100 protein-coding genes, 6 tRNA genes and 1 pseudogene (1 of these 107 running past the window's edge) are annotated in these 115343 nt (G+C 61.9%); 69 read left to right on the top strand and 38 right to left on the bottom strand.

The genetic code is table 11. The features are described from left to right. Positions 1–284, bottom strand: partial view of an elongation factor P maturation arginine rhamnosyltransferase EarP gene (gene earP / locus HWY05_RS12245; protein ID WP_176058527.1) — the 5' end (the start) only. The gene continues 910 nt to the left of window position 1, outside the view; only the first 284 of its 1194 coding nucleotides appear in the window; it begins with the start codon at positions 282–284; its stop codon lies off the left edge, out of view. A 323-nt stretch (positions 285–607) separates the two neighbouring features. On the opposite strand from earP, the gene uvrC reads away from it, so the two are divergent. The 5 genes from uvrC to HWY05_RS12220 all read left to right on the top strand — a co-directional run bounded on the left by uvrC (position 608) and on the right by HWY05_RS12220 (position 4252). Continuing rightward, positions 608–2932 carry an excinuclease ABC subunit UvrC gene (uvrC, locus tag HWY05_RS12240; protein WP_176058526.1) on the top strand — a complete coding sequence of 775 codons (2325 nt, stop codon included), beginning with the start codon at positions 608–610 and terminating at the stop codon, positions 2930–2932. Positions 2933–3085: 153 nt separating this feature from the next. Further along, positions 3086–3679 carry a CDP-diacylglycerol--glycerol-3-phosphate 3-phosphatidyltransferase gene (gene pgsA / locus HWY05_RS12235; protein WP_035547309.1) on the top strand — a complete coding sequence of 198 codons (594 nt, stop codon included), beginning with the start codon at positions 3086–3088 and terminating at the stop codon, positions 3677–3679. Between the two features lie 162 nt (positions 3680–3841). Further along, positions 3842–3917: transfer RNA gene (locus HWY05_RS12230), tRNA-Gly, on the top strand. A 64-nt stretch (positions 3918–3981) separates the two neighbouring features. Further along, a tRNA-Gly gene (locus HWY05_RS12225) sits at positions 3982–4057 on the top strand. A 121-nt stretch (positions 4058–4178) separates the two neighbouring features. Then, positions 4179–4252 (top strand) — tRNA-Cys (locus HWY05_RS12220). A 157-nt stretch (positions 4253–4409) separates the two neighbouring features. Here the strand turns inward: HWY05_RS12220 and HWY05_RS12215 are convergent. Beyond that, the gene (locus HWY05_RS12215) at positions 4410–4586 is read right to left on the bottom strand and encodes a hypothetical protein (RefSeq protein ID WP_176058525.1); all 177 of its coding nucleotides are present in this window, start codon (positions 4584–4586) and stop codon (positions 4410–4412) included. Positions 4587–4669: 83 nt separating this feature from the next. Beyond that, entirely contained in the window at positions 4670–4807 is a 138-nt protein-coding gene (locus HWY05_RS12210) for a hypothetical protein (protein WP_156126525.1), read from the bottom strand. Positions 4808–4902: 95 nt separating this feature from the next. Between HWY05_RS12210 and HWY05_RS12205 the strand changes: the two genes are divergently transcribed. The 6 genes from HWY05_RS12205 to HWY05_RS12180 all read left to right on the top strand — a co-directional run bounded on the left by HWY05_RS12205 (position 4903) and on the right by HWY05_RS12180 (position 10147). Further along, a complete protein-coding gene (locus HWY05_RS12205) occupies positions 4903–5451 on the top strand; it encodes a hypothetical protein (RefSeq protein ID WP_176058524.1) in 549 nt (182 codons plus the stop codon). A gap of 217 nt (positions 5452–5668) precedes the next feature. Continuing rightward, entirely contained in the window at positions 5669–7054 is a 1386-nt protein-coding gene (locus tag HWY05_RS12200; RefSeq protein WP_244146598.1) for a CocE/NonD family hydrolase, read from the top strand. 121 nt (positions 7055–7175) lie between these two features. Further along, a complete protein-coding gene (locus tag HWY05_RS12195; RefSeq protein ID WP_035547297.1) occupies positions 7176–7574 on the top strand; it encodes a hypothetical protein in 399 nt (132 codons plus the stop codon). 47 nt (positions 7575–7621) lie between these two features. Continuing rightward, on the top strand, positions 7622–8380 hold the full coding sequence (locus tag HWY05_RS12190; RefSeq protein ID WP_176058522.1) for a TraB/GumN family protein: 759 nt from the start codon (positions 7622–7624) through the stop codon (positions 8378–8380). Between the two features lie 199 nt (positions 8381–8579). Next, positions 8580–9563, top strand: coding sequence for a sensor domain-containing diguanylate cyclase (locus HWY05_RS12185; RefSeq protein ID WP_176058521.1), 984 nt, complete (start codon positions 8580–8582; stop codon positions 9561–9563). Positions 9564–9649: 86 nt separating this feature from the next. Next, positions 9650–10147, top strand: coding sequence for a GNAT family N-acetyltransferase (locus HWY05_RS12180; RefSeq protein ID WP_176058520.1), 498 nt, complete (start codon positions 9650–9652; stop codon positions 10145–10147). Between the two features lie 103 nt (positions 10148–10250). Here HWY05_RS12180 and HWY05_RS12175 read toward each other — a convergent pair whose 3' ends face one another. The 3 genes from HWY05_RS12175 to HWY05_RS12165 are packed head-to-tail and all read right to left on the bottom strand — an operon-like array spanning position 10251 to position 12314. After that, complete coding sequence (locus tag HWY05_RS12175) at positions 10251–11135, bottom strand: cytochrome c oxidase assembly protein (protein WP_176058519.1); 885 nt, start codon at positions 11133–11135, stop codon at positions 10251–10253. Positions 11136–11144: 9 nt separating this feature from the next. Then, the gene (locus tag HWY05_RS12170) at positions 11145–11618 is read right to left on the bottom strand and encodes a copper chaperone PCu(A)C (protein ID WP_176058518.1); all 474 of its coding nucleotides are present in this window, start codon (positions 11616–11618) and stop codon (positions 11145–11147) included. An 18-nt stretch (positions 11619–11636) separates the two neighbouring features. Continuing rightward, positions 11637–12314 carry an SCO family protein gene (locus HWY05_RS12165; RefSeq protein ID WP_244146597.1) on the bottom strand — a complete coding sequence of 226 codons (678 nt, stop codon included), beginning with the start codon at positions 12312–12314 and terminating at the stop codon, positions 11637–11639. A 434-nt stretch (positions 12315–12748) separates the two neighbouring features. Between HWY05_RS12165 and otsB the strand changes: the two genes are divergently transcribed. Together otsB and otsA are read left to right on the top strand one after the other, a co-directional pair. Continuing rightward, the gene (gene otsB / locus HWY05_RS12160) at positions 12749–13498 is read left to right on the top strand and encodes a trehalose-phosphatase (protein ID WP_176058517.1); all 750 of its coding nucleotides are present in this window, start codon (positions 12749–12751) and stop codon (positions 13496–13498) included. A gap of 55 nt (positions 13499–13553) precedes the next feature. Continuing rightward, a complete protein-coding gene (otsA, locus tag HWY05_RS12155) occupies positions 13554–15014 on the top strand; it encodes an alpha,alpha-trehalose-phosphate synthase (UDP-forming) (RefSeq protein ID WP_035547276.1) in 1461 nt (486 codons plus the stop codon). A 148-nt stretch (positions 15015–15162) separates the two neighbouring features. Here otsA and HWY05_RS12150 read toward each other — a convergent pair whose 3' ends face one another. Further along, positions 15163–16998, bottom strand: a complete 1836-nt coding sequence (locus HWY05_RS12150; RefSeq protein WP_035547273.1) for an ABC transporter ATP-binding protein — start codon at positions 16996–16998, stop codon at positions 15163–15165. Positions 16999–17694: 696 nt separating this feature from the next. On the opposite strand from HWY05_RS12150, the gene HWY05_RS12145 reads away from it, so the two are divergent. The 3 genes from HWY05_RS12145 (at position 17695) to HWY05_RS12135 (ending at position 20534) form a co-directional block, all read left to right on the top strand. Further along, a complete protein-coding gene (locus HWY05_RS12145; RefSeq protein WP_035547271.1) occupies positions 17695–18759 on the top strand; it encodes a glycosyltransferase family 4 protein in 1065 nt (354 codons plus the stop codon). A 304-nt stretch (positions 18760–19063) separates the two neighbouring features. Next, positions 19064–19918: a hypothetical protein gene (locus HWY05_RS12140; RefSeq protein WP_035549317.1), complete on the top strand. Its 855-nt coding sequence runs from the start codon at positions 19064–19066 to the stop codon at positions 19916–19918. Between the two features lie 151 nt (positions 19919–20069). Next, the gene (locus HWY05_RS12135; protein ID WP_035547269.1) at positions 20070–20534 is read left to right on the top strand and encodes a DUF2214 family protein; all 465 of its coding nucleotides are present in this window, start codon (positions 20070–20072) and stop codon (positions 20532–20534) included. Between the two features lie 97 nt (positions 20535–20631). Here HWY05_RS12135 and HWY05_RS12130 read toward each other — a convergent pair whose 3' ends face one another. From HWY05_RS12130 to HWY05_RS12110, 5 genes are all read right to left on the bottom strand, one after another. Then, on the bottom strand, positions 20632–22509 hold the full coding sequence (locus HWY05_RS12130) for an ABC transporter ATP-binding protein (protein WP_176058516.1): 1878 nt from the start codon (positions 22507–22509) through the stop codon (positions 20632–20634). A gap of 470 nt (positions 22510–22979) precedes the next feature. Further along, positions 22980–23054 (bottom strand) — tRNA-Val (locus HWY05_RS12125). 48 nt (positions 23055–23102) lie between these two features. After that, positions 23103–23837: a DNA polymerase III subunit epsilon gene (gene dnaQ, locus HWY05_RS12120; protein WP_035547263.1), complete on the bottom strand. Its 735-nt coding sequence runs from the start codon at positions 23835–23837 to the stop codon at positions 23103–23105. Between the two features lie 98 nt (positions 23838–23935). After that, a complete protein-coding gene (gene rnhA, locus HWY05_RS12115) occupies positions 23936–24382 on the bottom strand; it encodes a ribonuclease HI (protein WP_134962258.1) in 447 nt (148 codons plus the stop codon). Beyond that, on the bottom strand, positions 24379–25254 hold the full coding sequence (locus HWY05_RS12110; protein WP_176058515.1) for a class I SAM-dependent methyltransferase: 876 nt from the start codon (positions 25252–25254) through the stop codon (positions 24379–24381). The genes rnhA and HWY05_RS12110 overlap by 4 nt, the downstream gene beginning before the upstream one ends. Before the next feature lie 19 nt (positions 25255–25273). Between HWY05_RS12110 and gloB the strand changes: the two genes are divergently transcribed. The 7 genes from gloB to HWY05_RS12075 all read left to right on the top strand — a co-directional run bounded on the left by gloB (position 25274) and on the right by HWY05_RS12075 (position 35517). Then, positions 25274–26065 carry a hydroxyacylglutathione hydrolase gene (gene gloB / locus HWY05_RS12105; RefSeq protein ID WP_035547256.1) on the top strand — a complete coding sequence of 264 codons (792 nt, stop codon included), beginning with the start codon at positions 25274–25276 and terminating at the stop codon, positions 26063–26065. A gap of 156 nt (positions 26066–26221) precedes the next feature. Then, positions 26222–27922, top strand: a complete 1701-nt coding sequence (locus HWY05_RS12100) for a transglycosylase SLT domain-containing protein (RefSeq protein ID WP_176058514.1) — start codon at positions 26222–26224, stop codon at positions 27920–27922. 194 nt (positions 27923–28116) lie between these two features. Next, positions 28117–29358, top strand: coding sequence for an MFS transporter (locus HWY05_RS12095; RefSeq protein ID WP_176058513.1), 1242 nt, complete (start codon positions 28117–28119; stop codon positions 29356–29358). A gap of 440 nt (positions 29359–29798) precedes the next feature. Then, entirely contained in the window at positions 29799–30953 is a 1155-nt protein-coding gene (carA, locus tag HWY05_RS12090) for a glutamine-hydrolyzing carbamoyl-phosphate synthase small subunit (RefSeq protein WP_035547247.1), read from the top strand. A 148-nt stretch (positions 30954–31101) separates the two neighbouring features. Continuing rightward, entirely contained in the window at positions 31102–34356 is a 3255-nt protein-coding gene (carB, locus tag HWY05_RS12085) for a carbamoyl-phosphate synthase large subunit (RefSeq protein WP_035547244.1), read from the top strand. A gap of 151 nt (positions 34357–34507) precedes the next feature. After that, complete coding sequence (gene greA / locus HWY05_RS12080) at positions 34508–34984, top strand: transcription elongation factor GreA (protein WP_035547241.1); 477 nt, start codon at positions 34508–34510, stop codon at positions 34982–34984. A gap of 20 nt (positions 34985–35004) precedes the next feature. Beyond that, positions 35005–35517 (top strand): DUF4149 domain-containing protein, encoded by a 513-nt coding sequence (locus HWY05_RS12075; RefSeq protein ID WP_176058512.1) that lies wholly within the window; start codon positions 35005–35007, stop codon positions 35515–35517. Positions 35518–35747: 230 nt separating this feature from the next. Here the strand turns inward: HWY05_RS12075 and HWY05_RS12070 are convergent, their stop codons facing one another. Then, complete coding sequence (locus HWY05_RS12070; RefSeq protein WP_176058511.1) at positions 35748–36278, bottom strand: YhbY family RNA-binding protein; 531 nt, start codon at positions 36276–36278, stop codon at positions 35748–35750. Positions 36279–36479: 201 nt separating this feature from the next. On the opposite strand from HWY05_RS12070, the gene HWY05_RS12065 reads away from it, so the two are divergent. The 11 genes from HWY05_RS12065 to phoR all read left to right on the top strand — a co-directional run bounded on the left by HWY05_RS12065 (position 36480) and on the right by phoR (position 48831). Then, entirely contained in the window at positions 36480–37142 is a 663-nt protein-coding gene (locus tag HWY05_RS12065; protein WP_035547234.1) for an RlmE family RNA methyltransferase, read from the top strand. 189 nt (positions 37143–37331) lie between these two features. Further along, positions 37332–39227, top strand: coding sequence for an ATP-dependent zinc metalloprotease FtsH (ftsH, locus tag HWY05_RS12060; RefSeq protein ID WP_035547231.1), 1896 nt, complete (start codon positions 37332–37334; stop codon positions 39225–39227). An 85-nt stretch (positions 39228–39312) separates the two neighbouring features. Then, the gene (gene folP / locus HWY05_RS12055; RefSeq protein WP_176058510.1) at positions 39313–40215 is read left to right on the top strand and encodes a dihydropteroate synthase; all 903 of its coding nucleotides are present in this window, start codon (positions 39313–39315) and stop codon (positions 40213–40215) included. A 25-nt stretch (positions 40216–40240) separates the two neighbouring features. Beyond that, positions 40241–41599, top strand: coding sequence for a phosphoglucosamine mutase (gene glmM / locus HWY05_RS12050; RefSeq protein ID WP_176058509.1), 1359 nt, complete (start codon positions 40241–40243; stop codon positions 41597–41599). A 351-nt stretch (positions 41600–41950) separates the two neighbouring features. Then, complete coding sequence (gene pstS / locus HWY05_RS12045; protein ID WP_035547226.1) at positions 41951–42982, top strand: phosphate ABC transporter substrate-binding protein PstS; 1032 nt, start codon at positions 41951–41953, stop codon at positions 42980–42982. Between the two features lie 152 nt (positions 42983–43134). Continuing rightward, on the top strand, positions 43135–44136 hold the full coding sequence (gene pstC / locus HWY05_RS12040) for a phosphate ABC transporter permease PstC (protein ID WP_035547225.1): 1002 nt from the start codon (positions 43135–43137) through the stop codon (positions 44134–44136). Beyond that, positions 44133–45029 (top strand): phosphate ABC transporter permease PstA, encoded by an 897-nt coding sequence (pstA, locus tag HWY05_RS12035; protein WP_035547222.1) that lies wholly within the window; start codon positions 44133–44135, stop codon positions 45027–45029. Before pstC ends, pstA begins: the two co-directional genes overlap by 4 nt. Positions 45030–45046: 17 nt before the next feature. Beyond that, positions 45047–45895, top strand: a complete 849-nt coding sequence (gene pstB / locus HWY05_RS12030; RefSeq protein ID WP_035547218.1) for a phosphate ABC transporter ATP-binding protein PstB — start codon at positions 45047–45049, stop codon at positions 45893–45895. Between the two features lie 29 nt (positions 45896–45924). Then, entirely contained in the window at positions 45925–46629 is a 705-nt protein-coding gene (phoU, locus tag HWY05_RS12025) for a phosphate signaling complex protein PhoU (protein ID WP_035547216.1), read from the top strand. A 26-nt stretch (positions 46630–46655) separates the two neighbouring features. Next, positions 46656–47357 carry a phosphate regulon transcriptional regulator PhoB gene (gene phoB, locus HWY05_RS12020; protein WP_028199153.1) on the top strand — a complete coding sequence of 234 codons (702 nt, stop codon included), beginning with the start codon at positions 46656–46658 and terminating at the stop codon, positions 47355–47357. 160 nt (positions 47358–47517) lie between these two features. Continuing rightward, positions 47518–48831 (top strand): phosphate regulon sensor histidine kinase PhoR, encoded by a 1314-nt coding sequence (gene phoR, locus HWY05_RS12015; RefSeq protein ID WP_176058508.1) that lies wholly within the window; start codon positions 47518–47520, stop codon positions 48829–48831. 91 nt (positions 48832–48922) lie between these two features. Here phoR and ppk1 read toward each other — a convergent pair whose 3' ends face one another. Continuing rightward, positions 48923–50986, bottom strand: a complete 2064-nt coding sequence (gene ppk1 / locus HWY05_RS12010; RefSeq protein ID WP_176058507.1) for a polyphosphate kinase 1 — start codon at positions 50984–50986, stop codon at positions 48923–48925. A gap of 202 nt (positions 50987–51188) precedes the next feature. On the opposite strand from ppk1, the gene ppx reads away from it, so the two are divergent. Further along, positions 51189–52814, top strand: coding sequence for an exopolyphosphatase (ppx, locus tag HWY05_RS12005; RefSeq protein WP_035547208.1), 1626 nt, complete (start codon positions 51189–51191; stop codon positions 52812–52814). Between the two features lie 100 nt (positions 52815–52914). Here ppx and HWY05_RS12000 read toward each other — a convergent pair whose 3' ends face one another. From HWY05_RS12000 to HWY05_RS11990, 3 genes are all read right to left on the bottom strand, one after another. After that, entirely contained in the window at positions 52915–53727 is an 813-nt protein-coding gene (locus HWY05_RS12000; RefSeq protein ID WP_035547205.1) for a GNAT family N-acyltransferase, read from the bottom strand. Between the two features lie 318 nt (positions 53728–54045). Continuing rightward, the gene (sixA, locus tag HWY05_RS11995) at positions 54046–54504 is read right to left on the bottom strand and encodes a phosphohistidine phosphatase SixA (RefSeq protein WP_176058506.1); all 459 of its coding nucleotides are present in this window, start codon (positions 54502–54504) and stop codon (positions 54046–54048) included. 320 nt (positions 54505–54824) lie between these two features. Beyond that, positions 54825–55055: a SymE family type I addiction module toxin gene (locus HWY05_RS11990; RefSeq protein ID WP_081935682.1), complete on the bottom strand. Its 231-nt coding sequence runs from the start codon at positions 55053–55055 to the stop codon at positions 54825–54827. A 680-nt stretch (positions 55056–55735) separates the two neighbouring features. Here HWY05_RS11990 and HWY05_RS11985 point away from each other — a divergent pair. Genes HWY05_RS11985 through HWY05_RS11975 form a run of 3 tightly spaced genes read left to right on the top strand, consistent with a single transcriptional unit; the run spans position 55736 to position 58164 of the window. Next, positions 55736–56242 carry a PAAR domain-containing protein gene (locus HWY05_RS11985; protein WP_176058853.1) on the top strand — a complete coding sequence of 169 codons (507 nt, stop codon included), beginning with the start codon at positions 55736–55738 and terminating at the stop codon, positions 56240–56242. Then, a complete protein-coding gene (locus HWY05_RS11980) occupies positions 56239–57069 on the top strand; it encodes a VRR-NUC domain-containing protein (RefSeq protein WP_176058505.1) in 831 nt (276 codons plus the stop codon). Before HWY05_RS11985 ends, HWY05_RS11980 begins: the two co-directional genes overlap by 4 nt. A gap of 6 nt (positions 57070–57075) precedes the next feature. Then, entirely contained in the window at positions 57076–58164 is a 1089-nt protein-coding gene (locus HWY05_RS11975; RefSeq protein ID WP_176058504.1) for a type VI immunity family protein, read from the top strand. Between the two features lie 328 nt (positions 58165–58492). Here HWY05_RS11975 and HWY05_RS11970 read toward each other — a convergent pair whose 3' ends face one another. The 4 genes from HWY05_RS11970 to HWY05_RS11955 all read right to left on the bottom strand — a co-directional run bounded on the left by HWY05_RS11970 (position 58493) and on the right by HWY05_RS11955 (position 61617). Beyond that, positions 58493–59605 (bottom strand): type I restriction endonuclease, encoded by a 1113-nt coding sequence (locus HWY05_RS11970; protein ID WP_176058503.1) that lies wholly within the window; start codon positions 59603–59605, stop codon positions 58493–58495. Between the two features lie 1122 nt (positions 59606–60727). Continuing rightward, positions 60728–60804, bottom strand: a tRNA-Pro gene (locus tag HWY05_RS11965). 106 nt (positions 60805–60910) lie between these two features. Further along, positions 60911–61069: a DUF3309 family protein gene (locus HWY05_RS11960; RefSeq protein WP_035547187.1), complete on the bottom strand. Its 159-nt coding sequence runs from the start codon at positions 61067–61069 to the stop codon at positions 60911–60913. 371 nt (positions 61070–61440) lie between these two features. After that, a complete protein-coding gene (locus HWY05_RS11955; protein WP_176058502.1) occupies positions 61441–61617 on the bottom strand; it encodes a hypothetical protein in 177 nt (58 codons plus the stop codon). A 198-nt stretch (positions 61618–61815) separates the two neighbouring features. Here HWY05_RS11955 and HWY05_RS11950 point away from each other — a divergent pair, with 198 nt between their 5' ends. Beyond that, complete coding sequence (locus HWY05_RS11950; RefSeq protein ID WP_176058501.1) at positions 61816–61986, top strand: hypothetical protein; 171 nt, start codon at positions 61816–61818, stop codon at positions 61984–61986. A gap of 30 nt (positions 61987–62016) precedes the next feature. Here HWY05_RS11950 and HWY05_RS11945 read toward each other — a convergent pair whose 3' ends face one another. Together HWY05_RS11945 and HWY05_RS11940 are read right to left on the bottom strand one after the other, a co-directional pair. Further along, on the bottom strand, positions 62017–63363 hold the full coding sequence (locus tag HWY05_RS11945) for an MATE family efflux transporter (RefSeq protein ID WP_244146614.1): 1347 nt from the start codon (positions 63361–63363) through the stop codon (positions 62017–62019). A 98-nt stretch (positions 63364–63461) separates the two neighbouring features. Then, positions 63462–63770 carry a DUF2288 domain-containing protein gene (locus HWY05_RS11940; RefSeq protein WP_035549300.1) on the bottom strand — a complete coding sequence of 103 codons (309 nt, stop codon included), beginning with the start codon at positions 63768–63770 and terminating at the stop codon, positions 63462–63464. 109 nt (positions 63771–63879) lie between these two features. Between HWY05_RS11940 and HWY05_RS11935 the strand changes: the two genes are divergently transcribed. Then, on the top strand, positions 63880–64620 hold the full coding sequence (locus HWY05_RS11935; RefSeq protein ID WP_176058499.1) for a pentapeptide repeat-containing protein: 741 nt from the start codon (positions 63880–63882) through the stop codon (positions 64618–64620). 692 nt (positions 64621–65312) lie between these two features. Here HWY05_RS11935 and HWY05_RS11930 read toward each other — a convergent pair. The 3 genes from HWY05_RS11930 to HWY05_RS11920 all read right to left on the bottom strand — a co-directional run bounded on the left by HWY05_RS11930 (position 65313) and on the right by HWY05_RS11920 (position 67543). Then, positions 65313–65639, bottom strand: a complete 327-nt coding sequence (locus HWY05_RS11930; protein WP_035547182.1) for a hypothetical protein — start codon at positions 65637–65639, stop codon at positions 65313–65315. 125 nt (positions 65640–65764) lie between these two features. Next, positions 65765–66484 (bottom strand): peptidoglycan DD-metalloendopeptidase family protein, encoded by a 720-nt coding sequence (locus HWY05_RS11925; protein WP_176058498.1) that lies wholly within the window; start codon positions 66482–66484, stop codon positions 65765–65767. 150 nt (positions 66485–66634) lie between these two features. Further along, positions 66635–67543, bottom strand: a complete 909-nt coding sequence (locus tag HWY05_RS11920; RefSeq protein WP_176058497.1) for an aldose epimerase — start codon at positions 67541–67543, stop codon at positions 66635–66637. A gap of 580 nt (positions 67544–68123) precedes the next feature. On the opposite strand from HWY05_RS11920, the gene HWY05_RS11915 reads away from it, so the two are divergent. The 6 genes from HWY05_RS11915 to HWY05_RS11890 all read left to right on the top strand — a co-directional run bounded on the left by HWY05_RS11915 (position 68124) and on the right by HWY05_RS11890 (position 76642). Continuing rightward, complete coding sequence (locus HWY05_RS11915) at positions 68124–68954, top strand: undecaprenyl-diphosphate phosphatase (RefSeq protein ID WP_035547173.1); 831 nt, start codon at positions 68124–68126, stop codon at positions 68952–68954. A gap of 295 nt (positions 68955–69249) precedes the next feature. Beyond that, positions 69250–69326: transfer RNA gene (locus HWY05_RS11910), tRNA-Arg, on the top strand. A gap of 1161 nt (positions 69327–70487) precedes the next feature. After that, positions 70488–73190, top strand: coding sequence for a type VI secretion system Vgr family protein (locus HWY05_RS11905; protein ID WP_176058496.1), 2703 nt, complete (start codon positions 70488–70490; stop codon positions 73188–73190). Between the two features lie 22 nt (positions 73191–73212). Continuing rightward, entirely contained in the window at positions 73213–74967 is a 1755-nt protein-coding gene (locus HWY05_RS11900) for a hypothetical protein (protein WP_176058495.1), read from the top strand. 77 nt (positions 74968–75044) lie between these two features. Beyond that, complete coding sequence (locus tag HWY05_RS11895; protein ID WP_176058494.1) at positions 75045–76304, top strand: T6SS immunity protein Tli4 family protein; 1260 nt, start codon at positions 75045–75047, stop codon at positions 76302–76304. 74 nt (positions 76305–76378) lie between these two features. Continuing rightward, positions 76379–76642 (top strand): PAAR domain-containing protein, encoded by a 264-nt coding sequence (locus HWY05_RS11890; RefSeq protein ID WP_176058493.1) that lies wholly within the window; start codon positions 76379–76381, stop codon positions 76640–76642. Between the two features lie 126 nt (positions 76643–76768). Here HWY05_RS11890 and HWY05_RS11885 read toward each other — a convergent pair whose 3' ends face one another. Next, entirely contained in the window at positions 76769–77152 is a 384-nt protein-coding gene (locus tag HWY05_RS11885; RefSeq protein ID WP_176058492.1) for a DUF427 domain-containing protein, read from the bottom strand. A 278-nt stretch (positions 77153–77430) separates the two neighbouring features. Then, a complete protein-coding gene (locus HWY05_RS11880; protein WP_176058491.1) occupies positions 77431–79011 on the bottom strand; it encodes an acid phosphatase in 1581 nt (526 codons plus the stop codon). A 218-nt stretch (positions 79012–79229) separates the two neighbouring features. Between HWY05_RS11880 and HWY05_RS11875 the strand changes: the two genes are divergently transcribed. After that, positions 79230–80693, top strand: a complete 1464-nt coding sequence (locus tag HWY05_RS11875) for a cytochrome c peroxidase (RefSeq protein WP_176058490.1) — start codon at positions 79230–79232, stop codon at positions 80691–80693. Positions 80694–80722: 29 nt separating this feature from the next. Here the strand turns inward: HWY05_RS11875 and HWY05_RS11870 are convergent, their stop codons facing one another. Continuing rightward, positions 80723–80962 (bottom strand): hypothetical protein, encoded by a 240-nt coding sequence (locus HWY05_RS11870; protein WP_035547168.1) that lies wholly within the window; start codon positions 80960–80962, stop codon positions 80723–80725. Positions 80963–81300: 338 nt separating this feature from the next. Between HWY05_RS11870 and HWY05_RS11865 the strand changes: the two genes are divergently transcribed. Beyond that, entirely contained in the window at positions 81301–81690 is a 390-nt protein-coding gene (locus tag HWY05_RS11865) for an RT0821/Lpp0805 family surface protein (protein WP_035547165.1), read from the top strand. An 82-nt stretch (positions 81691–81772) separates the two neighbouring features. Continuing rightward, positions 81773–82237, top strand: coding sequence for an NUDIX domain-containing protein (locus HWY05_RS11860; RefSeq protein ID WP_035547162.1), 465 nt, complete (start codon positions 81773–81775; stop codon positions 82235–82237). 44 nt (positions 82238–82281) lie between these two features. Here the strand turns inward: HWY05_RS11860 and HWY05_RS11855 are convergent, their stop codons facing one another. Together HWY05_RS11855 and HWY05_RS11850 are read right to left on the bottom strand one after the other, a co-directional pair. Continuing rightward, on the bottom strand, positions 82282–83220 hold the full coding sequence (locus HWY05_RS11855) for a transporter substrate-binding domain-containing protein (protein ID WP_244146613.1): 939 nt from the start codon (positions 83218–83220) through the stop codon (positions 82282–82284). 261 nt (positions 83221–83481) lie between these two features. Beyond that, positions 83482–85191 (bottom strand): glutamine--tRNA ligase/YqeY domain fusion protein, encoded by a 1710-nt coding sequence (locus HWY05_RS11850; RefSeq protein WP_176058489.1) that lies wholly within the window; start codon positions 85189–85191, stop codon positions 83482–83484. A 548-nt stretch (positions 85192–85739) separates the two neighbouring features. Here HWY05_RS11850 and ggt point away from each other — a divergent pair. Beyond that, positions 85740–87491, top strand: coding sequence for a gamma-glutamyltransferase (gene ggt, locus HWY05_RS11845; protein WP_176058488.1), 1752 nt, complete (start codon positions 85740–85742; stop codon positions 87489–87491). A gap of 92 nt (positions 87492–87583) precedes the next feature. Beyond that, positions 87584–88144 carry an alpha/beta hydrolase gene (locus HWY05_RS11840; protein ID WP_176058487.1) on the top strand — a complete coding sequence of 187 codons (561 nt, stop codon included), beginning with the start codon at positions 87584–87586 and terminating at the stop codon, positions 88142–88144. 204 nt (positions 88145–88348) lie between these two features. Here HWY05_RS11840 and HWY05_RS11835 read toward each other — a convergent pair whose 3' ends face one another. Then, on the bottom strand, positions 88349–89569 hold the full coding sequence (locus HWY05_RS11835) for a CaiB/BaiF CoA-transferase family protein (RefSeq protein WP_035547152.1): 1221 nt from the start codon (positions 89567–89569) through the stop codon (positions 88349–88351). Positions 89570–89862: 293 nt separating this feature from the next. Between HWY05_RS11835 and alaS the strand changes: the two genes are divergently transcribed. Further along, positions 89863–92487: an alanine--tRNA ligase gene (gene alaS / locus HWY05_RS11830; protein WP_176058486.1), complete on the top strand. Its 2625-nt coding sequence runs from the start codon at positions 89863–89865 to the stop codon at positions 92485–92487. Positions 92488–92578: 91 nt separating this feature from the next. Here the strand turns inward: alaS and HWY05_RS11825 are convergent, their stop codons facing one another. Then, positions 92579–93493: a LysR substrate-binding domain-containing protein gene (locus HWY05_RS11825; RefSeq protein WP_035547146.1), complete on the bottom strand. Its 915-nt coding sequence runs from the start codon at positions 93491–93493 to the stop codon at positions 92579–92581. Positions 93494–93612: 119 nt separating this feature from the next. Between HWY05_RS11825 and HWY05_RS11820 the strand changes: the two genes are divergently transcribed. The 13 genes from HWY05_RS11820 to HWY05_RS11760 all read left to right on the top strand — a co-directional run bounded on the left by HWY05_RS11820 (position 93613) and on the right by HWY05_RS11760 (position 107929). Beyond that, entirely contained in the window at positions 93613–95025 is a 1413-nt protein-coding gene (locus HWY05_RS11820; RefSeq protein WP_244146596.1) for a YbfB/YjiJ family MFS transporter, read from the top strand. A gap of 231 nt (positions 95026–95256) precedes the next feature. Further along, positions 95257–96288, top strand: coding sequence for a low specificity L-threonine aldolase (locus HWY05_RS11815; protein ID WP_035547143.1), 1032 nt, complete (start codon positions 95257–95259; stop codon positions 96286–96288). A 128-nt stretch (positions 96289–96416) separates the two neighbouring features. After that, positions 96417–96947, top strand: coding sequence for an NUDIX domain-containing protein (locus HWY05_RS11810; RefSeq protein WP_035547141.1), 531 nt, complete (start codon positions 96417–96419; stop codon positions 96945–96947). Between the two features lie 148 nt (positions 96948–97095). After that, positions 97096–97545 (top strand): thioesterase family protein, encoded by a 450-nt coding sequence (locus tag HWY05_RS11805; RefSeq protein WP_176058485.1) that lies wholly within the window; start codon positions 97096–97098, stop codon positions 97543–97545. A 4-nt stretch (positions 97546–97549) separates the two neighbouring features. Next, positions 97550–98488, top strand: a complete 939-nt coding sequence (locus tag HWY05_RS11800) for a branched-chain amino acid ABC transporter permease (protein WP_176058484.1) — start codon at positions 97550–97552, stop codon at positions 98486–98488. After that, positions 98481–99740, top strand: a complete 1260-nt coding sequence (locus HWY05_RS11795; RefSeq protein ID WP_176058483.1) for a branched-chain amino acid ABC transporter permease — start codon at positions 98481–98483, stop codon at positions 99738–99740. Before HWY05_RS11800 ends, HWY05_RS11795 begins: the two co-directional genes overlap by 8 nt. After that, on the top strand, positions 99737–100507 hold the full coding sequence (locus HWY05_RS11790) for an ABC transporter ATP-binding protein (protein ID WP_035547076.1): 771 nt from the start codon (positions 99737–99739) through the stop codon (positions 100505–100507). The genes HWY05_RS11795 and HWY05_RS11790 overlap by 4 nt, the downstream gene beginning before the upstream one ends. Beyond that, positions 100504–101217: an ABC transporter ATP-binding protein gene (locus HWY05_RS11785; protein ID WP_176058482.1), complete on the top strand. Its 714-nt coding sequence runs from the start codon at positions 100504–100506 to the stop codon at positions 101215–101217. Before HWY05_RS11790 ends, HWY05_RS11785 begins: the two co-directional genes overlap by 4 nt. Before the next feature lie 37 nt (positions 101218–101254). Continuing rightward, entirely contained in the window at positions 101255–101620 is a 366-nt protein-coding gene (locus tag HWY05_RS11780; RefSeq protein ID WP_176058481.1) for a hypothetical protein, read from the top strand. Positions 101621–101732: 112 nt separating this feature from the next. Next, positions 101733–103034, top strand: coding sequence for a TolC family protein (locus HWY05_RS11775; RefSeq protein WP_176058480.1), 1302 nt, complete (start codon positions 101733–101735; stop codon positions 103032–103034). Positions 103035–103044: 10 nt separating this feature from the next. Then, on the top strand, positions 103045–104364 hold the full coding sequence (locus HWY05_RS11770; RefSeq protein ID WP_176058479.1) for an efflux RND transporter periplasmic adaptor subunit: 1320 nt from the start codon (positions 103045–103047) through the stop codon (positions 104362–104364). Beyond that, a complete protein-coding gene (locus HWY05_RS11765) occupies positions 104361–107579 on the top strand; it encodes an efflux RND transporter permease subunit (RefSeq protein WP_176058478.1) in 3219 nt (1072 codons plus the stop codon). The genes HWY05_RS11770 and HWY05_RS11765 overlap by 4 nt, the downstream gene beginning before the upstream one ends. Next, a complete protein-coding gene (locus tag HWY05_RS11760; protein WP_176058477.1) occupies positions 107576–107929 on the top strand; it encodes a copper-binding protein in 354 nt (117 codons plus the stop codon). Before HWY05_RS11765 ends, HWY05_RS11760 begins: the two co-directional genes overlap by 4 nt. Before the next feature lie 80 nt (positions 107930–108009). Here the strand turns inward: HWY05_RS11760 and HWY05_RS11755 are convergent, their stop codons facing one another. Then, positions 108010–108948, bottom strand: a complete 939-nt coding sequence (locus HWY05_RS11755) for a LysR family transcriptional regulator (protein ID WP_176058476.1) — start codon at positions 108946–108948, stop codon at positions 108010–108012. Positions 108949–109080: 132 nt separating this feature from the next. Here HWY05_RS11755 and HWY05_RS11750 point away from each other — a divergent pair, with 132 nt between their 5' ends. Further along, positions 109081–109584, top strand: a complete 504-nt coding sequence (locus HWY05_RS11750; RefSeq protein ID WP_176058475.1) for a hypothetical protein — start codon at positions 109081–109083, stop codon at positions 109582–109584. A 38-nt stretch (positions 109585–109622) separates the two neighbouring features. On the opposite strand, the gene HWY05_RS11745 is transcribed toward HWY05_RS11750, so the two are convergent. After that, positions 109623–110684, bottom strand: a complete 1062-nt coding sequence (locus HWY05_RS11745) for an NAD-dependent epimerase/dehydratase family protein (RefSeq protein ID WP_176058474.1) — start codon at positions 110682–110684, stop codon at positions 109623–109625. Between the two features lie 105 nt (positions 110685–110789). On the opposite strand from HWY05_RS11745, the gene HWY05_RS11740 reads away from it, so the two are divergent. Together HWY05_RS11740 and HWY05_RS11735 are read left to right on the top strand one after the other, a co-directional pair. After that, positions 110790–111164, top strand: coding sequence for a VOC family protein (locus HWY05_RS11740; RefSeq protein ID WP_176058473.1), 375 nt, complete (start codon positions 110790–110792; stop codon positions 111162–111164). 412 nt (positions 111165–111576) lie between these two features. Beyond that, on the top strand, positions 111577–112128 hold the full coding sequence (locus HWY05_RS11735; protein ID WP_035547062.1) for a TonB C-terminal domain-containing protein: 552 nt from the start codon (positions 111577–111579) through the stop codon (positions 112126–112128). 118 nt (positions 112129–112246) lie between these two features. Here HWY05_RS11735 and HWY05_RS11730 read toward each other — a convergent pair whose 3' ends face one another. Then, positions 112247–113158, bottom strand: coding sequence for a LysR family transcriptional regulator (locus HWY05_RS11730; RefSeq protein ID WP_176058472.1), 912 nt, complete (start codon positions 113156–113158; stop codon positions 112247–112249). Between the two features lie 126 nt (positions 113159–113284). On the opposite strand from HWY05_RS11730, the gene HWY05_RS11725 reads away from it, so the two are divergent. Beyond that, a complete protein-coding gene (locus HWY05_RS11725) occupies positions 113285–114274 on the top strand; it encodes a zinc-dependent alcohol dehydrogenase family protein (protein WP_176058471.1) in 990 nt (329 codons plus the stop codon). 329 nt (positions 114275–114603) lie between these two features. Here HWY05_RS11725 and HWY05_RS11720 read toward each other — a convergent pair whose 3' ends face one another. After that, entirely contained in the window at positions 114604–115032 is a 429-nt protein-coding gene (locus HWY05_RS11720; RefSeq protein ID WP_035547056.1) for a cupin domain-containing protein, read from the bottom strand. 62 nt (positions 115033–115094) lie between these two features. Further along, positions 115095–115214: pseudogene (locus HWY05_RS38270) on the bottom strand (aldo/keto reductase); the annotation flags it as partial. Positions 115215–115343: the final 129 nt, after the last annotated feature.

Below are 115343 nucleotides of genomic sequence, written 5' to 3'. Positions count from 1 at the left end.
AGCGTATCGCCCGCATGCGCCGGCTGATGCCAGTGTTCGACGACGATGCCGCCGACCGTCTGGCGAGCACGGTCCAGCGCCAGCGACGGGCACAGCTTCTGGAACGCATGCAGATCGTCGACGAACACGCGCACCTGCCAGCCGTGCTCGCTCGCGAGCTGACGCGCAAGACGCCAGCACACGCCGATGTCGCCGAAATTGTCGATGACCGCGCAGAAGATGTCGCAGGCGATCGCGGTGGACGTGGCGTCGACGGGTTCGGAAGAGGGCGCAGCGGTGGACATGGTGGCCTGGGTCGCGGATGCAAAAAGGGTGGGGTGACGTCGCGGCGCATGCCGCGTGCAGACGCGGCTTGCGGTGAATTGCCTTGGCGCGTTACCCGGCGCTATGCCGGGTATTGCACCGGCGAGTTGCCGACGCGCCGCCAGACAACGCTCCGGCGCATTTCCGCCGCGCTGCCGGATCGCGGCAGCCGGTTCGAACGGGCGCGGAATGCTCTAAACTGGCGATTCTAAAGCACCCGTCCACGGCTGCGTCCACCGGTTTTACTCCGGCGCACGGCGCGAGGCGAGGCCCCCGCGAGACAGTCTCACCCAACCGATTCTGCATGACCGAACCCGAAGCAACCGACGTCTTCGAGCCCAAAAAAGTGCTCGCCCAACTGCCGCATCTGCCCGGCGTGTATCGCTATTACGATACCCACGGCGCGGTGCTTTACGTGGGCAAGGCGCGCGATCTCAAGAAGCGCGTGTCGAGCTACTTCACGAAGACGCTGCTGTCGCCGCGCATCGCGATGATGGTGACGCGCATCGCACGGATCGAAACGACCGTCACGCGTTCCGAGGCCGAGGCGCTGCTGCTCGAGAACAACCTGATCAAGGCGCTCGCGCCGCGCTACAACATTCTGTTTCGCGACGACAAATCGTATCCGTACCTCAAGCTGACCGGTCACAAATTCCCGCGCATGGCGTACTACCGTGGCTCGGTGGATCGCAAGAACCAGTACTTCGGGCCGTTTCCGAGTGCGTGGGCGGTGCGCGAGAGCATCCAGATCCTGCAGCGCGTGTTCCAGTTGCGAACCTGCGAAGACTCGGTGTTCAACAACCGCACGCGGCCTTGCCTGCTGCATCAGATCGGCCGTTGCACGGCGCCGTGTGTCGCGGCGATCAGCGAAGAAGACTATGCGCACGACGTCGCCAACGCGTCGCGCTTTCTGCTCGGCCGTCAGGGCGAGGTGATGAAGGAGCTCGAGGGCAAGATGCATGCGTTCGCGAGCGAGCTGAAGTTCGAGCAGGCCGCAGCGGTGCGCAACCAGATGAGTTCGCTGTCGACGGTCCTGCATCAGCAGGCGATCGAAGTCGGCAGCGATAGCGACGTGGACATTCTCGCGGTGGTCGCGCTGGGCGGCCGGGTCTGCGTGAATCTCGCGATGGTGCGCGGCGGCCGGCATCTCGGTGACAAGGCGTATTTCCCGGCGCATGTGGAAAGCGCGTTGACGGCGGACGAGGGCGGCCTCGAAGAAGGCGCTGACGGCGATGCGATGCTGGCGCGCGTGGCGATGGACGTCGCTGTCGCGGACGCAGCGGATAACGTGAACGGCGGGACGGAAGCGTCCGGCGTGGACGACGATGCGCTTGCGATTGCGGCAGCGCTGTCGGCGGAAGACGATGATGAAGCGGCGTTAGACGCGGACGCAGACACCGAAGCCGAAGCCGAAGCCGGGCAAGACAACGACGCAGAAAACGCCGACGCCGCCTCCGACGCACGACCCGCGAAACCGCGCAAAGGTCGCGCGTCCGGCGGGATCGAAGCCGAGGTCCTCGAAGCGTTCATTGCCCAGCATTACCTCGGCAACCGCGTGCCGCCGGTGCTGGTGGTCAGCCACGCGCCGGCCAACCGCGAACTGGTCGACGTGCTGATCGAGCAGGCCGGCCATAAGGTCACCGTGCTGCGTCAGCCTCAAGGCCAGCGACGTGCGTGGCTCGCGATGGCCGAGCAGAACGCGCGCCTCGCGCTGGCGCGCCTGCTCTCCGAACAAGGCTCGCAGCAGGCTCGCACACGCGCGCTGACCGACACGCTCGGCATGGAGTGCGACGACCTCGCGCATCTGCGGATCGAATGCTTCGACATCAGCCACACGATGGGCGAGGCGACGCAGGCGTCGTGCGTGGTGTATCACCATCACAAGATGCAGTCGTCCGAATACCGCCGCTACAACATCACCGGCATCACCCCCGGCGACGACTACGCGGCCATGCGCCAGGTGCTCACGCGCCGCTACGAGAAGATGGTCGCGCAAGCCGCCGCGAATGCCGGCGAGAACGATGCTGCGGGCGATGTCGCGAGCGACACGGCGAGCGACGCCGCGAATGTCGCCGACGAAGCCGTCACCTTGTCAGTTGACGCGGACAACGGCGTCGCCATTGATCCGGCCACCGACCCCACGCTTGCGCCCGAAACCATCGGGCCCGCCCCCACCGGCGGCATTTTGCCGACCATCGTGCTGATCGACGGCGGCAAGGGCCAGGTTGAAATCGCGCGCCAGGTGTTCTCCGAACTGGGACTGGACATCGGCATGCTGGTCGGCGTCGCGAAGGGCGAAGGACGCAAGGTCGGCCTCGAAACGCTGATTTTCGCCGACGACCGCGCGCCGCTCGAACTCGGCAAGGAAAGCGCCGCGCTGATGCTGGTCGCGCAGATTCGCGACGAAGCGCACCGTTTCGCGATCACCGGCATGCGCGCGAAGCGCGCAAAAACGCGCCAGACCTCGCGGCTCGAAGAACTCGAAGGCGTCGGCGCGAAGCGGCGTCAGCGGTTGCTCGCGCGCTTTGGCGGCCTGCGCGGCGTGGTCGCGGCGAGCGTCGAGGATCTGGCGAGCGTCGAAGGGATTTCGCAGGCGCTCGCCGAGCAGATCTATCGGCAATTGCACTGATTGCATTGATCACGGTCGGGCGGGCGGCCCGTTTATCGGCTGCGATCCAGCGTCCAGGCGGCGCACGTGCCATGGCCCGTGCGCCGCTTTGCTTGTGGCAGGCCTTGTGACACGGCACAATTGCATCTCCCTTGCCAGACGCTGCGCCTGCCCATGCCGTTTAATTTCCCGATTTTCCTGACCTGGCTGCGGATCGTCCTGATTCCGCTCGTCGTCGGCGTGTTCTATTTGCCCGACATGATGATGAGCCCCGCGCACCGCAATCTGGCGGCCGCGACAATCTTCATTCTGGCCGCGCTGACCGACTGGTTCGATGGCTTCCTGGCGCGCAAGTGGAATCAGACCTCGGCGTTCGGCGCGTTTCTCGATCCGGTCGCCGACAAGCTGATGGTGACCGCGGCGCTGCTCGTGCTGGTGCAGCTCACGCGGATCGATTCGGCGATCGCGCTGGTGATCGTCGGGCGCGAGATCGCGATCTCGGCGCTGCGCGAGTGGATGGCGCAGATCGGCGCGTCGAAGAGCGTCGCGGTGAACTCGCTCGGCAAGTTCAAGACCGTGTGTCAGATGGTCGCGATTCCCATGCTGCTGTTCTATGGCCCCTTGCCGTTCGGCGGTGGCGTGGCGGTCGACACGCGCGTGTGGGGCCTGTGGCTGATCTATCTGGCCGCGTTCCTGACCATCTGGTCGATGCTCTATTACATGAAGCTCGCGTGGCCTCAGATCCGCGAACGCGGCGGGGCGGCATGAGTGAAATCTGTTCAGTAAAAGACATTCGCAAAAGGGGTTGACACGTTTCAGTCGATTCTCCATAATCTCGTTTCTCCGATGCACGCAGTTCGAAGCAGCAGCGGAAGTAGCGCAGTAGTTGCAGGCAGTATTGAAGTAGAAGCACGGCAATAGCAGCACAAAGCGGGAGTAGCTCAGTTGGTAGAGCGCAACCTTGCCAAGGTTGAGGTCGCGAGTTCGAGCCTCGTCTCCCGCTCCAAATTTTTGAAGCAATGCGTTGTTTGGCGAAGTAAGAAGTGCAGCGCGTTGTGAAGCAGTTCAATGCGGGAGTAGCTCAGTTGGTAGAGCGCAACCTTGCCAAGGTTGAGGTCGCGAGTTCGAGCCTCGTCTCCCGCTCCATACATAAGGGGAAGCAAGGCTTCCCTTTTTGTTTGATGGGCTGAAGGTTTCAGCCTCACCGGTGGTAGAGGTGGCCCACAGACAAACCTGCGAATCTGCAGCTAGATTCCAGTCCGCTTGCGGCGCGATAGCAAAGCGGTTATGCAGCGGCCTGCAAAGCCGTTTAGGCCGGTTCGACTCCGGCTCGCGCCTCCAGAAGTTGATGTAAAGAAAAGCCCCGACCTTGTCGGGGCTTTTCTTTTTGGCGCGTCTTTTTCCACGTATGGAAATGGATTGTTGAAAGTGGTACAAAGCCGTCTTCGATCGCTCAGAAAGTGCGCAGGAAATCCGTGGGTTCGGCAGTCGAATTCGATCAGACCGGCCGCTTGACCGAGGCAGCCAGCGCCACTGAAATGCTGCCTCCGCCGCGAAAACGCTGCGCATCCTCGGAGTCGGCGATAGTCATACCTGTGTGTGGGATGGAGAAGACCGGTTGTTGGGCGTTGGTATCTCCCGCAGCAAGATGTTCGCGGGACTCGATATGCTTCACTTGGGGCCGGTGCCTTCGAATCCGCCGGAAAAGCTGCTGTTTATCGCAGGCCATCCAACTGTCGGCTCGGTGGAGAAACGGAATCACGCCGCGCGGATTCTCAATGAAACGCTTGGTGTCCTCGCGACCGGGCGCCAGAACATGCGCATGTCGATCTGTACAGCGGCTTGACCGATCTCTTTTGAAGAACGCGTGCCGAGCATTTTTACGACGGCATCCATCTCGCCGGTTCTTTTCTCGCAACCTTGGCCGACAAACTGCGCGCGGCATCGTCGCTCGGACGACGGGCGCTGGGGCCGATACGGCATTGACTAGCGTGGTCACGGTCGGATCCGAATGCCGGTTGCGCAATATCGCGACAGGCCTGCCGTACCATGTCAGCAGTATCTACGCATTTCAACCTCAACCGTTCCTCGCCGAACCTTCCGGCAGCCTAAGTTTCCATACTGGCGACCACGACGAGGCGCCGGCCATCGAATTCGACCTGCAAAGCGCCTATTGGATCGAACGGATCGTCGTTCACAACTCGGTCGCAGGGCCGGACCGGGCGCGCTCGCTGGCGGTATCGCTGTCTAACGATCGCGTCGACTACCAGCCGGTATTCGCTCCCGACCGGGCGGCGTGGCCGGTGTTCGGCGCCGGGCAGGACGCACTGACCATTGAGATCGACGCCACCGCTCCGCAGCGATTCGTGAAGCTTCATCTGCGTGAAAAAACCTACTTTCATCTGGATTGCGTTCAGGTTTGCGTCAGAAGCTTTTTGTCGGATACGAATTCGCCGTGGCGACACACGACGTGTAGCGCAGACGCAAAAATTGCCATGGCGCGGATGGATAAGAGCGCCGCGGCCATGAATCGACAATGAAGCTCAAATCCACGACGGGTCGCGGAAACTCGCCCGCCTATTTCAACAATATTTTGAAACATTACGACTTGTTGTAAATCCAGTAATTCGGTGATTTGAATTGCAGGTGGGGCAAGCTTCGGGTAATTTTTTGCCTCGGTATTGGAAGCATATATTTCCGTTATTCAAGATAAATAGAAAGAAAATGACACGGACACCACAGCGAATTCTGTTCTTCATGCTGGCGCTGATGCTCTCGACGCTGACCCGCACCGCATTCGCCGACGACGCGGCCGACGCGTCGAGGGAACCCGAAGCGCCGCTCAACGAGCGCGTGCTGAGTGTGCCGGGCGATCCCGAGCGGCCGGACACATTGCAGGTGACGGTGTTCACGCCGAGCGGCCCTGGCCCTTTCCCGCTTGCGGTGATGAACCACGGGTCAACGTCGAGCGAACCGCCCGCACAGCAACCGCGATATCACATCTCGTTCTCCGCGTACTATTTTCTGTCGCGCGGCTACGCCGTCGTCATGCCGATGATGCGCGGCTACGCCGGTTCCCGCGGGACACTAAGCAAGTACGGCTGCGATGAGGTCATGACCGGTCTCGACGCAGCGCGAGACATCCGCGCCGTCATCGACTACATGAGGCAGCAGCCCGGTATCGACGGTTCACGCATCGTGGTAGCGGGGCAGAGCTTCGGTGGATGGAACACGCTCGCGCTAGGCGCGCTCAAGGTGCCCAACGTGCGAGGCTTGATCAGCTTCGCCGGCGGCATGAGAGAGTCGGATTGCGACAGTCAGGATTCAAGTCTGATCGACGCCGCCGGTCAGCTTGGCGCTCAGACCCGCATCCCCTCCATCTGGTTTTTTGGTGACAACGATCGCATCTTTCCCGTCGCCACCTGGCGCGGCATGTACAAGCAATACACCGCCGCCGGCGGCCGTGCCGAACTGGTCGCCTACGGTCCATTCGAGACGGACTCACACAACATGCTGGGCTCCGGCGCGGCGCTGTCGATCTGGGTGCCGAAGGTCGATGCTTTTCTTGCGAGCATCGGTCTTCCGAACAGCCCGATTTATCCGCAGTACATGCCTGGCCCGCTTCCTCCGCCGAGTCATTACGCAAGTCTCGACGACGTGAAGGCGTTGCCGTATCTCGGCGATCAGGGCAGTGACTACTACAGGAGTTTCCTGGCCAAGCCGCTGCCGCGCGCGTTCGCCATTGGGCAAGGCTCCGCGTCGTCGTACTCAGGCGGCTTCGATCCACGAGCTCAGGCGTTGAAGGCCTGTCAGCAGCGCGGCCGGAATTGCCAGCTTTACGCGGTCGACAACGAGATCGTTTGGGTGCGGCCGACGAAGGAGCCGCCGCCCACGCAATTCGCCGTCCTCGAGGACGAAAAGGCGGTGCCCTATGTGAACGAGGGTGGTCGCGCCGGGTATGAAAAATTTCTTGCGATGCGCAGGCCGCGTGCCTTTGCCGTTTCGCCCGACGGGGGCTGGGACGCCGCCTCGCTCGGCGCCGACCCGCTGGCCTATGCGCTGAACGCGTGCAACAGGCTCCATCACGATTGCCGGCTCTACGCGGTGGATGGCGATGTCGTCTGGGCTGGCGCCCATCCGTGAACGGAGAGTGAGTTCGCCGCCCGAGGGGCGGTGCGGCGGGGCGATATCCGATGGCGAACCCGTTCACATTCGGGGCTTTTTTGCGGATACTTCGCTACTTCGAAACCTGCCAGGCGCGTCCATGCAAGACCCCCAACGCCGCTCCCTCCAACTGCGCGTGATCTACGCGCTCTGCCTGTGCGGCGCCACCTGGACGCATCTGCAAGTCGCGCTGACTCACGGTCTCTGGTGGGACTACGGCGGCGCCGCGCCGCTCACGCGTATCTACTGGACCTCGCTGCTGTTCATCGACCCGTTGACCGCGCTGTTGCTGCTCGTCGCGCCGGTCGCCGGACTCATACTCTGCGTCGCCGTCATCGCGACGGATGTAGCGCACAATTCGTGGTTCGCGCTGCATCATCCGATCCGGATCGATCTGTACCTGTCGCAGATCGTCTTTCTGCTGTTCGTCCTGTCCACCGTCCGGATCGCCTGGCGCGGCGCCGTCCGCGCGCGTCCGGTGCTGTCCGTCGCCGATTGAGTGACGTACTCGCCGGCGGCGTTATCGACCGTCCATACCGAGGTTGCATGTATCTACAACTCACCGGCACCCAGTTGCGTCTGCTCGGCTCGATGCATCTTTTTCCCGCGACGAGCCGCCGTACCCCGCCCTGGATCGCCGAGGCCTACGACTGGGCCGAAACGCTCGTGTTCGAGTCCGACGCGCCGACCATCCTGCCGTTCCTGAAGGCCGCCGCGCAAGCCGGCGCCGATCGTCTGCGACCGCTGCTAGCCGACGACACATGGCAGCGGCTCAACGCCGTCTGGCCCACCGAAGGCCCGCTCGCGCCGCTCGCCGAGCTACGTCCGTGGGCCGCGATGATCGTCGCGCCGACGCTGTTCCAGCAAGTGGTTGAAGGCGTCGAGCCGCGTCTGTTGCGCTCGGCGCTGACCCAAGGCAAACCGTATCGCTACCTGGAAACCTCGCAGGAGGTGGCGGCGTCGCTCGATTCGATTCCACTCGACGCGATCGCCGCGGCGCTCGATCTGCTGATGGCCGATCTCACCGAACCGCAGCGTACGCTCGAGAAGATGCATGCCGCGTGGATCAACGGCGATTTGCCGGCCGTGCAACAGATCGCCGTCGAATCGCCGATGTTCAATCTGCCTGGCATACGCGAGGCGATCCTCGACGCGCGCAATCGCGCGTGGGCGGCGCATCTGACGGCGCTGATCGAGCGACCGGAGCGCACCCTTGCGGTGGTCGGCGCGCTGCATCTGTGCGGCCCCGGCAACCTGATCGAATGTCTCGCGCGGCCTGTCGATCCGGTGCCGGACGCAACCTGATAAGACCCGCGCCAGGCGATGCCAGGACGGGCTTTACGCCGCGTGCAACCCCGGCTACGCGTTTAACGGGATGGAACTCCGCCTCAGGGTTTAAATCCCACTGAAAACCTGACCGCAAAGGTTTGCCTCCAAGTTTGCCGCTATACAGTACATACGTGCCAATAACCGTAGCCAACCCAACGGCCATAGGAAACACGACATGCATGTCCCACCGACGCCCAGCAATGAAAGCGCCCGTCTCGACACCTTGCGTGCGCTGCATATCCTCGACACTTCGCCTGAAGAGCGGTTCGACCGCCTGACGCGGCTCGCCAAGCGGCTGTTCGGTGTGCCGATCGCGCTCGTGAGCCTCGTCGACGCCGACCGCCAATGGTTCAAATCCTGCGTCGGCCTGACGGCCAGCGAGACATCGCGCGACATTTCGTTCTGCGGTCACGCGATTCTCGGCGACGAAATCATGCTGGTGCCCGATGCGTTGGCCGACGCGCGTTTTCACGACAACCCGCTAGTCATCGACAACCCGAATATCCGTTTCTATGCCGGCTGTCCGCTGACGGTGCCCAACGGCAGCAAACTCGGCACGCTCTGTCTGATCGACGTCAAGCCGCGCGGTCTCGACGAAGAAGAGCGCGAACTGCTGCGCGATCTGGCGCGCATGGCGGAGCAGGAACTGGCCGCCGTGCAGCTCGCCACGCTCGACGACCTGACGCTGCTGTCCAACCGGCGCGGCTTCGAAGCACTCGCGCAACATGCGCTGAACGTCTGCAAGCGGCTGGAGAAACCGGCGTCGCTGCTGTTCTTCGACCTGAACGACTTCAAGCAGATCAACGACACTCACGGCCACGCCGAGGGCGATCGCGCACTGACCACGTTCGCCGACGTGCTGCGTACGGCGCTGCGTGAGAGCGACGTGATCGGGCGGTTGGGCGGCGACGAATTCGTCGTATTGCTGACCGATTCGAGCAGCGCCGAAACGCACGAAGTCACGCAGCGTCTCCAGCATCTGCTGGACGCGCGCAATGCCGACGAGAAGCGCGGCTATCAGATCCGTTTCAGCGTCGGGCAGATTCAGTACGAGCCCGCGCGGCATACGTCGATTGCCGAATTGCTGGCGGCCGCGGATACGGCGATGTATAGCCACAAACAGGCGTCGAAAGCCCGCGCCGCGCAGCAGCGCCTCTGAGCGCGCGATAGCGTGGGGTCGTCGCGCGCGGCATAATCCTGGATCGCCGCGGCGCCTGGCCGCCGGCTCTTTTTCGAAGCGCTGTCATGACCGAACCGCAACACACCGCCGCCACGCGGCGGGCACAACTCGAATGGCGCTGGAAAGCGTTCAGCGACCTCAGCAGCGCCGAAGTCTATGCGATGCTGGCGGCGCGTAGCGCGGTGTTCGTCGTCGAGCAGAATTGCGTCTATGGCGACATCGACGGGCTCGATCTGGACGCATGGCACCTGTTTGCGTTCGGTCAGGGCGACGAGCGTTATCCGCCGCTGGCGGGTTATCTGCGTGTGCTGCTGCCCGATGCCGAAGACAGCGATATCCGTATCGGCCGCGTGCTGACCACCGCGCCATTTCGCGGTATCGGTCTGGGCAATGCGATGCTCGAGCGCTCGCTCGGGCACATCCGCGCGCAGTGGCCCGGCACGCCGATTCGCCTGCATGCGCAAGCGCATCTGCAAGGCTTCTACGGCGCGTTCGGTTTTGCGCCGGTGTCGGAGATTCACGACGAAGACGACATTCCCCACGTGTGGATGCGTTCGCTCTGAAGCGAAGGCGGCCGCGTTCGGCGCATTAAGCTTGCCGGTTAGCTAGCTAACTCGCTAGCACGCGCCATGCAGCCGTCAAACCCCAGCAGTTCTTCCAGTCCCGCTACTGACTACCGCTCGCCGACGCCGACGCGCCCGGCGTCGACCCCTGCGCCACCTTCACGCGACGTTCGTTGCGCAACCGTCCACGCGCCGACAGCCGCATCCAGTGACGCAACGCGATCAGCGCGCCGATCACGCTCATCATCGAACCCGGAATCCACAGCAGCAGCCCGCCGATCTGCTGATCGCGCATCGGGCTCAGCCAGGTGAACGCGCGGCCGCAGATCGAATAGATCGGATACAGCTCGCGCGGCGTAAAGAAGATGAACGCGCCGAGCATGATCTGCGGCGGAATCGCGGCGATCACCACGAGAACGCGCTTACCCGGCGACAGCCGCGCCGGCGGCGCCGGACGCGGATCGAGCACGAGCCACCAGAACAGCAGGCCGTCGATCACCATGCTCCAGTTCATCACGCGATAAAGCCGCCAGTCGAGCATCGCGACGAAATGAACCGGCGACATCAGCCAGAAGTAAATCAGCCCGACGAACAGCGTGACCGCGACCACCGGATGCATCACGACGTCGAGCGTCCGACGCACCAGCGGCGTCGCCAGCGCGGGCCGCACGAAACGTTGCCGCCAGCGGAACGGAATCCCCGCACGCAACGCGGCGCCCGGATACGACAGCGCGATAAAGAACGGCCCGAGGTGATGCAGCACCAGATGCTGCGCGCGATGCATGAAGAACTCATGCTCGAAGAAATAATCGAGCCGCGTATGCAGCGCGACGTACAACGCGACCAGCCCGAACCAGAACGACAGACGCCGGCGGATCGACACCTTCGCCTTGTGCGCGCCGCGCACGAACAGGATCGCAGGAATCAGCAGCGCGATCACGACGGTCGGCGAAAACTCCCACGGATCGAGCCAGTAGAGCAGATTCATCACAGCGTGTTAGTTGGTTTGGGCGGGCGACTTGACGGCGAACGGCGTGTCGAGCGTTTCGCCGTCGGAGAACTTCAGCGTCAGATGCACGGTGTCGCCGGGCGCGACCTTGTGCTTCGCATTTTCGAGCATCACGTGATAGCCGCCGGGCGAGATCGCGACCTGGCCGTGCGCCGGCACCGTCAGTTTGTCGACCATCACCATTTTCTGCGACGAACCGTTCGACACGGTCTGATGCAGCATCGCGTCGCCGTAATCGGCGCTCGAAATGTCGACGAGATCGACCGGTTTGTCGCTCGCGTTCACCAGCGTCGCGTAGCCGGCGGCGGGCAGGTTGTTCGGCAACCAGCGGACCCACGCGTTCTGCACGCTGATCGCTTTCGCACCGGCGGCTTGCGTGGCGGGAGCGAAGGCGAAACCGAGCGAGAGCGTGAGCGTGAAAGCGGCGGCTAACGAGGCGGATGTTTTGAACTTGAGCGACATGAATGATCTCGGGAAAAGTCAGGAACGGTCGTCGACGATACGGCGCAGGTCCTGCGCGATCGCGTCGGGTGTGTCGTGATCGGTGGCGAGCAGGCGCGCGTGGCCTTGCTGGTCGAACACGTAGACGGCGGAACTATGGGTCACTTCATAGCCGCCGTTGGGATCGCGTTTTTCCATCTGATACGCGACCCGGTAGCGCTTGGCGAGCGACTCGATCTGCCAGTCGGTGCCGGTCAGCCCTTCGGCATGCTGCGCGTCGAATGCGCCGACGTAGTCGCGCAAGGCCTGCGGCGTGTCGCGCGCGGGATCGACGGTGATGAACAGGATGCGCACTTTCTGCGCGTCGGGACCGAGTTTGGCGAGCACCTGCATCAGGCGGCCCATCGTTTCAGGGCAGACGTCCGGACAATGCGTGTAGCCGAAGTAGACGAGCGAGGTACGGCCTTTGAACGACTCGCCGGTCACGGGACGGCCGTCGTCGCCGGTGAGCTTGAAATCGAGGTCCGGCAGATGGCCGGTCACATCGGTCAGTTGCCACGTTTCGGTGCGATGCGTGCAAGCGGCCAGCGACGTGAGCGCGCCGGCGGCCAGCACGAGGCTCAGCGCGAATCGTCGCGCGAACCAGGGCTGACGGCGCGGCGCATGGGCCGGTGGCGACGGTCGGGAGGAGAGGATCGGGAACAAAGCAGGGTTCAATGACTCGATTGAAGAGCGGCGCATGATGTGCCTGTGGCGCGGCGCGCAGCGTCGTCTGTGAGAGGGCCTGGCCGGTTGTCCCGGGGCTGCCTCCGAACGGCGCCGCTCGATCCACACACAGTGCGCGTGGCCCGTCATGGCACGCACAACAGCGTGGCGGCGACCATGATCCGCGTGGCAGCGACTGTATCGCAAAATCACCGTCGACGCCGCGCAGCGCCTGCGGGCGCGCCGTTTGCGAGGCAATTTGACGCAGCCCGCTGAAAGCTCGCTGAAGCCGGAATGTTCGGCTTTTGAACGCGAGTGGCTGACGCTAAAGGACGCGCCGCCCGGCTGGGCCTGTGTCCTGGCTTACTTTCTCGAAAAATTGACCGATGCGCGGTAAGATGCGCACACTTTTCCGGCCGCAGAAGGCTGAAAGGCAAAACACTCCGATGCAAGCACTTCCGGCTGTTCTGTCTCCGAGCGAGACGGCATTTTTCTTCGATTTCGACGGCACGCTGGTCGAACTCGCGCCCACGCCGGACAGCGTGCTGGTGGAACCCCGCGTGATCACGCTGCTCGCCGAGCTGCGCAGTCTGACGAACGGCGCGGTCGCGATCGTGTCGGGGCGGGGTATCGACAGTATCGACGGCTTTCTCGGTATGCCCGATCTGCCGATTGCCGGTTTGCACGGCGCCGAACGGCGCGACGCGAACGGCGACACGCAGCGGATCGGCTTTCACGACGAGCGGCTGCTGCGCATGGAGCAGGTGCTCGCGCAGGTCGTCAACGAGCATCCCGGCATGCTGCTGGAGATCAAGGGCGCAGCGCTCGCGTTGCACTACCGCAATGCGCCGGACCGCGAGCCGCTCGCGCGCGAGGCGACCGAGCGGCTGGTGGCCGATTATCCCGGCGCCTACGTGCTGCAGCCGGGCAAGATGGTCTACGAAATCAAACCGAAAGACGTCGACAAGGGCCGCGCGATGCGCGCGTTCCTCGAGGAGCCGCCGTTCGTCGGCCGCCGGCCGGTATTCGCCGGCGACGACCTGACCGACGAGAAAGGCTTCGCGGTCGTCAACGAGCGCGCCGGACTGTCGATCAAGGTCGGCGCGGGCGAGACGCTGGCGCACACGCGCATCGACTCGGTGCCGGCGCTGCTCGACTGGCTCGGCGCGATCGTCACGGCGGCGCGCGCAGCATGAGAGCCGCGCCGCATCGTTTGAAAAACTCAACGTATTGCTTCGGGAATCGCGCTTCATGAGTCGACTGATCATCGTATCGAACCGGGTTGCGCCGATCTCGGAGGGCGGTCCGGCGGCGGGCGGTCTGGCGGTCGGCGTGTACGACGCGCTGAAGGAAACCGGCGGCATGTGGTTCGGCTGGAGTGGCGACGTGCTCAGTTCGGGGCAGCCGCAGATCAAGGTCGAAGAGCGCGGGCCGGTGACCTTCGCGACCATTGCGCTGATGCGGCGCGACTACGATCAGTACTATCGCGGGTTCTCGAACGCGACGCTGTGGCCGGCGTTCCACTATCGCGCGGACCTGGTGCAGTACGACCGGCACGATTTCGAAGGCTACTGGCGCGTCAACGCGTGGCTCGCGCAGCAACTCGTGCCGCTGCTGCGCGACGACGACGTCATCTGGGTACACGACTATCACCTGATCCCGTTCGCGCAGGCGCTGCGTGCGGCCGGCGTGAAGAATCGCATCGGCTTCTTTCTACATATTCCGTTTCCGGCTTCGCAGGTGTTGCTGGCGGTGCCTCCGCATCGCGAACTGGTCGAAGCGCTCTGTTCGTTCGACCTGCTCGGCTTCCAGACGGCGCCCGATCTGCGCGCGTTCTGCGACTACATCGTCAACGAGGCAAACGGTTCGGTCGATCTGGCGGTAAGCGGTCCGTCGACGATTCATGCGTTCGGCCGCACACTGCGCGCGGCGGCTTATCCGATCGGCGTCTATCCGGACGAGATCGCCGAACTCGCGAAAGCGGGCGAGCGCGGCAAACCGGTACGCACGATGAAAGCGACGCTGCATTCGCGCAAGCTGATCATGAGCGTGGACCGGCTCGATTATTCGAAGGGGCTGGTCGAGCGGTTTCGCGCGTTCGAGCGGCTGCTCGAACACCACACCGGGCAACGCAACAAGGTGTCGTTCCTGCAGATCGCGCCGCCGACGCGCGCCGACCTGCACGCGTATCAGGACATTCGCCTGCAACTGGAAGGCGAGTCGGGGCGGATCAACGGACGTTTTGCCGAACTCGACTGGACGCCGATCCTGTACATCCACAAACAGTACGAGCGCTCGGTGCTGGCCGCGCTGTTCCGTACCGCGCACGTCGGCTATGTGACGCCGCTGCGCGACGGCATGAACCTCGTCGCGAAGGAATATGTGTCGGCGCAGGATCCGGAGAATCCGGGCGTGCTGGTGCTGTCGCGTTTCGCGGGCGCCGCGCAGGAGCTGGACGGCGCGCTGATCGTCAATCCGGTCGATATCGACGGCATGGCCGAGGCGCTGGCGAGAGCGCTCGAGATGCCGCTCGCCGAGCGTCAGGCGCGTCATCGCGACATGATGGTGCAGTTGCGCGAGAACAATGTGTCGGTGTGGCGCGACAACTTCATGCGCGATCTGCAGGGCGCGGATGGTGCGAAGCGCACCGGAAACGGGAAGAAGCGTACGGCGCCGGGCAAGAAGGCGGCGAGTGCGAGTCTGGTTGGCTAGTCTGTTTCTCGGGCGCCTGGTTTGATTGAGGCGCGAGTTGTAAAAAAAGCCGCTCGGATGAGCGGCTTTTTTGTCGGCTGGCTGCCGTGACGGCGAGGCTGACGGCTGCCGCCAGGTTTGACGCCTGGCAGCTTCAGCGCGCGTGACTTCAAACCACGTGCTGTTCGTCGACCTTCTTACCGCCGACGTGCAGCGTCGTGCCCTTGCCGTATTGCTTCGCGAGCAGATCGCGATACAGGCCCGGACGTTGGCGCAGCTCTTCGGGACTGCCGTCGTCGATCACCTTGCCCGCGCTCATCACGATGATCCGGTCGAAGTTGTTCAGCGTGGACAACCGGTGCGCGATCGCGACGACGGTGCGGCCCACCATCAGCCGATCGAGCGCTTTCTGGATCGCTTCTTCGGATGCGCTGTCGAGCGCCGACGTGGCTTCGTCGAGCAGCAGGATCGGCGCGTTCTTCAGGATGGCCCGCGCAATCGCGATCCGTTGACGCTGTCCGCCGGACAGCTTCACGCCACGGTCGCCGACGATCGTGTCGTAGCCTTCCGGCATCGCTTCGATGAAGTCGGCGCAACGCGCTTCGCGCGCGGCCGCCAGCACTTCTTCACGCGTCGCCTCGGGGCGGCCATAGGCAATGTTCTCGTACACCGAGCGATGGAACAGCGAAATATCCTGCGGCACCAGCGCGATCGCGTGACGCAAGCTGTCCTGGCTAATCGTGGCGATGTCCTGACCGTCGATCTTGATCGCGCCGCCCTGGGTTTCATAGAACCGTTGCAGCAGCGCCAGCACGGTGGATTTGCCCGCGCCCGATTTGCCGATCAGACCGACTCGTTGCCCCGGCTGGATATGCAGATCGAAGTGGTCGAGAATCGGCCGGCGGCGCGGATAGGCGAACGTCACGCCTTCGAACGCGATGCGACCGCCTTGCGGCACGAGTTCGGACGCGCCGTCGCGGTCCGGCATGCCGTGCGGTTCGAGCAGCGTGCGCACCGCTTCCGCCAGACGCGCAACGTGCTGGGTCACGTCGACCAGCGCCACGGCCAGATCGCGCGTGCCGTGCAGAATCGTGAAGCCGAGCGAGCTGACGAGCACGATGTCGCCCGAGGTCGCCTTGCCCTGATCCCACAGCCACAGCGCCCAGCCCAGCAAGCCCGCCGACAGCAGCGCGGTGATCACCGCGTGCAGCAGGCGCAGCTTTTCCAGATACAGCAGGCTCTGCTGACGGGCGTCCATCTCCGCCTTGACCGTCGCGCCGAACCGTTGCTGCTCGCGAAACGTCATGCCGAAGGCGCGTACGAGACCCATATTGCTGATCACGTCGACCAGCTCGCCGTCTACCGAAGCCGCCTTGGTCGCGAAATGGTGATGCCGCGCCGAGCCGCGCCCGGCCAGTTTGTACAGCACGACCGACAGAATTGCCGAGCACAGCATCAGGCCGCCCGCCATTAGCGGATTCACCGCGATGATCATGACGATCGCGCCCAGCACCGCGATGCACGGCGGCAGCACGTTCCACGCGGTGGTGTTCTCGGCGGTGTAGACCGCGTTCGACGTGGCCGTGATGCGGCTGGCGAGCATCCCCGGTTGCTTCTCAGAGTAATAGCTGGGCGAGTGGCCGCTCAGATACTGGAACAGATCGCGCCGCAGATCGCCCGTTACGGCGACGAACGTATGCGCGGCGACCCAGCCGCCGACCCGCCACAACAGATTGTCCGCGGCGATCAGGCCGACCAGGATCGCGAACGCGCCCCACAGCGGACCCGGATGGTGCCGGCCTTCGCCGAGCACGTCGATCAGATGTTTGATCGCGTATTGCGAAGCGAGCGCACAGCCCACGGCCGCAAACACGCTGCACAGGACGATCGCGTGCGCGAGCGGATGGCGGCGGATAAAGCGGAAGAGAAACGCAAGCGGCCGGTGCGCAAAGCTCGCGAGCTTTGCGTTTTCGGCGTTACGTTGGGCAATGGTTAAGTGTTCCAATTGATCGTGAGTAGGTCGATGTGAGTCGGGTTGTGCATGCAATGCGCGGGCCAGACGGAAAAAACTGTCGCCGCGAGGCCGATGCTTCGCATTGTAAACATGCAAAAGCGATTGCGCCCTGTGTATCCGGGCGCTGACGCGACTGATTTCGCGATAGACCTCCGCAACCTACTGGTGCTCGACCCCGAGAACCGCCCGGTGGTTCACACAAGTTGCGGAAAATTTCGAGATATAATTACAAATTGCATTCAACCGCGCTGCGGCATTTCTTCAACGCTTGCCGGCAAAGTTGACGCAGAGCCTTGCGGGGCCGTCCAGGCGGTTCATCCCGCAAACCAGTTGCCACTGTAGAACTGTCATAGAAAACAAGGGTTTGCAAAGTGTTTCGCGTGTGTAACAACGTAAAGACTTTGAAATGTTGTGGTGCAGCGAGATGCCCGGCATCGATAATGCATGCTTCGTAGGCCCATGAAATATCTGACAGTTTGTCAACGTAGCGGGTGCGTGTGCGTTTACCGGCACAGGCGCAGACGGTGACCCACTGATCTGGGCTCACTACCCCAAGCGATCCATCGCAGGATTTCTCGAAAGAATCAGGCCCGCGCCGGCGATCCCGGCCAGACTGCCCTGGCGAGCAAGCGAGTCGCTTTTAACAAACGCAGTATCTTTGCCTGATTTTTTACGAGGACTTTCATTATGCGAATCGCTCAAATCGCTCCGTTGCACGAGGCGGTTCCTCCCAAGCTGTATGGCGGGACGGAACGCGTGGTGTCCTACCTGACTGAAGCGCTGGTCGAGCAGGGCCACGACGTCACGCTCTTTGCGAGCGGCGATTCGATCACCTCGGCAAAGCTCGAAGCCTTCTGGCCGCAGGCGCTGCGCCTCGACCCGACGATCCGCGACGTGATGGCGCCGCATATGCTGCTGCTCGAAGAAGTGCGCCGCCGCGCGGACGAATTCGACGTGCTGCATTTCCACATCGACTACTACCCGTTCTCGCTGTTCGCGCGTCAGCCGGTGCCGTTCCTGACCACGCTGCACGGCCGTCTGGACCTGCCGGAACTGCAACCGGTCTTCAACACGTTCAGCGACGTGCCGGTCGTGTCGATTTCGGACAACCAGCGCATTCCGCTGCAACAGGCTAACTGGCTGCAAACCGTGTATCACGGCCTGCCGGAACACGTGCTCACGCCGATCCCCGACGTCGAGCCGGGCTACCTCGCTTTCCTCGGCCGCGTGTCGCCGGAGAAGGGCCTCGACCGCGCGATCCGTATCGCCGGCCAGGCGGGCATGAAGCTCAAGGTCGCCGCCAAGATCGACAAGGCTGACCGCGCCTATTACGAAGAAGTGATCAAGCCGCTGATGGCGCTCCCGCACGTCGAGTACATCGGCGAAATCGGCGAGACCGAAAAGCGTGAGTTCCTCGGCAACGCGCATGCACTGGTGTTCCCGATCGACTGGCCGGAGCCCTTCGGTCTGGTCATGATCGAAGCGATGGCATGCGGCACGCCGGTGATCGCGTTCAATCGCGGTTCGGTGCCGGAAGTGATCGAGAACGGCGTGTCGGGCTTTGTCGTCGAAGACGAAATCAGCGCGGTCGCGGCGGTCAAGCGCCTGCACACGTTGCCGCGCGCCAACGTGCGCAAGGCGTTCGAATCGCGCTTCTCGTCGAAGGTCATGGCGCAGAACTACGTCGCCACGTACGAAGAGCTGCTGCGTCAGAAGCACCGCTCGGTGCTGCGCGAAGTCAACGCCAGCTAATGGCTGGCGGGTGGCCCGCGGTGACTCGCGGGTAACCGATTAATGCCTGGTCGATAAGGCATCGGCAACGCACTCGCCATCCAGACAGACCGGCCGCAAGCGTGCTTCACGCACGCCGAAGCCACCCACAACGCCTCGCGCGCTAACCGCTCGCGGGGCGTTGTTGCATGCGCGCCGCGTTTTTTGCGACAAGCGATGGAAAGTGGGGTTTTCGGGGCGGCAAGAATGAGCCACTCTCCGTAATATCCCTATAATGGCCGTGCCGCAAATTTGGCTGCGGCGCCGCCGACGACAGGAGGATGCCTTGGCGAGAACGAAAGAGACGCGTGCGAACGCGGCGCCTGGCGCCGGAACGATTTTCGCGTTGCGCGCCGTCGGTCTCGTGCTGCTGGCTCGCTGGCTTTTTTCGATGGCGCAGATGGACCTGAGCGCGTCGTTGTCGGCGATGGTGTCGTCGCCGTGGGCGTGTATCAACCTGGTGTTCCTGTTCCTGTTGATCTTTCTGCCCGGCGCGCGCGCCGTGGCCGAGCGACCGCTTCATCCGCTGCCGCAATGGCTGCGGCAAGCAGTGCGTCTGTTTGCTTTCCTCGGTTTGCTGTTTGCGGTCTGGTCGGTCGGCGCCTTTGCGGCGAGCGCCGGCTGGCGGCGCGCGGCGCAAGCGGTGGCCTCCACCAACGGCTGGCTGCTCGTCGCGCCGGCGTTGTATGCGGCGGTGGTGTGGATCTGCCGCCCGCGCGCGTTGTGGCGAACCAATATCGCCGCGCGCCGTTTCGCGATTGGCCGCTACGCGGTCGCGCTCGATCCGGCCACGCGCACCGTGATCGTGTGGGCCGAGCGTCGCAAGGTCGGTCAGTACGACGCGCGCGAATTGTCCGTGCGCTGGGCGCTGGGGCAGGACGCCCGCGTAACGCCGACGCCGACGCCGGTGGTGGCCTTCAGCGCGGCCGGCGAGCCGGGCGGCGCGGCTGCGTCGCTTGGATCGGCCGCCGCTCCCGCGATGACGCGGGGCATTTTCGGCCGCCGTCCGAAGATCGAATTGCTGTGGGATTCGCCGGCCGCCGCGGGTCACAACCGGCAAACCGTATTTCGCGCCGCGTTGACGACCGAAGGCGATCGCGTCGCCGCTCGAGCACTCGACACTTCCTTGCGGCAGGTTTGATCCCGTAAGCTCTGTGCAGTCGGCCACACCCGTGGCCGGCGTGCGCATCGTAAAGTCAGCATTAGTCGATAATGAAGTCATGCCGCCCGGCGCTTCACGACGGGCGAGTCAGACGTACAACGATCGTATTGCGTCTTTTCCAGGAGTCGCCATGCTGGTTCGCTGGTTGCTTGCCGCCCTTCATCTGCTCGCTTATGGTTTTGCGCTCGCGTCGATTCTGCGGCGCACCTGGGCGCTGCGCCGCGCCGCCGTACCCGCTGCCTTGCGCTCCGTGTTCCGCGCCGATACGCGCTGGGGCCTGTCTGCACTGGTGTTGATCGTGACTGGCTTGATGCGCGCTTTCGGCGGTTACGAGAAGGGCGCCGACTACTATCTCCACGAGCCGCTCTTCCACGTGAAGATGACGCTGCTGGTGGTGATTCTTATCCTCGAAGTGCCTTCCATGCTTGCGTTGCTGCGCTGGCGCGCGGCGGTCCGGAACGGCGTGCCGCCGGATCTGCGCAAGGCGCGTTCGTATGCGCGCTACAGCGTGATTCAGACCGTGCTGCTGGTGTTGATGGTGTTTGCCGCGACCGGCATGGCGCGCGGTATTGGCCTGCCGGCGGGCGTGGTGTGAGGTGCGGTGATTTGAAGTGATGGGTGTAGGAGGAACGCCGGAATAAAGCGCCGGTTAGCGACGGCTTCAGCCTGGCGTCCCACCCATTTGCTGCTATTTACTTCCCGACCAGCAAGCTGGAATCATCGGTTCGGTTGGTCCTGCTGCCGGCGCCATCCAGCATGATGTCAGACTCGCCCAGACCCTTGATCAACTCCAGCGCCTGACGTTCGAACAGCCGCCGGTAGAGGCCATTCTCGAGCCTGATCAGCGTTTCGTGACTGCCTTCCTCGATGACCTTGCCCTTGTCCAGCACGAGCAACCGGTCGAGCGCCCGCACGGTAGACAGACGATGCGCGACCACCAGCGTGGTGCGGCCCGTCATCAGCCGTTCCATGGCGCGCTGGATCAGCACTTCGCTTTCACTGTCGAGGCTCGACGTCGCTTCGTCCAGAATCAGGATCGGCGCGTCGGCGAGAAACGCGCGTGCAATCGCCACCCGCTGACGTTCACCCCCCGACAGCTTGACGCCCCGTTCACCGACCAGCGTGTCGTAACCGTTCGGCAGCTCGACGATGAAGTCGTGCGCGCTCGCGAGCCGCGCGGCCCGCTCGATCTCGGCGCGACTTGCGCTGGGCCGTGCATACGCGATGTTCTCCGCCAGCGACCGGTGGAACAGAACCGGCTCCTGCTGAACGATCGCGATCTGGCTGCGCAACGACGCTTGCCGCACCCCGGCGATATCCTGACCGTCGATCGTGATCCGGCCACCCGAAATGTCGTAGAGCCGCTGGATCAGCTTGATGAAGGTCGTCTTCCCCGAGCCCGAATGCCCGACCAGCCCGATGCGTTCACCCGGCGCGATACGCACGGAGAAGTTGTCGTACAGCGGCCGGCCGCTCGCACCGTAGTGGAACGTGACGTGCTCGAAGCGGATCTCGCCCTTGCCGATCGCGATCGAACCCGCGCCGGGATGGTCTTCGATACCGAGCGGCTGGCTGTCCAGCGAGACCAGTTCTTCCATGTCGTTGACCGAGCGTTGCAGATTGCGGATGTGCATCCCGACTTCGCGCAGATAGCCCTGCAACATGAAGAACATGGTCAGCGCGAACGTGATGTCGCCCACCCCCGCCTCGCCGCGCGCCCACAGCAGCAGCGCGACGCCGAGAATCGAAGCCTGGATCGCCACCAGCATGCCGCCCTGCACGCCGCCGTTGATCGTGCCGCGCATCCACGTGCGGCGCGTGCGATGACGCCACTTGTCGATCACGCGCGCCAGCAGCGCTTCCTCGCGGTCTTCCGCGCCGAACGCTTTCACCACGCCGTTGCAACTGACCGCGTCGGCGAGCGCGCCGCCCATGCGCGTGTCCCACGCATTCGCGAGACGCGCGGCCGGTGCCACGAAGCCGAGCGACAGCGCCACGGTCACCGCGATGTACAGCACCGAGCCGATACCGACCACCGCGCCCATCATCGGCCAGCGCCAGCCGAGCAGGAAGGTGGCGCCCATCAGCATCACCATGGACGGGAGCAGCGCGATGAGCAGCGTGTCGTTGAGCAGGTCGAGCGCCCACATGCCGCGCGTGATCTTGCGGACCGTGGAGCCGGCGAAGCTGTTGGCGTGCCAGTCGGTCGAAAAGCGCTGCACGCGATGAAACGCGTTCGCCGCGATCTCGCTCATCATCCTCAACGAAAGCCGGATGATGTTGAAGTACACGCCTTGCCGCAGCAGCGTAGCACCGAGACCCAGCGCGGCGAGCACGCAGAAGGCCGTGACCGCCGCTTGCCACGCGAGCGCGTCGCGTGCCGAACCGGACGCGATCGCGTCGACGAGGCGCCCGGCGAACAGCGGCGTGAGCACGTCGGCCAATGCAGAGAGCAGCACCAGCGCCGTGATGACGCAGACGCGCCAGGGCTGCTTCGCCCAGTGAAGGAAGGTAAAGCCGAGGACGTCCTTGAAGGCTTGTCCACGAAAGTCGAGTTTCTTTTTAGTCATTGCCACAACCCGATGGCGCGCGAGCGCACCGGGGTTCCAGTCAGAAGCGAAAGGAAGAGACAGTTAATCCGCGTCGGAACGAATCGAACCGGCAACGGGACTACGGACTGTCTGGAAATTGCGCGGCGTACCTGTTCAGGCCAAACCGCGTGAGCGACGTAGTGGCGACCGTTACGGTCGCGAAAACGCTCGCGAAACCATGCCGAGGAAAGCGAGATGCATGCTGAACATGTGGCGCCTCCCTGAGGTAGGTGAGGTGGAGAAAGAAGAGCGGGCGATTGCCCGAAAACCAACTATATCAGCAGTATTTGGCCGCCGCAATCGTACGAAGATTCGGTGTTGACGGCAAAGTCCTGCAATGCGAGTGCTTCAAAATAGCGTCTCGTCCGAACCCGAGAGACCAATTGAAAAAGGGCTTACGCATTGCTGCGTAAGCCCTTTTATCTTCGGTGATCGACACACCAAAATTCTGGTGGGTAGTACTGGGATCGAACCAGTGACCCCTGCCGTGTGAAGGCAGTGCTCTACCGCTGAGCTAACCACCCGAAGAGAGCCGAATTATGTCAGGGATTTTAAGGCTCGTCTAGTACTTTTTAAGCGGTTTGCTCATCCGCGGACGGCGTCGGTTCGAGGCGCCAAACGCTCGTGCCTTTGACCGCTTTGTCGAGACCGTCGAGCACCGCCTGGTGCGCGGCGAGTTCGTCGTCGCTGGCGGCGACCACGACCAGATCGAGCGATTCGAACGCGACGCGCGGTGCATGCGCGTCACCCCCGCCGTGCGAGTCGCCGAGCATGTCGATGACGAGGCTCTCCTGGCCGCGCGTCATCGCCAGATAGACTTCCGCGAGCAGTTCCGAGTCGAGCAGCGCGCCGTGCAGCGTACGGTGCGCGTTGCTGACGCCGAAACGGTCGCACAGCGCATCGAGCGAATTACGCTTGCCGGGGAACATCTGCTTGGCGCGCGCCAAGGTGTCGATGATCTCGCCGCAATACGTTCTGACCGGCGGCAACCCGAGCAGCGCGAACTCGGCATCGAGAAAGCCGATGTCGAACGGCGCGTTGTGAATGATCAGTTCCGCGTCCTGAATGAAGTCGCGAATCTGATCGGCGATCTCGGCGAACTTCGGCTTGTCGCTGAGGAACTCGGTGGTCAAGCCGTGCACGGCCAGCGCGCCCGGATCGCTGTCACGTTCCGGGTTGATGTAGAAGTGCAGGTTGTTACCCGTCAACCGACGGTTCACCATTTCGACGCAGCCGAGTTCGAGAATCCGGTCGCCGGTGCGCGCATTCAGGCCGGTGGTTTCGGTATCGAGGATGAGTTGACGCATGTCGGTTTAGCCTGCTTCAAAATTCGAAAAAAATTGCCGCGAAAAAATCAGGCGGGAAGGGCGCACGTGCGCTCCGCGCAAGTGCATCGCAGCCGTCGTCACGCCTGCGTGAGCGACGCGACGCCGCGATTGGCCAGTTGATCGGCGCGCTCGTTTTCCGGATGCCCATTGTGCCCACGGACCCAGCGCCATTCGATTTCGTGTTGCGCGACGAGCGCGTCGAGCCGTTTCCACAGATCGGCGTTCTTCACCGGCTGCTTGGCGGCGGTGATCCAGCCTTTCTTCTTCCAGCCGTGAATCCACTCGCTAATGCCTTTCTGCACGTACTGCGAGTCGGTGTGGACGACCGCTTTGCACGGACGCTTCAGCGCTTCCAGCGCGCCGATCACGCCCATCAACTCCATGCGGTTGTTGGTGGTGTTGGGCTCGCCGCCGAACAGTTCTTTTTCCTGGCCGCCGAAGCGCAGCAGCGCGCCCCAGCCGCCGGGGCCGGGATTGCCCTTGCAGGCGCCGTCGGTATAAATATCGATGAGATCGGAAGTCATTGAGTGTGGTTGCGTGTATTCGGGGTGGCGGCGGGCGCGAGGCCCGCGGCGAGGACTGGTTTCTTCACTTTCAGCGGCCCGACGAGCCGCATGCCGCGCACGCGCTTGATCGCCTTGATCATGTAGGTGGCGCCGAAAATCGGCCACCAGCGGTCGCCGGCGGCTTCCATGAAACCATAGCGGGACAGCCATTGATCGCTGCCGAGCGGCGGACGATAGCAGCCGAAGCGCCCGCGTTCAAGGTCGAAGCCCAGCAGCTTGATCCAGTCTTTGAGCCGCGTGAAGGCGATCAGGTCGACGGCGGCGGGCACGAACGGCCGCCCGGTCACCTTGCCGACCGATTGCCGCGCGCCCCACAGCGACAGCGAGTTGAAGCCGAGAATGATCAGTTGCCCTTCGGGCATCAGTACGCGCTCGGCTTCGCGCAGCAGCCGATGCGGGTCGCTGGTGAATTCCAGCGTGTGCGGCATCACGATCAGGTCGACGCTTTGAGCTTCGAACGGCAAGTCGAGCAGGTCGCACCAGACCGCGCTGCGTCCGGCCGGCGCGGGCAGGCCGGCGAGCCCGTTTTGCCCGGGCTGGGGCCACAGACCCGCGCCGTTGTTCGCCGCGTGGCTATTGCCGCCATGCCGCAAGCCGCGCGGATACGAGTAGGGCGCGCTCGCACCGCTCGCGGCGTCGAGCACGAGGCCGCGGCACGGCATGCGGTTCTCGCGCAAGGCGTCGAGTTGCGGCAGGCCGAGTTGCAGCGCGTGGTAGCCGAACACGTCGGACACCACGCGGTCGAGCTGGGTTTGCTCCCAGTCCAGCACGTAGCGGCCAGGTGGTGAATCGGTCCACGCGGGCCAGTCTATAATCGCTCGGTCAGTCATATCAAAGAATGCGTCGCCTATGAATGCGCTCGAGTACGTACCGGTCCCGGCGTTTGAAGACAATTACATCTGGGTCGTTTCCGACGGACATCACGCGGTCGTCGTCGATCCGGGAGAGGCCGCCCCCGTGCGCGCGTATCTGGCGAAACGGGGGTGGCGGCTGAGCGCTATTTTACTCACGCACCATCATCACGACCATGTCGGTGGAGTGGCCGATCTGCTGAATGGCCAGGCCGTACCCGTCTATGGCCCCGCCGGTGAAGCGATCGAGCACCTCACGCAGCGTCTTGAAAATGGCGATCGCGTCACGATCGCGGCGCCCGCGCTCGACTTCACGGTGCTCGACGTGCCCGGTCACACGAGCGGCCACATCGCGTATTTCCAGACGGCCGATCCGCGCGGCACGCCGCACGTGTTTTGCGGCGACACGCTGTTCGCGTGCGGCTGCGGCCGGCTGTTCGAAGGCACGCCGAAGCAGATGCTGGCGTCGCTTGACGCGCTCGCCGCGCTGCCCGGCGCCACCGAGGTTCACTGCGCGCACGAGTACACGCTGTCGAACATCCGCTTCGCGCTCGCGTGCGAGCCGGACAACGCCGAGCTGCAGGCCTGGCGCGACAAAGCGACCGAGTTGCGGGCGCGTCACGTGCCCACGCTGCCGACCACGATTGCCCATGAACGCGCGGTGAATCCGTTTTTACGCGCCGACGAACCGGCGGTCCAGGCGAGCCTGCAAGATCAACTGCATGAAAAAGTGCCCGATCGACTCGCCGCATTCACGCTGATGCGCGAATGGAAAAACCGCTTCCGTTGACCGCACCCGCATAAGGGTATTCCTCACGCGAAGAATCGGAAAAATTCGCCAAGCCTAAGATTTGCTTGATTTTTTCGGTATTTTTAGATTGACGTAAACGTCGCCGTTTCGTACTATCGGCTGCAAATTCCAGCCCTTGTGGAAGCCGAGACGTTCATGCGATTTATCTTTAGTGCGTTGTTGGTCCTGACACTCGCCGCCTGCGCGAGTCAGGGACCAGCGACGAATAGTTCTTCCGCCAATAATCCCGCCAGTCAGCAAGCAGTTTCCGACGCCCTTCGCAAGACAGCCACCGCCAAAGAGACGATCAACGTCGACCAGGGTTCGGTCACTCAGCTGACGAGCGCGGACGCCGATCTGTGGGGCCGGATTCGCCGTGGTTTCCAGATGCCGGATCTGCAGACCGACCTCGTCGACATGCAGGTCAACTGGTACGTGCAGCGTCCCGACTACGTGCAGCGCATGACCGAGCGCTCGCAGAAATACCTGTACCACATCGTCGAAGAGCTCGAAGCGCGCCATATGCCGACCGAGCTCGCGCTGCTGCCGTTCATCGAATCGGCGTATAGCCCGCAGGCGTTGTCGGTGGCAAAGGCGGCCGGCATGTGGCAGTTCATGCCGGGCACCGGCCGCACCTACAACCTCAAGCAGAACATGTGGCAGGACGAGCGCCGCGACGTGCTGGCGTCGACCAGCGCCGCGCTCGACTATCTGTCGAATCTGCATGACATGTTCGGCGACTGGCAACTCGCGCTTGCCGCGTACAACTGGGGTGAAGGCAACGTGCAGCGCGCGATCGCCCGCAACGAAGCGGCGGGCTTGCCCACCGACTACCTCAGCCTGCGCATGCCGAACGAGACACGCAATTACGTGCCGAAGCTGCAGGCGGTGAAGAACATCATCATGAACCCGCAGATGTACGGGCTCACGCTGCCGCCGATTCCGAACCACCCGTATTTCGTGACGGTGACCACCTCGCACGATATCGATGTGGAAATGGCCGCCAAGCTCGCGAATCTTTCTCCCGACGAGTTCCGCTCGCTGAACCCGTCGTTCAGGAAGCCGGTGATTCTCGGCGCCACGCAGCCGCAGATCCTGCTGCCGTTCGACAACGCCAGCGCGTTCGAACGCAATCTGAAGGCGTACTCCGGCTCGCTGTCGTCGTGGACCACCTACACGGTCACCGAGCGCGCGGCGCCCGCGGCGATTGCGCAGAAGATCGGCGTCGACGCCGATACGCTGATGGAAGTGAACAAGATTCCGGCCGGCATGCGCCTGAAGCCGGGCTCCACGATCGTCGTGCCGCGCGGTTCGGACGACGACGAAGACATCAGCGCCGACGTCGCCGAAAGCGCGGTGCTGGCCATGGAGCCGGATGTCCCCGACACCCGCAAGATGCTGATCCGCGTGCGCCGCAATCAGTCGATGGCGGCAATCGCCGTGCGTTACGGCGTCTCGGTCGGCCAGTTGAAGGCGTGGAATCGTACGCATCGCGACGGCGTGTCGCGCGGCCAGGTGATCGTGCTGCACGTGCCGGTCGGCAAGGCCATGCCGAGCGAGCCCGGTCCGGAAGCGATCGCGACCAACGTGCAAGGCGGTGGCGTCGAGAAGATCGGCACCCGCGTCGCGGACACCCGCGGCGATTCGCGTTACGATAAGAAGAGAGGTCGTGGCCGCTCGCCCGTGGTGAAAGTCTCCGAGCCGGTAGGGAAGGTCAGCAAGCCGACAGCGTCCGTCGCCAGCAAGGGCAAAGTGACGAAGGTATCGGCTTCCACGTCCAGCAAGGCGTCGAAGGCCGCGGCGGATAGCCGCCCGAAGACCGCGGCCAGCGCGAAGAAGGGTAAGCAAAACCAATAAGCGGCTGCCACGGTAGTGACCACATGCGTTGCGGGGGCAGCGCATGAATTGCGCTCCGATCACGCACCGTGTTATTTCCAACGCCGTCACCTGTGGTGACGGCGTTTTTCATTGATCGGAAGATTGACGGCAGGCCCGGCCGATTTGCTTTATCTTTCGAGCTCCGTTCTGCCTCGCTGTTTCACTCATAGCTTATGTCGCCGACCCAACTGCGCGTTTTTCTCCTGTTTTCCGCGGGCTACTTCGTTTCCTACGTGTTTCGCGGCGTCAATCTCGGTTTTGCACCATTCATTACGCACGACCTCGGTTTGTCGGCCGCCAACCTCGGCGTGCTGACCAGTCTGTATTTCCTGGGTTTCGCGGGCGCGCAGATTCCGGCCGGCGTGCTGCTGGATCATTTCGGCGCACGGCGGGTCACGGCGGGCACGTTGCTATTCGCCGCGCTCGGCATCTGGGTGTTCGGCGCGGCGCACAGCGTCGGCATGATGATGGTGGGGCGTCTGCTGATCGGCATGGGTGTCTCGGTCTGCCTCGGCGGCGCGTTCAAGGCGCTGGCGCAGCATTTCGCCACCGCACGCCTGCCGTTGATGAACGGACTCGTGATGGCGGTCGGCGGCCTGGGCGGCGTCATGGTCGGCTCGCCGCTTACCTGGGTGCTGGGTTTCGCCACGTGGCGCACGGTCTCTGTCGGACTAGGCCTGATGACGGTGCTGGTGGCGCTGGCGTTGTGGACGCTCGCGCCCGATACGAAGGAAACCCATCATCAGGCGAGCATAAGCACGCAGTTCAAGGGCACGTTGCACATTCTCGGCAGCGCTGCGTTCTGGAAGATCGCGTCGTTTTCGGTCGTCACGCAGGGCGTCTTTTACGCGATGCAGTCGCTGTGGGTCGGCGCCTGGTTGCGCGACGTGCAGGGCTTCGAGCCGCGCGAGGCGGCGGCGTTGGTGTCGATTCTCGGTTTCGCGATGATGGCTGGCTGCATCGGCTTTGGCGCGGCGGCGCGTAGTCTCGAGCGGCGTGGCATCTCGCTGTATGCCTTTTGCGGGATCGGCATGGCGCTGTTCGTCGTGACGCAATTGCTGATCGTGTTCAAGGCGCCGCTGCCTGCCGGCCTGCTGTGGGCGGCGTATGGGGCGTTCGGCGGCACCGGCATTCTGATCTACGCCGTGATGGCACGGCACTTTCCGCCGCAGATGACGGGCCGCGTCAACACGACGTTGAATCTGATTATCTTCTTGCTGATTTTCGGTTTTCAGATTGGCGTCGGCGCGGTGTTGTCGCACTGGCCGGCGAGCGGCGGGCACTATCCGGTGTCCGCGCATCTGACTGCCTGGGGCATTCTCATCGTGCTGCAGATACTGAGCGCGATCTGGTTCGCCCTGCCTGCCAGGAAGCCGGTCAAGGCGGTCGGCGCTCACGAGCCGCAAGACGCCTGAGCCTTCGGCGCCGGCATTTAGCGGGCCGGTCATATTGACCGGCGCTATCCCGATTTACGCCGCATAAATTCTGTCCGATGGGTTCAAACCCCGACGCAGCAAGGCTTTGAGTGCATTCAAAGCGAGCCTCCCACGGCGCGCCTGCCATCTCGGATTTGGCGGGAAGGGGTGTTTCACGCTATAATTTCAAGGTTTGAGCTTATCAACCCGCACCCTAGCGCCTACCTCTCCCATACCGTTCATCCGCCGCGCGCCACTGGCGTAGCAAGAAGGGCCCCGCACCCAGCCGATCCGTCCACACAATGGACCCATCGCGCCCCTTGCAACGTCAACGGCAGTACGCGAGCGAGTCTGCGCGTGCATCCTCATGGATGCGTTCCGCTGCGGCTCGCAGTCGGATAGACAGGTCGGCAACAGGGTGTTCCTCCAAGGAGTTTCCCGTGTTGCCGTCATTTTCTCCCGCTCTGCTCGCGCTCGCCGACGGCACGGTCTTTCGTGGTTACTCGATCGGCGCCCCCGGGCATACCATCGGCGAAGTCGTGTTCAACACCGCTATCACCGGCTATCAGGAAATCCTGACTGACCCGAGCTACGCGCGCCAGATCGTGACCCTCACGTATCCGCATATCGGCAACGTCGGCGTGAATGCCGAAGACGTCGAAGCCACGAAAGTCCATGCCGCCGGCCTGATCATCCGTGATCTGCCGGTTCTTGCGTCGAACTTCCGCATGGAGCGCACGCTCCCGCAATACCTCAAAGACGAAGGCGTGGTCGCCATCGCCGGTCTCGACACCCGCATGCTGACCCGCGTGCTGCGCGACAAGGGGGCGCAGAACGGCGCGATCCTCGCCGGTTCCGACGACGAAGCCAAGGCCATCGAACTCGCGCGCTCGTTCCCGGGCCTCTCGGGCATGGACCTCGCGAAGGTCGTGTCGACGAAGGAAACCTACGAATGGACCCAGACCGAATGGCGTCTGGGCGAGGGCTACGGCACGCAGAAGGCGCCGAAGTACCGCGTCGTCGCGTTCGACTACGGCGTCAAGTACAACATTCTGCGCATGCTGGCCGAACGCGGCTGCCACGTCACCGTGCTGCCGGCGCAAGCCAGCGCCGCTGACGCGCTCGCGCTCAACCCGGACGGCGTGTTCCTGTCGAACGGCCCGGGCGATCCGGAACCGTGCGACTACGCGATCGCGGCCACCAAAGAGCTGATCGAGCGCGGCATTCCGACCTTCGGTATTTGCCTCGGCCACCAGATCATGGGCCTCGCGGTCGGCGCGAAGACCATGAAGATGAAGACCGGCCACCACGGCGCGAACCATCCGGTGAAAGATCTGGACGACGGCCGCGTCGTGATCACGTCGCAAAACCACGGCTTCGCGGTCGACGCCGCCACGCTGCCCGCCAACGCGCGCGCCACGCACGTTTCGCTGTTCGACGGCACGCTGCAAGGTTTCGCGCTGACGGACAAGCCGGCGTTCTGCTTCCAGGGTCACCCGGAAGCGTCGCCCGGTCCGCACGACATCGCCTATCTGTTCGACCGCTTCACGGCGTTGATGGACACGAAGAAGGCCGGCAAGACCGCTGCGGCTTAAGCGGAGCATGTGACGCGCCGCTCCGGCGGCGCGCGGTTTGCAGCGCGAGACGGAACAACGCGAAGCAAACCGCACACAGCAGAGCGCGCGCAACGTAGCAACGGCGCGCGCCAACGGAAAGAACACAGGAATATTTAGCGAGAGCGTTATGCCCAAGCGGACAGACATCAAGAGCATTCTCATTATCGGCGCGGGTCCGATCATCATCGGCCAGGCGTGCGAGTTCGATTACTCGGGCGCGCAGGCATGCAAGGCGCTGCGTGAGGAAGGCTACAAGGTCATCCTCGTCAACAGCAATCCGGCGACGATCATGACCGACCCGAACACGGCCGACGTCACCTACATCGAGCCGATCACGTGGGAAGTGGTGGAGCGCATCATCGCCAAGGAGCGCCCCGACGCGATCCTCCCGACCATGGGCGGCCAGACCGCGCTGAATTGCGCGCTCGACCTGCACGCGCACGGCGTGCTGGAGAAGTACAAGGTCGAGCTGATCGGCGCGTCGCCGGAAGCCATCGACAAGGCGGAAGACCGCCAGAAATTCAAGGACGCGATGACCAGGATTGGCCTCGGTTCGGCCAAGTCGGGCACCGCGCATTCCATGGAAGAAGCGCTGCAGGTGCAGGCGGAAATCGCTGTGTTGACGGGCAGCGGCGGCTATCCGGTCGTGATCCGGCCGTCGTTCACGCTGGGCGGTTCGGGCGGCGGCATTGCGTACAACCGCGACGAGTTCGAAGAGATCTGCAAGCGCGGTCTGGACCTGTCGCCCACGCGCGAACTGCTGATCGAAGAATCGCTGCTCGGCTGGAAAGAGTACGAGATGGAAGTGGTCCGCGACAAAAAGGACAACTGCATCATCGTCTGCTCGATCGAAAACCTGGACCCGATGGGCATCCACACCGGCGACTCGATCACCGTCGCGCCGGCGCAAACGCTGACCGACAAGGAATACCAGATCCTGCGTAACGCGTCGCTCGCGGTGCTGCGCGAGATCGGCGTCGACACCGGCGGGTCGAACGTACAGTTCTCGATCAATCCGAAAGACGGCCGCATGGTCGTGATCGAAATGAATCCGCGCGTGTCGCGTTCGTCGGCGTTGGCGTCGAAGGCGACCGGCTTCCCGATCGCCAAGATCGCGGCGAAGCTCGCGGTCGGCTACTCGCTGGACGAGTTGAAGAACGAAATCACCGGCGGCCAGACCCCGGCGTCGTTCGAACCGACGATCGACTACGTCGTCACCAAGATCCCGCGTTTCGCGTTCGAGAAATTCCGCGAAGCCGATTCGCGCCTGACCACGCAGATGAAGTCGGTCGGCGAAGTGATGGCGATTGGCCGCACCTTCCAGGAATCGTTCCAGAAAGCGCTGCGCGGTCTGGAAGTCGGCGTCGACGGTCTGGACGAAAAGACCGATAACCGCGACGAGATCATCCGCGAGATCGGCGAAGCCGGTCCGGACCGTATCTGGTACGTCGGCGACGCGTTCCGTATCGGCATGACGGCTGAAGAAATCTTCGAAGAAACCTCGATCGACCCGTGGTTCCTCGCGCAGATCGAACAGATCATCCTGAAGGAAAAGGCGCTGGGCGGCCGGTCGCTCGCGAGCCTCACGAAGGAAGAGCTGAAGTACCTGAAGCAGAGCGGATTCTCGGATCGCCGTCTGGCGAAGCTGGTCGGCGCGAAGCCGATGGAAGTGCGTCAGCGCCGTATCGAGCTGAACGTGCGCCCGGTGTACAAGCGCGTCGACACATGCGCGGCCGAGTTCGCAACGAAAACCGCGTATATGTACTCGACCTACGAGGAAGAGTGCGAAGCGAATCCCACCAACAACAAGAAGATCATGGTGCTGGGCGGCGGCCCGAACCGGATCGGCCAGGGTATCGAGTTCGACTACTGCTGCGTGCACGCCGCGCTCGCCATGCGCGAAGACGGCTACGAAACGATCATGGTCAACTGCAACCCTGAAACCGTTTCGACCGACTACGACACGTCCGACCGTCTGTACTTCGAATCGCTGACGCTCGAAGACGTGCTCGAAATCGTCGACAAGGAAAAGCCGGTCGGCGTGATCGTGCAATACGGCGGTCAGACGCCGTTGAAGCTCGCGCTCGACCTCGAAGCGAACGGTGTGCCGATCGTCGGCACGTCGCCGGACATGATTGACGCCGCGGAAGACCGCGAGCGTTTCCAGAAGCTGCTGCAGGACCTCGGCCTGCGCCAGCCGCCGAACCGCACCGCGCGCGCGGAAGACGAAGCGCTCAAGCTCGCCGACGAAATCGGTTATCCGCTGGTGGTGCGTCCGTCGTACGTGCTCGGCGGCCGCGCGATGGAAATCGTTCACGAGCCGCGCGACCTCGAGCGTTATATGCGCGAAGCCGTGAAGGTCTCGCACGATTCGCCGGTGCTGCTCGACCGCTTCCTGAACGACGCGATCGAATGCGACGTGGACTGCATTTCGGACGGCGAAGCGGTGTTCATCGGCGGCGTGATGGAGCACATCGAACAGGCGGGCGTCCACTCGGGCGACTCGGCTTGCTCGCTGCCGCCGTACTCGCTGTCGCCGGAAACCGTCGCTGAATTGAAGCGTCAAACCGGCGCGATGGCGAAGGCGCTGAACGTGATCGGCCTGATGAACGTGCAGTTCGCGATTCAACAGGTGCCGCAGGCGGACGGCTCGAAAGAAGACGTCATCTACGTGCTCGAAGTGAATCCGCGTGCGTCGCGTACGGTGCCGTACGTGTCGAAGGCGACCAGCCTGCCGCTCGCGAAAATCGCGGCGCGCGCGATGGTCGGCCAGAAGCTCGCCGACCAGGGCGTGACGAAGGAAATCATTCCGCCGTACTTCAGCGTGAAAGAAGCTGTGTTCCCGTTCGTCAAGTTCCCGGCGGTCGATCCGGTGCTCGGACCGGAAATGCGCTCCACCGGTGAAGTGATGGGCGTGGGTCAGACGTTCGGCGAAGCGCTGTTCAAGTCGCAGCTCGCGGCGGGTTCGCGTCTGCCGGAAACGGGCACGGTGCTGCTGACCGTGATGGACGCCGACAAGCCGAAGGCGGTCGAAGTCGCACGCATGCTGCACGAACTCGGCTATCCGATCGTCGCGACCAAGGGCACGGCTGCCGCGATCGAAGCGGCGGGTGTGCCGGTGAAGGTCGTCAACAAGGTGAAGGACGGCCGTCCGCACATCGTCGACATGATCAAGAACGGCGAAATCGCGCTGGTGTTCACGACCGTCGACGAAACCCGCGCAGCGATCGCCGACTCGCGTTCAATCCGCATGAGTGCACAGGCGAACAAGGTCACGTACTACACGACGATGTCCGGCGCGCGTGCCGCGGTAGAGGGTTTGCGCTATTTGAAGAACCTCGAAGTCTATGATTTACAAGGGCTGCACGCTCGCCTAAACTAAGGCTTCGAATACCTGTCCAAGATGTAAGTGCCGCGGTTAAGCGGCGTTCCGCAGGTGCTGTGGTCCGGGTTTTGCCCGGGTCGCCGCGTCCCACGGAATGCACTTAACCGCGGTGATTTTTTTTACGGCTGTTTTTTGCATAGAGTTGTTTATGAGCACTGTTCCATTGACGAAGCGCGGCGCGGAAATGTTGCGCGATGAGTTGCAGCGCCTGAAATCGGTTGAGCGTCCGGCGGTGATCAAATCGATCTCCGAAGCGCGTGCCCAGGGCGATCTGTCGGAAAACTCGGAATACGACGCGGCGAAGGAAAAGCAGGGTTTTATCGAAGGCCGCATTGCCGAGATCGAATCGAAGCTGGCCGGTGCGCAAGTCATCGATCCGGCGTTGGTTGACGCGGACGGCCGCGTGGTGTTTGGCGCGACGGTCGAGCTCGAAGACCTGGACTCGGGCGCGCCGGTCAAGTATCAGATCGTCGGCGACGACGAAGCGGACATCGACCACGGCCTGATCTCGATCAGCTCGCCGATCGCGCGTGCATTGATCGGTAAGTCCGAAGGCGACGTGGCCTCGGTGCAGGCGCCTAGCGGCGTGCGCGAATACGAAATCATCGCGGTGAGCTACGTTTGAAAGCGGCTCCGGTGTCCTTGATGCCGCATCGTTTCTTCCGCCTCTTGACGGTGGTCTGGGTCGGTAGTCTGCTGACTATCGGCTATGCGGTCGCGCCGGTGTTATTCACATCGCTCGACCGGATTTCGGCCGGCGCGGTGGCGGCGCAACTGTTTCGCATCGAGGGTGTGCTGGGCGCCGTGTGCGGCATTTTGCTGCTGGGGCTGGCCAACGTGCTGGTTCGGCGTGGCGCTAACGCTTATCGCCAGTTGCGCTGGCTGATTGTCGGCATGCTGGTGTGTGTGCTGGTGGGCTACTTCGCGTTGCAGCCGTTTATGAATGCAATACGCATTGCCGCGCTGCAGGCGGGCACAGATGTCGGGCATTCGGCTTACGCGACTCGCTTTGGCATTCTGCACGGCGTGTCGAGTCTGTTCTATCTGATCGAGAGCCTGCTGGGCGTCGCGCTGGTGTGGAGGCTGCCCGCGGGCGCCGGCATTGTAGTAGCGGAGCAGGGTGCTGCTCGCGATACGGCGGGAAAGGTTGCCGGCTGAGCGCGGCGGTGATGTGCTATAACGGCGGCGCCGGTTAGTGCGCACGCGGCGGGTCGAGTCGGGCTTGGCTGGTAGTGTGCTCAACAAGCCGCAATCTGTTCGATGCAGTGCTGCACGATCGCGCTGCTAAATTCTCAACGGCTGCTGCTGTCGGCACAAGCCCAGGAAAGCGGGACCTGTGCCGATTGAAGCCAAGGTGCGGAACCTCGCCCGCACCTCACATCACCCGTTTATTTCGACGACTGATGCGCGCGCTTCGCGCTGGTTTGGCGCTTCTTGGCGCGCTTGATGTTGCCGCCTTGCGTGACGCGCTCATTGCCACGCACGACTACTGCTTTGGCCTTCGGCTTGCGCATCGGGATTTCGCTGGGCTTCACCACGGTGACGACGCGCGGTGCACGGCCTTTACCCGGCTTGGCTTCGACAGCGGCTTCGCGAGCGCTCGGCAGGGCGCCGCGCTTGGTCTTCGCTGCGGGTTTTTCGGCCGCTTCCGGCTTCCAGATCACCAGCAGCTTGCCGATATGCTGAATCGGCGCGGCATTCAGTTTGTCGCAGATTTCTTCGTAGATCGCGATGCGTTCTTCGCGTTCGTCGCCGAACACGCGGATTTTGATCAACTGGTGCGCGCCCAGGTGAACCTTGATTTCGGTCAGCACAGCGTCGGTCAAACCTTCGGCGCCGACGAGCACGACCGGTTTGAGCGCATGTGCCTGGGAGCGCAACTCGGCGCGTTGGTCGGTAGAGACTTTGAGGGCGGACATGGAAAGTGGGAGACTCGACTAAAATGGCGGCACCTGCGTTTCCGATCCAGTCGTTCGATTGGCTCGATCGGGGCGGTTCGGCAGGGCGGCGCGTCAGAACATCAGAATCGCGGATGGCAGCCAGTTTTGGCGGTGTCCGCGCGAATTAACCGCGTATTATCCGCTAAAGCGCGACATGACGCAGCAAGAGTTCAACGTTTAATGGCAAAAAACAAGTTCAATACCGCGTGGCTGCACGACCACATCAACGATCCGTACGTGAAAATGGCGCAGCGGGAGGGCTATCGCGCCCGCGCGGCCTATAAGCTCAAGGAAATCGACGAACAGGACAAGCTGATCCGGCCGGGGCAGGTGATCGTCGATCTGGGCTCAGTGCCGGGTAGCTGGAGCCAGTACGCACGCAACAAGCTGGCGAAGGGCTCGCAGCGCGACGCCGAACGTCAGGGCGGCATCGACGGGACCATCATCGCGCTGGACATGCTGCCCATGGAGCCGATTTCCGACGTTCACTTCATCCTGGGCGACTTCCGCGAAGACTCGGTGGTGCTCCAACTGGAAGAATTGGTCGGAGAACGTCAGGTCGACCTTGTAATTTCGGATATGGCGCCCAACCTGTCGGGAGTGGCGGTGGCGGATGCCGCGCGAATCGAGCATCTGTGCGATCTTGCGATGGAATTTTCGCAAAATCACCTGAAGCCGGATGGTGCCCTTTTAGTCAAATGTTTCCATGGCAGCGGTTACAGCCAGATTGTCGAAAAGTTCAAGCAACAGTTCAAGGTGGTGGCGGCCCGCAAGCCGAAAGCGTCGCGGGACAAGTCGTCAGAAACGTTTATTTTGGGTAAGCATCTCAAGCGGCCCGCATAGGGAAGCTGCAGGACGGATCCGCATCTGCCGATAATGGCTTCATGGCGTCGGAAATCGGCGCTGTAAATGCCCGCTACGCTATTTCTGTGGTAGCGAAACCTTATGGCAGGGGTCTGCGGACTGGATTAGAATGCTTTCGTGGTGCCGCAAGGCAAATGTAGGCGCCCGTCTAAGTGAAGGAGTGGTGCTTTGAACAACAATATGTTTTCGAAGGCAGCAGTGTGGCTGGTTATCGCACTGGTGCTGTTTACGGTGTTCAAGCAGTTCGACAAGCCCCGTGTCCAGGAAGGCGTTTCCTATTCGCAGTTCATGGACGACGCGAAGGCCGGCAAAGTCAAGAACGTCATTGTCCAGGGGCGTAACCTCACGGTCACTCCAGCAGACGGCCAGAAATACCAGATCGTGTCGCCCGGTGACATCTGGATGGTCGGCGATCTGATGAAGTACGGCGTTCAGGTGAGCGGCAAGGCTGACGACGAACCGAATGCGCTCGTGTCGGCGCTGTACTATCTCGGGCCGACGATCCTGATCATCGGTTTCTGGTTCTACATGATGAGACAGATGCAGGGAGGCGGGAAAGGCGGTGCGTTCTCGTTCGGTAAATCCCGTGCGCGTCTGATCGACGAAAACAACAACGCAATCAATTTCACCGACGTCGCTGGTTGCGACGAAGCGAAAGAAGAAGTGTCTGAGCTGGTCGACTTTCTGCGCGATCCGCAGAAGTTCCAGAAGCTGGGCGGGCGGATTCCACGCGGCGTGTTGCTGGTCGGCCCACCGGGAACCGGTAAGACGCTGCTGGCACGTGCTATCGCCGGCGAAGCGAAAGTGCCGTTCTTTAGCATCTCGGGTTCGGACTTCGTGGAAATGTTCGTCGGTGTCGGCGCAGCTCGTGTGCGTGACATGTTCGAGCAGGCCAAGAAGCACGCACCGTGCATCGTGTTCATCGACGAAATCGACGCGGTCGGCCGTCATCGTGGCGCCGGCATGGGCGGCGGTAACGACGAGCGCGAACAGACCTTGAACCAGATGCTGGTCGAGATGGACGGCTTCGAAGCGAACTCCGGCGTGATCGTGATCGCTGCAACGAACCGTTCGGACGTGCTCGATAAGGCGCTGCTGCGTCCGGGCCGTTTCGACCGTCAGGTGTATGTCGGTCTGCCGGACATTCGCGGTCGCGAGCACATCATGAAGGTTCACCTGCGCAAGGTGCCGATTTCGAACGACGTCGACGCAGCGGTGATCGCACGCGGCACGCCGGGCTTCTCGGGCGCTGACCTCGCGAATCTCGTGAACGAAGCGGCACTGTTCGCGGCTCGTCGCGGCAAGCGCATCGTCGAGATGAACGACTTCGAAGACGCGAAAGACAAGATCTTCATGGGTCCGGAGCGTAAGTCGGCCGTGATCCGCGAAGAGTCGAAGCGCGCCACGGCTTACCACGAGTCGGGTCATGCGGTGATTGCCAAGTTGTTGCCGAAGGCCGATCCTGTACACAAGGTCACGATCATTCCGCGCGGCCGTGCACTTGGCGTGACGTGGCAGTTGCCGGAGCACGACAACGAAACGTACTCGAAAGACTATCTGCTGGATCGTCTGGCGATCCTGTTCGGCGGTCGCGTAGCGGAAGAGTTGTTCCTGAACCTGATCAGCACCGGCGCATCGGACGACTTCAACAAGGCCACACAAACCGCGCGCGCCATGGTGGCTCGCTTCGGTATGACGGACGCGCTCGGACCGATGGTCTACGTCGACGACGAAAACGACGCCACGCCGTTTGGCCGCGGTTTCACGCGGACCATTTCGGAAGCGACGCAGCAAAAGGTCGACGCGGAAATCCGTCGCGTGCTGGACGAGCAGTACAACCTCGCCAAGCGCCTGCTGGACGAAAACCGCGACAAGGTCGAAGCCATGACCGCCGCTTTGATGGAGTGGGAAACGATCGACGCCGATCAGATCAACGACATCATGGCAGGTCTTCCGCCGCGTTCGCCGAAGACCAGCAGCTCGACACCGTCGGCAAGCGACGCCTCGTCGGGCGGCAGCCCGGGCACCGAGGTCAAGCCGGGTAGCGCGACCGCGCCGGCTTGATGAGCCAGAAGTAGAAAGTGCGGGCCGGTGTGTTTTCACACCGGCCCGTTTTGCATTTATCTCGTTTTATTTAATGCATCGCTACGTGTCGACAGTCGATTTTTCTCCCGCTCCGTTGCCCGAGCCGCTGCAATGCGGACGCTTCAAGCTGACCTTTGAACGCCCGTTGGTCATGGGCATTCTAAACATCACGCCGGACTCGTTTTCCGACGGTGGTCAATACGCCATGCGCGGCGACGCGCTGCGCCAGGCCGAGCGTATGCTGCTCGACGGCGCGGACATCATCGACATTGGTGGCGAGTCCACCCGGCCCGGCGCGCCGCCGGTGCCGCTCGACGAAGAGCTTGAACGGGTGATTCCGCTCGTCGAGCAGCTTCGCGCGGCGAACGTGCCGTTGTCGATCGACACCTACAAGCCCGAAGTGATGCGCCATGCGTTGAGCGCAGGCGCCGATCTGATCAACGACATCTGGGGCTTCCGCATGTCCGGCGCCATCGACGCGGTACGCGACAGCAACTGTGGCCTATGTGTAATGCATATGTTCGGCGAGCCGCAAACCATGCAGCTCGGCGAGCCTGTCTACGATGATGTAATCGGCGAAGTCCGGCAGTTTCTCGAGGAACGTGTGGCCGCGTTGACGCAAGCAGGCGTCGCGCGCGCGCGTATCAGCGTGGATCCGGGCTTCGGCTTCGGTAAAGCGGTCATCGAACACAACTACACTTTGCTCGCGCATCTGCAGGACACGGCGCCGCGGGCCAAGCCGCCGTATCCGATTCTCGCGGGCATGTCGCGTAAGTCGATGGTCGGCGCGGTGATTGGGCGTCCGGCGCCGGAGCGCGTCGCCGGCAGCGTCGCCGCGGCGGTGTGTGCCGCCGAGCGGGGCGCCGCGATTCTGCGCGTGCATGATGTCGCGCAAACAGTGGATGCATTGAAAGTGTGGGCAGCCATGCGCGATGCGGCGGTAAGCCGCCCGCAGGCTAGAACCTGAAAAAAGCCAAGGAGGAAGATAAAACATGGCACGTCGTTATTTTGGAACGGATGGGATTCGAGGCAAGGTCGGCGAAGGCCCGATTACGCCGGAGTTTGTGTTGCGGCTCGGCTACGCTGCCGGCAAGGTGCTCGCGGGCGCGGACCGCTGGGCTAAGAGCGGCGCCCGGCCGACCGTGCTGATCGGCAAAGACACGCGGGTGTCGGGCTACATGCTCGAAGCCGCGCTGGAAGCGGGTTTCTCGGCGGCAGGCGTCGACGTGATGCTGGCCGGCCCGATGCCGACTCCCGGTGTCGCCTACCTGACGCGCGCGTTGCGGCTCGCCGCGGGCGTGGTGATCAGCGCATCGCACAATCCGTACTACGACAACGGCATCAAATTCTTCTCCGCCGACGGCAACAAGCTGCCCGACGAAGTGGAATTGCAGATCGAAGAGCAGCTCGATCTGCCGCTCTCCTGCGCGGCTTCCGAGCAACTCGGCAAGGCGCGACGTCTCGACGACGCCGCCGGCCGCTACATCGAGTTCTGCAAGAGCACGTTCCCGGCCGCGTTCGACCTGCGCGGGCTGAAGCTGGTGGTGGATTGTGCGCACGGCGCCGCCTACGACATCGCACCGCACGTGTTCCACGAACTCGGCGCGGACGTGATTCCGATCGGCGTCTCGCCGAACGGCTTCAACATCAACGACGGCGTCGGCGCGACCGCGCCGGACGCGCTGGTGCGCGCGGTGCGCGCGAACCACGCCGACCTCGGCATTGCGCTCGACGGCGACGCCGACCGTCTGCAGATCGTCGACGCAGCCGGCCGCCTGTATAACGGCGACGAATTGCTGTACGTGCTGGTCAAGGATCGCGTCGCGACAGAGGGCAAGGTGGAAGGCGCGGTCGGCACCTTGATGACCAACATGGCGGTTGAAGTCGCGCTGCAACGAGACGGTGTGAAGTTCGTCCGCGCCGCGGTGGGCGACCGCTACGTGCTCGAGCAGTTGCGCGAGCACGGCTGGCAACTCGGAGCGGAAGGCTCCGGCCATATTCTCTCCCTTGACCGCCATTCGACCGGCGACGGCATTGTCTCTGCGTTGCTCGTGCTGGCCGCGATGAAGCGCAGCGAGCAGACGCTCGCCGATCTGCTCGACGGCGTGACGCTGTTCCCGCAAAAGCTGATCAACGTGCGGATGAAGCCCGACGCGGACTGGAAGGGCAGCGACGCGATCCGTCGCGCGATCGGTCATGCCGAGGAGGCGCTGCATGGCCGCGGCCGCGTGCTGATTCGCGCATCCGGTACGGAACCGGTGCTGCGCGTGATGGTGGAAGCCGAGCATGCCGATGACGCGATCCGTCACGCGGAAGCGATTGCCGGCGCGGTCAAGCAGGCAACGGCCTAAATTTCGGATGTGTCGAACAGCGGCGGGGCGATCGAGAGGTCGCCCCGCCGCTGACCGTTTACCGCCAGACAATCCAGCGGACCCCCTGCAGCAAAAAAATCAAAAAAGCAAAACCCAAACCCAAACCCAAAACCCGCACGCAAACGTTCGCGCCCCATCTTTATCGCCTAATCTTCAGAACGGCGTCGGCAATTCCGTCAAATCGGCATTTTGTCCGTCAAAACGCCTTTCACCCTCGTAATCCTACTGTCACATCTGTTTCACGGTAAGTCACGTTACTGTCACAAAGAGACCCTAAGCTTCGCGGTGTTCGTGTTATTCGCTCACACCGCTCACACCTTGGAGAGTCTCATGAAATTGATGCAAACCGTGTTCGCTGGCGTCGCTGGCGCGCTTTTCGCGATCGCAGCGCAAGCCGCAGACATCACCGGCGCGGGCAGCACCTTCGCAGCACCGATTTACACGAAGTGGGCTGACGCCTATCAGAAAACCGGCGGCGGCAAAGTCAACTACCAGGGCATCGGTTCGTCGGGCGGTATCAAGCAGATCGAAGCGAAGACGGTTGATTTCGCCGGCTCGGACGCTCCCCTGAAGGACGACGAACTCGCGAAGGCAGGTCTGTTCCAGTTCCCGACGGTGGTTGGCGGCGTGGTGCCGGCGATCAACGTGCCGGGCGTGAAGGCCGGTGAATTGACGCTGTCGGGCGAAGTGCTCGGCGACATCTACCTGGGCAAGATCAAGAAATGGAATGACCCGGCAATCGTCGCGTTGAACCCGAAGGTCAAGCTGCCGGATACGGACATCGCCGTGGTTCGCCGCGCCGACGGTTCGGGCACCACGTTCATCTGGACGAACTACCTGTCGAAGGTTAACGCAGACTGGAAGTCGAAGGTCGGTGAAGGCGCAACGGTCAGCTGGCCGACGGGTACGGGCGGCAAGGGCAACGACGGCGTCGCAGCCTTCGTGCAACGTCTGCCGGGCGCAATCGGCTATGTGGAATGGGCGTACGCCAAGCAGAACCACATGACGTACGTGGCGATGAAGAATTCGACGGGCGCAGTGGTCGAGCCGAAGACGGAAACGTTCAAGGCAGCGGCAGCCGGTGCTGACTGGTCGAAGTCGTTCTATCAGATCCTGACGAACGAGCCGGGCAAGGACGCATGGCCGATCGTCGGCGCAACGTTCGTGCTGCTGCACACGGCGCAGGACAAGCCGGCGCAAGGCACGGAAACGCTGAAGTTCTTCGACTGGGCGTTCAAGAACGGCACCCAGGCTGCAAACGATCTGGACTACATCTCGCTGCCGGATTCGGTGACGGCTGAAATCCGTTCGCAATGGAAGTCGAAAGTGAAAGACGCTTCGGGCAAGGCAATCGCCGAGTAAGCGACAGTAAGCGACGCGAGAGGCACGCGCTTCTCGCCACACATTGGCCGTCCCCGGTTGAGGACGGCCAATGGCATTGACCCCGCATAACCGGCATTACCGCCGCACGACAAGTGTCGAACGGCAACTGGAAACAGGTCCATCAGGCTCTCATGTCCGATATCCAATTAGCGTCCGGCGCCTCGCGCTCGACCCCGCCCGGCAGCGCCTCGCAGCAGAAAGCGCCCAGCCGTGCCGGCGACGTGATCTTCGGCGGCCTCGCGCGCCTCGCCGCCATCATCACGCTATTGCTGCTCGGCGGCATCATCGTTTCGCTGATCGTCGCGTCCATGCCGTCGATCAAACAATTCGGTCTCAGCTTTCTGTGGACCGCGGACTGGGATCCACCCAGCAAGCAGTTCGGCGCACTGGTGCCGATCTACGGCACGATTGCCACTTCCCTCATTGCTCTCATCATCGCGGTGCCCGTCAGCTTCGGCATCGCGCTCTTTCTGACCGAACTCGCGCCGGCCTGGCTGCGTCGTCCGCTCGGTATCGCGATCGAACTGCTCGCCGCGATTCCGTCGATCGTGTACGGCATGTGGGGGCTGCTGGTGTTCGCGCCGATCTTCGCGGAGTGGTTCGAAAAGCCGCTCGGCACCGTGCTCGGCGGCATTCCGTTCGTGGGTGCGCTGTTTCAGGGCGCGCCGATCGGGATCGGCATTCTGTGCGCGGGCGTGATTCTCGCAATCATGATCATTCCGTACATCGCGTCGGTCATGCGCGACGTGTTCGAAGTCACGCCGGTGCTGCTGAAGGAATCGGCATACGGCATCGGCTGCACGACGTGGGAAGTGATGTGGAAGATCGTGCTGCCCTTCACCAAGAGCGGCGTGATCGGCGGCGTGATGCTCGGCCTCGGCCGTGCGCTCGGCGAGACGATGGCGGTCACGTTCGTGATCGGCAACACCAATCTGCTCGATAACGTCTCGCTGTTTTCGCCGGGTAACAGCATCACGTCGGCGCTCGCCAACGAATTCGCGGAAGCGGATCCGGGCCTGCATACGTCGGCGCTGATGGAGCTCGGCCTGATCCTGTTCGTGATTACTTTCATCGTGCTGGCCATCTCCAAGTTCATGCTGCTTCGCCTCGAAAAAGGGGAGGGCGCGAAATGAGCCAGCCCACTCTGAATATGCCGGGTTCGCACGACGCCGTCGCGCTCGAAGCCATGCGCGTGCGTCTGCAAGGACGTCGCCGCTTCAAGAACGCCGTTGCGCTGACCATGTCGCTCGCCGCGATGGCGTTCGGCCTGCTGTGGCTCGTGTGGATTCTCTATACGACGCTGCGTCTCGGGATCGGTGGTTTGTCGATTGAGCTGTTCACGCAGTCGACGCCGCCGCCGAACACCGATGGCGGCGGTCTCGCCAACGCGATCGTCGGCAGCTTGATGCTGGTTGGCCTTGCCACGTTCGTCGGCACGCCGATCGGGATTCTCGCCGGCGTCTATCTCGCCGAATACGGTCAGAAGGGCTGGTTTGCCAGCCTCACGCGCTTCATCAACGACATTCTGTTGTCGGCGCCGTCGATCGTGGTCGGTCTGTTCGTCTACGCGTTGGTGGTGGCGAAGATGGGTCACTTCAGCGGCTGGGCCGGCGTGTTCGCGCTCGCACTGCTGCAGATTCCGATCGTGATCCGCACCACCGAAAACATGCTGAAGCTGGTGCCGAACGCGCTGCGTGAAGCGGCCTTCGCGCTCGGCACGCCGAAGTGGAAGATGGTGCTGTCGATCACGCTGAAGGCTTCCATTGCAGGTATCGTCACCGGCGTGCTGCTCGGCGTCGCACGGATTGCCGGCGAAACCGCGCCGCTGCTGTTCACGGCGCTGTCCAATCAGTTCTTCTCATGGGACATGGGCCAACCGGTCGCGAACCTGCCGGTCACGATCTACAAGTTTGCGATGAGCCCGTTCGCGCAGTGGCAATCACTCGCGTGGGCCGGCGTCTTCCTGATCACGCTCGCGGTGCTGGGATTGAATGTCCTCGCGCGCACGATCTTCACGAATAAGTAAGGGCGGAGTGTAATCCGATGAATATGGCAGAAACTCAACTCAATCCGACCGTGCGTCCGACTGCGCCCGCCGGTTTCGATCCCGCCCAAAGCGGCCAGAATCAGGCGTCGAACCGCCCGAAGATCGAGATCAACGATCTGAACTTCTTCTACGGCAAGTATCACGCGCTGAAGAACATCAACCTGGCGATTCCCGAAGGCAAGGTGACCGCGTTCATCGGCCCGTCGGGCTGCGGCAAGTCGACCTTGCTGCGCACGCTGAACAAGATGTACGCACTGTATCCGGAACAACGCGCCGAAGGCGAGATCCTGATGGACGGCGAAAACCTGCTGACCTCCAAGCGCGACATTTCGCTGCTGCGCGCGCGGATCGGCATGGTGTTCCAGAAGCCGACGCCGTTCCCGATGTCGATCTACGACAACATTGCGTTCGGTGTGAAGATGTTCGAATCGCTGCCGCGCTCGGAAATGGACGACCGCGTCGAATGGGCGCTGACCAAAGCGGCGCTGTGGAACGAAGTGAAAGACAAGCTCGGCCAGAGCGGCTACGGCCTGTCCGGCGGTCAACAGCAGCGTCTGTGTATCGCACGCGGCATCGCGATTCGACCTGAAGTGCTGCTGCTCGACGAACCGTGCTCCGCACTCGACCCGATCTCGACCGGCCGTATCGAAGAACTGATCGCCGAATTGAAAAGCGATTACACGGTGGTGATTGTCACGCATAACATGCAACAGGCCGCTCGCTGTTCGGACTACACTGCCTACATGTACCTCGGTGAACTGATCGAATTCGGCGACACCGAAAAGATCTTCATCAAGCCGGTCCGCAAGGAAACCGAGGACTACATCACTGGCCGCTTCGGCTAAGCCGCCAAGCCAAAACAACGGAGTACGACATGTCCGACAAACACCTGTCCAGCCAGTTCGACGCCGATCTGAATCTGGTTTCCTCGAAGGTGCTCGAAATGGGCGGCCTCGTCGAATCGCAGATCGTCCACGCCATGCAGGCGCTCAACGAGTTCGACCTCGATATCTGCGAGCAGGTGATCGCCGCTGAAGCTCGTCTGAACCAGATGGAAGTGGATATCGACGAAGAGTGCAGCAACATCATCGCGCGCCGTCAGCCGGCCGCGCGTGATCTGCGTCTGCTGATCGCGATTTCGAAGACCATCACGAACCTCGAGCGCGCCGGCGACGAAGCCGAAAAAATCGCCAAGCGCACCAAGCGTCTGATGGAAGACGGCGCGTCGCGCACCATCAATATCGCCGAGATCAAGCTGTCGGGCGAAATGGCGGTGTCGATTCTGCGCCGCGCGCTGGACGCGTTCGCGCGTCTCGATACGGTTGCCGCCGCACAGATCGTGCGCGACGACAAAGCGATCGACGAAGAATTCCGCGCGTTCGTGCGCAAGCTGATTTCGTACATGACCGAAGATCCGCGTTCCATTTCCGTGGGCCTCGATTTTCTGTTCATCGCCAAGGCAATCGAACGGATCGGCGACCACGCGAAGAACATCGCGGAATTCATCATTTACATCGTCAAGGGCACCGACGTGCGGCACAAGTCGCGCGACGCGCTCGAACGCGAAGCACTCAGCTAATCCAGAGATAAGGACCAGAGGTGCCGATGCCCAGCAGCATTCTCGTCATTGAAGATGAGCCCGCCATTTCCGAATTGATTTCGGTCAATCTTCAACACGCCGGACACTGCCCGATTCGCGCGTACAACGCGGAGCAGGCGCAGAACCTGATCAGCGACGTGTTGCCCGATCTGGTCCTGCTCGACTGGATGTTGCCGGGCAAGTCCGGCATTGCGTTCGCGCGCGACCTGCGCAACAACGAACGCACGAAGCACATTCCGATCATCATGCTGACCGCACGTGGCGATGAGCAGGACAAGGTGCTAGGCCTCGAAATCGGCGCGGACGACTACGTCACCAAGCCGTTTTCGCCGAAGGAACTGATGGCGCGTATCAAGGCGGTGTTGCGCCGCCGCGCGCCGCAGCTCACCGAAGATCTGGTCGCGATCAACGGTCTGAAGCTCGACCCGGCCACGCACCGGGTGGCCGCGCACGCCGAAGGCAGCGAGATCAAGCTCGATCTCGGTCCGACGGAATTCCGCCTGCTGCATTTCTTCATGACGCACCCGGAGCGCGTGCACAGCCGCACGCAACTGCTCGATCAGGTCTGGGGTGATCACGTGTTCGTTGAAGAGCGCACGGTCGACGTGCATATCAAGCGCCTGCGCGCGGCACTGAAGCCGGCCGGCTGCGATGCTATGATCGAGACGGTTCGCGGCAGCGGCTACCGGCTTGCGAAGAGCGCCTGAAGCGTCACGGTGGCGAGGTTGGAACGCGTACGTAGTCCGTTACCGTTCTGGCGCGCCACCGGCATTCGCCAGGTCGGGTTCTTCATCTTCATCACGCTAGTCGCCGCGTTATTCTTTCTCCTATTCCGGCGCGTACGCTTTTCTCTTCGATCGCTAGAACATGAACATCATCTGGGCGCGCTCCATCGTGTCGATCGTGCTGCTGGCTGTTCTGTGCGCGGCGGTCGGCGCACTCGTGAACGTCAAGGCAGCGCTCGTCCTCGCGATCGTCATGCTGCTCGCGCAGAGCTTCTTCAGCACGTTTCACAAGCAGCGCCTGTGGCGCCTGCTCGACGCGCCAGTGTACGGCGAAGTGCCAAGCGCTCCCGGCATCTGGGGCGAAATCTATTACCGTCTGCATAAGCTCGCGAAGCGCTGGCATGCGCAGGTGCGCCAGGTCGAGCAGCAGCATTCGCGTTTCATCCAGGCCATTCAGGCATCGCCGAACGGCGTTGCCATGCTCGACGATCACGATCAGATCGAGTGGTGCAATGCGATCTCCGAACTCCATTTCGGTCTCGACGCGAAGCGCGATCTGCGCCAGCACATCACCCATCTGGTGCGTCAGCCCGACTTTGTCCGTTATCTGAATTCGCAGCGCTACGAGCAGATGCTGATCATGCGCGGCATGGGCGAGAAGCGTCAGAACGTGCTGTCGGTGCAGGTGTTTCCGTACGGCGAGAACCGCAAGCTGGTGCTGTCGCAAGACATTACCGAGCTGGAGCGGACCGACGCGATGCGACGTGACTTCGTCGCTAATGTCTCGCATGAACTGAAGACGCCGCTCACGGTGCTGTCCGGTTTCCTCGAGACCATGCGCGAACTGCCATTGAGCGAAGCCGAGCGCGGTCGCTATCTCGAGTTGATGGAGCAGCAGGCGTCGCGCATGCGGCATATCGTCAACGACCTGCTGGTGCTCGCCAAACTCGAAGGCGACAACAAGCCGCCGAGCGATCAGATGATCGATATGCGCGCGGTGCTTCGCCATCTGCGGGACGACGCGGACAACCTGTCGAGCGACCATCACAAGATCAGTTTCGACGTCGACGAAGGGCTCACCGTCACCGGCGTCGAAACGGAAATTCTCAGCGCGCTGGGCAATCTCGTCACGAACGCGATTCGTTATACGCCGGACGGCGGCGGGATCAAGGTGAACTGGCATGCAACGGGTGGTTGCGCGGTGTTTTCGGTCACGGACAGCGGCCTGGGGATTCCGGCGGCCGACATTCCGCGACTGACCGAGCGCTTCTATCGCGTGGATCGCAGCCGCTCGCGCGACACGGGCGGCACGGGCCTCGGTCTCGCGATCGTCAAGCACGTGTTGCAGCGGCACGATGCGCAACTGGACGTGAAGAGCGAGGAGGGACGCGGCAGCACGTTCACCGTGCGCTTTCCGGTGTATCGCACGGCGCGTCGCCATCCGACGCCGGCTTGAGGTTAGTCGCGGGTACGCTCGCGCCGCCAGCCCGAAAAAAAACCGCCTGAATGAAGGCGGTTTTTTTATTTCCTGCGGAGAAGGATCGGCGTCAAGAACAGAACTTGCCCAGCAAGCTCATCTGCGCGTTACGCGACGACTTGCCCGGACGCCGACGACGATAGTGACCGTCGCTCTGCATCAGCCATGCGGACTGGTTGTCACCGAGAAACGCCGACAAACCTTCGGCAATCACGCGCCGCTTCAATCGACGGTTGGTGATGGGGAACGCTACTTCCACACGCCGGAAGAAATTGCGGTCCATCCAGTCGGCGCTCGACAGATAAACCTGCTCCTTGCCGCCGTCGTAGAAATAGAAAATGCGGTGATGTTCGAGAAAGCGCCCGACGATCGAGCGCACCGTGATGTTCTCCGACAGACCCGCCACGCCCGGCTGCAACGAACACACGCCACGCACGATCAGATCGATCTTCACGCCGGCCTGCGACGCTTCATACAACTCGGCGATCACGGTAGGTTCGAGCAGCGCGTTCATCTTCGCGACGATGCGCGCTTTCTTGCCGGCGCGCGCATGCTCGGCTTCGGCGCGAATCGCTTCGACCAGTTTCGGATGCAGCGTGAACGGCGACTGCCACAACTCATGCAGCTTCAACTCGCCGCCAATGCCGGTCAGTTGCTGGAACACGTGATGCACGTCTTCGCAGATTTTCTGATCGGCGGTCATCAGGCCGAAGTCGGTGTACAGACGCGCCGTGCGCGGATGATAGTTGCCGGTGCCCAGATGCACGTAACGCTTGAGCGTGGTCTTGCCGCCCGACGACACGCGCCGCACGATCAGCATCATCTTCGCGTGGCACTTGTGACCCACCACGCCGTAGACGACGTGCGCGCCCACCGCTTCGAGCTGCGACGCCCAGTTGATGTTGGTTTCTTCGTCGAAGCGCGCGAGCAGTTCGACTACCACCGTCACTTCCTTGCCGTTGCGCGCGGCTTGCATCAGCGCGTCCATTAGCGGCGAATCGGTGCCGGTGCGGTAAATGGTCTGCTTGATCGCCATTACGTTCGGATCTTTGGCGGCCTGCAGCAGTAGTTCCAGAACCGGCTGAAAGCTCTCGTACGGATGATGCAGCAGCACGTCGCCCTGATCTATCACGTCGAACATGCTGGCGCTGTTGGCGACCTGCGCCGGAATCGCCGGAATATGCGGTACGAATTTCAGATCGGGCCGGTCCACCATCTCCGGCAACTGCATCAACCGGACCAGATTGACGGGGCCGTCGGCGTAGTAGCAGTCTTTATCGGACAGATCGCTTTCGCCGAGCAGGCGCCGCACGACATGCGACGGTGTTTCCGCCGACACTTCGAGCCGCACCGCATTGCCCAGATGGCGCGCCGGCAATTCGCCCTGCAATGCGACGCGCAGATTGGTGATTTCGTCTTCGTCGACGAACAGTTCGCTATTGCGCGTGATGCGAAACTGATTGCAACTGCGCACCACCAGATTCGGAAACAGCTCGCCGACAAAGCGTTGCAGCAGCGAGCTCAGCAGCACGAAGCCGTGCGGATAGCCCGACAGGTCCTGCGGCATGCGCACGAGCCGCGGCAGTGCGCGCGGCGCTTGCACGATGCCCATCATCGCCTGACGGCCGAACGCGTCTTTGCCTTCGAGTTCGACGACGAAGTTCAGGCTCTTGTTGAGCACGCGCGGAAACGGGTGGGCCGGATCGAGACCGATCGGCGTGAGCACCGGCAGCAGTTCGTCGAAGAAGTAGTTGCGCGCCCATTCGGTCTGCGCTTCGTTCCACGCTTCGGTGCCGTGAAAATAGATGCCTTCCTGTTCGAGCGCGGTCAGCACGGTGTCGTGCAGCATCGTGTACTGACGATGCACGAGCTTCTGTGCGCGCTCGACCACGAGGTCGTACACGTGCTGCAACGACATACCGTCCGGCGACAGTGCGCCGGGGTTGTCGCGCATCTGTTCCTGCAGTCCGGCCATGCGGACTTCGAAGAATTCGTCGAGATTGCTACTGGTGATGCAGATGAAGCGCAGGCGTTCGAGCAAGGGGACGGCAGGGTCGGCAGCTTGTGCCAACACACGCTCGTTGAAACCCAGAATGCCCAGCTCGCGATTCAAGAGGGGGTAGCGGATGGACATCGGCAGCGAGAATGGAATGTCAGGAAGAGAGGCGGAAAGACGCTCGGAAATTCTCACAGTATGATGACGTTGTTATGACATTTTGAATGTTATAAATTCTACGCTGGATTCGTCGCGTGTCGTCAATATGACGCAGTCCATATGGGACCATACGGCACCCCCATTGCTGCGAGGTGACATCGTGAGGCCCGGTACGCTTAGAATGGCGTCTTTGAACAGCGCGGCCGGCCATAAGGCGCCCAAAACATCGGGTGGACATACGCCAACTTCGGCGTCCACCGCCGCCGCGCTCGCGCGCATGGAGTCCGCTTACTCGATGGTCACAACGCCCCAACTCCTCGCCGCCGTCGACCTTGGCTCGAACAGCTTTCGCCTGATCGTGGGCCGGGTCGAGGAAACCGACGCGGGCAGCCAGATTTATCAGGTCGATGCTTTGCGTGAACCGGTGCGTCTCGCCGCCGGTCTGTCGCGTGACAAGATGCTCGATCGTGCCTCGCAAGTGCGGGGCTGGGACGCGCTCAAGCGCTTCGGCGAACGCCTGCGCGACTTTCATCCCGATCACGTTCGCGCGGTCGCCACTAATACATTGCGCATCGCCAAGAACGCCGGCGAATTTCTCGGCGAGGCACAAGCCGCGCTCGGGTTTCCGATCGAAGTGATCGCCGGGCGTGAAGAAGCACGTCTCATTTATGCCGGTGCAGCACACTCCGTGCCGGCTAGCGCAGGCAAGCGTCTGGTGGTCGATATCGGCGGCGGTTCGACGGAATTCATCATCGGCTCGCACTACACGCCGATCAAGATGGAGAGTCTGTATATCGGCTGCGTGAGCCATAGCCGCGCGTTTTTCCCGGCCGGCAATGTCGACGAATACACGATGCGCCAGGCCGAACTCGCCGCGGGCCGCGAAATCCAGATCATTTCCGCCGAGTACAAGAAAACCGGCTGGGAACAGGCGATCGGTTCGTCGGGCACCGCGCGTGCGTTGGCCGAACTGGTCGAGGCGAACGGTTTCAACGATCCGGGCGTCACGCATGGCATTACGCGCGGCGGTCTCGAACGGCTCAAGCGTGCGCTAATCAAGGCGGAGAACGTCAATCGTCTGAAGCTGGTCTCGTTGAAGGGTGACCGTATTCCGGTGCTGGCCGGCGGGCTGTCGATCATGATCGCGGTGTTCGACGAACTCGGCGTCGATTACGTCGATACGACAGACGGCGCGTTGCGTCTGGGCGTGCTGTACGACCTGCTGGGCCGCTCGCAGCACGAAGACATGCGCACGGTGACGGCGGAAGGCTTCATGCGCCGCTATGGCGTGGATCGTGCGCAGGCCGGGCGCATCGGCGAACTCGCAGTGCGTTTCTACGATCAGTTTGCCGAACCTGACGACGAGCGTCGCGCGGAAAATCGCATGTTCCTCAGTTGGGCGTCGGCGCTGCATGAGATCGGTTTGTCGATTTCGCATAGCGCCTATCACAAGCATTCGGCTTATATCGCCAGCAATGCGGATATGCCGGGCTTTTCGCGCACCGATCAGGCACGGCTTGCTGCGCTCGTGCTGGGGCATGCGGGCAAGCTCGGTAAGTTGTCGCAAACGCGCGAAGTGGAATGGCCGCTGCTGTTCTGCCTGCGACTCGCGGCGCTGTTGTGTCGTCGGCGTGCGGATGTCGGGTTGCCCGGCATCGCGGTTTCGCAGGTCAATAGCGGCTACGAGGTGCGCTTGCCGAACGAGTGGGTGGCCAACAATCCGCTGACCGACTACAGCCTGATTCAGGAAGCCGCCGAGTGGGAAAAGGTCGGCATTCCGTATCGTGTGGTTTATACCGGCGATTGACGCGATCGCTCGTTGAATGAAAAAAAGCCCGGTACGTCCCGGGCTTTTTTACGTGCATCGTCTCGTCTACCCGCGCGTTGGACGCGCGGTGCGATTGCGCTCAGCGCGATGCCGCATCGCCGAGGAAATGGCGAGCGTAACGCGCGTTGATTTCCGACAGACGCAGCAGCGTCAGAAAGTCCGCGCAGTTGAAATCAGGATCCCACGCCGGTGCGCCGCAAATCTTCGCGCCGAGGCGCAGATAGCCCTTCACGAGCGGCGGCGGCGTGACGTCGGCGCCGGTCTGCAATTCGTCGACCGGCAGCGGCGTGTGCGGGAACGCGTGATACTCCGGCGCGGTCATCGCGGTGTCGCGCAGCGCGCAATACAGGTTCGCCGCATAGTGGCCGCCGTCGACCATCGCGACGCTCGCGCAGCCGAGCATGGTCTCGTAGCCGTTGTGCTTCATGTAGGCGGCGAGGCCGGCCCACAGCGACATGATCACGGCGCCGCTGCGATAGTCGGGGTGCACGCACGAGCGGCCCACTTCGACCATCTTCGGGCGCAGGTGCGTCAGACGTGACACATCGAATTCGCTTTCCGCATACAGACGGCCGATACGCGCGGCCTGGTGCGGCGGCAACGCGCGATACGTACCGACTACTTTCAGCGTGTCGAGATCGCGCACCAGCAAATGGTCACAGTACGAATCGAACGAATCGACGTCGAGACCGGCGGGGCCGGTCAGACGTGCGCCCATTTCCTCGGCGAACACGCGGTAGCGCAGACGCTGCGCTTCGCGCAGTTCGTCGTCGCTACGGGCCCACGTAACTTGCAGGCGATGCTGGGCGGTGACCGTTTCCTCGGCGCGCGGCAGACGGCGCGTTTCGAAGAGCGAAGCCAGGGGCGGGGTGGGCGTCGGCAGTTCTCGCATTGGGGCGTCCTGGTCGAAAAAAGGGAGATTTCTTTTTTCGCCAATGTAGTAACGCCTGGTGACGCTCGCATGGCAATGCCATGACGATTGGATGACGGCCCGTAAGCTGTGTGGGCGGGGGTTGTAATGTCGGGGGTGGAGCGGGGAGTGTTGTTTTCGTGCGAAGTGTGGGGGTGATGCGTGATGGGTGGGGTGGTTTGCGCGGTTCACCAGGGCACGTGAGGCGAGTGATGTTGCCTCCTGTCGTGCGCGTTCTTGCTGGTAGTGCGGTGCGCGCCGCACGTGCTGTTCATCCGCTGCGCTTCAGCTCAGTTCGAGTCAAATCAGGTCGGGTGTGATCGCTGCGCGCAGTACCGCCTGATCGTCGCCGTCGCGCTCACGGCTCGCGATCCACCACACGCCGGCTTTCTTCAGCGGCCAGCTCGCGTCGCTATTGCCGAGTAGCCGCGCGGCTACATGGCCAAGCGTTGGTTGATGGCCGACGATTACTACCGTCTGCGCTACACCCCTAGGCCAGCCGGCCGCGTTGAGCACGTCGTCCGCGCTGGCGTTGGGCGCGAGTTCGCGCACTACGCGGTATTGGTCGCTCAAGGTCTCGGCGGTTTGGATCGTGCGGGTGGCTGGGCTGGCGAGTACCAGTGCGTCATCGGGCAGGCGAGTGCGCAGCCATTTGGCGACGTTTTGCGCCTGCTTGCGGCCGCGCGTGGTGAGCGCGCGTGTCAGGTCGCTGGCGGCGAATTCTTCGGCTTCGGCGTGACGCCAGAGGATCAGGTCCATGAGTGTCTCCTTGACTCTGGTTGCGGCGCGTGGGAGCGCGCCGGGTTTGAGCACTGTCGCATGGGGGCGAGGGAGGCCGCAAGGCGGTGGCGCTAATGGGCTGTATAGCTTGTCGGGGGAGGCGCGGTGCGAGTCGCGGCTGCGAGAGCGGGCGGCTGTCTGGATATGACGGGTGGGGTGGAAGCCTTTTTTGCGCTGGTATGCGGGGTGACACTGTTAGGTCGTCTCTTTTTCCGTGTGTTGCCGCGTTATTTGCCTAACGCCAGCCAGTAACAACAAACCCAGCTGTCGAGCTGGGTTTGTTGTTACTTGGGTTTAAGTCAATCGGGCGTAATCACGAGCTGGCCGTATTGAACTTTGATCGTCACGCGCTGGCCAGGTGGGAAGCCAGCCTGTTCGAGCCACTTGCCTGCGATGCGCAGCCACGGAAAAAATGAAGGCGTTCGCCACGGGCGGCCTGGTTTCGGGCAGGGGCGCCAGCGCATCAATTCCTGTACCGTGGCGCGGCGCTCCGGATGAGCAGGGAATGCATTAAGATTGGCGTCAGCCATTGTCAACTCCTTGTAAGTTGGTGGTGGTTAGCGGGCGGTGAGTGTTGGTAGCACTCATCGCCCGCGCTTCGTTTACTTCAACGGTTTGCCTTTTGAATCGATCATCTATGCGATTTTTAATGCGGAAAGCTTTGTCGTATTTTAATGGAAATATCTATATCGTTAAATGAAATTGGGTTGTATGAGATTTTGAGCATTTGAGGGCAGAGCGCTTCCGCGTGAGGGGCAGTCCGTTACGCTGTTGGGAAAATATGCGCTCGACTACGACGGCGGGTCCATAGGTCAGAGGTCTAATTTACAGAAGATAGCCCGTCGGTCAAATAGCTGTCCGATAACTCAGATCAATCCGGCGTGCTTGTGTTCAAGAACCAGCATGACGCATTACGCTTGCCGCGGATTGCAGCTCAGCAACCGAAGGGAGCGTGTCGCCTTGAGGGAGCGTAAAAATCATCGTCTGGAAAATGGATTGATGCCAGATGGTTATTTATTCGAATGAAAAACTGTCAAATATAATATTCTAACGATCTCGATCACCATGTTAATTCGTGATCCCTGTTTCCTATCGTTGGTCGAATGGTGTGAGAGTTGTCTTATTTGTATGGCGCAAATATAAGACTGATTTTATTGGGATAATTAATCGTGTAAAGTTGCGGATAATTTATGAAAAATAAAGGCAATTCATTATGTTTGCATTTATCCGGGAGGGCGACACGACGAGCCATGGCGGTACCGTGCTGCTGTCAGGTGCTTTGACGACCTGCTACGGAAAACCGATTTCCTTCATGGGCACGATGGTCGTTTGCCCGAAATGCAAAGGCGTGTTTCCTATCGTTACGACCAGGAATCCACGCATGACATTCGGCGGGAAAAATGCCGCATTCGATGGCGATAAAACCGCATGCGGTGCGACGTTGATCGCCTCGCAGCAAACCGCTACGGCGAATATGCCGCCAGGTGCCGGGACGGGTAGCAAGCAGGAAGTTGGCGACCCCACGCAAACATACAAAGGACGGTTTCAGGTACTCGACCGCAACGGACAACACGTCCCGAATAAACCGTATTCACTGAGGACCGGAGACGGGAGGACTGTCTCCGGCAAAACCGACGCTGATGGCTATACGCTGTGGCACGAAGCCGCTGCCCCCGCGTCTCTTATTTTCGGGCACGGTGGGGACGAAGAGGAGTGAGCGATACCAGGGGCAAATTAGTAACAGGCGGAATGGCAGCGGGCGATGGCCGGACGACAAAAGTCTATCTCGATGGCCTGAGGCCCAAAGACAAAACCATCCTGTGTGCGGTGATGTGTTCATGCAAGGACGAACCCAACATTGGCGTTAAAGGGCAGCGCCTTCAGCAGGTCTGCGTTAGCGAGAAACTGCGAAACCGCGATCGGGGCTCTGATGGCTCGAACGTGTACAAGCCGGAGGTAAATTACGACATGACGGCTCAACCGGTTCCCAAGCCAATCATGGATTCGGCAAAGGATCTTCAACCGCACGGCTGGCTTCCCGGCTGGATTGAAAAGTACTGGCCTGGCGGTCGCGCGGGGTATGAGCCGGGAGTCGGGAATATCAGGCGACCCGATGTGGTTGTTGTGACCGACCCATCGAGGTCGCCGACGCAAGACAACCTGAATGCCGTAGTTGAAATGAAATTTTCAGGGGATACCTATTCCCCACTGCATCAGATGCAGGACAGACAGATTGCTGGTCCGAACGCATCGCAGGTGCTGCTAACGGTTGATAAGTGCGGCTGCGGGAAAAAGAAAAAAGAGACGTCACAGACTGAGGCAGCACCCGCGACCAACTCGGCTCGAAGCCCTGCCGCTGCGGTAGACTCCATGGACACTAATTCACGAGGTGTTGCCGCTCCTGCAGCGAACGCTCCGTGGAACCCCATGGACGAATTAGATCCGCTTGCCAATCAATCGAGGTCGATTTTGAATGGCTTGCCGCGCTTTGACACACCAGGGGCCATGCCGCCATCGCCCGCTAACTCTTCACCGCTTCTCTAATCGACCATGGCTGATCTAACTTATCTGGAATGGGCAAATGCCGCCCAAACCGACGCGCAAATAAAGGGCGCTCTTCTGGAGCCGGCTCTGCCCCACGATTATGTAGGTGCGGCTTTGGTCGTGCGTGCGTCACTGTTTTTCCCCAACGCGTACCGGTCCGACGTGCGGGCTGAAATTGCCACTTGCTTTGAACAGTACTCGGCATTCGCGGGGGCGCGGCTTCGCTGGATTACGCAGGATGGGACGCGGCCATCGGCATTAAAAGGTGGAAGGCCGAACCCAAAGGTCTTTGCACCGAAAAGCGAGAACGATCTTGTGAGCGCATTCATCTCGTCGGGAGAGCAGTCGGCCGACGCAGGATTGTGGGAATTTCGTGTATTCGGCCTCATGAAGTGGCAGGAGGCTCTGCCGAACAGCGGTAGTAGCGTGTTGACGTTTTCGGTGCCGATTCCTTTCCTCAAGGAACATCCCGCGGAGTTCCAGAAGATGTTCGTCGATTTCGCGCGCCGACTCAACGTGGTTAGCGGCTATGCGGGCTACGCGGTCAATCTAAGTCTTACCGAAGCTGAAGCGAATACGCCTACTGAATACTGGTTGTCGAAGCGCTATATCGGCAGTGACGTTGGCGACCCGCTAACTGTCGCCATGCATTTGCGGTCGAAGATCAAAATGGTCAGTTGGCTAACTGCGATCAATAGGGAGCTTTTGCAAGAGCTTGGCAGAAACCGTGAATTAAGCGACGAACTGCCGCCCGCCTGGTTTGCGTTGTACGACTTGAATGGAGGGGTTGTTATTCAGGCAGGCCCAATGCCAGAGGCCGGTGCGTCCGCCGACAACGAGAGCAAGGGAGCGCCGGTGCTTCCCCCAAACTACGTCCTCGTCAATAACGCCCTCAAGGACGTTCGCGTTGAATCGGTATGGCAACTGCAGCGCGGACTAATGGGGGCCGCTGCTCCGTTCTATGGAACGACAGCAGAAAGCGATGAATGGTTGCGTCGGCTCGACGTTCCTGCCGATCAGCTGTCTGGATTCAAAGCGCGACTGCTCGATCAACCGAAATTGGGAACCGACAGCACTTTGAGAGACCGGCTTTAGTCCATTCGCAATAATTGCCTCATGGATAGGGCGCATTGTTAGGTGCCGAACGTGCGGCGCACGCTAACTGTTTGGTCGTGGTTAGCGCGGCCATATCCAGTGTTTCCTACCTCCTGGTGCGCGGGCAAATGCCCGTCCAGATCAGCGACTGGCAGTTGCGCAGGTTAACGTCGCGGCCAGCGGCGAATGACGAAACCTACAGACTGATGTTGCGGACGTCTTGCAAAAATGCTGGACGCGCGCATCGATGACTGCCGGCCCCGAATCATGCCTTGCGGCTGAATTCAGTTTCGGCGCGTTCACCGAAAATCCAGACTAAAAAAGAGTCTCAAGCGGCAGCGACATCGCCGGCACTTTCCTTGGGAGAGTCCGATTTCACGTATGAACTTACACACGCTTTTAGGCGATCGTCGAACTCAAAGATTTGATCAAGACTGGTAATCGGCACTCGATCTTCCTCTTTGTTGCCGTTGAAGAGCCCAATGACAAGACGGTTTTCGTTGTTGAATCGCAATCGACAAATCGGTTTGCGATTGTTGTCGTCAAATAGAACCGCGCAATAGCTTGCCGCGGCGCGTATAGAGACACGTCCCGGTTTTGCCACGGGACGGACAATCGCCCTGACGATCTGGAACGCTTCTAATTCAGTCTCCGACGGCGTAAATGTCTCTTCAGTGTCAGGAGATTCATCTGCCGCGACAGATGCGGTTGGCGCGACTAAAGGCTCCGGTGTCATTGCGCCTTTAAGTCGCTCGTTGATCTTGTCGCTTACAAGTTGTTGGAACGCCTGCTTGGTAACTTGCGTGAAAAGATCCTTTACGGTGTTTCTAAACTGCTTTCCTGCCAAAAATTCCGCGGATGCGAGGCGGACAAATTCTTCTGGAGGATTGGTCATCCACTCATTCAACGTGTTCTGGATCGAGCGCGTATATTTCAGGTGATTCGCCGTCGTCAGTATTGTTTCGACGTCAAAAGTCGATTTTGCAAATTTTCTTAGTTCCTCAACATCCTGTTCTCGGAAATCTAAAATATTGAATTCGAAGAATGGCTTCTCGTCCATCTTATTGGACTTTTCGAGGTCAGTGAAAAACCTGTAAACAATGCCGTTCGTCAGCACGCCAAATCGTGCTTCGGTCACGTGAAAGTAACGAAACAATTGTCCGGCATGGTTGATGTTCAAGTCGCCGCCACTCTTCTTGCACTCGAACAGCATGATGGGCCGACCCTCTTTGAGGATCGCGTAGTCAACCTTTTCACCCTTTTTCGTGCCGACGTCCGCGATCAACTCTGGCGTAACTTCCAGCGGATCGAACACGTTGTACCCCAGCAATTGGATGAACGGCATGACCATCGCATTTTTGGTAGCCTCTTCCGTCTGCAACATATCCTTGGCGACCGCTACGCGGGATGCAAGAGCGCGGACCTGATCGATAAAATCCATTTTTAGTCTCCGTGGTCGTTCTGGTTATATTTCATATGCGCGATGAGATTCTGGCTGCAGGGCAGGGTTTTTGCAAGAATGGCATGAATTGTAGGTGGCGGGAAAAAAGGCGCCCGCGACGCTGTGTGTCTTTGCTGGCATTGAACAAATTATGCATTTCTAATATTTAGTAGGTCGATCCGCGGCCACGCCGAAATTGATCTGCCGGAGAATTTATTTGTCTGGTGGTCGCCAACCCGTGAGATTGGCGAGCCGTGAGTAGATCACCCGTTCGCAAACAGCGTGTCCTGAGTGCGCGTCTTTTGCGCTTCCGCTTGCTCAATTGAACGACTACGGCCGCAAGGTTCGGCGGTGGGTCAATTTCGTATGGATCTGCCGTCACTCCAGTCATGTGCTTAGGAGCCTCGTTTCTAGTTGGACATCCTTCGATTCTTTCACGAGTACGCGGGCGAAAAATCCCAATAACCAAGGTATTAATTCCTCCGGAGCGTTTCGCTGAGCTTGCGAAACAGGAACTCATGGCGTGGAGACTATATTGGCCGGCATGCGGATATCTCTCCGCGCGTCCTTCGGAGCGACAGCCACGGCATTGAATATCGCGGAACGCGCGCGAAGCAGTTTGCGGTCGAAATTCGACTAAGACTCGTATCCGCGTATGAGCGTGTGCGGTTTACGTTGTTCTGATCGGTTGCTCAACTATGCCGAGCGTTGTTGCAGTAAAAGTGCTCTCGAGTCGGGGGCGCTCAGATCTTCAGATACATACTAAACACGAACTGTATCTTCGCCAGTGAGGAGGGTCGGACGGGTTCAGATGCTTTGAAGCAATAGGGCGTGGCGCATGGCAAAAGACGCCCCATGTCGCGCTCGTTCCTATATTTGGCGTCGCGACAAATCGATGGCAGTTGGTATGGAATTTTGATGCTTTTCGCAGCCGACATGCGCGCTTAGGCTGTCACCGCGACCCATATGGGCTGAGGCAGTCGGAAAGATGGAGCGAGAAATGATGCCAGCGCAGCCACGAGTATGGCCGTTTCGAATGCGGCAATTTGGCCCGCACCGGTTTTACATAGAGATCAAAAAGCAAAAAGCCCAGTCCGAAGACTGGGCTTTTTGCTTTTTTCGTGGTCGGAGCGAAAGGATTCGAACCTTCGACCCTCTGATCCCAAATCAGATGCGCTACCAGGCTGCGCTACGCTCCGACGAAGCCGGGATTCTACGCGGCATTGGGTGCCAGAGTCAATGCCCAATTGCGTCGGGCTGAAATGAGCGTGCAAAGGGGCCAAGGACTGCGCCAAACACGCAGCCTTATATCCGTCCCATCAACAGCAACACGATCACGATGATCAGCACGACGCCGAGCAGGCCGGTCGGCCGATAGCCCCAGCCACTGCTGTACGGCCAGCTCGGCAACGCGCCGATCAGCAGCAGGATGAGCACGATAAGCAGGATGGTTCCGATGGTCATTCGAGTTCTCCCTGTCGGGCCCTCGGGATGGCTGGGCCGCATAGTCCGGATGGTTCGGCGCATCAGCGCCGGGACAGTCGACGCGTTGTGCGCGTCCCTTGCAGGGAGCAATTCAGCAAGGCATGTGCCTAATGCGTCTGATGTTCCGGCGGGGCGGAGAAAGAGGCGGGCAACGCGACCAGGATAATTTCAGGCGCGCGCATCAAACATTCAACGCACCCGGCATTGAGATGCGTCGAGACGCGTTGCGACGCGAGATAAGGTGAGGCGAGGCGAAGGAGCGCGACGCACCCGCCGCGACACCGTCGCGACCGCCAGTGCGTCAACCAACCTGTCAACGCGTCAGACAGAGACAAAGCGCAACCAGCGTCTCAATGCCGACGCCGCATCCAGTTCGGCCGATGCGCGTGCGCATGAGCCCAGTGATGCAGCATGCCTTCGCCGTCGTGTTCGCGTCGATAGGTTCTCGATTCGAAAATGGACAGTGCGAGCAGCACGAGCAGGCCTATTGCGAGTCCGACCAGACCCGCGATCGATTCAGCGTCCATGGCAGTCTCCTATGACATGCGGCTGTGACTTTATAGTAGGTCACGCATCGCAAAATGGGAGGGCTGGCGCGTGGGTTGCGGCGTCGTCGAAACCGCTTTGCAGGTAGACTCTCGGCGCGCCGGACGGCGGTCCGATTTTCATCGTCACCGTATGCCGGGTTGCCATTACTTCATTCCGATTCGAGAGACTATCGCCTCATGATCCGCGTTCCGATGATTGCATTGCTGCTGATAGCTGGCCTCGCCGGCTGCGCGAACGATCCGTCCGGCCATCACGGTGGCCCGCCGCCGCAAGATCCTGCGGACTACCACGGCGTGCCGACCGACAACCGGCCGCCCACAATGATGCCCACGCCGTCCGTCCCGTGAGCGGCGTTCAGGCGCGCGCCTATTTCGAGCTCAAGCCGTAACGGGAGGCGACTGCATCCCGCGCAACATCTCAGGCAGATACCGCGCCAGCGTGACGCCGCGTGCGGCCATGAAGATCGACATCGCGGCCCACAAGCCGTGATTGCCGTGCCAGGCCAGCAGCACCCAGGAGGCCGCCACGAACACCGCGAACGACACCACCATCGACATCATCAGCGCCCGCGTGCGGGTCGCGCCGATGAACACGCCGTCGAGCACAAACCCCCACACCGAAATCACCGGCATCAGCGCGGCCCACGGCAGATAAGTTTCCGCGACCGCGCGCACCGAGGCCTGATCGGTCAGACGTTCGATGATCCACGTCCCCGCGCCCCAGTACACCAGCGAAAAACCGAGCGCCCCCAGCGCCGACCACAGCGCCGTCACCTTGATCGCTTTCGCGACGGCATGCCGGTCGCGTGCGCCGATCGCCGCGCCGACCAGCGCTTCGGCGGCGTGCGCGAAGCCGTCGAGTCCATACGCCATGAAGGTCTGAAAATTGAGCAGCAGCGCATTGGCGGCGAGTGTGGCGTCGCCCTGAGCGGCGCCCAGATGTGCGAACCAGCCGAACGACGACAGCAGGCACAGCGTGCGCACGAAAATATCTCGATTGAGCACCACCAGCCGTTTGAGCGCCGTCGCGTCGAACAGCGCGACGCGGTTCAACGCGGCCAGGCCGCGCGGCCTGCCGTGCCACAGCAGCGCGGCGCCGAGTACAAAGCCGAGTGCGTCCGCGGTTGCGGTGGCCGCGCCGATACCGGCCACGCCCCAGCCGAATCCGTACACGTACAACAGCACCGCGCCGATGTTCACGCTATTGATAAACACCTGCGACAGCAGCGCGAGCCGCACCCGCTGCGTACCGAGCAGCCAGCCGAGCACGACGTAGTTGCCGAGCGCGAGCGGCGCGGCCCAGATACGTGCGTGGCAATAGAGTCGCGCGTGGCGCTGCACGGCGTCGCTGCCGCCGAGCGCGCGCAGTGCGTAGTCGATCAGCGGCGCTTGCAGCACCAGCACCAGGGCGCCGATCGCGCCCGCCAGCAACAACGCGCGGACCACGTCGTTGCGCAGCGCGGCCTGATCGCCCGCGCCGTGCGCTTGCGCGACAAGGCCGGTGGTGCCCATCCGCAAAAAGCCGAAGCCCCAGAACACGAAGCTGAAGAACAGCCCGCCGAGCGCCACGCCGCCCAGGTAGGAGGCGCCGTCCAGATGACCGGCGACGGCGGTGTCGACCGCGCCGAGGATTGGTTGCGTCAGATTGGCGAGCGCGATCGGGAACGCCAGCGTCAACACGCGACGATGCCAGTGGACCGGAACGGCAGGAGTCGACGACGGAATGTCGTTCGGCGTAGCCGCCAGGGAGGGCGCCTTCGGATCAAGTCCCAACGGGACTGTCTCCGCGGCACGCGCCAACGGCTCTTGCTTCGCGCCGTCGCTCAACTGCGTTCCTGCACGCACACCCATGGCGAGACGACCACCGCCCACAGATTGGGGTCGCGCGCGGCGAAATCGGCGGCGGTTTCCGCCTGCACACGCTCGACGAGCCCAGCGGACAACCATTGCGTGACCTGCGTGGTGTCGTCGCTCGCAATCGCTTCGGCGACGCTCACCAGATCGAGGTCACGTGCGACGCGCAGCAGGATGCCGCGCGCAAAAAAGCGTTCGAGTTCGGACCAGCCGATTTTGGCGGTTTCGGCGAGCAGCGTGGCGTAGAGCGGGCTGTGGGTGGCGTCGTTGGAAGTCATCGTAAGGCGGGGTTTGACGGGGCCGTCACTATAAACCATCGGCGTAAGCCGCCAGGGCGGCACGCGTTCCGGTACGCTTTGGGTTTCTCGAAACTGATTCTGAACCTTCATGTCATTGGACTCAACGGCGCCGGCAACGGGCGCGCAAACGCAGGCGGTGAGCGACGCCACGCTGACGCGTGCCGAAGTGGAACAACTGATCGCGGCCAATCACGCCGCTAGCGCCGCCGGAAACAGGGCGCCGCTGCGCTTCACCGATTGCGATTTCGAAGGCGCCGATCTGTCGCGGCTCGATCTGCGTGGCGCCGAATTCGAGCGCTGCACGATCGTCGAGACGTCGTTCTTCGGCGCGGCGCTGTCGCATACCCGCTGGGTCCGTTGCCGCGGCCGTCAGGCCGATTTCGGATCCACCGATCTGGTCGACGCCGCGTTCCAGTCCAGCGATCTGAACAACACCAGTTGGCGGCGCGCGAAGCTCGCGTCGGCTTCGTTTCGCGGCTGCAAGCTGACCGGCGCCAATTTCGAGGCGTGCGCGTCGCTGGGCTTGAGCTTCGCCGAAACCTTGCTGGTCGGCGCGCACCTGCGCGGCCTGTCGTTCCGCAAAGCCACGCTGCAGCAACTGGATTTCTCCGACGCCGATCTCGCCGGTGTGGATTTCCGCGAGGCGATTTTCGACGGCGGCAGTCTGCGGGACGCGAATCTGAAGGGTGCGCGCTTTGACGGCGCCGATCTGCGCGACGCGGACCTGAGCGGCGTGCGTCTGGTCGACGCGGCGCTGTTCAAAGGCGCGACGATTTCGCATAGCCAGGCCGCGGTGCTGATCACGGAGCTGGGTTTGCGGGTGTTGTGAGCGTGCTTTCAGGCGGGTCGAATTAGCCGTTCGGCCAGCTTGAAGGATCGCGTGTCTCTGCATATCATTGGGTTGAATCAATCGATAATGTCAGCGGATTTTCAACTTGCAATTCGTCGGGGGATTTAAGGGTATTTAATATTTTCGCTATTCGCGAATTTTCCTGTGATGAATTGAAATTCTCTTTATTCGAATGGGTTGAGTATCGGTTAATACGTCGGCAAGGTGCGGTGGCGCACTAAAGCCATGCGGCGCGCGGTATGGCGGGATTGGGCCCGGTGCGCTAGCCGGAATCGGACAGCCGCCTTTCTTCAGGCTTTTCAGCGCGATTCCGGCGAGTGACGGTCAGGCAGCGCCGGGCGGGCGGTTCGCGGATTTAGACGCGCAATATCCAGAACATTTCTCGCCGCGATTGAAGGCAAAATGATCCTGTTTGTTTCAGACATTTAGGGTTCACGTAATGCGGAATCCGTGCGTCGTGTCACATTGACGACGAAATTAATAGATTGCGCTAGTAAAGACGGGTTGTTAGATTTCGTTCTGGCGCATGGTGAACCGGTCCTTTGCCGATATGCGCCGAACCCCCGTTAGCCCGGCCTTGTGCCGGGCTTTTTTTCAACGGGATTCACGTGGGTCATAGTGACTTCATAGCGGCTTCATAGCGGCTTCACGCGCGCCACCATTCGAATCGCTTACTGCTTGCAGCGAACCACCATCGAACGGTTTTTCACGTTGGCGCCGAAAATTCCACCGATCGTGCCGCCGGAGGTCGCGCCGTTGTCGACGTCTTTCGAGACGACGTCGTAGCCGTAGTTGCCGCAGACTTCACCCGCGCGCTTGTAGCACTCGGCCCAGCTGGAGCTTGCGTCGCTGCCGCTGCAGTTGATCGCGAAGCCGGTGTCGCCGCTCGGCAGATAGGTCATGGTGGTGGTGCTTGAGCAGCCGCTGAGGCTGCCGAGGCTCAACAGGCCGAGACCGATCGCCGCGGCCGTTGCGCCGGACGCCAATGCGCTCTTCATGGCAAATTCCTTACAGATAACGGAGGAGGACGTGGCGCGAAGCCACGTCGTGTGTCGGATTGGGCGTTTTAAAGCGCGCCGGGTTCCCTGACCCCCGGTTGCAGATAGCGTGCCTGATCGCGCGTCTATCGGGGCGGCAACGAACGCGACGGGTCGATCGAGCGGCCCTGATAGCGCAGTTCGAAGTGCAGCATCACGCGGTCGGTATCGGTGTCGCCCATCTCGGCGATCTTCTCGCCGCGCGTGACCGATTGGCCTTCCTTCACCATCAGTGCCCGATTGTGCGCGTAGGCGGTCAGGTACTCGGCGTTGTGCTTGATGATCAACAGGTTGCCGTAACCGCGCAAGCCGTTACCGGCATACACCACGGTGCCGGCCGCTGCGGCGATCACCGGCGTGCCCGCCGCCGCTGAAATGTCGATGCCCTTCGAGTTGTTGCCGTCGAAGCGCCGGATCACCGTGCCGTCGGCCGGCCAGACCAGCGAGATGCTCGAGGCCGGCGCTGCGGACGGTGCGCTATCCGCCGCGGCCGGCGCCGGCGCGGCGCGCGGCGTGGCCGAAGCACTGCCGCCGCCGCTGCTGCGGATGGCGCCGCTCGTCGACGTGGCGCCGGGCGGCACGACGCGCAGCACCTGGCCGACTTCGATACTGTCCGGGTTGTTCAGGTTGTTCCAGCGGACGATGCTTTGCACCGATTGCCGGTTACCGCGCGCTATCTTCGACAGCGTATCGCCCCGTTCGACCCGGTAAAAGCCCGGCGCCACCGGCGCCGACCCGCATGCGGCGACTAGCGCCAGCAACGACGCGCAGGCGAGTCGTTTCATCATTCTTGTTGTTCCCAGCATTGGACCTCGCAAAGCGCTGCCGCGCGCCGATCCCGATCACGCGGCAGGTGGATACAAAGCGTCCGATTCTAACGGTTTTGCGCTGCACCATCCGAAAAACGGCTGGCGCGATGGCCGTGGGCAGCGCGCGGCGGCGACGGAATGAGCCGATCAGCTCAGCTTGCCGACGCTGATGCGCAGCGTCGCGACTTCGGTCTGACCGGGCTCCAGCCAGCGCAAACCCATGCCGTTGTGAATCGCGTCCGGCAGTCCGAGCCACGGCTCGACGCAGTAGAAATCCGAGTCCGCGGCTTCGGTCCACGTGGTCACGGCGTACCACGGCACCGAACCCGGCCGTTGCAGGTCGATCGTGACGACGCGGTTCAGGCCCGGCGCGACGAGCCGCACCGGTTGATCCGGCGTGCCGTCCAGACAATGGAAGCGGTCGAGAATGCGCGCCTCGTCGAGCGTGTAGCGGGCGTCGCCCGGCTCGAACGCGCTGATCGAGCCATCGTCCTGCTGATGGCAGCGTTGGGTGCGCGGCAGTTCCAGCGACGTCTCGCCGCGCTGCGTGTGCGGCAGCGTGAAATAGAAGTGATGACCGGCGTAGTAGGGCAGGCGGGCATCGCCGGTATTGGAGGTGGTGAACGTGACCTCCAGCGTATGCGCGTCCACGAGCGTGTACGCGGCTTCGAAACGGAAGCCGAACGGATAGCCGCCGCGGGTCGCCGCGCTGTCGGCGAGGACCATGCGCAGGCCGGCGCCGTGCACGTCGGCGTGCGCTTCGAACGGCAGGTCGCGGGCGAAGCCGTGCATCGGCAGTTCGCGGACCGTGCCTTCAGCGTCGCGCCAATAGCCGATTTTGCCGTCCACCCGATGCCGCCCGAGGAACGGAAACAGCAACGGATTGCCGCCGCGAATTCTCGCCGGCTGGCTCCAGTCGGCGTGCTCGGGCCAGTGAATCACGGCTTCACCGTCGACGGTCCACGACATCAGACGGCCGCCGGCTTGCGGCGCGAAGCGGAGCACGGAGGCGTCCTGAGCGATCTCGAGAATGTCCTGCTGCGGGGAAAGAGGCATGGTCGATGGCGGGTTCGGTAAAGGGTTGAGGGGGTGAGGGCGGACTGAACGTGGCGGGAACTGCGCCGCACTCGTACGCGATGAGCATGGAAAGCGCCTCGCAGCGTCACTCGAGAGGATGATTTTGCTCTGCTTTGCGCTACGGGGAAACCCTTCTCGGGAAATTGCGGGTGTCGCGCAAGGGCCATCCTTGCCGATAATTCGTCGCACGGTCCGGTCACTTTCGTCTGCCGGACGCGACGAGCTCAGGAGGCACGATGGATCTCGCAATGGCAATGGGTGTGGCGCTGTTCGGCATGTTCGCGGCGAGCACGGTCTATTTCTTCTACAAGCTCGAGCGCTAGGCCCGGCTCCGCGCAATTCTCACTATCACCGGGTCGCCGCCGCGCGCTGCCCGTTTCTTTTGCCATCGCGTAACAACGGTTTCGAGTTGTGACGCGGTGCGTCAAACTTTCCCCGAATGCGGTGCAAACGCTTGGCGCTGACATTGCAGCCAGGCATAATCGGTGCGCTTCTGACGCGCCGGCTTTCTCCATGATCGGCGCGCTGTCCCTGACTTTTTCCTTACAAGGACCGCCGCGTGAACCTGTCGTTTCTGATTTTCCTGAGCGTGCTGCAAGGCGTCACCGAACTGTTTCCGGTGAGCAGCCTTGGCCATACGCTGCTCGTGCCTGCGTTGTTCGGTATGCATATCGACAAGCACGCGCCGCAGTTGCTGCCGTTCCTCGTCGCGTTGCACCTCGGGACGGCGTTCGCGCTGCTGTGGTATTTCCGTAAGCGCTGGTGCGCGCTGGTGCGCGGCTTCTTCGCGTCGTTCGGCGGGCGCCGCAACGACGACGCGCACATGATGTGGGCGCTCATCATCGGCACGATTCCGGCGGGTCTGGTCGGGCTGCTGCTGGAAAAACACCTCGAACGGATTTTTCACGACTTGCGGATCGTGGCGATCGCATTGATGGTCAACGGTGTGCTGCTGTGGTTCGGCGATCGTCTGCAGCGTTCGCGCACGCATCTGGCGCCGGAGAAGCTGACGTTCCGCCAGGCGTTTTTTGTCGGCCTCGCGCAGATCGGCGCGTTGATTCCGGGCTTCTCGCGCAGCGGCCTGACGATGATCGCCGGCAACGCCGCGGGACTGACCGCTGAGAAGTCCGCCGAGTTCTCGTTCCTGCTCGGCACGCCGATCATTTTCGCAGCCGGCGTGCTCGAACTGCCGAAGCTGTTCCATGCGCCGGATCAACTGGCGGATGCACTGCTGGGCGGTGTGCTGACCGCGATCGCCGCGTACCTGAGCGTGCGTTTTCTGATGCGCTATTTCGAAGGCCGCGGACGTCTGGCTTCGTTCGGTGTGTATTGCGTGATTGCCGGGGCGCTGTTCCTCGGCTGGTTCCTCATGCATCCGCAACCGGTTTGATGAAGTTCGCGGTGCCTGCCGTCGCGTGCTGGCGAGTGGGGACCGATCGGTTATAATCCGGGCCCGGTTGCGTTTGCTGCCGGGCCCGTTTGTTTTTGTGACGTGAAGGCGCTGTTCCGGCTGATTCTCGCCGCAATGCGCGGCGTGAGATTTCCGGTCTCCGGCGTCGTCAGTTAGAATTTCGGTTGTCCACGAACCCTGCGGCGAAGTTCAGCGCAGGTTCCAGAACCCGACAACGGGTTGTCATTGCAGGCGATGCCAGCGGCATGTTGGTGTAGCATCGCCTCTCTTCATTACGGCAGTAGCTCAGCTGGATAGAGCATCGGCCTTCTAAGCCGAGGGTGGGGGGTTCGAGTCCCTCCTGCCGTACCAATACCTTCAATGTGGTAGGCCGATCTCGTCGGCGTGGTCTGCGCTTGCGCCTTTTCCGTGTAGCCATCGTGTGGGACGAGCGCGTAAAAACATGCAACTCGCCTTGGAGCGAACCTCGTTGTCGCGATTGCAAGCCTCCCGCAAAGCTGACGAGTCCTTCCACATCGGGCGGGTTTGCGCTCTAAACAACAGCGAGTTTCATCTCCACATATTTTTGTTGATCATGACTATCTGGGATGCATCGACGCCAGTTTGATTCTTCACATAGTCGAGTATTTTGCGAATGTTCCGCTTCGTCCATGGCGATTGCCACGCGGAACCGTAAGCGCGTTGGATTTCTCCATGTGGTTTTGACGACGAGGATAAGGGACGTTGCTACTAATATCGGCTGATTTGACGTTGTCTGTCCCCAAGACTTGCGAAGCGTGTGAGTCGAGTGGTTATTGTGGTGAAAGAACTTAAGCAACTGTTCCGGTCATGCCGAGCGTGACGGGTGGGACCCAACTCGTTCATGTAATCGGCGATCCTATCCGGACGCTTTTGACCAGCTAGCCCGGTAAAAAATGCGTTGACCTCGCATACAAGCTTTGCTTAAAACACGGTCAAGCTTGAAGAGGTTAAGTGTGGCCGATTCTGTGTTTATGCTCACAAATCGGTAGGCTATCTTGCGGTCGACGGACTTCGAGCGACGTAGGCTCAGAAGGCCAGAGATGTATCCCGACAAAATACGTTGATAACAATGCCTAACAGCAACTCCGCTGCCTCCATGGACTGGAATAGGATGTGAACGCACTTGATTCCGAGTAGATCGCGCAGGCCGGCGCTAGGCACCCAGTGCTTCGTTCGCTGTTTTCGAGCAACGGTGTCACACTCGTAATGTCTGCTTGCTTGCACAGGCTCAAATTCTATTCAAGGCACCAGGGAACTTACGTTGAAATGGCGTTGTTGAACAAGATAGTCAATACGCATAGATTTGTTTGTATTTAAGAATAAGTTAATAATTTCCTCCCTGTCGGAGAGGATAGCGTGCTTGCGCATCTTCTGTTCGCTAATAGATAATTGTACGGTTGGTGATCTGAAAATAAGTTGATAAATTTTTACAATTTTCGGGGTTGATGATGGTTTATGCGCCCCACTTTTTGTCAGTGCGTAGGTGAGACCATGGCCGCATCCCCGTTAGCATTAGTCCCGTTCGGCAACCCACTGGAAGCGCTGTCAGGCGCATTCAGGAATTTCGATCAACTGGTCTCGTCTTTCACTCAGTCCCAGCGGCAATTGCAGGTAAGCTTCTCGCCCGACGCAGGTCTGCCGACAAATGCCATGCTGCCGCATCAGCTCACCGGTAACGAGGGTATTTGCGCGCCCCTCGACTACACGCTCAGTTGCCTTTCGACCGACACGCGCTTACCGCTGAAAACGCTCATCGGTGTTCCCGTTGCGTTCAGGATCGGTGACTTTACCGGAAGCGAGCGCGTTATCTGCGCGATCGTGACCGGCGCGCGTCAACTTGCGTCTGATGGCGGGTTCGTACTGAACGAATATACGTGTGAGGATGGCCTGTCGATCTTGCGTCATCGCACGACGTGGCGTGTTTTCCGTAACTCATCCGTAATCGATATCACTCAAGAGATCTTCGAAGAGCACCTAGGCCGGAACAGTGTGCTTGCGAGTGCGTTCACCTTCGATATCGGCGGGTTGAAATCGACCTATCCGACGCGCGAATTCACGATGCAATCAGGGGAGAGCGACCTTGCCTTCCTCTCCCGACTTTGGCGTCGTGAAGGCATCTGCTGGTATTTCTCGCACGCTGTCAATGACGGCTGGCCCGTGCATAAACTGCATCTGGTCGACAGTCCAACTGCGTGGCAGGACAACCCATCCGGCACCGTCCGGTTTCATCGCGCCGACGCAACTGAGAAGGACGACACGATCAACGTCTGGCAGGCTTTCCGTGCGCTCGCACCGGGTGCTGCGATTGCGGCCGCATTTGATTTCCGGACGGGGCGCGCCGATGAGGTGAGCGAAACCAATGTCCAGGATCAGGGCAAACATGGCAAAGCGCTCAGTTCAACGCTTACCGAGTATCTTTATGACGCACCGCATATCGCCGACGATTCCGACCATTACCGACAAATCAATCTTCGCCGCCAGCAAGCACGGGAACAGCTAGCCAAGCACTTCGCCGGCGAGAGTGTCGTTCGTGCCTTCAGCGGCGGAGTTGGGACGGTTTTCTCGCTAGCTGGGCAAGCCGAAATAGATCTGCACCCACTTGAGCAGCGACGTTTTGTGCTGACGCGTGTCGAAACCAGTGTGCGGAATCACTTGCTTACTGTGTCGCCGGCAGGAGGTGACATCGCGCTCGGCGACGAAAGCCCGGCATATCTAAATCGCTTCGAATGCATCCGTGCCGACATACCGGTTGTGCCAGCTTGGGACCCGGCATGTGTGCCGGCGGTAGGTCCGATGAGCGCGATCGTGGTCGGCGCGCCCGGCCTTGAGATCGACGTCGACAAGCTGGGCCGTATTGCCGTGCAATTTCTGTTCGCGCGTAGCGAAGAGCATCCGCGCGCTGGTGCTAGCGGCACGCCTCGAGACTCGGCGCGCGTGCGTCTTGCGTTGCCGTGGGCCGACCAGGGTGCTGGCACTGCGCTTACCCCGCGAGTCGGCAGCGAAGTGCTCGTCACATTCCTGCAGAATGACCCTGACAAACCAGTGGTCATTGCGAATCTGCATGGCGCGAACCGCACGCCGACGCAATTTTCCGGTGCAGGCAGTTTGCCGGGCAACGCCGCGCTGTACGGAATTCGTTCGAAGGAGGTGAGCGGGTCCGGCTATGGCGAGTTGTTATTCGATGACACGACGGGCCAGACGAAGACGAAACTATCATCCGAACACGGCAAAACGCAGCTCAACGAAGGTTGGATTGGCCATCCGCGCGACGGCGGGAAATCGGACAAGCGTGGCGAAGGTTTTGAGCTGCGCACGGACATGGCGGGCGCAATCCGCGCAGCGCAGGGGCTGCTTATCTCGACAGACAATCGCGCTGGAGCGAAAGGGCAGGTGCTGGACCGGCAGGAGCTTGTGGGGCAGTTGGAGGCCGCACTCGCTATCGCAAAGCAACTGGCAGACCTCTCGTCGAGTCATCAAGCCGATGGAACCGACACGGCCCCGCAGGGCAAATTGCTCGACAAGTTGAAACAGTGGGACAGTGAAAAGCCCGGCGGTGCACCGCTCATCGGAGTATCTGCACCTGACGGCGTCGCACTGGCTAGTCCGCTTAACATTGTGGCCTCAGCCGGCACTCACGTGGATGTCACCGCGATACAAGACGTCAATGTAAGTGCTGGACGCAAGATTCTGCTGCGCGCCGCGCAGGGACTATCAGCGTTCGCAAAAGCAGGAATGAAGCTCATTGCAGGTAGTGGCGACGTTGTCGTGCAGGCACAACAAGGCACCGCTGAGATAGGTGCATCCGACCGTCTGCACCTTTATTCGCTCAAGGACTTGCTGATCGAAGCCCCTAACATCGTGCTCAAGGCCAACGGCGTAACGTACTCGTTAGGAGACGGCAAGGTGCTGGCATCGTCTAGCGGCGAACATAAGATCGAGACGTCGAGCTTCAGTTTCACCGGTGGCGGTGGTGGAAGCCCTGATCTTCCGCACATGCCGGTGTCTACGATGAAAACGAACGAGCAGTTTGCGATTGCAAACCGAGCCGGCGAAGGTCTTCAAAACCTTGAGCACAGAGTCGTCGACGAAACTGGCGCGGTTCGCGACTCTGGCCGCCTCGGCGCTGATGGCACGCACGGGTCGATCGTCCAGGACAGCCAGATCCGCCCTTTGACGATTCATCCGCTCCCATAAAGAAATTACACACGCATACAACATGTCCAGCGATACCGACAACACTGCTGCGCCCGTATCAGTTATGGCCACGCGCCGTGTGCCTCTCATGTTCGACGGGAACAACGATCCTTTTTTTGCGAGCGTTACCAGCCCTGAAACCTTTCTTATCAAGGCACTGGGCGTATTGCCACCGAAGCACGTGATCCCAGTCATTTTTGTTCCCGGGATCATGGGTACCAACATCTGTTCGAACGGGAAACTTTCGAAAGACGGCGAGCCTGCGTGGAGGCCACCAAATGGAAGCGCTGCTGGTTTGGGAGAGTGGTGGTCCAGAAGGTCGCAGACACCGAAGGAGCGGCAGAAGCAAATGTCGCCGGAGACGACCAGAGTGGATGAGACTGGTCTTGTTACCATTCCAAAGGGGTTGTACACGTTGACCAAGGAAGAGGCACAGCGCCGTCATTGGGGCGAAGTGCATTCGGACAGCTACAACGCCTTTCTTGCATGGCTGGAACTGAATCTGAATGATCAGTACGAATTTGCCGGCAAGCCAGGAAGTAAGTTGCTTCCTTCGTGGGAAACCGCGAAAACGCTCCAGAAGACCGAGTCGCACTCATTTGGTAACGAAACTGTGGATATAAAAAAGATCTGGAACCCGATGCGAGGATCTATTGCGGGCCTCACTGACGCGGAAGTCAAGAAGGCGGGTGACTATTACTTTCCAGTCTGGGCCTGCGGCTACAATTGGCTGCAAAGTAACGAAAAATCGTCGGATGCGCTGGTGGCGCGAATCAACGAAGTGCTGGATTACTACAAAAAGAGCAAGACTTTGATCCCTGAGGGGCGAGTCATTGTGATCACGCATTCGATGGGCGGATTGGTGGCCCGTCGTGCGGCACAGAAGGTGCCAGGACTGATTATGGGGGTGCTTCATGGCGTGCAGCCCGTCGTCGGCGCGCCTGTGGTCTATCGGCGGTTCCGCGCCGGCACGGAAAGAGATAGTTACAACCCTGAGGCAGCCATCCTGTCGAGCATCATCGGATACACACCGGCGGATGTGACCTGCGTGTTGGGTAACTCGCCAGGCCCAATGGAACTCTTGCCGACCAAATACTATCCTTCCGGGTGGCTTGAGGTTGAAGTGCCGAGCGGTGGTAAAAGTGCGGTCATCAAGCAATTACCCGCAGCCGATCCGTACTCGGAAATTTATAGTAAACAGGTTAAGAATGTCTGGTGGGGGATGATAGATGAAAGTTTGCTTGACCCGGCCGGGATCGTTGCCAAGAAGGATGTGACTGCGTTCGATGCTTATCAGAAGAACCTGCTGACTGCGAGTGACTTTCACGACGCCGTTAAACTTGAGTGTCATCGGGTAACGTACGCGTACTACGGTGGAGACACGTCTCATGCCGCTTATTCGCAGATACGTTGGGTAACAAAGGATCAGGTCGAAGAATCGTGGACACCGGCGTTAGTTACGGCACAACCCACTTCTCACAACGACGTTGGGCAGACGGTCGTCACGATGCCAAATGGGAAGGCTGTCACGTTCAATGTTGGGGGAAGGGGAGAGCCGAAGAAAAGCGGCGAGTCGAACACCGGTGATGGCACGGTACCTTTGGTATCCGGAGCGAAAATCAACGATGGCTCAATATTAAGCTGTCGCATGACAGGCTTTGATCACCAGAATAGCTATAACGACGATAACGTGCGCGATCTCACGTTGTACTGTGTTGCGAAAATTGCGCAGGAGGCAATTGCGGTCCAGCAGTTGCCACAATCAAAGGGAAAATGATGCACGGACGGAGCGTTGTGGCGGCGGTTCTCATGAGCCTCTATATGCTGGCCTCTCACGCGAAGGTGCCTACAAGTATGAGCGAATCCAAAACACAAACCTATTGCGTGGGACGTTTCATCGTTGATATGCCACCGGAGGCACAGGTCAATGGGGAGTCCAACGAATACATTTTCGGACGAATCGATTCGCAAAAGATCCAACTGGACCAGGCTGGCTTCCACCAACTCGTAAAGCAACGCGAAGCAGATCTACCGAAAACGCTCGACCAATCTCACTATAAGATCGCGAAGAGCATTTCTGTCGGGCCGACAGCCCAAATAATTGCGGGTTCACTAGACCTCTTTGGCAAGACTGTCTATGGGTTCGATGCCACCAAACTGGGCGAAGGCGGGGTACTTTTCAATCTGCACGCTGACCCGTTTCAGCCAAATGTTTTTGATTCGGTTTTGTCACGTGTCAAGGAGCAGATACTCGGTCGGTTGCAAAGCCGCTCCGGTAACACTATCCCGAATGAAGCAGGTTTCTGCATCAAGGACGGTTTCATTCCGGGCGACGGCAAAACCGATCAATACGAAGATGCTGGCATCAGCTTCAAGTTCGCCAAATGGCCCGGCATCCTCGTGTCAGTAAGCACGACGACTGTGGCGAAGGCGGGTGAACCTACCCTGCTTCAACGAGTAGACGATGCGCCGATCCCGGACAATCTCAAGAATCTCGTTGCCCAGGTCAAAACTTTGCGGAAGGGAAGGCGCGATGTAAATGGGCGTCATGGCGAGGAGCTGGTGTCATCCCTCCCAACTGACACGGGTTATCGCCTGTACCGGTTTCGCTGGGAAGCGCAAGGCGACCTTGATACACCGCTTAAACCTACTCTGATCGTAGAACTTGAAAGCGGGGCGGTCTCGGACAAGGGTGAGCCAGTCAATCCGAAGCTTTCTGAAGTGGAGGCTCTCGCATTGTTCGACGAGGTGGTCAATTCCTTGCGGCTCCGCCCGACTTCCCGAGGTGCTGTAAGCGAAGCTGAGCCAAATTTTGCATCGCCTCTCGGCGCTTTGGCACAGACAGGTTCCATCTGTCCACAGTCCGGATGGTGGACATGTCCGGAGGCTGCCAGTCATCAGTTGGACGGCGGTAGTCGACAGTTTTTTACTGCGGGATCCGTTTTGCCTGTTGCCCGTATCCTGGCTTCTCCGTCCTTTGTTGACCGGCTCCGTGGCGCGAGGCCCAAATACGCAGTGAACACGACGTGGCAACTAGTGGGGTATGAGCAGGCGGCTGGCGATGGGCACCTTGGTATAAAGCCTGCCGGCCCGGACACGCCGACTGGTAGCTGACGCTAGAGCCAGAATCTTAAATCGTCTTGTTGTGTTGGGCGGCTAGTGATAACAAATGTCAAAAGAATCCACCTATGAAGAACGTCGTCCGGGTCGGTGACCCAACAAGTCACGGTGGAGAAGTTACCTCGGGGGCCAGCAGGTTTATGGTGGACGGGTTGCCGGTCGCCCGAGTCGGGGATACTTGTACATGCCCGAAGGACGGCCACGACGACTGTACGATTGCCGAGGGTGATCCGAACTTCGTCATCGAGGGGCGTGCGGTAGCATTTGACGGACACAAGACCACGTGCGGCGCGATGCTGCGTTCAACAGTGACTAATTTCGGTGGAGCGTAACGGCGCGCTCTGCGCCAGCGCCCCATTGTAAGAATGACGTGGTTCGACGATCTTGATGGTCCCGGCGTCGAAAGATATGGCCGCGTAGCGAAGCCGTGTTGACCTGCTTCGCTACGCTCGCCGTCACTACGCTTTGGCCTGCACCTCGATCGAATCCACCCGATCCGGATAAAACGCCAGATGCTGTGCGATCTCTTTCACCGCCGCATACGGCGCTTCGTAAGTCCACACCGAATTCACCGTCCGCTCGCCGCCCAGCGGAATGCTGTAGTACGCGCATTCGCCTTTATACGGGCAATACGTCGCGTGCTCGGTGCGTTCCAGTAGCGCCATCTCGACGTCCGTGCGCGGAATGTAATACGCCGGCGGATATGCGGCTTCACGCAGCACCAGCGCGTTGTCCGAACTGGCAATCTGCTGGCCGGCCACGGTCACCACAACATGCGCGTTGGCCGGCTCGATCGTGATCGGATGATCCGGTCCGGGGACCTTAATGGTTCTTTCAGTCATGCTGTCGAACTCCTGGATAAGTGATCGAGCCTGTCGCGGGTTGAAGAACAGATCGAGGCAGGTCGAGACAAGTTGAAACAGTTTGGACAAGCGCCGCGCCACAAAAAAACGGCAAAGATCGCGCCTTCGCACGAAGCATACGCCGCTCGTGAAAACCCGTCGCACGGACAATCCGGATCACCGGCACGCGGCTCGCGAAGCCCCAAAAAAATGGGCAGCCGAAGCTGCCCATGAAAAGGTCACGCATCACCGCGGGACCGTTGCTTAACGCGTCGTGCTTACTGTTTGATGTTCAACGCCGCCGTCAGATCGCCCATCGGCTTGCTGCCGTTGCTGACCAGCGCGGCGTCACGCGCCGCGATACCCGGCAGCGTCGGCAGCGAGAAACGGTGCGTGATGAAGCGCAGGATCGAGGTGGTGTCGTACTGCGTGTGATCGACGAAACCCTTCTTCGCGTACGGCGAAACGATCAGCGCCGGAATCCGCGTGCCCGGACCCCAACGGTCGGCCTTCGGCGGCGCGACGTGATCCCAGAAGCCGCCGTTTTCGTCGTACGTCACGACTACCAGCATGTTGTTCCACTGCGGGCTCTTCTGCAGATGCGAGATCAGGTCGGCAATGTGCTGGTCGCCCGACGCGACGTCGGTGTAACCCGCGTGTTCGTTCAGGTTGCCCTGCGGCTTGTAGAACGACACTTGCGGCAACGTGCCGGCGTCGATCGCCTTGATGAACTCCGAGCCGGCCATGCCGCCGTCAAGCAAGTGCTGCGCGCGGTTCGTGGTGCCCGGCGCCAGATCGGCGAAGTAGTTGAACGGCTGATGATGCGGCTGGAAGTTCGGCGCCGTCAGATTCGCGCCGTAGATCACGTTCGCCGTGCCGGTTTGCGCCGCCGACACCGCCGCGCCCCACGCGCCGCCGTACCACGCCCACGACACATTCGCCTTGCTCAACAGATCGCCGATGTGCTGCTGCGTCTGCGCCGGCAGCGTGGTCGCCTGGGTCGGATCGGCGAGCGTTGCGTCGCCGCCCGTCGCCGCCTTGTTGCCGCTCGGCTGAAACGGCGGCTGCATCGTGTTGATCGCGTAGAAGTCGGGCGTCAGGTTGCCCGACAGCACGTACTTGGGCGCGCCGGTGATCGCCGAAGCCGGCGAATTCGTCGCCACTTTCAGCGTCACGCCGTCGCTTTCCACCGACGAGATCGACGCCGCCGCCGGGCTCTTATCCGCGTTCGGATAGGTCGGCGTGCACGAGCAGATCAACCACTGGTGGTTCAGGAACGAACCGCCGAATGCGCCCATGAAGAAGTTGTCGGCCAGCGTGTATTGCTGGGCGACTTTCCACAGCGGCAGCTTGTCGGCGTCGAGCGTGTAGTGGCCCATCACGAGGCCGCCCGAATCCGCCCATGCGGCGAACTTGTCGTTCTTGCCGCCGTTGATCTGCATCTGGTTCTCGTAGAACCGGTGGTACAGATCGCGCGTCGTCGCGGTGATCGGCGTGTTGAAACCCTTCGGGTCGTCGATCGCGAACGGCGTGTTCGGCAGATTCGCGGTCATGGCCTGCGTGATCACCGGCGTCACGCCGGTTTGCGTCAGGCCGTTCCACACCGGCGGCAGCGTCGCCAGCACGGTGCCGTTGCGGTCCAACTGCGTGGAGTTCGCCGCCGACACGTTCTGCAGACCGTTCGCGCCGGGGAAGTTGCCGTACAGGTTGTCGAAGCTGCGGTTTTCCGCGTAGATCACCACGACCGTCTTGATCGACGTGATGTCCGGTTGCGGAGCGATGTCGCTGCCGCCGCACGCATAAAGGCTTAACGCTGCTGCGATCGCGATAGGCGTCGCGCAGATCAGTTTTTTGTTCATTTGATGTGGTTTCTCTCTCACGCGTTGGGGACGCGGGCCTCCTGTATTTCCTTACACGGATGACCGCCGGCGAAAGTTTGGCCAGGGAATTTGACAGAAAGATGTAATTAATTACGAATTGCTTGGTTGTCTGTATTTTCGTCGGCTTTATGTCATTTAAGCGACATGTGAATGAAATACGCTCGCGGACTTCACTATCGGCAACTCACATCATTCATATGCGGCCTGGTCTTGCGGGGATTCGGAAAACGGCGGTTCGGCTCGGGGCGTGGCGACACGCGGAGTCGGCCGGGAGCAAGGGAATCGGCGGGGCGCTGGCGATCACGCTTGCGCTCGTCGGCGTCACGTTGAGCCTCGCCGCGTGCGACGCAGGCACGCCTGCGGCGACTACCGCAGCCAGGGTGGAAGCCAGCGCGGCGGCGGTGCCCGGCGCGGCGTCCGCGGTCCCGGTCGCGGCCCAGAATGCCGCTCACGATGCCGGCCAGACCCGCGCGGAAGTTTACAAAGCCGTCCAGCAGATGACGGCGCTCGGCAAGCAACTGTTTTTCGACGCGTCGCTCTCCGGCTCCGGCAAGCTCGCTTGCGCGTCGTGCCATAGTCCCGACCATGCGTTCTCGCCGGCCAATGCGCTGGCGGTGCAACTGGGCGGCAACGACATGCATCGCACGGGCATGCGCGCCGCGCCGACGCTGAAGTATCTGCAATCGGTGCCGGCGTTCGCCGAGCACTATCACGAGTCCGACGACGAAGGCGACGAAAGCGTCGACGCCGGCCCGACCGGCGGCCTGACCTGGGACGGCCGGGTCGATCGTGGCCGCGACCAGGCGCGGATTCCGCTGTTGTCGTCGTTCGAAATGGGTAGCACGCCGGCCAAGGTGAGCGCCGCGGTTAAGGCCGCGCCTTATGCCGAGGCGTTTCGCGAGGCCTTCGGCGAACACATTTTCGACAACGACGACGCCACTTTCAACGCCGTGCTGCAAGCGCTCGAAACCTTCGAGCAGACGCCCGAGTTGTTCTATCCGTACACCAGCAAGTACGACGCCTATCTCGCGGGCAAGGCGCAACTGACGAAAGCCGAATTGCACGGCCTGCAAGTCTTCACCGACGAACAGAAAGGCAATTGCGCGAGTTGCCACATCAGCCAGCGCACCAAGGACGGCGCGCCGCCGCAGTTCAGCGACTTCGGCCTGATCGCGATCGGCGTGCCGCGCAACCGCGCGCTGGCGGTGAATCACGACCCGCACTTTTACGATCTCGGCGCCTGCGGTCCGGAGCGCACGGATCTCGGCGGACGCGCGGAGTTTTGCGGCATCTTCCGTACGCCGACGTTGCGCAACGTCGCGTTGAAGAAGAGCTTCTTCCACAACGGCATCTATCATTCGCTCGATCAGGTGGTGCGTTTCTATGCCGAGCGCGATACGAATCCGGAGAAGTTTTATCCGGTTTCCAAAGGCAAAGTGCAGAAGTTCGACGATTTGCCGCCGCGCTACTGGGTCAATCTGAATACCGATCCGCCGTTCGATCGCAAGCCGGGCGACAAGCCGTCGCTCGACGAGGCCGAGATCAAGGACGTGGTGGCGTTTTTGAAGACGCTGACGGATGGCTACAAGGGGGAGGGTGCAGCGGGTGGCAGCGCAGCCAATGTGGCGGCCAATGGCGCCGCGAAGGCCGGGGCGAACTGAAAACTGAACGGGGCGGGAAAGCCGCCTGATCAGTAACCCGCGCCGTCGAGGATGTAATAGCAGGTGACGAAAAACAGCGCGAAAGACGCCAGCAGACAGGCGAAGCCGACCCGCGTCAGCAGGTTCGGCCAACGCGCGAGCGGCAGACCGTCCATCCTGACGATACGTCGCGCCAAGCCCGGATCGCGGCGGATCGCAACCGGTACGAGCGCGACGCAAAGCAGTGCAAGTGCTACGGCGAAGGTTTCGAGGGCAAGGGAAAAGTCCATGACGAGGGATTTGACGCGTGGAGGGCGCCGAAGCGCAATAGAGCCATCTTAAAAATTCGCACTTCAAGCGGACATGGGACTCGTCTTAAAATTAAATGCGACGCGTGCCTGTTTGTCCGCGCGCTCCACGCTCTCCGCGCGCTGTCCACGCCATGAGCGCCATGAACAAAGGCCGACGTAGCGGGCATGCGCGTTACAACGCCGATTGCCGCAGGTCACTGCAAACGCGCATGGCTCGGTCACGTCGAGGGCGACATGCTATGCTTTTGGGGTCCAGATCACGAGTTGCGGCGAGCGCGCTCGTCGACCGCCTGAAACACTTTCGAGGAGAATCCTTCATGTCGATGCGAACCCGTGCCCTGTTTCATCTGACCGTCGGTGGCCTGCTGCTGGGCGGTGCGCTCAGCGCACAAGCGGCGAACCTCGGCTTTCTGAATGACACGCCGATCACCTACATGAAGCAGCGCGACATCGATTCGGTCAAGAAAGCCGTCATCGCCGCGTTGAACGACAAGCAGGACGGCGAGAGTACGAACTGGGTCAACGAAGGCACCGGCAACAGCGTGAAAATCGACGCGGCGATCACCGTCGCCGGCACGGCCAAAGACGGCGAGCGGACCTGCCGCGACGTCGGCGTCGTGCTGAATGCGAAGGGCCAATCCATGACCCTGCGCCCGCAATTCTGCAAGCAGGGCGAAGGTAGTTGGCAATTGCAGAAAAAGCACTGAGCATGCTTGCCGTAATGGCGACGCGCGCCGGCCTGCCGGTCGCGCGGTTCGATGCCATGGCGCGCTGCGGCGCGAACCGTCGATGAGCGCGCGGGTCATTTCATGCGGTATCGTGCTGCTCGATCCGGACGGCCGCGTGCTGCTCGCGCATGCCACCGAGACCTCGCACTGGGACATTCCGAAAGGGCACGGCGAAGAGGGCGAAGCGCCGCACGTCACGGCGCTGCGTGAGATGGTCGAGGAAACCGGGATTGCTATCGAACCGGCGCGGCTGAAAGACCTCGGCCTGTTCGTCTACCGACGGGATAAGGATCTGCATCTGTTCGGCGCGCGGGCTAATGCCGACGAACTCGATCTGAGTTCATGCACCTGCACATCGCTGTTTCCGCGCCGCTCGGACGGCACGCTGATTCCCGAAATGGATGCCTACCGCTGGGCCGCGCCGCACGAAGTCGAGCGTTATGCGAGCCGCAGTCTGACGCGGCTTTTTCAGACGACGCTGTCGCTTGCGGATTTGCATCGGTCGCTAGGTATCGCGGCGGAGTGAACGCGGTAGCGCCGCTGCCTGCATCGCGGACCTCGCGCTGAATCTCAATCGAGCGCGCGATCGTTCGGATGTGCGAACAACGCGCGATTCTGTTCCGACAGCGGAAAATTCAGATTGATGCCGCGTGGCGGGATGGGCTGCGTGAACCACTGCCGGTACAACCGTTCCGCGTCGCCGGATGTCTGGCCGCGCGCGATCACACCGTTCACGAGATTGCGGAAGGGCTCGTCGCCCTTGCGGAACATGCACGCATAGACCTCGTAACCCAGCGGCGTGCCGGTTACCACGAAGTCGTCGGGACGCGGATCGGTTGCCTTGAAGCCGTACACGATCGGCTCGTCCATCACGAACGCTACCGCCCGGTCGTCCTTGACCGCGTTGAACGCCTCGGGATGATCGCGCGCGCTCGTGATGCGCATATTCAGATGCTTATCGGTATTCAGACGGCGCAGCAGGCGTTCGTCGGAAGTGCCTGCGGTCGTCACGACCGCCTTGCCCGCCAGGTCCGAAAAATCCGTAATGCCGCTGCTCTTGCGCGAGATCATCCGCACCGCGTACTGGAAGAAGCTGTTCGAAAAGGCAGCGAGATTTTCGCGTTCGACGGTATGCGTGGTCGAGCCGCATTCCAGATCAATCTGGTTGTTCAGCAGCATGGGCGTGCGGTTCGACGAGGTCACGGTAATTTCGTGCACCTTCAGTTGCGGCATGCCGAGCGTCTTCTTGATTTCATCGACGATCTGTAGCGCAATGCTTTGTGAATAGCCGACCGTGCCCTTGCCGTCGAAGTAGGAAAACGGAATCGACGCTTCCCGCACGCCGAGCACAACGACGCCGTCGTCGTGGATTTTTTTCAGGGTGCCGGTGAGTTCGTCCGCGCGGGCGGGGGCGGTGAACGACGCGACCAGTGTGGCCAGCGCCGTGAGCCGGGTGAGCCGGCTGCGCCGCAGCGCGCGATGAGCGAAGCGGGCGGCGGCGTGCGTCATGCCGACGGCATGAACGGCACGCGCTTGACGCGCTTCACGCACCTCAAGCAGGTCATGCGCGTTGCGCGCTACGTGTGTCGGCTCACCGGTACTCGCCCCGCGGCGGGCAGCAATTTTCATCGGACCTCCGGGACTGGCGCATCCGGATGGGCGCGCTGTCACTGTCGATGGAACATGATGCAACGAAACGGCGTGCATCCCATCAACGAGATGCACGCCGTCTTCGACTTCAGATGCGCTACGACCGGCAGTCGCTCAAGCTTACGCCGGCTTGCCCCAACTGTCGCGCAAGCTGACGATGCGGTTGAACACAGGCTTGCCCGGCTTCGAGTCGACGCGGTCCGCGACAAAGTAGCCATGGCGCTCGAACTGATAGCGCTGCTCCGGCAGCGCATTTTGCGCGCCCGGTTCGAGATACGCGTGAACCACGCGCTTCGAGTCCGGATTCAGCGCGTCGAGGAATTCGCGGCCACCGGCGTCCGGTTGCGGCTCCTTGAACAGACGGTCGTAAATGCGCACTTCGGCGGGGTAGGCGGCGGCCGCGCTGACCCAGTGAATGTTGCCCTTGACCTTGTAGTTGTTCGCGCCTTCGGTGCCCGACTTGCTGTCCGGGAAGTAATTGCAATGCACCGCGACGATGTTGCCGTTCTCGTCTTTATCCGCGCCGATGCATTCGATCACGTAGCCGTAACGCAGTCGCACCCTGTTGCCCGGGAACAGACGGAAATAACCCTTCGGCGGCGCTTCGTTGTAGTCGTCGCGCTCGATCCACAGTTCGCGTGAAATCGGAAACTCGCGCACACCGTGTTCCGGATGATGCGGATGAACCGGCGCAGTGCACGGCTCGCTCACACCTTCGGGGAAGTTGTCGATGATCAGCTTGACCGGATCGAGCACGGCCGCCGTACGCGGCGCCTTGTCGTCCAGATCGTCGCGCAGCGCCCCTTCGAACACACTCATGTCGATCCACGAATCGACCTTGGTCACGCCGATACGCTCGCAGAACAACTGGATCGCCTCGGGCGTGAAGCCGCGCCGACGCACGCCGACGATGGTCGGCATACGCGGATCGTCCCAGCCTTCCACATGGCCTTCGGTCACCAGTTGCAGCAGCTTGCGCTTGCTGGTGATCGCGTAGGTCAGGTTCAGGCGCGAAAACTCGATTTGTTGCGGCAGCGGGCGCGTGAAAATACCCGCTTCAGCCAGCTCGTTCAGAATCCAGTCGTACAGCGGACGATGGTCTTCGAATTCGAGCGTGCACAGCGAATGCGTGATGTTTTCCAACGCGTCCGAAATGCAATGCGTGTAGTCGTACATCGGGTACACGCACCAGGCGTCGCCGGTACGGTAGTGATGCGCAAAGCGGATGCGGTAGATGACCGGGTCGCGCATATTGAAGTTCGGCGACGACATGTCGATCTTCGCGCGCAGCACGTGCTCGCCTTCCTTGAACTCGCCGGCCTTCATGCGGCGGAACAGGTCGAGGTTGTCCTGCACCGAACGCTCGCGGAAGCGCGACGGCGTGCCGACCTCCTGGGCCGAGCCGCGGTTGGCGCGCATTTCTTCGGCCGACTGGCTGTCCACGTATGCCTTGCCGCGTTCGATCAGCAGTTCGGCGAACTCGTACAGCTTGTCGTAGTAGTTGCTCGCGTAGTAGAGCTGTTCCTTGCCGTCTTTTTCCCACTCGAAACCGAGCCAGCGCACGGCGTCGATAATCGAGTCGACGTATTCGACGCTTTCCTTTTCCGGATTGGTGTCGTCGAAGCGCAGATGGCACACGCCGCCGTAGCTGCGCGCCACACCGAAGTTCAGGCAGATGCTCTTGGCGTGACCGATATGCAGATAGCCGTTCGGCTCGGGCGGAAAGCGCGTTTCGACGCGCTGGCCCCACTTGCCGGTGCGGTTGTCGTCGTCGATGATGTTGCGGATGAAATTGGATGCCGCTGGCGCGTCGTTGCGTTCGGTATTCATGCGAGAAGGTGAAAGTCGGTCGGGGCGCGCAATGCGCCCACTTATCCGTTAATTCTACCTGACGCGTCCCTTTGCGACAGGCGAGTGCGGCGCGCAGCCAACGTTCGAGCGGTTTCTACGGTTTTTCGAGGGTCTGGACGCTTGCCGCAAGCTGCGTTTAAGGTGCTGTAACAGGAGGTAAAACGGTTTGTTCGGGGGCAGGGCGGCGACTTAGGATGCGAGCGGCGTGGTGTGTCCGCCGTTGGCCTCGGGCGGATGCGTTGGTTGATGCGTCGGCCAATGCGATGGCGTAGGTAATGCGCCAGTCAGCCGAAGCCGATGACCGCGCTGGCGGGAGTCCGCCGCGTGCTGCGTGGCGAGCGTGGGTTGCGCTCCGCCGCCTCATGAATCCGCCGCTCTATTTTTCCTGGGTGGTGCCGCTTGTGTCCAAACGCGCCGCGCGAGCTGACGTAGCCGCCGTCCGCGCCGGCCGCACCGCCCTTTGCCGCGTTGCCCGAGCTTCAGCCGCTCGGGTGCCGATGGCGCCCATCGTTCCCGGAGTATCTCGGATGTCTGACCCGACCCACCACGCGCGTCGCGCGCCTTTCGTTTCTGTTTCTTTCGCCCGGATCGTGACGGTTTCAGCTTTGTTCGCGCTGGCCGCAGCCAGTCTCTCGCCGGTCGCTGCGCTCGCGAAAACGCCGCTGCCCAAGGCCGTGCTGGATGCTTCAGCGGTGGCGGCGCCGGATCGTTACAGCGCGGACGCCGCGCAGCAGATCTTCGCCGCCGGCGGCAACGCGGTCGATGCCGCCGTCGCGATGGCCTTCACGCTGGCCGTGACCCGTCCGGATGCGGGCAACATTGGCGGTGGCGGCTTCATGACCGTGTTGATGGACGGCAAGCCGTACTTTCTCGACTACCGCGAGCGCGCGCCGCAGCAGGCGACCCGCGACATGTACCTCGACGACAAGGGCAACCTGGTGCCGGGCATGAGCGTGGTCGGGCATCGCGCGGTAGGGGTGCCGGGCACCGTCGAAGGCATGTGGGAGGCGCAGCAGCGCTTCGGCAAACTGAAGTGGAAACAGGTGCTGGCGCCCGCGATCCGTTACGCCACCGATGGTTTCGTGGTCGAGCCGTGGCTGCAGCAGCGCCACGACGCGGCGGCGAAGAATTTCGCCGGCAAGACCAATTTCGACGCTTACTTCTCGAATCTCAAAGCGGGCGCGACGTATCGCCAGCCCGAGCTTGCGCAAACCCTGTCGCGCATTGCAGGCGACGGCGGCCGCGAATTCTACGAAGGCCGCACCGCGGATCTGATCGCGCAGCAGATGTACGGCCACGGACTCGTCACGAAGCAGGACCTGATCCAGTACAAGGCCGTGTGGCGCCAGCCGCTCACCGCCGATTGGAACGGCTACCAGGTCGTCACCGCGCCGCCGCCGAGTTCGGGTGGCGTCGGGCTGATTCAGATGCTGAAGATGAAGGCCGATCTGAAGCAGGCTTTCGACGGTCTCGCGTTGAATTCGGCGCCGTATATCCACCTGATCGCGCAGATCGAGGACCGCGTGTTCGCCGACCGTCAGCAATACCTGGGCGATCCGGATTCGTACAAGGTGCCGGTCGACAAACTGATCGACGACGCCTACCTCGCGCAACGCGCCGACGAAGTCACGCCCGACGAGGTTCCCGGCGCCAAGCCGGTCAAACCCGGGCTTGGCGATGCGTTGCCGGAAAAGGCGCAAACCACGCATTTCTCCGTGGTCGACAAGTGGGGTAATGCCGTGTCGAACACCTATACGCTGAACGGCGATTTCGGCTCCGGCGTGGTGGTGGACGGCGGCGGCTTCCTGCTGAACGACGCCATGGACGATTTCGTCACCAAACCGGCCAGCGCGAACCCATCCGGTGCGAGCAGTGTGGAAGTCAACACGGTGGCGCCGGGCCGCCGCCCGCTTTCGTCGATGACGCCGACGCTGCTGCTGAAGGACGGCAAGATCGCGCTCGTCATCGGCACGCCGGGCGGGTCGCGGATTCTGACCTCGATTTTCCAGGTGATGACCGATCTGTTCGACTTCGGCATGACGCCGACGGACGCGCTCGCCGCGATGCGTTTTCATCACCAGTTGTTGCCGCAGAAAACGATCTACTTCGAGCCGTATCGTCCGATCACCGGTGAGCTGGCCGAGCAACTGCAAGCGAAGGGCTACACGCTCGAAGGCCAGTCGTTCAACGGCGACGTGCAGATGATCCGCGTGGAGGGCACGACGCCCGAGCCGGCTGCGGACCCGCGTGGCGTGGGGGTGGGGCGTGTGATACGGTGATGCGGGGGTTTCGCGATCGACGATCAAGGATCAAGGATCGACGTCCAGCGAATCAACGTATCAACGGCTTCACGATTAACCACATTGAACGCATGAGCGGACAAAAACTCAACCTACTCGTACTACCCGGTTACCAAGGCTCCGGTGCAGGCCACTGGCAAACCCGCTGGGAAGCGCTCGATCCGGCTTTCACGCGTGTTCAGATGCCGGACTGGGACCATCCTTCACGCGACGCGTGGTGCCGCACGCTCGACGCCGCAGTGAGCGCCGTCGATGCGCCCGTGGTGTTCGCCGCACATAGTCTCGGCTGCCTGACAACGGCGTTCTGGGCCTCGCATTACGCGAGCGCCGCGCAGCTCGCGAAGGTGGCGGGGGCGTTGTTGGTGGCCGTGCCCGATTCTTCCGGCAATCGTTTCCCGCAGGACGCCGGCGGCTTCGCACCGATCCCGCTCACGCGCTTGCCGTTTGCCAGCATTGTCGTGGCGAGCAGCGACGATCCGTACGGCAGTGAGCCGTTCTCACAGAACTGCGCGAGCGGCTGGGGCAGCCGCTGGATTGGCATCGGCCCGCGCGGTCATATCAATGCCGATAGCGGACTCGGCGATTGGGAAGAAGGACGCCGCTGGCTCGGGTCGTTCGGCGAAGAAGGCTGAGCCGATTTTCGCGGCACACGAGGGCAGATCGCGTTGCTCCGCATTTTGCGGCCTAACGCGTGTCGCCAGTCTGGGTGTGCCGCCAACCTGAGCCGCGACGCCAAAACAACGCCGCATCACAACGCCGCATCACAACGCCGCACCACAACGCCGCACCACAACGCCGCGGCGCAGGCCTCAAGACGCTCCGTGCGCTCTTCCGCCTCAAATCACCGACTGCTTGCGCAACGCCGCGATCCGCGCCTCGTCATACCCCAGCACGTCACGAAGAATGCTCTCCGTATGCTCACCCAGTGTAGGCGGGGCAGTCAGCGCTTCGGGCGGCGTGCCGCTCATCCGGATCGGATTGCGCACCAGCTTGACCGCGCCGGCCGACGGGTGCGGCAGATCGATCTGCATGCCGCGCGCCACCACCTGCTCGTTCTCGAAGACTTCGTTGAGATCGTTGATCGGCCCGCACGGCACACCCGCCGCTTCCAGCGCCGTGATCCACTGATGTTTGCCCTGTAGCCGGACCATGTCGGCAAGCATCGGCGCGAGCGTTTCGCGCTGACGCACGCGCGCCGGGTTGGTGGCGAAGCGCTCGTCGTCGGCCAGTTCCGGGCGGCCGCCCGCCTCGACGAACTTGCGGAATTGCCCGTCGTTGCCGACCGCGACGATGATCCAGCCGTCGCTGGTCTGGAAGGTCTGGTAGGGCACGATGTTCGGATGCGCATTGCCCCAGCGCACCGGCGGCTGGCCGCTGGCGAGGAAGTTCGAATTCATGTTGGCGAGCATCGCTACCTGCACGTCGAGCAGCGCCATGTCGATGTATTGACCTTCGCCCGTGCGGTCGCGGTGCGTGAGCGCGGTCAGCACGGCGACGGTCGAGTACATGCCGGTCATGAGGTCGGCGATCGCCACGCCGGCCTTTTGCGGACCGCCGCCCGGCTGGCCGTCGCGCTCGCCGGTAATGCTCATGAAGCCGCCGATGCCCTGCACGATGAAATCGTAGCCCGCGCGCTGCGCATACGGGCCGGTCTGCCCGAACCCCGTCACCGAGCAGTAGATCAGATCGGGCTTCACTTCCTTCAGCGATGCGTAATCCAGACCGTACTTCTGCAACTGGCCGACCTTGTAGTTCTCCAGCACCACATCGCTTTGCGCGGCCAGTTCGCGGATGATCCGCTGGCCTTCGGGCGAGGCGATGTCGACGGTGACCGAGCGCTTGTTGCGGTTGGCCGCGAGGTAGTAGGCGGCCTCGCGCGTGTCCGCGCCGTCCGGCGTTTTCAGATACGGAGGGCCCCAGTGCCGGGTGTCGTCGCCGACTTCCGGGCGTTCGATCTTGATCACGTCGGCGCCGAAATCGGCAAGCGTCTGCGCGCACCACGGCCCGGCGAGCACACGTGTGAGGTCCAGCACGCGGATATGACTGAGAGCGCCCATGTTGTTCGATGTCTCCTAGGTAGCCGAAGCAGCGCGCACGGCGCCGCGGATGGAGGCAATCTTAAGCGATTCCCGCGCGCCGGCGCAGTCGGCCGAACGGCATAGGACGAATCGCGTACCCTGATTGCGCGCGCCGTGTCTCGCGCTGCCCGCTCAAACCTGGCCGAACGGCTAACTGGCGGACAGGCCGTCGCGCACGGGCGCCGATCCCGTATAATCAGTCGTTTAAGAAACAGACACTTGGCGCATCCCACGATGCCGCCGGTCACAGCCAGGACCGTCCCCCGCACGCTATGAAAGCCGCCGAAATCCGCGAGAAATTCCTCAAGTTCTTCGAATCGAAGGGCCATACGATCGTTCGCTCGTCGAGCCTTGTGCCCGGCAACGACCCGACCCTGCTCTTCACCAATTCGGGAATGGTGCAGTTCAAAGACGTGTTCCTCGGCGCGGAATCGCGTCCGTATTCGCGCGCCACGACCTCGCAGCGCAGCGTGCGCGCCGGCGGCAAGCATAACGATCTGGAAAACGTCGGCTACACCGCGCGTCACCACACGTTCTTCGAAATGCTGGGCAACTTCTCGTTCGGCGACTACTTCAAGCGCGACGCGATCCATTACGCGTGGGAATTGCTGACGGGCGTCTACCAGTTGCCGAAAGACAAGCTGTGGGTCACCGTCTATCACGAAGACGACGAAGCGCACGACATCTGGGCGAAAGAAGTGGGCGTGCCGGTCGAGCGCATCATCCGCATCGGCGACAACAAGGGCGCGCGCTACGCGTCGGACAACTTCTGGCAAATGGCCGACGTCGGCCCGTGCGGCCCGTGCTCGGAAATCTTCTACGACCACGGCCCGGACGTGTGGGGTGGCCCGCCGGGATCGCCTGAAGAAGACGGCGACCGCTACATCGAGGTGTGGAACCTGGTGTTCATGCAGTTCAGCCGCGACGCGCAAGGCAACATGACGCCGCTGCCCAAGCAGTGCGTCGATACCGGCATGGGTCTGGAGCGGATTGCCGCCGTGCTGCAGCACGTGCACAGCAACTACGAGATCGACCTGTTCCAGGCGCTGATCAAAGCCGCCGGCCGCGAAACCGGCGTGACGGATCTGACCAACAACTCGCTGAAGGTGATCGCCGATCACATTCGCGCGTGTTCGTTCCTGATTGTCGACGGCGTGATTCCGGGCAACGAAGGTCGCGGCTACGTGCTGCGCCGCATCGTGCGCCGGGCGATTCGCCACGGCTACAAGCTGGGCAAGAAGGGTTCGTTCTTCCATCGCATGGTGCCGGACCTCGTCGCGCAAATGGGCGACGCGTATCCGGAATTGAAGGAAGCGGAACAACGCGTGACCGACGTGTTGCGTCAGGAAGAAGAGCGCTTCTTCGAGACCATCGAGAACGGCATGGCGATTCTCGAAAGCGCGTTGGCCGACCTCGAAGCGAAGGGCGGCAAGACGCTCGACGGCGAACTCGCGTTCAAGCTGCACGACACGTATGGCTTCCCGCTGGATCTGACGGCAGACGTCTGCCGCGAACGTGAAATCACGGTCGACGAAGCCTCCTTCGACGAAGCCATGGCGCGTCAGCGCGAACAGGCGCGCGCGGCGGGCAAGTTCAAGATGGCGCAAGGCCTCGAATACTCGGGCGCGAAGACCACGTTCCACGGTTACGAAGAAGTCGTTTTCGACGACGCGAAGGTGATCGCGTTGTATGTCGAGGGTGCGTCGGTGCAGGCAGTCGAACACGGTCAACAGGCTGTCGTCGTGCTCGACCACACGCCGTTCTACGCAGAGTCGGGCGGCCAGGTCGGCGACCAGGGCGTGCTGGCCAACGCTAGCGTGCGCTTCGCGGTAGCGGACACACTGAAAGTGCAGGCCGACGTGGTCGGTCATCACGGCACGCTCGAACAGGGCACGCTGAAGGTGGGCGACGTGGTGAAGGCGGAAATCGACGCGGTGCGTCGTGCCCGCACGGAACGCAATCACTCGGCCACGCACTTGATGCACAAGGCGCTGCGCGAAGTGCTCGGTTCGCACGTGCAGCAAAAGGGTTCGCTGGTCGACGCGGAGAAAACCCGTTTCGACTTCGCGCACAACGCGCCGATGACAGACGACCAGATCCGTCAGGTCGAAGCCATCGTCAACGCCGAAGTGCTGGCAAACGCGCCCGGCATCGTGCAGGTCATGCCGTACGACGACGCGGTGAAGGGCGGCGCGATGGCGCTGTTCGGCGAAAAGTACGGCGACGAGGTGCGCGTGCTTGATCTCGGCTTCTCGCGTGAATTGTGCGGCGGTACGCACGTGCATCGCACCGGCGACATCGGTTTCTTCAAGATCGTGATGGAAGGTGGCGTGGCGGCGGGTATCCGTCGCGTGGAAGCGATCACGGGCGACAACGCGGTGCGCTTCGTGCAGGATCTCGACGCGCGCATCAATGCGGCCGCGGCCGCGCTGAAGGCGCAGCCGTCGGAACTGACGCAGCGCATCACGCAGGTGCAGGATCAGGTGAAGTCGCTCGAGAAAGAGCTGAGCGCGCTGAAGTCGAAGATGGCGTCGAGCCAGGGCGACGAGCTGGCCGGTCAGGCGATCGAAATCGCCGGTGTGCACGTGCTCGCGGCCATGCTCGAAGGCGCGGACGTCAAGACGCTGCGCGAGACGGTCGACAAGCTGAAGGACAAGTTGAAGAGCGCGGCGATCGTGCTGGCATCCGTCGAAGGCGGCAAGGTCAGCCTGATTGCCGGCGTGACGGCTGACGCCAGCAAGAAGGTCAAGGCGGGCGAGTTGGTGAACTTTGTCGCGCAGCAAGTCGGCGGCAAGGGCGGCGGTCGGCCGGATATGGCCCAGGCCGGCGGTACTGAACCCGCGAACCTGCCTGTTGCATTGGCTGGCGTGAAGGGTTGGGTCGAAGCGCAGCTTTGATTCGGGTTTGATCGGGCCACGCAGCGCGCCGGAGCATCGGCGTGTTGCGTGGCCTAAGTTTTTTGTGCTGACGCTTCAGAGCGCACAAACATCAGGCCGCCGCCGAGGCAGCAGCAACCGCCGCGGATTCTACCTCTCCGTCCTTCGCCGTCAGCGTCTTCTTCAATGCATTGAGCGCGGAAGAAAAATGCCCGCGACGCCACACCAGCAGCGTCTCGATCGGCTCGATCTCCGGTAGCGGGTGAACCGCGATATTGCTGGAATCGGCCAGCAGGTCCAGCACCGACCGCGGCGCGACCGCCACGCCCGCACCGGCCGCCACGCACGCGACGATCGCGTGATAGGAGCCTAGCTCCAGCACTCGCGCCGGCCGCACACCGTGCTCCAGATACCACTTCTCGATGTACGCCCGGTAAGCGCAGCCGAGTTCGAACGCGACCAGCGTCGACAGCGCAATGTCCCGCACCTCCCGAATCTGCCGATGCTCACGCGGCGTCAGCATCACCAGTTCTTCGGTGAACACCGGCACCGTCTCGAACAACTCGCCGAGCGCGGCCGGATCGAGCGGCTCCGCGACCAGGGCCGCGTCCACCTCGAATTCACGCACGCGCTCGATCAGCTTGCCGGTGGTGCCGGTTTCGAGTTCCAGCGCGACATCGGGCCATTGCGTGTGATAGCGCGCGAGCAATCCGGGCAGGCGGGTGGCCGCGACGCTTTCCATCGTCCCCAAACGCAGACGCCCGCTCGGACGATCCTCCCGCACCGCGTGACGCGCCTCATCGGCGAGGGCGAGCAGGCGCTCCGCATAGGGCAGCAGCGTCTCGCCGGCCGGCGTCAGCACCAGGCGGCGGCCGTCGCGAATGAACAGGTCGGTGCCCAGTTGCTCTTCCAGTTGCTTGATGCGCGTGGTGACGTTCGATTGCACGCGATTGAGCTTGGCAGCGGCGCGCGTCACGCCGTTTTCTCGCACGACAGCCCGAAATATGGTCAAAGCGGCCAGATCCATGATCTCTCCTGGCGATGGGTGGTATCGTAATTATTCATTTTTAATGATTGAAAGGTCAAGCTAATATGCATTGAACCCAACCTGAAACGGTGACCGCGAACCGGTTGCCGTCTACCGCCATGCTCACGAACCAACTCGCCTCCGACACGGCCCACGACGCGCCAGACCGCGCCGCCGAAAACCATGCGGCCCGCCGCGCGGCGCTTGCCTGCATGGTGACGCTGGCCGTCGCGCTCGGCATCGGGCGGTTCGCGTTCACGCCTTTATTGCCGTTGATGCTCCACGGCAGCGCGTACGGGCAGCCGCAAATCGATATCCAGCATGGCGGGTGGCTGGCATCGTTTAACTACGCGGGCTATTTCGTGGGCGCGGTGGCGTGTGCAGCGCTGAGGCGGGTCGAGGCGGCCCGCATGGTGCGGGCGGGGCTCGTGCTGACCGTATTGTTGACGCTGGCGATGGGCGTCACGAGTCAGTTCTGGGTGTGGGCGGTGGTGCGCTTCATCGCCGGCGCGGTGAGTGCGTGGACGTTCGTTTTCGCTTCCCAATGGGGACTGCGGCGGCTTCATGAACTCGGCGCGCATGGGTGGGGCGGGGTGATCTATACGGGACCGGGCGTGGGCATCGCGGGGACCGGCTTGCTGGTCAGTGCCGCGGGCGGATTGGGACCCACCGTGGGATGGATCGGGTTCGGGTTGATTGCGGCGGTTTTGTCGGTGGTGGTGTGGTCGGTGTTTGGCGGCGCGTCGGATGGTGGGGCGGCGAATGCGGGTCCGCGGCAGGGCGCAGCGGCGGCGGACGCCGCAGCGGCACGTGCAGCAACAGCAGATGCGGCAACGGAACGTGTGGTAACAGAGGGCGCCGCGAGCCAACACGCCGCAACTCAGGCCGCCGCAACCCAACACGCGGCAGCCCAACGCCCCACAACCCAGCCCCTCACCACCCGCGTCCCGCACCGCGCCGACGCCTTCTGGCTCGTCCTCCTCTACGGCGTGCCAGGTTTCGGCTACATCATCACCGCGACGTTCCTGCCCGTGATCGCGCGCCACGCGCTGCCGGGCTCATCCTGGCCCGACCTGTTCTGGCCGATGTTCGGTTTGGCGCTGATCGTCGGTGCTTTGCTGGCGGCGCGTTTGCCGCTGCACTGGGACAACCGTACGTTGCTCGCGGGCTGTTACGTACTGCAGGCATGCGGTATCGCGCTCGGCATCGTATGGCCGACCGCCGGCGGTTTCTCGCTCGGTAGCATTCTGATCGGCCTGCCGTTCACCGCGATCACGCTGTTCGCGATGCGCGAAGCGCGGCACTTACGTGGTGACCATGCCGCCGGTCTGATGGGGTACGCGACAGCGGCGTACGGCATTGGGCAGATCATCGGCCCGCTGGTGGCCGCACCGATCGCCGAACACACCGGCTCGTTCTCATTAGCTTTGTGGTTGGCAGCGGGAGCCTTGTTGCTGGGCGCGGTCGGCCTGACCGCTGTGGCGCACTGGCCGCACGGCCGCAGTCGCATGCCCGATTGCGGATGCTCCTGATGGCATGACCGGGGCGGGGGAAAACACACTGCTCGCCTCCGCGCCCGGCCCACGGCGAACAAGCAGCCGGCTCCTGCGCACGGCCTCGCGACAACAGTCATCCCAACTCTCCCCACCCAACCACGCCACAACAGTCACCCGACCCGCCCCCCAAAGACCAAATCCCCCCAGCGCACTAAAATAACCGCTTCCCCGTCATCCCAACGCGCCTGTCGCCGGGCGCGTCTAGTCATGCAACATTTCGCGTCCGACAACTACGCCGGCATCTGCCCCGAAGCGCTCGACGCGCTGATCGCCGCCAACAACAGCGGCCACGAACCGGCCTACGGCGACGACTCCTGGACCAACCAGGTTTGCGACCGCATCCGCGAACTGTTTCAGACCGACTGCGAAGTGTTCTTCGTGTTCAACGGCACGGCGGCCAACTCGCTGGCGCTTGCGTCGCTGTGTCAGTCGTATCACTCGGTGATTTGCCACGAACTCGCGCACATCGAAACCGACGAATGCGGCGGCCCGGAATTCTTCTCGGGCGGCTCGAAACTGCTGACCGCGCCGGGCATCGGCGGCAAGCTCACACCGGACGCGATCGAGGCGGTCGTCACGCGCCGCGCCGATATCCATTACCCGAAGCCGAAGGTCGTCACGCTGACCCAGTCGACGGAAGTCGGCACGGTCTACAGCGTTGAGGAAGTGCGCGCGATTGCAGCGATCGCCAAGCGGCGTCATCTGAAAGTCCATATGGACGGCGCGCGTTTCGCGAACGCGGTGGCCGCGCTCGACGTGCATCCGTCGGAGATCACGTGGCGCGCGGGCGTCGACGTGCTGTGTTTCGGCGGCACCAAGAACGGCTTGCCGGTCGGCGAAGCGGTGGTGTTCTTCGACCGCGCGCTCGCCGACGATTTCGCTTATCGTCTGAAGCAGGCCGGCCAGCTGGCATCGAAGATGCGCTTTATCTCCGCGCCCTGGCTCGGCCTGCTCGATAACGACGTCTGGTTGCGCAACGCGCGCCATGCGAACGCGATGGCCGAATTACTGCAAACCCGGTTGCAGGAAATTCCCGGCGTGAGCATCATGTTTCCGCGAGAATCGAACGCGGTGTTCGCGCAGTTGCCCGCGAACGCCGCGAAGGCCATGCGCGCGCGCGGCTGGAAGTTCTACGAGTTCATCGGCGCGGGCGGTTGCCGGCTGATGTGCGCGTGGGACACACAACCGGAAACGGTCGAGCGTTTCACCGCCGAAGTGCGCGAGCTGTGCGCGACGTGAACGCGCGTGCCTGAGTGCCTGAGCGCTTTCCAGCCAGGCCGCACACGCCCCAGTCCGCACATGTCCGCCCACACCCGCAACACGTAAAACATAAACCGCTACAAAACAAACGAGACGTCCCTCACGCCATGACCGATTACCAATTTTGTCCGCGCTGCGCCACCCCGTTGACCGAGCGCGCCGACCCCGAACACGAAGGCGGGCGCATCCGCCAGACCTGTCCCGATGTGGCGTGCGGTTACGTCCACTGGAACAACCCGCTGCCGGTGGTGGCGGCGATCGTCGAGTACGAAGGCAAGATTCTGCTGGCGCGCAACGCCGCGTGGCCGGAGGGCATGTTCGCGCTGATCACCGGCTTCCTCGAAAACGGCGAGACGCCGGAAGAGGGCATCGCCCGTGAAGTGCTCGAAGAGACCTCGCTGCACGCGGAGACGGTGGAACTGATCGGCGTGTATGAATTCATCCGCAAGAACGAACTGATCATTGCGTATCACGTGAAGGCATACGGGACGGTCGCGCTGTCGCCGGAACTGCTCGAATACCGGCTGGTGGAACCGGCTAAATTGCGGCCGTGGCGAGCGGGCACCGGCCAGGCGCTCGGCGAATGGATGCGTCGGCGCGGCCTGCCGTTCGAGTTCGTCGAGAAGCCGGGACAGTGAGCCCCGGCGGCACGAAGCAGAGACGGGCTTCGGCCACCCTGTTCGGCGAGATCATTCAGAGCGCGCTGGCGGACCACCGCCACCGCGCGAATCCACGCAACGCCGCTGTCGATGCACCCAAAACACCGCCAACAACCTCCACGCCACGATGAACAAACCCGCCCCCGCCGCGCGCAGCGCCTACCCGCATTTCCTGCCGATCACCACACGCTGGATGGACAACGACGTCTACGGTCACGTGAACAACGTCGTCTATTACAGCTACTTCGACACCGTGGTGAACGAGTATCTGATCCGCGCGGGCGTGCTGGATTTCGAACACGGCGCGACGATCGGCCTCGTGGTCGAAACGCATTGCAACTACTTCGCGCCGCTGGTGTTTCCCGATCGCATCGACGCGGGCTTGCGGGTGGTGCGGCTCGGCACGTCGAGCGTGCGTTACGAAGTGGGGCTCTTCAAGGAGGGCGACGCTGAGCCCGCCGCGCAAGGTCACTTCGTGCATGTCTATGTGGATCGCGTCACGCGCCGTCCGGTGACGCTGCCCGCCGAATTGCGTGCGGCGCTCGAACCATTGAGCGTCGCGGCGCAGGCGGATTAGGCGCGTGCAATCGCTCGTCATCAATCTGCTCAACGGTGTCAGTTACGGCTTGCTGCTGTTCATGCTGTCGGCTGGTTTGACGCTGATTTTCAGCATGCTCGGCGTGCTGAACTTCGCGCACGCGAGCTTTTACATGCTCGGCGCTTATGTCGGCTTTTCGGTGGTGGCGCGTGCCGGATTCTGGAGCGCACTGGTGATCGCGCCGCTCGTCGTCGGTCTGATCGGCGCGGCGCTGGAGCGTTGGCTGTTGCGTCGCGTGCGTGGCCACGGCCATCTCGCGGAGTTGCTGCTGACCTTTGGCGCGGCTTATCTGCTCGGCGAACTGGTCAAGCTCGGCTGGGGCTTAAGCCCGCTTTCGGCGACGGTGCCGGCGGCGCTCGACGGTCCATTGTTCACCGTTTACGGCGCCGCGTTCGCGCGTTACCGGGCCTTCATGATGGTGGTGTCGCTGGCGATGCTCGCTGTGCTCTATGCCGTGTTGCGCGTGTCGAAAGCGGGGTTGATCGTGCGTGCCGCGCTGACGCACGTGAGCGCCGTCGAAGCACTCGGTCACAACGTGCCACGCGTGTTCACCGGCGTGTTCGCGGCCGGCACGGCGCTCGCCGCGTTGGCCGGCGTGATCGGCGCGCCGCTGTTCGTGATCGAACCGTCGATGGCGGAGTCTCTCGGCTCGATCGTGTTCGTGGTGGTCGTGATCGGCGGGTTGGGCTCGTTGAGCGGGGCGCTGGCGGCGTCGCTACTGGTGGGTTGCGTGCAGACTTTTGCGGTGGCGAGCGATGTGTCGTTGGGCGATGCGATGTCGGTGGTGGGCGCGTCGCTGCCGCCGCAGTGGGAAGCGCTGACGCTCGCGCAGCTTGCGCCGCTGATTCCGTATCTGCTGCTGGTCGCGATGCTGGCGCTGCGTCCGCGCGGGATGTTTGGACGGCGTGACGATCATGCGTGAAGCGCGGAAATCATGCCTCCGCGCGCTCACACCATGGCTGGCGCTCGTCCTCCTGCTAGCTGTCCCGCCATTCGTCTGGCCGCAAAGCTGGCTGCTCGCCTATCTCGCGCAGACCGCGACGATGATCGTGTTCGCGCTCTCCTACAACCTGCTACTCGGCGCAACAGGCTTGCTGTCGTTCGGTCACGCCGCGTATTCCGGCCTCGGCGCGTTGATCGCCGCGCAGGTGTTCAATGCGATGGGCGTGCCGCTCGTGCTGCTGCCGTTGATCGGCGGCATCGGCGGCGCGCTGTGCGGGGTGCTGTTCGGTTTCGTGTCGACGCGGCGCGCGGGCACGGCCTTCGCGATGATCACGCTCGGTCTCGGCGAACTCGTGGCAGCGGCCGCGTGGACGCTGCCCGACTGGTTCGGCGGCGAAGCGGGCGTGGCGATCGACCGTGCGAGCGGCCCATTGCTCGGAAGCTGGAGCTTCGGTCCGGCGCGCGAGGCGTACGCGCTGATCGCCGTCTGGTGTTGTCTGGCTTGCGCTGCGATGTTTGCGCTGTCGCGTACGCCGTTCATGCGGCTCGCTAACGCCGTGCGCGATAACCCGGCGCGTGCGGCGGCGATCGGCTGTTACCCGCGCCGCGTCCGTTATGGTGTGGTGGTGCTGTCCGCGTTTTTCGCGGGCATCGCGGGGACGTTGGGCCTGATCAACGTCGAACTGGTATCGACGGAAAGCGTCGGCATGCTGCGCTCGGGCGCGGTGCTGATTGCCACGGTGATCGGCGGGACGGCGGCGTTCTTCGGACCGGTAGCGGGCGCGATCGTGCTGACGTTTTTCAGCGTTGCGGTGGCGAGCGTCACGCGCGCGTGGCTGTTTTATCTGGGGCTGTTCTTTGTCGTGATCGTGGTGGTGTCGCCGGATGGTCTCGCCGGCTTCGCACAGCGACATACGACGAGAATTGCGGCGCACGGTTGGCGCGCGTGCCGCGCGGCTTACGCTTGGGGCACGGTTGCCGCGTTGCTGTGGATGGCGGCAATCGTGCTCGCGGTGCAATGGGCTTACGCGGTGCAATTCGGTGCGGATGACGGGGCGGTGTTGAACGTGGCGAGCTTGTCGTTGGAGGTGGTGTCGTCGCCGTTCCGGCTTGGCGTCGTGCTGTTGATGTTGGCCATGCCGGGAGCAATCGCGGCGCGTTACGCGATTCGCGCGCAGGCACGTCTCGCGATGCCCGCAACGGAGATGCAGACCCTGGGAGAGGCGCGATGATCCCCGCTCTCGCCCTCTACGGCGTGACCAAGCGCTTCGGCGCCACGCAAATTCTGCGCGGCGTCGACCTCGCGATTCAGCCCGGCGAACGTCACGCGCTAATCGGTCCGAACGGCGCGGGCAAGTCGACGCTCTTCAATCTGATCGCCGGCGGTGCGCGGCCGAACGCCGGACGCATCGATCTGTTCGGCGCGGAGATCACGCGACTCGCGCCGGCCGCGATCGCACGTCGCGGGCTCGCGCGCAGCTTCCAGACCACCAGTGTGTTCGCGCGGTTGAGCGTGTTCGACAACCTGCGCTGCGCGGCGCAACTTGCCGAACGCGATCGCACGCGCTGGTGGCAGCGCTTCACCGGCTCGTACACCGTCGACGCCCGTGCCGAACAGGTACTCGAAGCGGTCGGCCTGAGCGCTCATCGGCATGTGCAAGCCGGCACGCTTGGTTACGCGGGACAACGTGCGCTCGACCTCGGCATTGCGCTCGCGGGCGGCGCGCATACGTTGCTGCTCGACGAGCCGACCGCCGGCATGAACCGCGCGGAAGCCGCGCGCGCGATCGAGCTGATTCGCGAAACCACAGCCGGCCGCACGCTGCTGATGGTCGAGCACGACATGGACGCAGTGTTCGCTATCGCGGATCGTATTTCGGTGCTGGTGCAGGGACGTGTCATCGCGAGCGGTACACCAGCGGCCATTCGCGCGGACGCGGCGGTGCGGGCTGCTTATCTTGGCGACGGCACCCCCCTCACCAAAGGCCCCCGCGCATGACCGCCTTACTCGACATCCGCGGACTCAACGCGTGGTACGGCGCAAGCCAGGCGCTGCACGGCGTCACGTTGCGTATCGAGGCGGGCGAAGTACTCGCGCTGGTCGGCCGTAATGGCTCGGGCCGCTCGACGCTCGCCCGCGCGCTAATGGGCCTCGTGCGCAGCGAGGGCGAGGCCAGTTTCGCGGGCCACTCGCTCAAAGGCTTGCGCACCTTCGAAATCGCGCGTCTGGGACTCGGTTACGTACCGGAACATCGCGACGTCTTTCCCACGCTAAGCGTCCACGAGAACCTGCAACTCGGCGTAGCACCGCGCACGCGCAACCGCGCACCGCGTTTCACGTTCGACGACGCCTACGAACTCTTCCCCGTGCTTCGCGAACGTCGGCACACGCGTGCCGGTGCGCTGTCGGGCGGCGAGCAGCAGATGTTGACGCTGGCTCGCGCGCTGCTCGGCGATCCCGATCTGCTACTGATCGACGAACCCGGCGAAGGACTGGCGAGCCTCGTCATGGACCAGGTCGCCGCGTGTCTGCGCAGATTGCGCGAACGCGGCGTGGCCATGTTGCTGATCGAACAGCGGCTCGTGATCGCGCGCGATATCGCCAGCCGCGTCGCCGTGATGGGACATGGCGAGATCGTGTTCGATGCATCGCTCGATTCATTTCTGACGCGCGCCGATGTCATGCAGGAATGGCTCGGTGTGGGTTGAGCAATCAGATTGAAATGCCTGCGCTATACTCGCCGCAATGAAAATTCTGCGGACACTCCTCGTCTTGCTGCTGTGTGCCATGCTGCCCCTGAGTGGGCTGGCAGCTAGCGGCGCGGCTGGACAGTGCCCGATGGAATCCGCCATGAGCAGCAACGTCGCGGCCATGTCGACCGACATGCCCGGCTGCGACGTGATGAAATCCTCAACCAGCGAGCCGGGTAAGTCGAAGCTCTCGCTGTGCAAGGTCACTGCCCAGTGTCAAATGGGCAGCCTGTATCACCCCGTCTCTTCTCCCTCCGTGATTCGACCCGTCGGGTCGTTCGTCCCCGTCAGCTTCCACTACGCACCGTCGTTCTCCTTCCGCGCGCCGGATGGCCTCTGGCGTCCCCCGCAGTCCCTCTAACTCCATCGCTCTGGTTTACCGCTTTCACGCGGTGATGTCGTCCTCTTTCAGGACGTGAGTCCGTGTGTCCGCTCGCGCGGCCCTACGTGGCTCGACCATTCGAGGTTAGAACATGCTTTCCATCATCGGCACGCCGGCATTCCGGCGCGCCTCGGCTCGCTCATGGGCCGTCCTTGTTGCGTTCGGGCTGTTGGCGGGTCGCGCGGCGCACGCCCAGAACACGGGGTTGACGCTGGACGAGGCACTGCAAATTGCCACCAGTCGTTCGTCCTCGATTCAGGCTGCGCAAGCCTCGGTTCGCGGCAGTTCGGACGTGGTCGTCAAAGCCGGCCAACTGCCCAATCCCACGCTGAATCTCGGGGTCCAGGAACTGCCTGTCAGCGGACCCAATGCCTACACCCTCGGGCAGGACAATTTCACGATGCTGGGTGTCGGCGTTCAGCAGGAATGGGTCTCGCCTGCCAGGCGCCGTCTGCAGACAACGCTGGCCAGTCGCGCGGTGGAGCGCGATCAATCGACGTACCTCGAAAAGGTCGCCGAGGTTCGTCGACAAACGGCCATGGCCTGGCTTGGCGCGATCTACGCAAAGCAGGCCGTCGCCCTGAACCTGGCGCTGGTGGACCATTTGAGCCAGGAACTTGGCGCAAGGCAAGCGTCCTACCGTGGCGCGAAAGGGACGGCAGCCGATGTCGCTCAGGCCAGCCTGACGCTCGGCAATGCGCGCGACGAACTGATCAACGCGCGGCAGGACGAGAAGACCGCGTTGATTGCGTTGTCGCGCTGGACAGCGGCAGGCAATGTGCTCGACGTTTCCGGGAGCCCGCCGGCACCTGAATCACAAGTATCCAGTTTGAGCGACGAGCAACTCGCTCAGGTTCAGCCTGCGTTGATTGCGGCACGCGCGGCCATCGCGCTGGCCGACGCGGACACCGACGTCGCGCGAAGCAACAGGAATCCGAACTGGACCTGGGGACTGACCTACTTCAAAAGTGGCGGCAGATTTCCGGACTACGTGTCGGTAGGGGTATCCATTCCGTTGCCGATTCACCGTGGCAATGTCGAAGATCGTGACGTCGGGCAGAAGTCCGAGATGGGTACGCAAGCGCGGCTCACTTACGAAGACACCGAGCGGCAGGTCGTCGCCGATATCCAGAGTCTGACCGCGAAACTCGCCAGTGGCCGCGAACGTCTGGCCAATGCGAAGCAGGCCGTTCTTCCCGCCGCCGAACAGAAAGTGCAACTGGCCAATGCCGCTTACCGGTCGGGCGCCGGCACGCTCGCCGATGCGCTGGACGCGCGACACACACAGCTCGAAGCGGACCTTCAGGTGTTGAACCTTGAACGCGACGTTTCCCTCGTCTGGGCGCAACTGGAATACCAGGTGTTGCCGCCCGATCTGACCTCCGGCCAGTAAAGAGAACACCATGAACCAGAAACTGATCGTACGCGCCATGGCGGCCGTGTTCATTGCCGCCGCGCTGTCGGGCGCCGGTTACGTGATCGGCGTCCATCGCGCAGCAACCGATGCGGCCATGGCATCTGCCGTGGCCGCCACGCCGTCCGTAGCTGACGGCAAGATCGACCCGAAGACCGGCCGCAAGGTGCTCTATTGGCACGATCCGATGGTGCCTAAGCAGCACTTCGACAAGCCCGGTAAATCGCCCTTTATGGACATGCAGCTTCAGCCCGTTTTCGCGGACGAGGGCGGAGGCGGAGCCGGTGCCGGTGCCGGTATCAAAGTCGACTCCACGCTTCAACAGAACCTCGGCATCCGATACGCGACGGTGATCCGGCGCGACACCGCCGCAGGTTTCGATGCGATCGGCACCACCCAGTTCGACGAATCGATTGCGGATGTCGTCCAGTCGCGGGTGACTGGCTACATCGATCATCTGTACGCAAGCGCTCCAATGCAACGTGTGGCGAAAGGGGCGCCGATTGCGTCGCTGTTCGTTCCCGACTGGCTGGCGCCTCAGGAAGAGTACCTGGCGCTCAAGCGTGGAGGCATGGATGCAGGCCTGCTTGCCGCCGCACGAGCGCGCATGCAGGCGCTGTCGATTCCGGACGGCTTCATTGCGCGCCTCGACCAAAGCGGCAAGGCGCAGACCCACGTCACGCTGTTCTCGCAGCAAGCCGGCGTGCTGAGCGAACTGAATGTTCGCGATGGCGCGATGGTGTCGCCGGGACAAACGCTGGCCAAGGTCTCCGGGTTGTCGAGGTTATGGCTGATCGTTGAGATTCCCGAGTCGCTCGCGTTGCAGGTCCAGCCCGGCATGAAAGTCGACGCGACCTTCGCCGCCGACGCTTCGCGGCACTTCAGCGGCCACATCCGCGAAATTTTGCCCGGCATCCGTCCGGACAGCCGGACGCTGCAGGCACGGCTCGACATCGATAACGCCAATCTGAGGCTGACTCCGGGGATGTTGCTGCGCGCGCATGTTAGCGGCGCGAAACCGGTCTCGCGGCTGCTGGTGCCGTCCGAGGCGATCATCACGACCGGCAAGCGCTCGATCGTGATCGTCAGGAATGACGACGGCCGGCTGCGGCCCGTCGAGATCACGGTCGGCAACGACAGCGGCGACAGCACCGAAGTGACCCGCGGGTTGACCGAAGGTCAGCAGGTCGTTGCGTCGGGGCAGTTCCTGATCGATTCGGAAGCGAGTCTGACGTCCGTGCTGCCGAAACTCGACGGCAACGCGGGACCTGCGGCGCTGCCCGTCGAACCGGACGGAGGCGCGCAATGATTGCACGCCTCATTCGCTGGTCGATTCATAACCGCTTCCTCGTGCTGCTTGCGACGGTGCTCGTCGCCGCGTGGGGCATTTTCTCGCTGACGCAGACACCGCTCGACGCGTTGCCGGATCTGTCCGACACGCAAGTCATCATCAAGGCGTCGTATCCCGGCAAGGCGCCGCAGGTGGTCGAAGATCAGGTCACGTATCCGCTCACCACGACCTTGCTGGGCGTGCCGGGCGCCACCACGATCCGCGCGTATTCGTCGTTCGGCGATGCGTTCGTGTACGTGCTGTTCGACGACCGGACCGATCAGTACTGGGCTCGCTCGCGCGTGCTCGAATACCTGAATCAGGTGCAGAGCCGATTGCCCGCGGGCGCGACGATTTCACTCGGGCCCGATGCCACGGGAGTGGGCTGGGTCTACGAATACGCACTCGTGGACCGCACGGGCAAACACGACCTTGGACAACTCCGGGCGCTGAACGACTGGTTCCTGAAGTTCGAACTGAAATCGGTGCCCGACGTGTCGGAAGTGGCGAGCATCGGCGGCATGGTTCGGCAATACCAGGTCGTGCTCGATCCGGACAAACTGCGCGCCTACGGCATCACGCAGGACAGCGTCGCCGCGGCGCTCGGCAAGGCGAATCAGGAGTCGGGCGGGTCGGTGGTCGAGTTGGGCGAATCCGAGTACATGGTCAGGTCATCGGGGTATCTGCGTTCGCTCGACGATTTCCGCCACGTCGTGCTGCGCACGAACGGCAACGGGACGCCGGTATTGCTTGGCGACGTCGCCCGCATTCAGATCGGACCGGCAATGCGCCGAGGGATTGCCGAACTGAATGGCGAAGGCGAAGTGGCGGGCGGCGTGATCGTCATGCGTTCGGGGAAGAACGCGCTGACCACCATCCAGGCGGTCAAGACGAAGCTCGCCGAGCTGAAAAAATCCCTGCCGCCGGGCGTCGAGGTCGTGACGACTTACGACCGCTCGCAGCTCATCGAACGCGCCGTCGACAACCTCAAGGACAAGCTCATCGAGGAGTTCGTCATCGTCGGACTGGTGTGCGCGGTGTTTCTGTTTCACCTGCGTAGCGCGTTAGTCGCGATCCTGTCGTTGCCGCTCGGGGTGCTGGCCGCGTTTATCGTGATGCGCTACCAGGGCGTCAACGCGAACCTGATGTCGTTGGGCGGCATTGCAATCGCGATCGGCGCGATGATCGATGCCGCCATTGTGATGATCGAAAATGCCCACAAGCATCTGGAAGCCTACGATCACCGGCATCCCGATACGCCGATCACGACTAGCGAGCGTTGGGAGCTGATCGCTCAATCCGCGGCCGAGGTCGGCCCGGCGCTGTTCTTTTCGCTGCTGATCATCACGCTGTCGTTTATTCCGGTGTTCTCGCTCGAAGGTCAGGAAGGCAAACTGTTCGCGCCGCTGGCGTTCACGAAAACCTACACGATCGCCGCTGCAGCCGGTCTATCCGTGACGCTCGTGCCGGTGTTGATGGGCTACCTGATTCGTGGCCGGATTCCGCGCGAGAACGCCAATCCGATCAACCGTGTGTTGATCCGGCTATACCGTCCAATGCTCGAAGCAACGCTGCGGCGTCCGTGGGCCGCGATCGGACTGGCGGTGGTCGCGCTTGCGCTGACGCTGGTGCCTTTGTCGCGGCTCGGTGGTGAATTCATGCCGCCGCTCGACGAAGGCGATCTGCTCTATATGCCGACCGCGCTGCCCGGCATCTCGGCGGACAAGGCTGCCGAATTGCTGCAGCAAACCGACCGCCTCATCAAGACCGTTCCGGAAGTGAAAACGGTATTCGGCAAATCGGGCCGCGCCGATACCGCAACCGACCCCGCGCCGTTCGAGATGTTCGAGACCACGATCCAGTTCAAACCACGCAGCGAATGGCGTCCGGGCATGACACCTCAGAAACTGGTCGATGAACTCGATGCCCGCGTGAAGATTCCCGGCTTGTCGAACGTTTGGGTGCCGCCGATCCGCAATCGACTCGACATGCTGTCGACCGGCATCAAGACGCCGGTCGGCGTGAAGATCTCCGGCCCGGACCTCGGCCAGATCGACAGGATCGCGACGCAGGTCGAGTCTGTTCTGAAGAACGTTCCGGGTGTGACGTCGGCATTGGCGGAACGACTGAATGGCGGCCATTACATCGACGTCGATATCGATCGGCTGGCGGCCGCGCGCTATGGCTTGTCGGTGGCCGACATCCAGTCGGTCGTGTCGACGGCGGTGGGCGGCGATAACGTCGGCGAGGTGATCGCGGGGCGCGAGCGTTTTCCGATCAACATTCGCTATCCCCGCGAGATCCGCAACTCGGTCGACAAGCTGCGCCAGTTGCCGATCGTCACGGACGGCGGTGCGCAGATCACGCTGGGCGACATCGGCACGATCAGAATCGCCGATGGTCCGCCGATGATCCGCAGCGAGAACGCGCGCTTATCGGGCTATGTGTACGTCGACATTCGCGATACCGACTTGCAAACGGCAGTGAAAGCGATGCAGGCGGCGGTTGCGCGGAACGTCGTGCTGCCGCCGGGTTATTCGATCGCGTGGTCGGGGCAGTTCGAATATCTGGAACGTGCGGAGGCCAAATTGCGCACCGTGATTCCGGTGACGCTCGTCGTTATTTTCGTGCTGCTGTTCCTGACGTTCAACTCGGCGGCTGATGCGCTGCTGCTGATGTCGACGGTGCCCTTTGCACTGGTCGGCGGATTCTGGTTGATCTGGATGCTCGGGCACGCCGTGTCCGTTGCCACGGCGGTGGGATTTATCGCGTTGTCGGGAGTGGCAGCCGAGTTCGGCGTCGTGATGCTTCTCTATCTGAAAGCGGCGCTCAACGAGCGACTCGCGAGAGGGGAGCCGTTCACCGAAGCGACGCTCGTCGATGCTATCCGCGAAGGCGCTGTGCTGCGCGTGAGACCCAAGGCGATGACGGTCGCGGTCGTTCTCGCAGGGCTTGTCCCGATCATGCTGGACCATGGATCGGGTTCAGAAGTCATGCAGCGTATCGCCGCACCGATGGTGGGCGGCATGGTGACCGCGCCGCTCCTGTCCATGCTCATCATTCCGGCCGCCTGGTTGCTGGTGCAACGCCGCCGCGTTGCGCGCATGAAACTCGACGCGCAAGCAACGCTTCAACCTCACGCAGTACCCACCGGCACGCTCGTGCCGCAAACTCACTCTGGAGAAAACCAATGAAGAAGTTGATCACCTTGACGGCTGCGCTCTGCACGGGGATGACGCTCGCCGGCGCCGCACTGGCGGCAGACGACATGGCCGGCATGAAGATGAGCGGCGGCGCTATGGATGCCGCGGCGCCGGCTAACGCCGCGCTCACCGATGCGGTCGTAAAAAAAGTGAATCCGTCGACGGGCATGGTGACCCTTCAGCATGGCGATCTGAAGAACATCGGGATGTCGGCGATGACGATGGCTTATAAGGCTAAGGATGCGTCGATGGTGAGTCAGATCAAGGAGGGCGAGAAGGTCAAGGTTCGCGTTGAAGAGGTCGATGGAACGTTGACCATCGTGAAGTTGCTGAAACAGTAGCGTTCGGTTGATTGCGCAGCGATGCGTCGGTTGCCGCTAACGCATCGCTGTTTCAGCACTCATGCCGAAGGTGCCCGCAGTCATCGTTTCCCCGGCACTTTGCTCTGAGCTGCCGGGCGGCGCTTCACATGATCGATGAACGCGCGCAGCTTCGGCATGATCTGCCGCCGGTTTGGATAGTAGAGAAACACGCCCGGTATCACCGGCGCGAATTGCTCCAGCACGTGCACCAGTTGTCCCGCTCGCAATCTTTGGGCGGCCATCGGTTCAGGAACCTGGGCCAGGCCCATACCTTCGATCGCGCCACCCAGCATGGTCGAAAAATCGTTGGCGATGAGCGGGCCGGACACGGCGATCTCGATCGTCTGGCCGTTGTCGTTGAACGACCAGAGCGCGAGTGCGCCGCTGGATCGCCGCCACCGCAAGCAGGCGTGCTGGCGCAGATCGTCCGTGTGTTCCGGCGGGCTGTGCGCGGCGAAGTAATCCGGGCTGCCGACGACGATAAGACGAAGCGGCGGCGTCAACGGTACGGCGACCATGTCGGCATCGACGAACTGACCCATGCGTATACCGGCGTCGAATCCTTCCGCTGCGAGATCGACCAGTTCCTTGCTGGCGGAAATTTCCACTTCGACCTCGGGATACGCCTGGCAGAAAGAGGCGATCAGCGGTTCGAGCAGGATGGGCAACACCGCGCGCGGCACGGAAAGCCGCAACAGTCCGGTGGGGCGCTGGCCGAACCCGCGCGCCACCTCGCTCGCGGCGACAAGCTCTTCGAAAGCCGGCTTGGCGTGCGCCAAAAACCGCTCGCCGGCTTCGGTCAGGCCGACACTGCGCGTGGTGCGAATGAAGAGCGCTGCGCCGATGCGCGCCTCGAGAACACGCACCGTCTGGCTGACGGCCGACGGCGTCACCCCGAGTTCCGCGGCGGCCCGGCGAAAGCTGCGATGCTGGGCGACGCTCAGGAACACCTCCACACCGTCGAGCGCGCCTTGTCTGACTGTGAAGTTCTGCTTCATAGCCCGTCAACATTGTGGTGAATAGTCGGTCGAGAGAGGCCATGGTACACCTACGTCTGCGGATGAGAAGTCGTGCCGGCCGGTCTCTTTCGTGTCCCTCAACGCGCCGGATAACACCTGACAGGAGGCTTCATGCCACCGGAACCGATCTTCCCGTTGCATCTCGCGCTGGGGTATGTCGCCGGGCTGCTTAGCTTCCGCGCGTATGTCTGGCCCAGGCTTAAAACGATGGATGCGTTCGATGCGCATCGCGCTATCGCTACGTTCCATAGTTTTCGTTTTTTTGGGCTGGCGTTTATTTTGCCGGGCGTTGTCGGTCCGCATCTGCCTGCGAGTTTCGCCGTGTCTGCTGCGTATGGTGACTTCGCGACGGGCTTGCTGGCGATGCTGGCGTTATTGACGGTACGTAGACCTGCGCTGTTCTGGTTGTTTGTCGTGGCGTTTAATGTTGTTGGGGTGACGGATCTCGTCCTCGACTATTACCGCGCGATTCAGGCGGGGCTTCCGGCGCACGCGGGGGAGTTGGGTGCGATGTACGTGATTCCGGTTATCTATGTGCCTTTCTTAATGATCACGCATGTCGCTGCGTTCTGTTTGCTGCTGCGGTCGCAGCCGAAGGTGGTGCGGAGTTTTTGAGGTTGGTTTGGGGCGGGAGCTTTGTGAAGGCCGTGAGCTTAAAAACCATCGAAGCGCGCAAGCGTTGCTTGTTCCTTCTCTGAACTTAAAGTCCGAACCAGCAGCGTCGATTGTCTAATCTCGACAGTAGTGCGGCTCCAGGCCTGTACATCCTTGACCGTTTGTGAGAGTGGCCGGAATTCGAGCCCGTGCTCTCTCGCGCGGCGATTGTCGGCGAGGAAAATGCCGCCAGCTTCAATATCGTTTTCAGCGACCCAGAGAGGCAGTTCGGTCCATCCTTCGATACCTGCCGCCAGCACCTGCTCGTCCGTGAGCCAATCAAGCCGCGCGCCGCTCTGCGACGCATCGAGACACTCGTCAAGGAACTGCCCCATGGTCAACGTCGATTGTGGACCGACCGCATTGAAAACCGCATTCACCCGATCTTCCGCCATGAGTACGGACCATTCAGCAAGGTCTCGCACGTCGATGAACTGAATGGGACGATCACGACGTCCCGGAGCAAGCACACGGCCGCCCGCGTCGACGCGACGAATCCAGTAGGTGAATCTTCCCGTCGGGTCATGCGGACCAACAATTAAACCTGGCCTTAGAATCGCGACGCGCCCCGGCATGGCAGACTGAATCGCGGCTTCCGTTCTCGCTTTCAGCGCGCCGTAGTCTTGACTACCGGGAAGCAAGTCGGCGTCTTCGTCATATCGTATGCCGGGCGGAAAGCCTCGATATGCGGAAATGCTGGAGATAAACGTGTAGTGCTTCGGGAGAACCCCGAGAGCAGAAAGTACGAGATCGATCTGCTTCGGGTTATAGGCGGACGGATCTATCACTGCGTCAAACTCGCGGCCGCGCAGAGTAGACAGGTTCGAATTCCTGTCTCCGACAAGGCGTTCGATCTCGGGGAACAGCGATGGGTTTTCTCGACCCCGGTTGAAGATCGTGACGACATGTCCGCGCCTTAGAGCCGCTTCGACGATGTGACGGCCAAGAAATAGCGTGCCGCCCATCACAAGAATTCGCATAGGGATTTCAATATCCGATTCGACGATGCGAAAACTTAACACACCGGACGTCGACGGGCTCTCGCATCGTATGGAATTCATACCCGGATTGGTACCGGTGGTTACGCGTGACTACGTGTGGCAACATCGCCATGATTTTCCAATCGCGTCAGGCCTCGCGCGGGCGCCCACACTTCTGGAGCACTCATGTTCGACCACGTTAAATTCGGCGTCAGCGACTATGCAGCGAGCAAAGCGTTCTTCGTCAAGGCACTCGGACCGATTGGCGTAGTGGTTGTCTCGGAGGGGGTGCCGACTTATGGTGTCGAGCTTAGTTCGCCGGACAAGGCTTCTTTGTGCCTGTTTCAGACTGAAGAGAAACCGGCGCATCTACATCTGGCGTTCACGGCCGACAATCGCCAGCAAGTCGATGCTTTCTATCGCGAGGCTCTGGAGGCTGGTGGCCAAGATAATGGCGCGCCCGGTCTGCGTCCGCGCTACCACGCGAACTACTATGCGGCTTTTGTTATTGGTCCGGATGGGCACAATATTGAAGTGGTTTGCCATCAGACCGAGGGCTGAGGTTTTTGCCGGGCGGAGTGGGGTGGTGGTCAGTCGGCGTGGGTTGGTCAAACGCAGGCATTCGACAACCCCTCCTGGCTGACTAACAATGACTTCGTACTTCGAGCGTCAGCATTTCGCTAACTGAGCTATTGCTGTGCTTTACATTGGTCGATGAAATTCGCGATCACGCGCGTGACTTCTTCCGGCCGTTCAAGGCTCGGCAAATGGGCGGTACCTGCTATCTGGTGAAACGTCGCACGAGTGTTGATCCGGCTCGTTATTCCCGTTGGGGTGGTGAGCGGTCTTGCTTGCTGGCTGTTCCTCTATATCACTTGGTCGCGTGAAGCCTCATAAACGACGTTCGACACCGTAGCCAAGATCGATGACAATCGGAGGCGGGTCGTTTTGTATTAACGCACTGAATTCGAACATGAAAAAGAAGAACTGGAAACTCGCTGCCTGCTTCTACGTGTTTGCTCAGCTAACGGGGTGCGCAAACGATATTGCACAGACTACAAGCAATGTGCCGACGATACCCCTCGAGCAAGTAATTAACCATTGCTTGGCGAGCCTTGCTCCGCAAGGAGGGCCGATGCCTACGCAAAACAACCTCACCGCATCGCAATGGATCGGCTATGTCACTTGCGCCATGAGTAGCAATTTGCGAGTCGACATCGATCAGGTTCACGAGAACCCGGAGGCAACTGTCGAGATCCTTATAAACAATGATGGGTCTATCAACTCCGTGAAGCGCTTGCGGACCAGTGGCAGTGAAGCTTGGGATCGTGCTGTCGACATATCGATCCGAGCTGCACCTCCTCTGGCGCCAGCGCCTACTGAACGCCATTTTTCGAAGTTGGACCTGATTTTCACGCCATTTTCACAGGGCGGCGGGATGAGTCGGGGCGCAACTCTGACGGGGCAAAGTCATTGGTCGATGCACCAGTGCACGTCGACCGGCGGTGCCGTAGCATGCAATTAGCATCTGTGTTTATCGAGTATGAGTGGCTGCTTTCTGGAATTACAGATGACCGTTCAGGGTCGGGTGCTGCCGATCGCTGAAATGCGGAGTTCGGCCATTGACGGACGTAGCGATGCAGTCAAGCGCGGAATACCGCCGCCTCGGCCGTTGCAAGCGTCTCCAGTTCCTCGACAGTCACCTGAACTTTCGGTTGGAGATGCCGAGTTTTCTGCCAGATGACGTGAATCGGCATCGTGGCCGAAAGTTCAGGAAGAACCTCGCGCAGTTGTCCCGTCGCCAACGCTTCCATAGACAACCAGCCAGGAAGTTGAGCCAGCCCACATCCCGCGATAGACGCCATAAGGAGCGTGTCGCCGTCTGTCAATTCATGACGTGCGCGCACATCCCTATACGCAGTCTTACCTCCATTGTCCGCAATCAGCCAGCCCGGCTGGCCGAATCGCTGCCACCCAACGAGGCAATCATGTTTTGAAAGGTCGTCGATGGACTCCGGCATGCCATGCCGTTCAAGGTAAGCGGGCGCGGCGCAGATCGTCATACGTTGATGGCCAAGCTTGCGCGCCACCAGGTCAGTAAAGTCATCGAGCAAGCCGATCCGGACTGCGAGGTCGACACCCTCACCTACCAGGTCGATTGGGCGGTCTTGAAGTGATATAGACAGATCCAGACGCGGATACCGTTGCGCCATACGAAGAAGAGCCGGAGCGATGTGGCGTCGGCCAAAGGTGGTTGGCAGATCGACGCGCATGCGTCCGATAGGCTGCTGACGGCCGGTGGCGAGTAGTGCCTCGGCTTCATGGAGTTCAGCGAGCACGCGACGACACGTCGCAAGGAAAGTCTCGCCCGCAGTAGTCATATCGATACGTCGCGTGGTCCGGTGCAGAAGCTGCACTCCAAGGCGCTTTTCCAGCCGCGAGATACTCTTGCCGACTGCCGATCCGGTTACGCCAAGCTCTTCCGCTGCAGCCGAGAAACTCCCGGAGTCGATCGCTGTAACGAATTCGCGTATGCCGTCGAAATTTTCATTCATCGCGGGATTGTGGAATTCAGGGATGGAATGTCTGGAATCATAGCCGCTTACTGGAATCGATGGATATGCCTAGACTTGTTGTACGGGCGCGATGTTGGTCGCCGTCACAATTCAAGAGGTAGCGAAATGTCGAAAGTAGTTCGTTTTCACCGCGTCGGCGGTCCCGAAGTTCTGCAAATTGAAGATATCGATGTCCCAGCACCCGGAGCGGGCGAAGTCCAGATTAAAGTAAAAGCGCTTGGAATCAATCGCGCTGAAGTGATGTATCGAAGCGGCCAGTACGTAATCGAGCCGAGTTTCCCAGCCATGCTGGGCTATGAAGCCGCCGGGGTAGTTGCCGCAGTCGGCGACGGTGTCACAGGGTTCGCGTCGGGTGATCGCGTTGGCATCATCCCGGCGTTTTCTTTCGCCGACTACGGCATGTACGGTGAAGTGGTCAATGCGCCGGTCTCTGCGGTCGTTAAAACACCCGACAATGTATCGTTTGAAGAAGCCGCAGCGACGTGGATGGCGTTCACCACGGCCTATGGCGCGCTCATCAATCTCGGCGGACTGAAGGCCGGCGAAACCGTTGTCATCGGCGCAGCGACTAGCAGTGTCGGGATGGCCGCGATACAGATCGCGAATTTTGTGAAGGCGACGCCTGTTGCCTTGACGCGTAGCCTTGCGAAAAAGGACCCGTTGCTGCGAGGAGGCGCGGCGCACGTTTTTGTCGGGGACGATGCCGGATTGCGTCAGCAACTGCTTGATGTGACGGACGGAAAGGGCGTGAACATGGTTTTCGATCCGGTCGGTGGTCCGCACGCGAGGAGCCTTCTACAAGCCCTCGGCCACGATGGAACGTTTTTCCAGTACGGCGCACTCGACGCGCGGGATATCCCGCTACCCGTCATGGATATTCTCGGAAAACACCTCACGGTACGCGGCTACGAACTTTTCGAGATAACGACCAGCCCGCATCGGTTGGAGGAAGCGAAGACGTTCATCACTCAAGGCTTGTCGACAGGCGAGCTACGGCCAACGATCGACCGCACTTTTAGCTTCGATCAGATTGCCGAAGCGCATCGATATATGGAAGCCGGGAACCAGGTCGGAAAGATTGTGGTGACGATCTAGAACGAAGAGCAGTGCTACGCCGCTGCTCTGTGAGACCGCCTTGCCTCTCAAAGCCGCCCGATAGATGACCCGGTGTGTCCCCGACGGGTCGATCCGAGCCGGTCACCAGGGGACCGGGGTCAGCCACAAGCGGTCGGACGTCGTCGAAATTCGAACGACCGGTTTCAGAGAAGAATTAGACTCTCAGGGCAGACGCTGGAGTCGGCATTGAGCGTGCCCTTCATCGCTTTCGCCGAAAGCGCACATCGACGGTACAGATGCATTGCGCGGCGCCCTTTGATTGACCTCCAGTCCCTCGCGAGAAGTATAAGTCGAGGCCCGGAGCGCCGTTATTCGATGACGAGCGGCCCCGCCTGATATTGCTCATCGGTCACCGGCTCCATCCATTCAACATTCTTGCCATCGAGCAATTCGGTAAGCGCGAGATGCGACATTGCCGTGGTGGCAGCTGCTCCGTGCCAGTGCCGCTTGCCGCACGAGCACGAGACAATGTCACCGGCGCGGATTTCCGTTCGGGGGCCGCCTTCGCATTGGGTCCAGCCTACGCCATTGAGAACGACGAGAGTTTGCCCGAGCGGATGCGTATGCCAGTTAGTGCGTGCACCGGGTTCGAACGTCACGATGCCGCCGCCGAGACGCGCCGGTTCCTCAGCCTGGAAAAGGCTATCTATACGAACGGAACCGGTGAACCAGCTTTCAGGGCCCTTGATTGACGGCTTAGTGCCGTTGCGAACGATGGTCTGAGCTTCTTTGGTCATTATCCTGCTCTTTCAGGTTATAGGGTGCCTGGGTCTCCTTTGAGAGCCAGGCAGACTGCATGTCAGAGGCCGAGTTTTCGTTCGCTCATCCATTTCACGATCGCCGGATCGCGATGGGAGAAGAAGCTGCTCTTGCCAGTTTCCAATGTGGTGATGAATTGCATGTCTTCTTCGGACAGCTCGCAGTGTCGATGGTGCTGGGGATCCGCTCAAATCTGGCGTCGCAAGGTTGACGGCGGCGTTGCAAACGCGTATGCGCGCGACGAGATGAGGGGTAGGTGGTCCTGGGGATACTGGAGTAAATGGCAAGG

It is taken from the genome of Paraburkholderia sp. BCC1876 (assembly GCF_902833695.1).
In the GTDB taxonomy this organism is placed as follows: Bacteria; Pseudomonadota; Gammaproteobacteria; order Burkholderiales; family Burkholderiaceae; genus Paraburkholderia.
Note: the sequence above shows the minus strand (reverse complement) of the source record. Positions and strands in the feature narration are given on the sequence as shown.

Bases quoted from the DNA above. Each gene is read 5' to 3' on its own strand.
- HWY05_RS12200 (WP_244146598.1), top strand. From the start codon at position 5,669: ATGCTGGCGCTGATGCTCTCGACGCTGACCCGCACCGCATTCGCCGAC.
- HWY05_RS11855 (WP_244146613.1), bottom strand. From the start codon at position 83,220: ATGACGCACGCCGCCGCCCGCTTCGCTCATCGCGCGCTGCGGCGCAGC.
- HWY05_RS12130 (WP_176058516.1), bottom strand. From the start codon at position 22,509: ATGACTAAAAAGAAACTCGACTTTCGTGGACAAGCCTTCAAGGACGTC.
- HWY05_RS11840 (WP_176058487.1), top strand. From the start codon at position 87,584: ATGAGCGGACAAAAACTCAACCTACTCGTACTACCCGGTTACCAAGGC.
- HWY05_RS12070 (WP_176058511.1), bottom strand. From the start codon at position 36,278: ATGTCCGCCCTCAAAGTCTCTACCGACCAACGCGCCGAGTTGCGCTCC.
- HWY05_RS12180 (WP_176058520.1), top strand. From the start codon at position 9,650: ATGACCGAACCGCAACACACCGCCGCCACGCGGCGGGCACAACTCGAA.
- HWY05_RS12000 (WP_035547205.1), bottom strand. From the start codon at position 53,727: ATGCGAGAACTGCCGACGCCCACCCCGCCCCTGGCTTCGCTCTTCGAA.
- HWY05_RS11940 (WP_035549300.1), bottom strand. From the start codon at position 63,770: ATGACTTCCAACGACGCCACCCACAGCCCGCTCTACGCCACGCTGCTC.
- uvrC (WP_176058526.1), top strand. From the start codon at position 608: ATGACCGAACCCGAAGCAACCGACGTCTTCGAGCCCAAAAAAGTGCTC.
- carB (WP_035547244.1), top strand. From the start codon at position 31,102: ATGCCCAAGCGGACAGACATCAAGAGCATTCTCATTATCGGCGCGGGT.
- HWY05_RS12075 (WP_176058512.1), top strand. From the start codon at position 35,005: ATGCCGCATCGTTTCTTCCGCCTCTTGACGGTGGTCTGGGTCGGTAGT.
- HWY05_RS11735 (WP_035547062.1), top strand. From the start codon at position 111,577: ATGAAAAAGAAGAACTGGAAACTCGCTGCCTGCTTCTACGTGTTTGCT.
- HWY05_RS11925 (WP_176058498.1), bottom strand. From the start codon at position 66,484: ATGCTGGGAACAACAAGAATGATGAAACGACTCGCCTGCGCGTCGTTG.
- HWY05_RS11890 (WP_176058493.1), top strand. From the start codon at position 76,379: ATGAAGAACGTCGTCCGGGTCGGTGACCCAACAAGTCACGGTGGAGAA.
- HWY05_RS11990 (WP_081935682.1), bottom strand. From the start codon at position 55,055: ATGGCTGACGCCAATCTTAATGCATTCCCTGCTCATCCGGAGCGCCGC.
- ggt (WP_176058488.1), top strand. From the start codon at position 85,740: ATGTCTGACCCGACCCACCACGCGCGTCGCGCGCCTTTCGTTTCTGTT.
- HWY05_RS11975 (WP_176058504.1), top strand. From the start codon at position 57,076: ATGGCTGATCTAACTTATCTGGAATGGGCAAATGCCGCCCAAACCGAC.
- HWY05_RS11950 (WP_176058501.1), top strand. From the start codon at position 61,816: ATGATCCGCGTTCCGATGATTGCATTGCTGCTGATAGCTGGCCTCGCC.
- HWY05_RS11865 (WP_035547165.1), top strand. From the start codon at position 81,301: ATGTCGATGCGAACCCGTGCCCTGTTTCATCTGACCGTCGGTGGCCTG.
- HWY05_RS12110 (WP_176058515.1), bottom strand. From the start codon at position 25,254: ATGACTGACCGAGCGATTATAGACTGGCCCGCGTGGACCGATTCACCA.
- HWY05_RS11780 (WP_176058481.1), top strand. From the start codon at position 101,255: ATGAAAATTCTGCGGACACTCCTCGTCTTGCTGCTGTGTGCCATGCTG.
- HWY05_RS12065 (WP_035547234.1), top strand. From the start codon at position 36,480: ATGGCAAAAAACAAGTTCAATACCGCGTGGCTGCACGACCACATCAAC.
- HWY05_RS11765 (WP_176058478.1), top strand. From the start codon at position 104,361: ATGATTGCACGCCTCATTCGCTGGTCGATTCATAACCGCTTCCTCGTG.
- HWY05_RS11720 (WP_035547056.1), bottom strand. From the start codon at position 115,032: ATGACCAAAGAAGCTCAGACCATCGTTCGCAACGGCACTAAGCCGTCA.
- gloB (WP_035547256.1), top strand. From the start codon at position 25,274: ATGAATGCGCTCGAGTACGTACCGGTCCCGGCGTTTGAAGACAATTAC.
- HWY05_RS11770 (WP_176058479.1), top strand. From the start codon at position 103,045: ATGAACCAGAAACTGATCGTACGCGCCATGGCGGCCGTGTTCATTGCC.
- otsA (WP_035547276.1), top strand. From the start codon at position 13,554: ATGAGTCGACTGATCATCGTATCGAACCGGGTTGCGCCGATCTCGGAG.
- pstB (WP_035547218.1), top strand. From the start codon at position 45,047: ATGAATATGGCAGAAACTCAACTCAATCCGACCGTGCGTCCGACTGCG.
- HWY05_RS11860 (WP_035547162.1), top strand. From the start codon at position 81,773: ATGAGCGCGCGGGTCATTTCATGCGGTATCGTGCTGCTCGATCCGGAC.
- HWY05_RS12095 (WP_176058513.1), top strand. From the start codon at position 28,117: ATGTCGCCGACCCAACTGCGCGTTTTTCTCCTGTTTTCCGCGGGCTAC.
- HWY05_RS11790 (WP_035547076.1), top strand. From the start codon at position 99,737: ATGATCCCCGCTCTCGCCCTCTACGGCGTGACCAAGCGCTTCGGCGCC.
- HWY05_RS11750 (WP_176058475.1), top strand. From the start codon at position 109,081: ATGCCACCGGAACCGATCTTCCCGTTGCATCTCGCGCTGGGGTATGTC.
- HWY05_RS11760 (WP_176058477.1), top strand. From the start codon at position 107,576: ATGAAGAAGTTGATCACCTTGACGGCTGCGCTCTGCACGGGGATGACG.
- HWY05_RS11885 (WP_176058492.1), bottom strand. From the start codon at position 77,152: ATGACTGAAAGAACCATTAAGGTCCCCGGACCGGATCATCCGATCACG.
- HWY05_RS11825 (WP_035547146.1), bottom strand. From the start codon at position 93,493: ATGGATCTGGCCGCTTTGACCATATTTCGGGCTGTCGTGCGAGAAAAC.
- HWY05_RS11960 (WP_035547187.1), bottom strand. From the start codon at position 61,069: ATGACCATCGGAACCATCCTGCTTATCGTGCTCATCCTGCTGCTGATC.
- HWY05_RS12170 (WP_176058518.1), bottom strand. From the start codon at position 11,618: ATGTCGCTCAAGTTCAAAACATCCGCCTCGTTAGCCGCCGCTTTCACG.
- sixA (WP_176058506.1), bottom strand. From the start codon at position 54,504: ATGGACCTGATCCTCTGGCGTCACGCCGAAGCCGAAGAATTCGCCGCC.
- phoR (WP_176058508.1), top strand. From the start codon at position 47,518: ATGAACATCATCTGGGCGCGCTCCATCGTGTCGATCGTGCTGCTGGCT.
- HWY05_RS11895 (WP_176058494.1), top strand. From the start codon at position 75,045: ATGAGCGAATCCAAAACACAAACCTATTGCGTGGGACGTTTCATCGTT.
- pstC (WP_035547225.1), top strand. From the start codon at position 43,135: ATGTCCGATATCCAATTAGCGTCCGGCGCCTCGCGCTCGACCCCGCCC.
- otsB (WP_176058517.1), top strand. From the start codon at position 12,749: ATGCAAGCACTTCCGGCTGTTCTGTCTCCGAGCGAGACGGCATTTTTC.
- HWY05_RS12100 (WP_176058514.1), top strand. From the start codon at position 26,222: ATGCGATTTATCTTTAGTGCGTTGTTGGTCCTGACACTCGCCGCCTGC.
- HWY05_RS12190 (WP_176058522.1), top strand. From the start codon at position 7,622: ATGTATCTACAACTCACCGGCACCCAGTTGCGTCTGCTCGGCTCGATG.
- HWY05_RS11755 (WP_176058476.1), bottom strand. From the start codon at position 108,948: ATGAAGCAGAACTTCACAGTCAGACAAGGCGCGCTCGACGGTGTGGAG.
- HWY05_RS12175 (WP_176058519.1), bottom strand. From the start codon at position 11,135: ATGAATCTGCTCTACTGGCTCGATCCGTGGGAGTTTTCGCCGACCGTC.
- pstA (WP_035547222.1), top strand. From the start codon at position 44,133: ATGAGCCAGCCCACTCTGAATATGCCGGGTTCGCACGACGCCGTCGCG.
- dnaQ (WP_035547263.1), bottom strand. From the start codon at position 23,837: ATGCGTCAACTCATCCTCGATACCGAAACCACCGGCCTGAATGCGCGC.
- phoB (WP_028199153.1), top strand. From the start codon at position 46,656: ATGCCCAGCAGCATTCTCGTCATTGAAGATGAGCCCGCCATTTCCGAA.
- alaS (WP_176058486.1), top strand. From the start codon at position 89,863: ATGAAAGCCGCCGAAATCCGCGAGAAATTCCTCAAGTTCTTCGAATCG.
- HWY05_RS11880 (WP_176058491.1), bottom strand. From the start codon at position 79,011: ATGAACAAAAAACTGATCTGCGCGACGCCTATCGCGATCGCAGCAGCG.
- HWY05_RS12210 (WP_156126525.1), bottom strand. From the start codon at position 4,807: ATGGATGCCGTCGTAAAAATGCTCGGCACGCGTTCTTCAAAAGAGATC.
- HWY05_RS11875 (WP_176058490.1), top strand. From the start codon at position 79,230: ATGCGGCCTGGTCTTGCGGGGATTCGGAAAACGGCGGTTCGGCTCGGG.
- HWY05_RS12135 (WP_035547269.1), top strand. From the start codon at position 20,070: ATGCTGGTTCGCTGGTTGCTTGCCGCCCTTCATCTGCTCGCTTATGGT.
- phoU (WP_035547216.1), top strand. From the start codon at position 45,925: ATGTCCGACAAACACCTGTCCAGCCAGTTCGACGCCGATCTGAATCTG.
- greA (WP_035547241.1), top strand. From the start codon at position 34,508: ATGAGCACTGTTCCATTGACGAAGCGCGGCGCGGAAATGTTGCGCGAT.
- HWY05_RS11900 (WP_176058495.1), top strand. From the start codon at position 73,213: ATGTCCAGCGATACCGACAACACTGCTGCGCCCGTATCAGTTATGGCC.
- HWY05_RS11805 (WP_176058485.1), top strand. From the start codon at position 97,096: ATGAACAAACCCGCCCCCGCCGCGCGCAGCGCCTACCCGCATTTCCTG.
- HWY05_RS11795 (WP_176058483.1), top strand. From the start codon at position 98,481: ATGCGTGAAGCGCGGAAATCATGCCTCCGCGCGCTCACACCATGGCTG.
- HWY05_RS11905 (WP_176058496.1), top strand. From the start codon at position 70,488: ATGGCCGCATCCCCGTTAGCATTAGTCCCGTTCGGCAACCCACTGGAA.
- HWY05_RS11745 (WP_176058474.1), bottom strand. From the start codon at position 110,684: ATGAATTCCATACGATGCGAGAGCCCGTCGACGTCCGGTGTGTTAAGT.
- glmM (WP_176058509.1), top strand. From the start codon at position 40,241: ATGGCACGTCGTTATTTTGGAACGGATGGGATTCGAGGCAAGGTCGGC.
- pgsA (WP_035547309.1), top strand. From the start codon at position 3,086: ATGCCGTTTAATTTCCCGATTTTCCTGACCTGGCTGCGGATCGTCCTG.
- HWY05_RS11955 (WP_176058502.1), bottom strand. From the start codon at position 61,617: ATGGACGCTGAATCGATCGCGGGTCTGGTCGGACTCGCAATAGGCCTG.
- pstS (WP_035547226.1), top strand. From the start codon at position 41,951: ATGAAATTGATGCAAACCGTGTTCGCTGGCGTCGCTGGCGCGCTTTTC.
- HWY05_RS12145 (WP_035547271.1), top strand. From the start codon at position 17,695: ATGCGAATCGCTCAAATCGCTCCGTTGCACGAGGCGGTTCCTCCCAAG.
- HWY05_RS11820 (WP_244146596.1), top strand. From the start codon at position 93,613: ATGCTCACGAACCAACTCGCCTCCGACACGGCCCACGACGCGCCAGAC.
- HWY05_RS11725 (WP_176058471.1), top strand. From the start codon at position 113,285: ATGTCGAAAGTAGTTCGTTTTCACCGCGTCGGCGGTCCCGAAGTTCTG.
- HWY05_RS11835 (WP_035547152.1), bottom strand. From the start codon at position 89,569: ATGGGCGCTCTCAGTCATATCCGCGTGCTGGACCTCACACGTGTGCTC.
- ppk1 (WP_176058507.1), bottom strand. From the start codon at position 50,986: ATGTCCATCCGCTACCCCCTCTTGAATCGCGAGCTGGGCATTCTGGGT.
- HWY05_RS11740 (WP_176058473.1), top strand. From the start codon at position 110,790: ATGTTCGACCACGTTAAATTCGGCGTCAGCGACTATGCAGCGAGCAAA.
- HWY05_RS11850 (WP_176058489.1), bottom strand. From the start codon at position 85,191: ATGAATACCGAACGCAACGACGCGCCAGCGGCATCCAATTTCATCCGC.
- HWY05_RS11970 (WP_176058503.1), bottom strand. From the start codon at position 59,605: ATGGATTTTATCGATCAGGTCCGCGCTCTTGCATCCCGCGTAGCGGTC.
- HWY05_RS11730 (WP_176058472.1), bottom strand. From the start codon at position 113,158: ATGAATGAAAATTTCGACGGCATACGCGAATTCGTTACAGCGATCGAC.
- rnhA (WP_134962258.1), bottom strand. From the start codon at position 24,382: ATGACTTCCGATCTCATCGATATTTATACCGACGGCGCCTGCAAGGGC.
- HWY05_RS11920 (WP_176058497.1), bottom strand. From the start codon at position 67,543: ATGCCTCTTTCCCCGCAGCAGGACATTCTCGAGATCGCTCAGGACGCC.
- HWY05_RS11810 (WP_035547141.1), top strand. From the start codon at position 96,417: ATGACCGATTACCAATTTTGTCCGCGCTGCGCCACCCCGTTGACCGAG.
- HWY05_RS11935 (WP_176058499.1), top strand. From the start codon at position 63,880: ATGTCATTGGACTCAACGGCGCCGGCAACGGGCGCGCAAACGCAGGCG.
- HWY05_RS11930 (WP_035547182.1), bottom strand. From the start codon at position 65,639: ATGAAGAGCGCATTGGCGTCCGGCGCAACGGCCGCGGCGATCGGTCTC.
- HWY05_RS11775 (WP_176058480.1), top strand. From the start codon at position 101,733: ATGCTTTCCATCATCGGCACGCCGGCATTCCGGCGCGCCTCGGCTCGC.
- HWY05_RS12195 (WP_035547297.1), top strand. From the start codon at position 7,176: ATGCAAGACCCCCAACGCCGCTCCCTCCAACTGCGCGTGATCTACGCG.
- HWY05_RS11785 (WP_176058482.1), top strand. From the start codon at position 100,504: ATGACCGCCTTACTCGACATCCGCGGACTCAACGCGTGGTACGGCGCA.
- HWY05_RS11870 (WP_035547168.1), bottom strand. From the start codon at position 80,962: ATGGACTTTTCCCTTGCCCTCGAAACCTTCGCCGTAGCACTTGCACTG.
- HWY05_RS12185 (WP_176058521.1), top strand. From the start codon at position 8,580: ATGCATGTCCCACCGACGCCCAGCAATGAAAGCGCCCGTCTCGACACC.
- HWY05_RS11815 (WP_035547143.1), top strand. From the start codon at position 95,257: ATGCAACATTTCGCGTCCGACAACTACGCCGGCATCTGCCCCGAAGCG.
- ppx (WP_035547208.1), top strand. From the start codon at position 51,189: ATGGCGTCTTTGAACAGCGCGGCCGGCCATAAGGCGCCCAAAACATCG.